105 protein-coding genes, 1 tRNA gene, 1 other RNA gene and 3 pseudogenes (1 of these 110 only partly in view) are annotated in these 112,713 nt (G+C 69.5%); 60 read left to right on the plus strand and 50 right to left on the minus strand.

Features of this window, described 5'->3' with window-relative positions; genetic code table 11:
* Nucleotides 1-569 (minus strand): KUP/HAK/KT family potassium transporter (locus ACWEO7_RS11345; RefSeq protein WP_452422883.1); only part of this gene is annotated, 569 nt, incomplete at its 3' end.
* Between the two features lie 204 nt (nt 570-773).
* Nucleotides 774-1,748, minus strand: a complete 975-nt coding sequence (locus ACWEO7_RS11350) for a GlxA family transcriptional regulator (RefSeq protein ID WP_452422750.1) — start codon at nt 1,746-1,748, stop codon at nt 774-776.
* Nucleotides 1,749-1,887: 139 nt separating this feature from the next.
* Here ACWEO7_RS11350 and ACWEO7_RS11355 point away from each other — a divergent pair, with 139 nt between their 5' ends.
* The 5 genes from ACWEO7_RS11355 (at nt 1,888) to ACWEO7_RS11375 (ending at nt 6,652) form a co-directional block, all read left to right on the plus strand.
* Entirely contained in the window at nt 1,888-2,313 is a 426-nt protein-coding gene (locus ACWEO7_RS11355) for a VOC family protein (protein WP_452422752.1), read from the plus strand.
* Nucleotides 2,314-2,423: 110 nt separating this feature from the next.
* Complete coding sequence (locus ACWEO7_RS11360) at nt 2,424-2,906, plus strand: DUF4254 domain-containing protein (RefSeq protein WP_452422753.1); 483 nt, start codon at nt 2,424-2,426, stop codon at nt 2,904-2,906.
* A 238-nt stretch (nt 2,907-3,144) separates the two neighbouring features.
* Nucleotides 3,145-3,582: an ATP-binding protein gene (locus ACWEO7_RS11365; RefSeq protein WP_452422754.1), complete on the plus strand. Its 438-nt coding sequence runs from the start codon at nt 3,145-3,147 to the stop codon at nt 3,580-3,582.
* The gene (locus tag ACWEO7_RS11370; protein WP_450015212.1) at nt 3,575-4,384 is read left to right on the plus strand and encodes an RNA polymerase sigma factor SigF; all 810 of its coding nucleotides are present in this window, start codon (nt 3,575-3,577) and stop codon (nt 4,382-4,384) included. Before ACWEO7_RS11365 ends, ACWEO7_RS11370 begins: the two co-directional genes overlap by 8 nt.
* A 180-nt stretch (nt 4,385-4,564) precedes the next feature.
* A complete protein-coding gene (locus ACWEO7_RS11375) occupies nt 4,565-6,652 on the plus strand; it encodes an MMPL family transporter (protein ID WP_452422884.1) in 2,088 nt (695 codons plus the stop codon).
* On the opposite strand, the gene ACWEO7_RS11380 is transcribed toward ACWEO7_RS11375, so the two are convergent.
* The 4 genes from ACWEO7_RS11380 to ACWEO7_RS11395 all read right to left on the minus strand — a co-directional run bounded on the left by ACWEO7_RS11380 (nt 6,613) and on the right by ACWEO7_RS11395 (nt 9,545).
* The gene (locus tag ACWEO7_RS11380) at nt 6,613-7,440 is read right to left on the minus strand and encodes a sterol desaturase family protein (RefSeq protein WP_452422756.1); all 828 of its coding nucleotides are present in this window, start codon (nt 7,438-7,440) and stop codon (nt 6,613-6,615) included. The genes ACWEO7_RS11375 and ACWEO7_RS11380 overlap by 40 nt on opposite strands.
* Nucleotides 7,441-7,444: 4 nt before the next feature.
* Nucleotides 7,445-8,158 carry a FadR/GntR family transcriptional regulator gene (locus tag ACWEO7_RS11385; RefSeq protein ID WP_452422758.1) on the minus strand — a complete coding sequence of 238 codons (714 nt, stop codon included), beginning with the start codon at nt 8,156-8,158 and terminating at the stop codon, nt 7,445-7,447.
* 205 nt (nt 8,159-8,363) lie between these two features.
* Nucleotides 8,364-8,537: a CsbD family protein gene (locus tag ACWEO7_RS11390; RefSeq protein WP_379252935.1), complete on the minus strand. Its 174-nt coding sequence runs from the start codon at nt 8,535-8,537 to the stop codon at nt 8,364-8,366.
* A 201-nt stretch (nt 8,538-8,738) separates the two neighbouring features.
* On the minus strand, nt 8,739-9,545 hold the full coding sequence (locus ACWEO7_RS11395) for a hypothetical protein (protein ID WP_452422759.1): 807 nt from the start codon (nt 9,543-9,545) through the stop codon (nt 8,739-8,741).
* A gap of 535 nt (nt 9,546-10,080) precedes the next feature.
* Here ACWEO7_RS11395 and ACWEO7_RS11400 point away from each other — a divergent pair.
* Nucleotides 10,081-10,395, plus strand: coding sequence for a putative quinol monooxygenase (locus ACWEO7_RS11400; RefSeq protein ID WP_452422761.1), 315 nt, complete (start codon nt 10,081-10,083; stop codon nt 10,393-10,395).
* 5 nt (nt 10,396-10,400) lie between these two features.
* On the opposite strand, the gene ACWEO7_RS11405 is transcribed toward ACWEO7_RS11400, so the two are convergent.
* Both ACWEO7_RS11405 and ACWEO7_RS11410 read right to left on the minus strand, forming a co-directional pair.
* Nucleotides 10,401-11,351: a hypothetical protein gene (locus tag ACWEO7_RS11405; protein WP_452422896.1), complete on the minus strand. Its 951-nt coding sequence runs from the start codon at nt 11,349-11,351 to the stop codon at nt 10,401-10,403.
* 72 nt (nt 11,352-11,423) lie between these two features.
* A pseudogene (locus tag ACWEO7_RS11410) lies at nt 11,424-11,633 on the minus strand (helix-turn-helix domain-containing protein); the annotation flags it as partial.
* Nucleotides 11,634-12,284: 651 nt separating this feature from the next.
* On the opposite strand from ACWEO7_RS11410, the gene ACWEO7_RS11415 reads away from it, so the two are divergent.
* Genes ACWEO7_RS11415 through ACWEO7_RS11425 form a run of 3 tightly spaced genes read left to right on the plus strand, consistent with a single transcriptional unit; the run spans nt 12,285 to nt 13,599 of the window.
* The gene (locus ACWEO7_RS11415; RefSeq protein ID WP_452422763.1) at nt 12,285-12,638 is read left to right on the plus strand and encodes a hypothetical protein; all 354 of its coding nucleotides are present in this window, start codon (nt 12,285-12,287) and stop codon (nt 12,636-12,638) included.
* Complete coding sequence (locus ACWEO7_RS11420; protein WP_452422764.1) at nt 12,635-13,075, plus strand: hypothetical protein; 441 nt, start codon at nt 12,635-12,637, stop codon at nt 13,073-13,075. The genes ACWEO7_RS11415 and ACWEO7_RS11420 overlap by 4 nt, the downstream gene beginning before the upstream one ends.
* A gap of 23 nt (nt 13,076-13,098) precedes the next feature.
* On the plus strand, nt 13,099-13,599 hold the full coding sequence (locus ACWEO7_RS11425) for a hypothetical protein (RefSeq protein ID WP_452422765.1): 501 nt from the start codon (nt 13,099-13,101) through the stop codon (nt 13,597-13,599).
* Nucleotides 13,600-13,627: 28 nt separating this feature from the next.
* On the opposite strand, the gene ACWEO7_RS11430 is transcribed toward ACWEO7_RS11425, so the two are convergent.
* From ACWEO7_RS11430 to ACWEO7_RS11440, 3 genes are all read right to left on the minus strand, one after another.
* Entirely contained in the window at nt 13,628-14,923 is a 1,296-nt protein-coding gene (locus ACWEO7_RS11430) for a bifunctional o-acetylhomoserine/o-acetylserine sulfhydrylase (protein WP_452422767.1), read from the minus strand.
* Between the two features lie 48 nt (nt 14,924-14,971).
* Nucleotides 14,972-15,487: an OsmC family protein gene (locus tag ACWEO7_RS11435; protein WP_452422768.1), complete on the minus strand. Its 516-nt coding sequence runs from the start codon at nt 15,485-15,487 to the stop codon at nt 14,972-14,974.
* Between the two features lie 81 nt (nt 15,488-15,568).
* Nucleotides 15,569-16,708, minus strand: coding sequence for an AI-2E family transporter (locus ACWEO7_RS11440; RefSeq protein ID WP_452422770.1), 1,140 nt, complete (start codon nt 16,706-16,708; stop codon nt 15,569-15,571).
* 147 nt (nt 16,709-16,855) lie between these two features.
* On the opposite strand from ACWEO7_RS11440, the gene ACWEO7_RS11445 reads away from it, so the two are divergent.
* On the plus strand, nt 16,856-18,316 hold the full coding sequence (locus ACWEO7_RS11445) for an SDR family oxidoreductase (RefSeq protein ID WP_452422771.1): 1,461 nt from the start codon (nt 16,856-16,858) through the stop codon (nt 18,314-18,316).
* Nucleotides 18,317-18,341: 25 nt separating this feature from the next.
* Here the strand turns inward: ACWEO7_RS11445 and ACWEO7_RS11450 are convergent, their stop codons facing one another.
* The gene (locus tag ACWEO7_RS11450; RefSeq protein WP_452422898.1) at nt 18,342-18,467 is read right to left on the minus strand and encodes a hypothetical protein; all 126 of its coding nucleotides are present in this window, start codon (nt 18,465-18,467) and stop codon (nt 18,342-18,344) included.
* 241 nt (nt 18,468-18,708) lie between these two features.
* Between ACWEO7_RS11450 and ACWEO7_RS11455 the strand changes: the two genes are divergently transcribed.
* Nucleotides 18,709-19,995, plus strand: a complete 1,287-nt coding sequence (locus tag ACWEO7_RS11455; RefSeq protein ID WP_452422773.1) for a vWA domain-containing protein — start codon at nt 18,709-18,711, stop codon at nt 19,993-19,995.
* A gap of 85 nt (nt 19,996-20,080) precedes the next feature.
* On the opposite strand, the gene ACWEO7_RS11460 is transcribed toward ACWEO7_RS11455, so the two are convergent.
* Nucleotides 20,081-20,356, minus strand: a complete 276-nt coding sequence (locus ACWEO7_RS11460) for a hypothetical protein (RefSeq protein ID WP_355072692.1) — start codon at nt 20,354-20,356, stop codon at nt 20,081-20,083.
* A gap of 316 nt (nt 20,357-20,672) precedes the next feature.
* Between ACWEO7_RS11460 and ACWEO7_RS11465 the strand changes: the two genes are divergently transcribed.
* The 4 genes from ACWEO7_RS11465 (at nt 20,673) to ACWEO7_RS11480 (ending at nt 24,727) form a co-directional block, all read left to right on the plus strand.
* On the plus strand, nt 20,673-20,966 hold the full coding sequence (locus ACWEO7_RS11465) for a hypothetical protein (protein WP_195077704.1): 294 nt from the start codon (nt 20,673-20,675) through the stop codon (nt 20,964-20,966).
* A gap of 145 nt (nt 20,967-21,111) precedes the next feature.
* Entirely contained in the window at nt 21,112-22,533 is a 1,422-nt protein-coding gene (locus ACWEO7_RS11470; protein WP_452422775.1) for a DUF1254 domain-containing protein, read from the plus strand.
* A 230-nt stretch (nt 22,534-22,763) separates the two neighbouring features.
* On the plus strand, nt 22,764-23,993 hold the full coding sequence (locus ACWEO7_RS11475; protein ID WP_452422886.1) for a cytochrome P450: 1,230 nt from the start codon (nt 22,764-22,766) through the stop codon (nt 23,991-23,993).
* Nucleotides 23,994-24,001: 8 nt separating this feature from the next.
* Nucleotides 24,002-24,727, plus strand: a complete 726-nt coding sequence (locus ACWEO7_RS11480) for a TetR/AcrR family transcriptional regulator (RefSeq protein WP_452422777.1) — start codon at nt 24,002-24,004, stop codon at nt 24,725-24,727.
* 7 nt (nt 24,728-24,734) lie between these two features.
* Here the strand turns inward: ACWEO7_RS11480 and ACWEO7_RS11485 are convergent, their stop codons facing one another.
* Entirely contained in the window at nt 24,735-26,747 is a 2,013-nt protein-coding gene (locus ACWEO7_RS11485) for a TerD family protein (RefSeq protein ID WP_452422778.1), read from the minus strand.
* An 85-nt stretch (nt 26,748-26,832) separates the two neighbouring features.
* On the opposite strand from ACWEO7_RS11485, the gene ACWEO7_RS11490 reads away from it, so the two are divergent.
* A complete protein-coding gene (locus tag ACWEO7_RS11490; RefSeq protein WP_452422779.1) occupies nt 26,833-27,330 on the plus strand; it encodes a hypothetical protein in 498 nt (165 codons plus the stop codon).
* A 14-nt stretch (nt 27,331-27,344) separates the two neighbouring features.
* On the opposite strand, the gene pabB is transcribed toward ACWEO7_RS11490, so the two are convergent.
* Nucleotides 27,345-29,564: an aminodeoxychorismate synthase component I gene (gene pabB / locus ACWEO7_RS11495; RefSeq protein ID WP_452422781.1), complete on the minus strand. Its 2,220-nt coding sequence runs from the start codon at nt 29,562-29,564 to the stop codon at nt 27,345-27,347.
* 89 nt (nt 29,565-29,653) lie between these two features.
* On the opposite strand from pabB, the gene ACWEO7_RS11500 reads away from it, so the two are divergent.
* From ACWEO7_RS11500 to ACWEO7_RS11510, 3 genes are all read left to right on the plus strand, one after another.
* Nucleotides 29,654-30,709 (plus strand): phosphotransferase family protein, encoded by a 1,056-nt coding sequence (locus ACWEO7_RS11500; RefSeq protein WP_452422782.1) that lies wholly within the window; start codon nt 29,654-29,656, stop codon nt 30,707-30,709.
* A 73-nt stretch (nt 30,710-30,782) separates the two neighbouring features.
* A complete protein-coding gene (locus tag ACWEO7_RS11505; RefSeq protein ID WP_452422784.1) occupies nt 30,783-31,313 on the plus strand; it encodes a DinB family protein in 531 nt (176 codons plus the stop codon).
* A 143-nt stretch (nt 31,314-31,456) separates the two neighbouring features.
* Nucleotides 31,457-32,587 (plus strand): NDMA-dependent alcohol dehydrogenase, encoded by a 1,131-nt coding sequence (locus ACWEO7_RS11510; RefSeq protein WP_355072708.1) that lies wholly within the window; start codon nt 31,457-31,459, stop codon nt 32,585-32,587.
* Nucleotides 32,588-32,675: 88 nt separating this feature from the next.
* Here the strand turns inward: ACWEO7_RS11510 and ACWEO7_RS11515 are convergent, their stop codons facing one another.
* On the minus strand, nt 32,676-33,869 hold the full coding sequence (locus tag ACWEO7_RS11515) for a serine hydrolase domain-containing protein (RefSeq protein ID WP_452422786.1): 1,194 nt from the start codon (nt 33,867-33,869) through the stop codon (nt 32,676-32,678).
* Between the two features lie 42 nt (nt 33,870-33,911).
* Here ACWEO7_RS11515 and ACWEO7_RS11520 point away from each other — a divergent pair, with 42 nt between their 5' ends.
* Together ACWEO7_RS11520 and ACWEO7_RS11525 are read left to right on the plus strand one after the other, a co-directional pair.
* Nucleotides 33,912-34,745, plus strand: coding sequence for a serine hydrolase domain-containing protein (locus ACWEO7_RS11520; protein ID WP_452422787.1), 834 nt, complete (start codon nt 33,912-33,914; stop codon nt 34,743-34,745).
* Between the two features lie 95 nt (nt 34,746-34,840).
* On the plus strand, nt 34,841-35,374 hold the full coding sequence (locus ACWEO7_RS11525; RefSeq protein ID WP_450015186.1) for a DUF3145 domain-containing protein: 534 nt from the start codon (nt 34,841-34,843) through the stop codon (nt 35,372-35,374).
* Nucleotides 35,375-35,400: 26 nt separating this feature from the next.
* On the opposite strand, the gene ACWEO7_RS11530 is transcribed toward ACWEO7_RS11525, so the two are convergent.
* From ACWEO7_RS11530 to ACWEO7_RS11545, 4 genes are all read right to left on the minus strand, one after another.
* The gene (locus ACWEO7_RS11530; protein ID WP_450015185.1) at nt 35,401-35,931 is read right to left on the minus strand and encodes a VOC family protein; all 531 of its coding nucleotides are present in this window, start codon (nt 35,929-35,931) and stop codon (nt 35,401-35,403) included.
* 68 nt (nt 35,932-35,999) lie between these two features.
* The gene (locus ACWEO7_RS11535; RefSeq protein ID WP_452422789.1) at nt 36,000-37,214 is read right to left on the minus strand and encodes an FAD-dependent monooxygenase; all 1,215 of its coding nucleotides are present in this window, start codon (nt 37,212-37,214) and stop codon (nt 36,000-36,002) included.
* 45 nt (nt 37,215-37,259) lie between these two features.
* Nucleotides 37,260-40,358 (minus strand): BTAD domain-containing putative transcriptional regulator, encoded by a 3,099-nt coding sequence (locus ACWEO7_RS11540; RefSeq protein WP_452422791.1) that lies wholly within the window; start codon nt 40,356-40,358, stop codon nt 37,260-37,262.
* Between the two features lie 81 nt (nt 40,359-40,439).
* Complete coding sequence (locus ACWEO7_RS11545) at nt 40,440-41,300, minus strand: methyltransferase domain-containing protein (RefSeq protein WP_452422792.1); 861 nt, start codon at nt 41,298-41,300, stop codon at nt 40,440-40,442.
* 188 nt (nt 41,301-41,488) lie between these two features.
* Here ACWEO7_RS11545 and ACWEO7_RS11550 point away from each other — a divergent pair, with 188 nt between their 5' ends.
* A complete protein-coding gene (locus tag ACWEO7_RS11550; protein WP_452422794.1) occupies nt 41,489-41,830 on the plus strand; it encodes a hypothetical protein in 342 nt (113 codons plus the stop codon).
* 12 nt (nt 41,831-41,842) lie between these two features.
* Here the strand turns inward: ACWEO7_RS11550 and ACWEO7_RS11555 are convergent, their stop codons facing one another.
* The gene (locus ACWEO7_RS11555) at nt 41,843-42,688 is read right to left on the minus strand and encodes a methyltransferase domain-containing protein (protein WP_452422796.1); all 846 of its coding nucleotides are present in this window, start codon (nt 42,686-42,688) and stop codon (nt 41,843-41,845) included.
* 327 nt (nt 42,689-43,015) lie between these two features.
* Here ACWEO7_RS11555 and ACWEO7_RS11560 point away from each other — a divergent pair, with 327 nt between their 5' ends.
* Together ACWEO7_RS11560 and ACWEO7_RS11565 are read left to right on the plus strand one after the other, a co-directional pair.
* Entirely contained in the window at nt 43,016-43,681 is a 666-nt protein-coding gene (locus ACWEO7_RS11560; RefSeq protein WP_450015180.1) for a class I SAM-dependent methyltransferase, read from the plus strand.
* Nucleotides 43,682-43,691: 10 nt separating this feature from the next.
* On the plus strand, nt 43,692-44,507 hold the full coding sequence (locus ACWEO7_RS11565; protein ID WP_452422798.1) for a class I SAM-dependent methyltransferase: 816 nt from the start codon (nt 43,692-43,694) through the stop codon (nt 44,505-44,507).
* 50 nt (nt 44,508-44,557) lie between these two features.
* Here ACWEO7_RS11565 and ACWEO7_RS11570 read toward each other — a convergent pair whose 3' ends face one another.
* Complete coding sequence (locus ACWEO7_RS11570; RefSeq protein WP_452422800.1) at nt 44,558-45,157, minus strand: TetR/AcrR family transcriptional regulator; 600 nt, start codon at nt 45,155-45,157, stop codon at nt 44,558-44,560.
* A gap of 61 nt (nt 45,158-45,218) precedes the next feature.
* Between ACWEO7_RS11570 and ACWEO7_RS11575 the strand changes: the two genes are divergently transcribed.
* Nucleotides 45,219-46,637, plus strand: a complete 1,419-nt coding sequence (locus tag ACWEO7_RS11575; RefSeq protein ID WP_452422888.1) for a flavin monoamine oxidase family protein — start codon at nt 45,219-45,221, stop codon at nt 46,635-46,637.
* Here the strand turns inward: ACWEO7_RS11575 and ACWEO7_RS11580 are convergent.
* The 4 genes from ACWEO7_RS11580 to ACWEO7_RS11595 all read right to left on the minus strand — a co-directional run bounded on the left by ACWEO7_RS11580 (nt 46,594) and on the right by ACWEO7_RS11595 (nt 48,334).
* Nucleotides 46,594-46,668, minus strand: a tRNA-Val gene (locus ACWEO7_RS11580). The genes ACWEO7_RS11575 and ACWEO7_RS11580 overlap by 44 nt on opposite strands.
* A 17-nt stretch (nt 46,669-46,685) precedes the next feature.
* On the minus strand, nt 46,686-47,150 hold the full coding sequence (locus tag ACWEO7_RS11585) for a peroxiredoxin (RefSeq protein WP_355072739.1): 465 nt from the start codon (nt 47,148-47,150) through the stop codon (nt 46,686-46,688).
* A 77-nt stretch (nt 47,151-47,227) separates the two neighbouring features.
* Nucleotides 47,228-47,650, minus strand: coding sequence for a DUF3052 domain-containing protein (locus ACWEO7_RS11590; protein WP_039796889.1), 423 nt, complete (start codon nt 47,648-47,650; stop codon nt 47,228-47,230).
* Nucleotides 47,651-47,776: 126 nt separating this feature from the next.
* Nucleotides 47,777-48,334 carry a hypothetical protein gene (locus ACWEO7_RS11595; RefSeq protein ID WP_450015176.1) on the minus strand — a complete coding sequence of 186 codons (558 nt, stop codon included), beginning with the start codon at nt 48,332-48,334 and terminating at the stop codon, nt 47,777-47,779.
* 187 nt (nt 48,335-48,521) lie between these two features.
* Between ACWEO7_RS11595 and aceE the strand changes: the two genes are divergently transcribed.
* The 8 genes from aceE (at nt 48,522) to ACWEO7_RS11635 (ending at nt 59,848) form a co-directional block, all read left to right on the plus strand.
* The gene (aceE, locus tag ACWEO7_RS11600) at nt 48,522-51,464 is read left to right on the plus strand and encodes a pyruvate dehydrogenase (acetyl-transferring), homodimeric type (RefSeq protein ID WP_452422802.1); all 2,943 of its coding nucleotides are present in this window, start codon (nt 48,522-48,524) and stop codon (nt 51,462-51,464) included.
* 11 nt (nt 51,465-51,475) lie between these two features.
* Complete coding sequence (locus tag ACWEO7_RS11605) at nt 51,476-52,810, plus strand: PucR family transcriptional regulator (protein ID WP_452422804.1); 1,335 nt, start codon at nt 51,476-51,478, stop codon at nt 52,808-52,810.
* A gap of 128 nt (nt 52,811-52,938) precedes the next feature.
* Nucleotides 52,939-53,853, plus strand: coding sequence for an ACP S-malonyltransferase (locus tag ACWEO7_RS11610; protein WP_450015173.1), 915 nt, complete (start codon nt 52,939-52,941; stop codon nt 53,851-53,853).
* Nucleotides 53,854-53,975: 122 nt separating this feature from the next.
* Nucleotides 53,976-54,278 carry a meromycolate extension acyl carrier protein AcpM gene (gene acpM, locus ACWEO7_RS11615; RefSeq protein WP_039796877.1) on the plus strand — a complete coding sequence of 101 codons (303 nt, stop codon included), beginning with the start codon at nt 53,976-53,978 and terminating at the stop codon, nt 54,276-54,278.
* 10 nt (nt 54,279-54,288) lie between these two features.
* Nucleotides 54,289-55,539, plus strand: a complete 1,251-nt coding sequence (locus ACWEO7_RS11620) for a KasA/KasB family beta-ketoacyl-ACP synthase (RefSeq protein ID WP_452422806.1) — start codon at nt 54,289-54,291, stop codon at nt 55,537-55,539.
* Between the two features lie 121 nt (nt 55,540-55,660).
* Entirely contained in the window at nt 55,661-57,094 is a 1,434-nt protein-coding gene (locus ACWEO7_RS11625; protein WP_450015171.1) for an acyl-CoA carboxylase subunit beta, read from the plus strand.
* A 181-nt stretch (nt 57,095-57,275) separates the two neighbouring features.
* Entirely contained in the window at nt 57,276-57,761 is a 486-nt protein-coding gene (locus ACWEO7_RS11630; protein ID WP_450015170.1) for a winged helix-turn-helix transcriptional regulator, read from the plus strand.
* Nucleotides 57,762-58,051: 290 nt separating this feature from the next.
* A complete protein-coding gene (locus ACWEO7_RS11635) occupies nt 58,052-59,848 on the plus strand; it encodes an Eco57I restriction-modification methylase domain-containing protein (protein WP_452422808.1) in 1,797 nt (598 codons plus the stop codon).
* 162 nt (nt 59,849-60,010) lie between these two features.
* Here the strand turns inward: ACWEO7_RS11635 and ACWEO7_RS11640 are convergent, their stop codons facing one another.
* Nucleotides 60,011-60,634 (minus strand): TetR/AcrR family transcriptional regulator, encoded by a 624-nt coding sequence (locus ACWEO7_RS11640; protein WP_355072755.1) that lies wholly within the window; start codon nt 60,632-60,634, stop codon nt 60,011-60,013.
* 223 nt (nt 60,635-60,857) lie between these two features.
* On the opposite strand from ACWEO7_RS11640, the pseudogene ACWEO7_RS11645 reads away from it, so the two are divergent.
* Both ACWEO7_RS11645 and ACWEO7_RS11650 read left to right on the plus strand, forming a co-directional pair.
* A pseudogene (locus ACWEO7_RS11645) lies at nt 60,858-61,657 on the plus strand (SDR family NAD(P)-dependent oxidoreductase).
* Between the two features lie 104 nt (nt 61,658-61,761).
* Nucleotides 61,762-62,760, plus strand: coding sequence for a GAF domain-containing protein (locus tag ACWEO7_RS11650; protein ID WP_452422810.1), 999 nt, complete (start codon nt 61,762-61,764; stop codon nt 62,758-62,760).
* A gap of 24 nt (nt 62,761-62,784) precedes the next feature.
* Here the strand turns inward: ACWEO7_RS11650 and ACWEO7_RS11655 are convergent, their stop codons facing one another.
* The 3 genes from ACWEO7_RS11655 to ACWEO7_RS11665 form a co-directional block, all read right to left on the minus strand.
* Complete coding sequence (locus ACWEO7_RS11655) at nt 62,785-62,970, minus strand: hypothetical protein (RefSeq protein WP_039803648.1); 186 nt, start codon at nt 62,968-62,970, stop codon at nt 62,785-62,787.
* A gap of 167 nt (nt 62,971-63,137) precedes the next feature.
* Complete coding sequence (locus ACWEO7_RS11660; protein ID WP_452422812.1) at nt 63,138-63,653, minus strand: gamma carbonic anhydrase family protein; 516 nt, start codon at nt 63,651-63,653, stop codon at nt 63,138-63,140.
* 52 nt (nt 63,654-63,705) lie between these two features.
* Complete coding sequence (locus ACWEO7_RS11665) at nt 63,706-64,653, minus strand: GlxA family transcriptional regulator (protein ID WP_452422814.1); 948 nt, start codon at nt 64,651-64,653, stop codon at nt 63,706-63,708.
* A gap of 71 nt (nt 64,654-64,724) precedes the next feature.
* Here ACWEO7_RS11665 and ACWEO7_RS11670 point away from each other — a divergent pair, with 71 nt between their 5' ends.
* Both ACWEO7_RS11670 and ald read left to right on the plus strand, forming a co-directional pair.
* On the plus strand, nt 64,725-65,492 hold the full coding sequence (locus ACWEO7_RS11670; RefSeq protein WP_452422816.1) for an MBL fold metallo-hydrolase: 768 nt from the start codon (nt 64,725-64,727) through the stop codon (nt 65,490-65,492).
* A 130-nt stretch (nt 65,493-65,622) separates the two neighbouring features.
* On the plus strand, nt 65,623-66,732 hold the full coding sequence (gene ald / locus ACWEO7_RS11675) for an alanine dehydrogenase (protein ID WP_452422818.1): 1,110 nt from the start codon (nt 65,623-65,625) through the stop codon (nt 66,730-66,732).
* Here ald and sigJ read toward each other — a convergent pair whose 3' ends face one another.
* A complete protein-coding gene (sigJ, locus tag ACWEO7_RS11680) occupies nt 66,733-67,683 on the minus strand; it encodes an RNA polymerase sigma factor SigJ (protein ID WP_452422819.1) in 951 nt (316 codons plus the stop codon).
* Nucleotides 67,684-67,820: 137 nt separating this feature from the next.
* Here sigJ and ACWEO7_RS11685 point away from each other — a divergent pair, with 137 nt between their 5' ends.
* Together ACWEO7_RS11685 and ACWEO7_RS11690 are read left to right on the plus strand one after the other, a co-directional pair.
* Entirely contained in the window at nt 67,821-68,738 is a 918-nt protein-coding gene (locus ACWEO7_RS11685; RefSeq protein ID WP_452422821.1) for a cobalamin biosynthesis protein, read from the plus strand.
* A 169-nt stretch (nt 68,739-68,907) separates the two neighbouring features.
* Entirely contained in the window at nt 68,908-69,306 is a 399-nt protein-coding gene (locus tag ACWEO7_RS11690) for a VOC family protein (protein WP_355072770.1), read from the plus strand.
* Nucleotides 69,307-69,358: 52 nt separating this feature from the next.
* Here ACWEO7_RS11690 and ACWEO7_RS11695 read toward each other — a convergent pair whose 3' ends face one another.
* Together ACWEO7_RS11695 and ACWEO7_RS11700 are read right to left on the minus strand one after the other, a co-directional pair.
* Nucleotides 69,359-70,261 (minus strand): SURF1 family cytochrome oxidase biogenesis protein, encoded by a 903-nt coding sequence (locus ACWEO7_RS11695; protein WP_452422823.1) that lies wholly within the window; start codon nt 70,259-70,261, stop codon nt 69,359-69,361.
* Nucleotides 70,261-70,782: a low molecular weight protein-tyrosine-phosphatase gene (locus tag ACWEO7_RS11700; protein ID WP_452422825.1), complete on the minus strand. Its 522-nt coding sequence runs from the start codon at nt 70,780-70,782 to the stop codon at nt 70,261-70,263. The genes ACWEO7_RS11695 and ACWEO7_RS11700 overlap by 1 nt, the downstream gene beginning before the upstream one ends.
* Nucleotides 70,783-70,826: 44 nt before the next feature.
* Between ACWEO7_RS11700 and cobC the strand changes: the two genes are divergently transcribed.
* The 7 genes from cobC (at nt 70,827) to ACWEO7_RS11735 (ending at nt 86,368) form a co-directional block, all read left to right on the plus strand.
* On the plus strand, nt 70,827-71,867 hold the full coding sequence (cobC, locus tag ACWEO7_RS11705) for an Rv2231c family pyridoxal phosphate-dependent protein CobC (protein WP_452422827.1): 1,041 nt from the start codon (nt 70,827-70,829) through the stop codon (nt 71,865-71,867).
* A gap of 372 nt (nt 71,868-72,239) precedes the next feature.
* Nucleotides 72,240-73,352, plus strand: a complete 1,113-nt coding sequence (locus tag ACWEO7_RS11710) for a Nif3-like dinuclear metal center hexameric protein (RefSeq protein WP_452422829.1) — start codon at nt 72,240-72,242, stop codon at nt 73,350-73,352.
* Between the two features lie 136 nt (nt 73,353-73,488).
* Nucleotides 73,489-74,133 (plus strand): hypothetical protein, encoded by a 645-nt coding sequence (locus ACWEO7_RS11715; RefSeq protein ID WP_452422831.1) that lies wholly within the window; start codon nt 73,489-73,491, stop codon nt 74,131-74,133.
* A gap of 73 nt (nt 74,134-74,206) precedes the next feature.
* Complete coding sequence (locus ACWEO7_RS11720; protein WP_452422833.1) at nt 74,207-74,944, plus strand: zinc ribbon domain-containing protein; 738 nt, start codon at nt 74,207-74,209, stop codon at nt 74,942-74,944.
* A 31-nt stretch (nt 74,945-74,975) separates the two neighbouring features.
* Nucleotides 74,976-76,169 carry a bifunctional RNase H/acid phosphatase gene (locus ACWEO7_RS11725; protein WP_450015154.1) on the plus strand — a complete coding sequence of 398 codons (1,194 nt, stop codon included), beginning with the start codon at nt 74,976-74,978 and terminating at the stop codon, nt 76,167-76,169.
* 313 nt (nt 76,170-76,482) lie between these two features.
* The gene (locus tag ACWEO7_RS11730; protein WP_452422834.1) at nt 76,483-78,954 is read left to right on the plus strand and encodes an FAD-dependent monooxygenase; all 2,472 of its coding nucleotides are present in this window, start codon (nt 76,483-76,485) and stop codon (nt 78,952-78,954) included.
* A 178-nt stretch (nt 78,955-79,132) separates the two neighbouring features.
* Nucleotides 79,133-86,368 carry an amino acid adenylation domain-containing protein gene (locus ACWEO7_RS11735; RefSeq protein ID WP_452422835.1) on the plus strand — a complete coding sequence of 2,412 codons (7,236 nt, stop codon included), beginning with the start codon at nt 79,133-79,135 and terminating at the stop codon, nt 86,366-86,368.
* Nucleotides 86,369-86,375: 7 nt separating this feature from the next.
* Here ACWEO7_RS11735 and ACWEO7_RS11740 read toward each other — a convergent pair whose 3' ends face one another.
* Entirely contained in the window at nt 86,376-87,191 is an 816-nt protein-coding gene (locus ACWEO7_RS11740; RefSeq protein WP_452422837.1) for a helix-turn-helix domain-containing protein, read from the minus strand.
* Between the two features lie 129 nt (nt 87,192-87,320).
* On the opposite strand from ACWEO7_RS11740, the gene ACWEO7_RS11745 reads away from it, so the two are divergent.
* From ACWEO7_RS11745 to ACWEO7_RS11755, 3 genes are all read left to right on the plus strand, one after another.
* The gene (locus ACWEO7_RS11745) at nt 87,321-87,743 is read left to right on the plus strand and encodes a hypothetical protein (protein WP_452422839.1); all 423 of its coding nucleotides are present in this window, start codon (nt 87,321-87,323) and stop codon (nt 87,741-87,743) included.
* Between the two features lie 169 nt (nt 87,744-87,912).
* Nucleotides 87,913-88,494 carry an N-acetyltransferase family protein gene (locus tag ACWEO7_RS11750; RefSeq protein WP_452422841.1) on the plus strand — a complete coding sequence of 194 codons (582 nt, stop codon included), beginning with the start codon at nt 87,913-87,915 and terminating at the stop codon, nt 88,492-88,494.
* Nucleotides 88,491-89,336, plus strand: a complete 846-nt coding sequence (locus tag ACWEO7_RS11755; protein WP_452422843.1) for a hypothetical protein — start codon at nt 88,491-88,493, stop codon at nt 89,334-89,336. The genes ACWEO7_RS11750 and ACWEO7_RS11755 overlap by 4 nt, the downstream gene beginning before the upstream one ends.
* Before the next feature lie 4 nt (nt 89,337-89,340).
* Here the strand turns inward: ACWEO7_RS11755 and ACWEO7_RS11760 are convergent, their stop codons facing one another.
* From ACWEO7_RS11760 to ACWEO7_RS11775, 4 genes are all read right to left on the minus strand, one after another.
* The gene (locus ACWEO7_RS11760; protein ID WP_452422844.1) at nt 89,341-89,802 is read right to left on the minus strand and encodes a GNAT family N-acetyltransferase; all 462 of its coding nucleotides are present in this window, start codon (nt 89,800-89,802) and stop codon (nt 89,341-89,343) included.
* 48 nt (nt 89,803-89,850) lie between these two features.
* Entirely contained in the window at nt 89,851-90,423 is a 573-nt protein-coding gene (locus ACWEO7_RS11765; RefSeq protein ID WP_452422846.1) for an NUDIX hydrolase, read from the minus strand.
* Between the two features lie 32 nt (nt 90,424-90,455).
* Entirely contained in the window at nt 90,456-90,743 is a 288-nt protein-coding gene (locus ACWEO7_RS11770; RefSeq protein WP_355072797.1) for a hypothetical protein, read from the minus strand.
* A gap of 93 nt (nt 90,744-90,836) precedes the next feature.
* Nucleotides 90,837-91,724 (minus strand): alpha/beta hydrolase, encoded by an 888-nt coding sequence (locus ACWEO7_RS11775; RefSeq protein ID WP_355072799.1) that lies wholly within the window; start codon nt 91,722-91,724, stop codon nt 90,837-90,839.
* A gap of 36 nt (nt 91,725-91,760) precedes the next feature.
* Here ACWEO7_RS11775 and rnpB point away from each other — a divergent pair.
* An RNA gene (rnpB, locus tag ACWEO7_RS11780) (RNase P RNA component class A) lies at nt 91,761-92,174 on the plus strand.
* A 97-nt stretch (nt 92,175-92,271) separates the two neighbouring features.
* On the opposite strand, the gene ACWEO7_RS11785 is transcribed toward rnpB, so the two are convergent.
* A complete protein-coding gene (locus ACWEO7_RS11785; RefSeq protein WP_452422848.1) occupies nt 92,272-92,640 on the minus strand; it encodes a hypothetical protein in 369 nt (122 codons plus the stop codon).
* Nucleotides 92,641-93,091: 451 nt separating this feature from the next.
* On the opposite strand from ACWEO7_RS11785, the gene ACWEO7_RS11790 reads away from it, so the two are divergent.
* Together ACWEO7_RS11790 and ACWEO7_RS11795 are read left to right on the plus strand one after the other, a co-directional pair.
* Nucleotides 93,092-93,406 carry a hypothetical protein gene (locus tag ACWEO7_RS11790; protein WP_228827325.1) on the plus strand — a complete coding sequence of 105 codons (315 nt, stop codon included), beginning with the start codon at nt 93,092-93,094 and terminating at the stop codon, nt 93,404-93,406.
* 16 nt (nt 93,407-93,422) lie between these two features.
* Nucleotides 93,423-94,874 carry an RNB domain-containing ribonuclease gene (locus ACWEO7_RS11795; protein WP_452422850.1) on the plus strand — a complete coding sequence of 484 codons (1,452 nt, stop codon included), beginning with the start codon at nt 93,423-93,425 and terminating at the stop codon, nt 94,872-94,874.
* Nucleotides 94,875-95,190: 316 nt separating this feature from the next.
* Here ACWEO7_RS11795 and ACWEO7_RS11800 read toward each other — a convergent pair whose 3' ends face one another.
* From ACWEO7_RS11800 to panB, 6 genes and pseudogenes are all read right to left on the minus strand, one after another.
* Nucleotides 95,191-96,078 (minus strand): CHAD domain-containing protein, encoded by an 888-nt coding sequence (locus ACWEO7_RS11800; RefSeq protein WP_452422890.1) that lies wholly within the window; start codon nt 96,076-96,078, stop codon nt 95,191-95,193.
* Between the two features lie 21 nt (nt 96,079-96,099).
* Nucleotides 96,100-97,047: pseudogene (pip, locus tag ACWEO7_RS11805) on the minus strand (prolyl aminopeptidase); the annotation flags it as partial.
* A 13-nt stretch (nt 97,048-97,060) separates the two neighbouring features.
* A complete protein-coding gene (locus tag ACWEO7_RS11810) occupies nt 97,061-97,510 on the minus strand; it encodes a hypothetical protein (RefSeq protein ID WP_379252997.1) in 450 nt (149 codons plus the stop codon).
* A gap of 264 nt (nt 97,511-97,774) precedes the next feature.
* The gene (locus tag ACWEO7_RS11815; RefSeq protein WP_452422852.1) at nt 97,775-98,176 is read right to left on the minus strand and encodes a PIN domain-containing protein; all 402 of its coding nucleotides are present in this window, start codon (nt 98,174-98,176) and stop codon (nt 97,775-97,777) included.
* Nucleotides 98,173-98,391, minus strand: coding sequence for a type II toxin-antitoxin system VapB family antitoxin (locus ACWEO7_RS11820; protein WP_452422854.1), 219 nt, complete (start codon nt 98,389-98,391; stop codon nt 98,173-98,175). Before ACWEO7_RS11820 ends, ACWEO7_RS11815 begins: the two co-directional genes overlap by 4 nt.
* A gap of 58 nt (nt 98,392-98,449) precedes the next feature.
* Nucleotides 98,450-99,304 (minus strand): 3-methyl-2-oxobutanoate hydroxymethyltransferase, encoded by an 855-nt coding sequence (gene panB / locus ACWEO7_RS11825; RefSeq protein ID WP_450015139.1) that lies wholly within the window; start codon nt 99,302-99,304, stop codon nt 98,450-98,452.
* A gap of 187 nt (nt 99,305-99,491) precedes the next feature.
* Here panB and ACWEO7_RS11830 point away from each other — a divergent pair, with 187 nt between their 5' ends.
* From ACWEO7_RS11830 to ACWEO7_RS11840, 3 genes are all read left to right on the plus strand, one after another.
* On the plus strand, nt 99,492-101,030 hold the full coding sequence (locus ACWEO7_RS11830; protein WP_452422892.1) for an alpha/beta hydrolase: 1,539 nt from the start codon (nt 99,492-99,494) through the stop codon (nt 101,028-101,030).
* A 162-nt stretch (nt 101,031-101,192) separates the two neighbouring features.
* Nucleotides 101,193-102,530 (plus strand): type I glutamate--ammonia ligase, encoded by a 1,338-nt coding sequence (glnA, locus tag ACWEO7_RS11835; protein ID WP_379253000.1) that lies wholly within the window; start codon nt 101,193-101,195, stop codon nt 102,528-102,530.
* A 57-nt stretch (nt 102,531-102,587) separates the two neighbouring features.
* Nucleotides 102,588-105,599 carry a bifunctional [glutamine synthetase] adenylyltransferase/[glutamine synthetase]-adenylyl-L-tyrosine phosphorylase gene (locus ACWEO7_RS11840; RefSeq protein ID WP_452422856.1) on the plus strand — a complete coding sequence of 1,004 codons (3,012 nt, stop codon included), beginning with the start codon at nt 102,588-102,590 and terminating at the stop codon, nt 105,597-105,599.
* Nucleotides 105,600-105,602: 3 nt separating this feature from the next.
* Here ACWEO7_RS11840 and ACWEO7_RS11845 read toward each other — a convergent pair whose 3' ends face one another.
* Nucleotides 105,603-105,959: a winged helix-turn-helix transcriptional regulator gene (locus ACWEO7_RS11845; protein ID WP_450015137.1), complete on the minus strand. Its 357-nt coding sequence runs from the start codon at nt 105,957-105,959 to the stop codon at nt 105,603-105,605.
* A gap of 106 nt (nt 105,960-106,065) precedes the next feature.
* Here ACWEO7_RS11845 and ACWEO7_RS11850 point away from each other — a divergent pair, with 106 nt between their 5' ends.
* Both ACWEO7_RS11850 and ACWEO7_RS11855 read left to right on the plus strand, forming a co-directional pair.
* A complete protein-coding gene (locus ACWEO7_RS11850; protein WP_452422858.1) occupies nt 106,066-106,392 on the plus strand; it encodes a hypothetical protein in 327 nt (108 codons plus the stop codon).
* A 2-nt stretch (nt 106,393-106,394) separates the two neighbouring features.
* On the plus strand, nt 106,395-107,042 hold the full coding sequence (locus ACWEO7_RS11855) for a cysteine hydrolase family protein (protein WP_452422894.1): 648 nt from the start codon (nt 106,395-106,397) through the stop codon (nt 107,040-107,042).
* Here ACWEO7_RS11855 and ACWEO7_RS11860 read toward each other — a convergent pair.
* Nucleotides 106,990-107,343 carry a hypothetical protein gene (locus ACWEO7_RS11860; RefSeq protein WP_452422859.1) on the minus strand — a complete coding sequence of 118 codons (354 nt, stop codon included), beginning with the start codon at nt 107,341-107,343 and terminating at the stop codon, nt 106,990-106,992. The two genes, ACWEO7_RS11855 and ACWEO7_RS11860, sit on opposite strands and share 53 nt — an antisense overlap.
* A gap of 228 nt (nt 107,344-107,571) precedes the next feature.
* Here ACWEO7_RS11860 and ACWEO7_RS11865 point away from each other — a divergent pair, with 228 nt between their 5' ends.
* The 3 genes from ACWEO7_RS11865 to ACWEO7_RS11875 all read left to right on the plus strand — a co-directional run bounded on the left by ACWEO7_RS11865 (nt 107,572) and on the right by ACWEO7_RS11875 (nt 111,081).
* On the plus strand, nt 107,572-108,264 hold the full coding sequence (locus tag ACWEO7_RS11865) for a class I SAM-dependent methyltransferase (protein WP_452422861.1): 693 nt from the start codon (nt 107,572-107,574) through the stop codon (nt 108,262-108,264).
* A gap of 138 nt (nt 108,265-108,402) precedes the next feature.
* Nucleotides 108,403-109,347: an endonuclease/exonuclease/phosphatase family protein gene (locus ACWEO7_RS11870; RefSeq protein ID WP_452422863.1), complete on the plus strand. Its 945-nt coding sequence runs from the start codon at nt 108,403-108,405 to the stop codon at nt 109,345-109,347.
* Between the two features lie 297 nt (nt 109,348-109,644).
* Nucleotides 109,645-111,081: a metallopeptidase gene (locus tag ACWEO7_RS11875; protein ID WP_452422865.1), complete on the plus strand. Its 1,437-nt coding sequence runs from the start codon at nt 109,645-109,647 to the stop codon at nt 111,079-111,081.
* Between the two features lie 3 nt (nt 111,082-111,084).
* Here the strand turns inward: ACWEO7_RS11875 and ACWEO7_RS11880 are convergent, their stop codons facing one another.
* The 3 genes in view from ACWEO7_RS11880 to ACWEO7_RS11890 are tightly spaced (at most 9 nt apart) and all read right to left on the minus strand, a layout consistent with a single transcriptional unit that may run on beyond the window.
* A complete protein-coding gene (locus tag ACWEO7_RS11880; protein WP_450015132.1) occupies nt 111,085-111,537 on the minus strand; it encodes a 6,7-dimethyl-8-ribityllumazine synthase in 453 nt (150 codons plus the stop codon).
* A gap of 9 nt (nt 111,538-111,546) precedes the next feature.
* Nucleotides 111,547-112,434 carry an alpha/beta hydrolase gene (locus ACWEO7_RS11885; protein WP_452422867.1) on the minus strand — a complete coding sequence of 296 codons (888 nt, stop codon included), beginning with the start codon at nt 112,432-112,434 and terminating at the stop codon, nt 111,547-111,549.
* Nucleotides 112,431-112,713 carry the end of a M20/M25/M40 family metallo-hydrolase gene (locus ACWEO7_RS11890; protein WP_452422869.1) on the minus strand. The gene runs 1,088 nt beyond the window's last position, so 283 of the gene's 1,371 nt are visible here — the last part of the coding sequence; its start codon lies beyond the right edge, outside the window; it ends in the stop codon at nt 112,431-112,433. Before ACWEO7_RS11890 ends, ACWEO7_RS11885 begins: the two co-directional genes overlap by 4 nt.

A 112,713-nucleotide genomic window follows, 5' to 3' on the forward strand; every position in this document is an offset into this window, starting at 1 on the left:
CGAAGAATCTGCGGATGATCGGCGATGCCCGCGACCCCGCACGCGCCGATGACCGCGAACCAGGCGATCATCACCGGCCCGAACACCCGGCCCACGGCCGAGGTGCCCCGGCGCTGCACCAGGAACAGCGTCACGATGATGACCGCGGTGATCGGTACGACGAAATCCGCCAGCGACGGTTGCACGACCTCGATTCCCTCGACGGCGGACAGCACGGAGATCGCCGGAGTGATCATGCTGTCGCCGAAGAACAGCGAAGCGCCGAAGATGCCCAGCGCCGCCAGTACCGCGGTCTGCCGTCGGCCGTGCTGCGAGCCCCACCGCCGCAGCTGCGTGATCAGCGCCATGATGCCGCCCTCGCCGTCGTTGTCGGCGCGCAGGGCCAGCAGGATGTAGGTGACGGTGACGATGATGGTGACCGACCAGAAGATCAGCGAGACCACGCCGTACACGTTGTCCACGCTCACCGGCACCGGATGTGGGTCCGCAGGGTTGAACACCGTCTGGATGGTGTAGATCGGACTGGTGCCGATGTCGCCGAACACCACGCCGAGTGCGGCGACCACCACGCCGAGCCGCGCGGTGTCGTGTGCGCTCGTCGCGGCGGGCGCGGGGGGTCGCTCCTCGTCGGATGTGGTCGTGTGCTGCCGATCGGTCACCGGGGGTCCTCCTCGCGCGGGCTGTCCGGCCGCCCGTGCGGACAATACCGTTCCCGGAGTTCGGCCGTCGGGCAGTAGCCGCCGCATGACATCCGGCGTCGTGCCAACCGCGGCTCAATACGACACGCGCGTCATGCGGATCTCGGAGATCGACATGCCCCGGCGGCGGCGGAACAATCCGCGCAGGGTTCCCGCGTTGAGATAACCCACCTTGGCGGCCACCGCGTCCACCGTGAGCGAAGTGGTGCGCAGCAGTTGCACGGCGCGTTCCAGGCGGATGTCGTGCACGAATTCCGTGGGGGACATGCCCAGTTCGGCGTGGGTGGCCCGCTGCAGGCTGCGTTCGGTGACGCCGATGGCGCGAGCGGCCTGGGATATCCGGAAATTCTCGCCGAGGTGCCCGCGGACCCAGCGTTCGAAGGCGGCGGTGACGGAATCGCCGCGGGCGATGATCTCGGGGACGATGAACTCGCGTTGCGGTCGTCCCGCGCCCACCGCCAGGTAGCGCATGGCGCGTTCGGCCAGCGCCGGGCTCTTGCTCGCGATCAGCGACAGCGCCAGGTCCATGTGCGAGAGCGCGGCGCCCGCGGTGGTGACGCGTCGACCGCGACACAGCGTGCGCCCCTCGTCGAGTTCCACGTGTGGGTAGCGGCGGCGGAAGCTGGGGCCGAGCCACCAGCTCGTGGTCGCGGGGGAGCCGTCCAGCACGCCCGCCTCGGCCAGGAAGAACGTTCCGGTGCAGGCGCCGGCGAGGTGGGCGCCCCGATCACGGGCCGCGACCAGCCGGTCGAGCACCGGACGGCTGGCGGGTGCGGAGACCAGATCGATCAGCGCCGCGGCCTCCAGGACGTTCACGGCGGGCACGATCATCAGATCGAACCCGTCGCCGAGCTCGTCGAGCGGGATCGTCGGCACGGTGTGGCCGTTGCCCGACCGCACCGTGGCGCCGAACGACGCGCTGTGCACCCGCCATGCCCGCGGCGGGTCGGGCAGCTCGGTGCGCACGGCGTTGGCGGTGTTGAAGGTTTCCAGTAGGGCGGCGTATCCGAAATCGGCTACGCCGTCCACCACGAAGACGACGACGTCCATGTCGGAAACGGTACCGAAGATGTCGTTTGCGACACTCGGCTCCGCCGGGATTCTGTCCTACCGTCATCGCGAGACGGCTCGCCGCCGAGCGAACCGGGGAGCCGATCGAACCCGCCGTACCTCGTTTGGGAGCGTGACCATGATCGAAACGACCGGGACGCATCACATCCGGTTGACCGTGACCGACATCGCCCGGTCGCGTGCCTTCTACCGAGATGTACTCGGTTTCCCCGTCGCCGCCGAATCGCCGGGCAGCCCCGACGATCCGGAGGTGCGCGTCGACCCGATGCGACTGTTCGGCGGGGTGGTGTTCCAGGCCAACGGCATGTTGCTCGGCCTGCGTCCGGTCGCCGATCCGGCGGACCGATTCGATTCCGAACGTGTGGGTTTGGACCATCTCAGCTTCACCGTCCCGGCGCGGGACGATCTGGTGGCCGCGGCCGCTCGCCTCGCCGATGCGGGCATCGAACACGGGGAGATCACGGAGATGGCCGATTTCGGCATCGCGATCCTGTCGTTCTCCGATCCCGACGGCATCCATCTCGAACTCACTGCGCCCCTGTGAGTTTGCGTCCGCCCGCAGCGGGCATGCCCGATCCGGAATGAACGCTGTCCTGATGAAGGCTTGGCCGACCCCCCGTACGAGCGGTGCGGTCGTGCCGGGGAGGTAGGCCGATGCTGGTCCAGCGTGCGCGACCGCGGAAGCTGTCCGAGGATTCGGCGCTGCCGAGTCCGAGCGCACTGCTGTGCGCGCTGGGCGGCCAGCACGTGCGGGGCCCGGTGAGCCGGTGGGCGCGCGAGCTGACCGAACTGCACCGGCGGCGCCGGGAGGACGCACGGGAGTCGGTCGAGACGCGGCGGCGGCGCGCCGAGTTGGTCGAACGGATCGACACCTGGGCGGCGCTGCACCTGCCGTGCGCCGACCCCGCGGTGCGGGTGCACCACGAGAGCCTGGGCGAGATGATCGACCGGATGGCCGCCGTCGCGGAAGACGCGTTCCATCTGCTGATGCACGACGATCCGGGGGGCGAGCGTATGCACGCGGCATGGACCCGGCTGGCCGAACTGGAGATCGCCTACGCCGATCTGGTGCGCGCGATCGGGGACGGCCGTCGGCGTCTTCCGTCCGGACGAACCGGCGCTTCGGGGGCCCAGTGATGTCGGGGGTGGCCTACCGGCGGTCGATCGAGTGGCCGAGTCGGTCGCATCGGACGAACGCGCTGGTCATCGGTGTCGGCAGCCATGGTGGGGAGTGCGCGCGGCCGCGTCGCGGCGCCTCGCGATCAGCCGTCCCCGGACGAAGACGCGCGCGTCGAGCCGTGGCCGATCGAGCTCACTACGGGAGAGGGCGTAGGCTTGGCGCTCCGACGGACGGCGCGACTTCTGGGAGCGGTGCATGAGCAAGGGTGAGGGGACTCCTCCCGCTACGACGCGGACCGGCACGATCAGCGTGCGGGTGCCCGCGGTGTCCGAACAGCTCGCGATGTTGCGTGCCTTGGCCGAGACCGTCGTGCTCATGGCCGATTTCGGCATCGACGAGGTGACCGACATCCGGCTGGCCCTCGACGAGGTGGCCAGCGCCCTGGTGCTGGACGCGGTGGACGGGGCGGAGCTGGAGTGCGCGTTCGGCTTCGAGGACGACGCGGTGGAGGTGCGCGTCTCCACCGTCACGGTGTCGGACGCCAGCCCGGACGAGTCCGGCTTCGGCTGGCACATCGTGGCGACGCTCACGGATTCGGTCTCGGCCACCCGAGGCACACACGACTCCGCTGCGGGCGGCTACCCGACTGTCGTCGACTTCCGTTGGGTGCGCGGCGGCTCGAATAATGAGTAGCGAGTCGAATCAGGTCGCTTCCAAGCGCAAATCGCGGGGAGACACCTACGACAATATCGAGCCGCTCTTCGCCGAACTGGCCGCGCTGGCCCCGGACGATCCACGCCGGGAAGCCGTGCGCACCGAGCTGATCGAACGTTGCCTGCCGCTGGCCGAACACATCGCCCGCAAGTTCAGCGGCCGTGGCGAGAGCTTCGAGGACCTGTTGCAGATCGCTCGGGTGGGTATGCTCGCCGCCGTCGACCGCTTCGATCCGGGGCACGGCGCGACCTTCTTGTCGTTCGCGGTGCCGACGATCATGGGTGAAGTGCGTAGGCATTTCCGCGACTACGCCTGGTCGGTGCGGGTTCCGCGGCGGCTCAAGGAGATCCAGTCCACCATCGGCCCGACGGTGGAGATCCTGTCGCAGCGGCTGGGCCGGATGCCGCGGGCGCGGGAGATCGCCGAGGAACTGGGCGCGGACCTGAACGAGGTGACCCAGGCGCTCATCGCCCGCAACGCCTACCAGACCTCCTCGATCGACGCCGCCTCGGACACCGACGACTCCGAGTCCGGCGGTCCCTCGCTGCTGGACTCGCTCGGTGCCGAAGACCCGGACTTCGGCACCGTGGAGAACTACCTGGCGGTCAAGCCGCTGCTGGCGGCGCTGCCGGAACGCGAGAAGCAGGTGCTGGTGATGCGCTTCTTCGACTCGATGTCCCAGGAGCAGATCGCCCAGCGGATCGGGTGTTCGCAGATGCAGGTCTCACGGATTCTGTCGAAGACCTTGAAATCGCTGCGCGAGCAGGCGCTGCGGGACTGACGCGCCCCGGGGGAGGCGTTCACTCGCCGGTCAGCTCGTCGTGATGCTCGCGCATCGCGTGGACGACGGCGACCAGCACGCGGTGCGCGGCGCGCAGGTCCGCGTCGGGCAGTTCTGCCATCGCGGCTCAGTTTCTGAGAGAGTTGCGGCGTGAGCGCTTGGGATCGCTATGCGTCGGTGGTGACCGCCCGGACCTCGTGGGTGCTGCTCGTGGTGCTCGCCGCGGCGTCGATCGGCCTGATCGGCGCGGTGGGCGAGAACGAGTCCGCCGGGCAGGCGCCCACCGCGCTACCGGCCTCCGCCGAATCGGCGCGAGTCGAACAGGCGCTCGAGGAGTTCCCGGACGCGGGGTCGGCCGCCGCGATCATCGTGGTCACGCGCGCCGACGACGGAGAGTTGACCGAGGACGACCGCAACGCCACCGTGGCGGCGGTGGCCCGCGCGTCGGGACGGGCACCCGGTCCGAGCGACCTGCTCTCCGCGCCGGACCGGAAAGCGGCGATCGGGCAAGTGCCCGTGGACGCCGACCTGAGCGGATTCCCGCTGACCGACCGGATCGGGGAAATCCGTGCCGTCGCGCGGGACGGCCTGCCCGACGGACTCGTCCTGCAGGTCACCGGCGGTCCGGCGTTCGGCGCCGACATCGCCGACTCGTTCTCCGGCGCCAACGTCACCCTGCTGGCGGTGACCGCGATGGTCGTCGCCGTGCTGCTGATCGCGACGTACCGCTCCCCGGTGCTGTGGCTGGTGCCGCTCGCGGTGGTCGGCGCGGCCGATCGGGTGGCCACCGGCGCCGGAACCGCGCTGGCGCGTGTGACCGCCCTGACCTTCGACGGCTCGACCTCCGGTGTCACGAGTGTGCTGGTGTTCGGTGCTGGCACCAACTACGCGCTGCTGCTGGTGTCGCGTTATCGGGACGAACTGCATCGGGAAGCCGACCACCGCACGGCATTGCGACACGCGGTGCGGCGCGCCGGGCCCGCGATCCTGGCCAGCAACGTCACGGTGGTCGCCGCCCTGCTCGTGCTGGTGCTCGCGTCCGTGCCGAGCACACGCAGTCTCGGTGTGATGGCCGCGCTGGGGTTGCTGGTCGCGGTGGCGTTCGTCCTGATCGCGTTGCCCGCCGCGCTCGCGTTGTGCGGACGCAACGTGTTCTGGCCGTTCGTGCCGGAGGCCGACGATCGCGATACGGCGAACGAGGGAGTTTGGCACGCGGTCGCCGCGTGGGTGGTGCGCAGGCCCGCGGTGGTCGCCGGAACCGCGCTCGTTGTGCTGGCCATCTGCGCGACCGGATTGCTGTCGACGCAGGTGGGCCTGTCGCAGACCGAGCAGTTCCGGGTTCGCGCGGAGTCGGTGGAGGGATTCGACGCCCTCGCTCGGCATTTCCCCTCCGGCGCTTCCGATCCCGCGATCGTCCTCGCGCGCAGCGACGCGGTGGTGGAGATCGACGCGGCGTTCCACCGCACGGAGGGCGTGGTGATGACCTGGCAGACCGGCACCTCGCCGACCGGGCTGACCCGGTGGGCCGTGGTGATCGACGCGCCGCCGTCTTCCGCACGTGCCTTCGACACGATCGAGGCGCTGCGCGCGTCGGTGGCCCAGGTGCCGGGCGCCGACGCGATCGTCGGCGGCACCGATGCCCAGGCCCTGGACGTCCAGACGGCCGCGAGCCGCGACCGCAAGCTGATCATTCCGCTGATCCTGATCGTCGTGCTGGTGGTGCTGCTTGTGCTGCTGCGCGCGGTGCCTGCCGCGCTGCTGCTCGTCGCGGTCACGGTGTTGAGCGCGCTGGCGGCGCTCGGGCTGGGCAGCTGGATGAGCGAGCACGTGTTCGGGTTCCCGGCGCTGGACATCAGCGTGCCGCTGTTCGCGTTCCTGTTCCTGGTCGCGCTCGGCGTCGACTACACGATCTTCTTGGTGACCAGGGCCCGCGAGGAGACTCCTGGGCACGGCACCACGCATGGCATGGTGCGGGCGGTGTCGGTGACCGGCGCGGTGATCACCAGTGCGGGCATCGTGCTCGCGGCGGTGTTCTGCGTGCTCGGCGTGCTCCCGCTGATCACCCTGACTCAGGTCGGCATCGTGGTGGGCCTCGGCATCCTGCTGGACACGTTCGTCGTGCGCACGGTGGTGATCCCCGCGCTGTTCAGCCTGATCGGGCCGAAGATCTGGTGGCCGAGCGAGCTGCGGCTCGTCGAGGAGGAGGGCGACGGGCGCGGCGGCGCGGATCAGTCGGCGGGCGCCCAGCCCGGGCCGCGGAACAAGTAGCCGCCGCGGGCGCGCCACGAAGGCGCGCTACGCAGGTCCCGCCAGATCGAGGCGAACTCGTGGGTGGCGACCTTCGCCGGATTGAACGTCTCGATGTTCTTGGTCAGCCCGTAGCGGACGCGTTCGTCCTCCGGCTCGAAGGTGCCGAACAGCCGATCCCAGATGATCAGGATGCCGCCGTAATTCTTGTCCAGGTAGCGATCGTTGGAGCCGTGGTGCACCCGGTGATGGGACGGGGTGTTGAACACGAATTCCACGGGACGCCACAGCGTCGCGACCCGCTCGGTGTGGATGAAGAACTGGTAGACGAGGCTGACCGACTGTTGCAGCAGGATCATCCAGGGCGGGAAACCGGCCAGCGCCAGCGGCAACCAATAGGGCAGCGAGCTGAACGGGGTCCACGGCTGGCGCAGCGCGGTGGAGAGGTTGTAGAACTCGCTGGAGTGGTGCACCACGTGGCTGGCCCAGAACACGCGCACCGTGTGGTGCGTGCGGTGATACCAGTAGTAGGCGATCTCGTCGGCGAAGAACAGCGCGACCCAGGTCAGCGGGTGGTCCGCCGGGAGATGGAACGGGGCGGCCAGGTACGCCGCGGCGTACACCGCGACGACCGCGAGTTTCCAGCCGAGGTTCACCACCACATTTCCCAGCCCCATGAGCACGCTGGTGCGCGCGTCGCGGAACTGGTAGCCGAGTTGGTCGTCGTCGGGCAGCAGGTGGAAGGAGGCCGCTTCGAGCGCCAGGCAGAGCACGAAAACCGGTATGGCGTGGGCGATCAGGTTGAACAACGGGTCAATCTTTCGGTGCTGCTTGGGCGTCCACCAGCCGGGTGAGCAGGGCGTAGGCGGTGTCGTAGGCCGCGGACGAATCGCGACGGGCAATGTGTTCCGCGAGCGCGCGATGGGCGCCGGGATCGATGTATTCCTTGTTCAGGCCCAGTTCGGCGACGATTTCCATACCGATCCCGAAATAGCCGGAGACCAGGGTGTTCAACGCCAGCCGGTAGGCGAGATTGCCGGAGCCGTCCAGGATCGCCACCCAGAACGCCAGATCGGCATCGACCACGGCGCCGAACGGCGCGGTGGCGTCCGGGTAGGCCGCGGCGGCGCGTTGCACGGTCGCCAGTTGATGGGCGTCGGCGTGCTCGGCGCACAAGCGGGCCGCGTCGGCGGCGACCGAACGCCGCATCACCGCGATGTCGTGCAGGATCCGTGTGGCCGGTACGGCCCCGGAGCGAGTGAGCGCGGTCAGAATGTCCAGGCCCGCGTGGGAGCGCCAGTCGAGAACACGGGTCTTGCCGCCCGGCGTGACGCGGACCAGCCCGCTCTGCTGTACGCGCTTGAGCGCTTCGCGCACGGCGTGGCGGTTCACCTGGAACATTTCGGCCAGCTCGCGCTCGGAGGGGAGCGACGCCTCGGGGGCGAGCCGGCCGCTCAGGATCGCGTCGATGATCTGACCGAAGACCACATCGGAGACGGCGGTGCGGGCGACCGCGGCGAATTCCATGCGCCGAGTGTGGCGCATTGCGGTTAACAGGTCAACTGGTTGGACCAGTTGCTTCGAAAGGGAGGCGGATGACCGCTCGCTGCGGCCATCCGCCTGGGCCCTACCTAGCTATGCTTTCGCAACGCCGTGCGGGGTAGTTTTCCCGCGTTCTGTCCGGCCGCGCGCCGCCCGGGACGGACTGCGTCCGGCAGCGCACAAGCGGCGGTCAGTGCCGGAAGGCGTCTTTGACCTTCTCGCCCGCGTCCTTCAGGTCGGACTTGATCTGGTCGGTGCGGCCTTCGTCGCGCTTCCCCCGGTCGCCCTTGGCCTCCCCCAGCTTTTCCTTGGCCTGACCAGCGATTTTATCGGTCTTGTTCTTCGCCTTGTCGACTGTGCTCATGTCACACCCTCCTTTTGAAGCGACCGGCCGGCCATCTTCAGCCGGTCTTCTTCGCAGTAGCCCGTAACCGGGCGGCCAAACATCGGCCATTCCTGTTAAAAGCAGAAGACCCGGCGGAAAACCGGGTCTTCGCGGAAATCGTGCGTATTCGAAATCGCCGCCGAATCCGCATACTGCGCGCGGTCTCCGGCGCGCCGGAAATTATGCGGCCGGAACCGTGGGCGGCGTCAGAAGGCCTTGCAGCACACCGACGCCCGCGCCGAGGGCCGCGCCGACGGCGATGGCGGGGGAGGCGACGAATCCATAACCGATGGCGGCGCCGAAGGCCATGACGGCCACCGTCCCGGTCGGAAACATCGGCAGGCCCGCGATGGCGCCGCAGATGGCGCCGATGACCGCTCCGATCGAGGCGACCGGCGCGGCCACCATGCTGCCCGCCGAGGCGCCGATGGCGGTGGAGCCGATCAGGTCGGCGGCGATGCGGTCGGAACGCGACGGATCGAAGCCCGCCGAATCGAGGGTCTGCGCGATGCCTGCTTCCGGGCCCGCGATCGCGTCGTTGAACATCTTGCCCTGCTCGGGAGTCATGAAATCCGGGCGGCCGATCACCACCGAACCCACGCGCAGCGTGCCGGGCGGCGCCTCGATCGGCGCGACCGCGGGAGCCGGGGCGGCGGGGTTGGGCAGGTGCAGTCGCTGCGGCTCGACCGGCGCGAGCAGGTTCGGATCCGGCATCGGCCGGTTGACGCTCAGGTCGTTGCGGCCCGCGGAAACCGGGGGTGCGGGCGGAAGAGACTCGGGGTCCGCGGGATCGGCCACCGGGATGACGCCAAGGCCGGGACCCGGGGCGAACGGGACCTGGACGGAGATCTCCGGCAGCGGGTTCGCGGTGGCGGTCGCGGCGGCACCGACCAAGGACAACGGGATGGCGCCCGCGACGACCAGAGTGGCGGCGCGGCGGAAGAACGGGTGTGCTGGAGTTTCGATTTCGGGTACTGCTATGCCCATGGACTTACCCACCTCATTCTGAAGAGGACATGTACCTACCCTTCTAGTTCGGTCCAGAAAGCCATACGGATGCGCGGCAGTTCGATTTATTTTCGATTGCGGTGAAACGCGCCGCTGCCAATCGAATCCGCGTGACCGGGTCGAATAGCCTTGTCGCCGTGGTCAACCGATCACGACTGCGCTGCTGCTAATTTCTTCAACCGAAATCAGGGAAACCACCCTCGAAACGGGGCTCTGCCCCGCTGTGCGGGTTCCGAGCCACGCCGTGGCCTGATCAAGAGCCCATCCGACCCCGTCGTGTGGGGGCGTTCGAGGTGGTCGGCGAACTGGTCAGTACGCACTCCGCGACGGCTACCTCACCTCGGAGCGGATGTAATCCCTCGCGGCCGAGTTCCGCGAAGCAGCCCAGGCATCCGACAAAGCGGTCGAAGCGCCCCGCAGTGACATCGACACGCGGGTATCGAGCACGTTGAAGCAGTCTGGCTGCTGGTCCTGGGCATGTACGGTGGCCGTGTACCAGTGCCGAGGAGGAGCTATGTTCGCGCTCGTTGTGAGGTTCGAACTTCAGGACGCCGAGAAGGCGGCCGAGTTCGACGAACTGGTCGCTGAAACCGTCCATGCCATCACCGAACTGGAACCCGGAACTTTGGTCTACGCCACTCACGCTGTTGAGAACGAACCGCTGTCACGAGTGTTCTACGAGGTGTACCGCGACCGCGACGCGTTCGATACGCACGAGCGGCAGCCGCACACGAAGCACTTCCTGGGTCAGCGTGAGAAGTACATCGCGTCGTTTCGGGTGGAATTCCTGGCCCCTGCCGATGCGAAGGGACTGCCTGCGGCAGGCTGACCGGATCACAGGCGCGCAGCGATCCCGCACCATACGGCGAAGCCGTGGACGGTGTCGACGCTGCGTGCTTCCGCACGAGCCAGCGCCCGCACTGTCTCGTGCACCATTGGATTCCAGCGAGTCTGCGCCGGGGCGATCGCTTTCGCGGTCAGTAGCGCATCCAAAGCGCGTGTGCGGTCTCCATGCAGGAGGTATGCGCGTGACAGGTCGATGTAGTGATGACCCGCGCGCTCCTTCGGTGTGCCATCCGGGATGACCAGCGACCGTGCCCGGTTGAGGGCTTCGGTGCCGTCCATGCTCTCCACGGCAAGTGCCACCGACCAGATTTCGACGTTCGTCGGTCCGAACGACAGGATGACGTCGCGATCGTCACCGAGGCGCAGCGCGGTCTCCCGGGCCTCCGCCAAGTGCTCGTTGGCAAGGTCGCGTTTGCCGGAGCGCGACGCGGCTAGCCCGGATTGCAGGTGCAGGCCGCCCCAGGCGATGAGGTCGTGGCGGTGTCCGGCGCCGAGGCGGGGTTCGATGCCGGCCCGGCAGCGCTCCAAGAATCTGAGGGCGGCGGTCCAGTCGCCGCCGGAGGTGAGAAGCGCCGCACGGTGGAATTGACCGGTGGCGATCCACAGTTCGTTACCGGACTCGGCGGCTGCCCATGCGAGCCGATCGACGGCCACGGCGGCGAGGTCGCAATACCCGAGTTTGTGGGCGAGGCTGGGCGCGGAGTAGTACAGCTCGCACAGCAGAACGAGCGCTTGATCCCGCTCCCGGCGGCTGGTGCGGTGCACCGCAGCGCGTACCTCACCGAGCAGCGGTGGCAGAGAGTGGCCGAGTTTGTGGAATGACGCGGCACGGCGATATCGGCACACCTGCTCGACGTCGGCCTTGATCTGTCCGAAAGGGCGCCCGTGAGAAACGTTGTCGTTATCCAGATCATAAGCGGCCAGCTCATTTCGCAGCACCCCGACTGCTGCGTGTACCTCGGTGTCGGGGCCAGGTGCAGGTGGATACGGCTGTCCAGTCAGGTCGGCAACACTGACCCGGAGGGCCTTGGACACGGCTCCGAGAAACGCCGGCGATGCGGGGGCCGTCCGTTGCTCGACCGCACGGACAATTCCGACGGAGAGGTTCGTTTTCTCCGCCAGTGCCTTCTGTGTCAGGCCGGCGAGCTTCCGGGCTTGGGCCACGCGTGCTGCGATTGCGGCGCGGTCATCCATTTTGCTCACCTTTCCATTCAACGACATCCGTTCGTACCGGAGTACTAAAAAGCTTGATACTTCGCGGGCTGTGTTGGGTCCAGAGTCGTAGCCAAGCCCCGGCGGTGGGTGAAGCCCTTGCCTGATCAGGGCACACCATCGGCGTCCGTGACGTCGTTGGAGGGGGTGACGAAAGCCCCTGGCGCCGGGTGCTTTCCATTCGACGAGAAGGGGATCGCTGCGGGATGGGAGAGGGTGACGAGGTCCGGCTGTCGAGGGTCGGACAGTGGGAAACCACCGATGGCACACCGTACGGGCCGTTGGCGCGGGTGCGATGCCCAGGAACCCAGCACTGCCTACAGCTAGCGCCGCTCGAGAACGGGCGGCTCGGGCAGCATGTCCGCGACATTCCCGGCCCGTGCGGGTGGGTGGGGACCGTGATCGTGGATGACCGCCACGACGTCCCCCGCGAATACTTGATCAACCTCGCTCCAGTCACCGGGATAGACCGGCGGCGGTGGCGTGGCGGGGGCCGCGATGAATAGGTCGGCACCAGTTCTCGCCGACGCCCCCACGACAATTCTGGAGACTCCTGTGGTCCGGTGCCGGTGCTACCGGAACGTGTGCGGGCTGCCCGCACGCATCGATCCGGAATTGGGCCGTATCTTCCTGCCATCGGGGAGCGTTGGTGCGATCACGGTGCCTGCGCAGCTCGGCGCGACGGTGAAGATTCGCATGGCGAAGCTCGGCGACCCTGCCGGGCCGATCATCTCCCATCCGCGTTCGAAGCGGTGGACGTTCCTGGTGCGGCCGGACATCCCGGCCGATATGCCGCTGTTCTCGGAGTTGTTCCGGCTGAACGCGACTTTCGCGCCGATCGGTGCGCAGATCGCGTTGCCGTCGCCTGCCGATGGTGTGGGCGACCGGTTCCGGGTGTGGGCGCAGGCTCCGAGCGACTCGTACCGGCCGTCGGCGCTAGCGGTACTAGGCGCTATCCGGGACTGCGTCCGGACTGCGCTATATCCGGAAACCCGGTTACGGAGGAAATCATGACCATCGTTACCGCCATCCGCGCCGCCGTGCTCACCAGTGTGCTGGTGGCCGGCACGGCCGACATCGCCAACGCCGAACCCACCCCCGCCGCGAAGGACGAGATCGTGTGCTTCCCACACGCCATCGAGCCGTGGAAGACCGACCACGGCTCGATGGCCCCGATCAACTTCGGGTTCAAAGTGCACTGCACCGGTCGACCGGAGATGCGCAGCGTCACCACCAAGCTGTGGCGTTACGATGCTGCCGACGGGAAGTGGTACAAGCACGCCGAACGGATTGACACCTCCACAACCCCCGACGTGGAAGTGCTGTATTCGGCGTCTTGTTCGTCGGCGGGAATCCTTTACGGATTCCACACGGAAGTGAAACTGACCGCGGTGCACGGGACCTGGGACGACGGCGGCGACGACAGCGCCACCACCTCCGCGATCTGCTGACTCGGCAGGGAAGGGCACAGCCGATGGACACACTGGACCATCCAGCGGTCGTCGTGGCGCTCGATGCCCTCGCGGCAGCTGACCGGGACCTTGCACCGGTCAGCGCCGTCGTGCGTGACGACTTGGTCGCTGTCGTCATCGATGGCCACCAGGGCCGCTACATCGCGTTCGTCCATCCCGACGGCGACCAGTGGACCACCAGGGGAACAGTGATCGGTGCACCGCGACCGGTCGGGCCTCGGCACGAGCACACCCCCGCCTGGGAGGCGCTGCAACGACGCGGCACCCGGTTCCGGCCCGAGACCGCCGACCCGTCTGGCTCCGGCTGGTTCGCGGTCATCGGCCGCGCCGCCCGTGACGCGGTCATCCTGTCGGTTACCTCCACGCTGGACGAGTGCGTCGTGCCGATCGGCGCGGACGGTCTCGCGTTCGCCGTCGTCCGCGCGCTCGGCAGCGAAACACCCCACGTTACCGTGACCACCCGCGACGGGCGGGTGGTCACGGCCGGGCCGCTCGCGGCCTGACCAGGAGCCACCCGCCAGCGACAACGCGTCAGGATGCCGCGTCGAATCCGGCGCGCAGGTCGGCGAGGATGTCGTCGATTCCCTCGATGCCGACCGCGAGCCGGACCAGGCCGGGGGTGACGCCCGCGGCCAGCTGCTCTTCGGGGGTCAGCTGCGAGTGGGTGGTGGAGGCCGGGTGGATCACCAGCGAGCGGACGTCGCCGATGTTGGCGACGTGGCTGTGCAGGCGCAGCGCCTCGACGAACCGCTTGCCCGCGTCGACGCCGCCCGCCAGCTCGAAGCCGATCACCGCGCCGGCGCCCTTGGGCGCGAGGGCACGGCCCCGCTCGTACCACGGCGACGACGGCAGGCCCGCGTAGGACACCGAGGTGACTTCCGAACGGGTGGTGAGGAATCCGGCCACGGCCTGCGCGTTCTGCACGTGCCGCTCGATCCGCAGGCTCAGCGTCTCCAGGCCCTGGCTGATCAGGAACGCGTTGAACGGCGAGACCGCCGAGCCGAGGTCGCGCAGCAGTTGCACGCGCGCCTTCAACGCGTAGGCGGGCGCGCCGAGTTCGGCGTACACGACACCGTGGTAGCTCGGGTCGGGTTCGGTGAAGCCGGGGAAGCGGCCGCCGGTCCAGTCGAACTTGCCGCCGTCCACGATCACGCCCGCGATGGCCGCGCCGTGTCCGCCGAGGTACTTGGTGGCCGAGTGCACGACGATGTCGGCGCCGTGGGCCAGCGGCTGGATCAGGTACGGCGTGGCGACGGTGTTGTCCACGATCAACGGCACACCGTTGTCGTGGGCGACGCCCGCGATCCCCGGGATGTCGAGGATGTGGTTCTGCGGGTTGGAGATCGTCTCGCCGTACAGCGCCTTGGTGTTCGGGCGGATGGCGGCTTTCCACTGCTCGAGGTCGTCGGGGTCGTCGACGAACGAGACCTCGATGCCGAGCTTGGGCAGCGAGTAGTGGAAGAGGTTGTAGGTGCCGCCGTAGAGCCGGGGGCTGGACACGATGTGGTCGCCCGCTCCGGCGATGTTGAGGATCGCGAAGGTCTCCGCGGCCTGCCCGGAGGCCAGCAGCAGAGCGGCCACGCCGCCTTCCAGGGCGGCGATGCGCTGCTCCACCGCGTCCTGGGTCGGGTTCATGATCCGGGTGTAGATGTTGCCGGGCTCGGCCAGGCCGAACAGCGCGGCCGCGTGCGCGGTGTCGCGGAAGGTGTAGGAGGTGGTCTGGTAGATCGGCAGGGCACGGGCGTTGGTCGTGCCGTCCGGAATCTGTCCGACGTGGATCTGCTTCGTCTCGAAGCTCCAGTTCTGGGACAGGTCGGGTTCGGTCATCGGGAAGGTCCTCCTTCTGGTGAGTGATCGAGCTGGTTGGGATGGCGGCTAATCGGTGATCAGCCTGGTGTCGACCGGAGTGCGCCCGGTCGTGAGGTCCAGTACGGGGCAGTGCGCGTCGACGGCCTGCTGGAGTTCGGCATAGCGCTGCTCGGTCTCCGGCCCGCTGAGGCGGACGGTCACCCGCACCGCCTGGAAGCCGGGGCGAACGTTTTCATCCAAGCCGAAGAACCCGCGCACGTCGAGATCGCCTTCGGCGCTCACCGCCAGTTCATCGATCGTGATGCCGAGGCGCTGGGCCCAGAACCGATAGGTCACCACCTGACAGGCGATGAGCGACGCGAGGTACACCTCGACCGGATTGGGCGCGGTGTCCGCGCCGCCGAGCGCGGGCGGTTCGTCCACGCGCACGGTGTGTCGGCCGAGGCTGATCGCGCTGCCCACCGTCCCCTCCGGAATCCCGGAGGCACGGAACACCACCAGCGCGTTCGCCGGGTCGTCGGCGACCGCCTTCGCCGTCGCGTCGGCGATGTCGTTGAGCGGGGTGCCCACATCAGTTGTCATGTCCACTGACGCTAGAAACCGCAGGCGGCGACGGCGATAGTTACATTCGGACTGAGTGCAAGGATGGTGCGCGGTGCTGCGTCAGTCCGCGGGTTCGCTCTCCGATTCCCGCGGTGGCGCGGTGGCCGCGTCGATCTGCTCGCCGAGGTAACGCAGGACCACCGCGGCGATCGCGACGACCGGCACGGCCAGGAACGCGCCGACGATCCCGTAGAGCGAGCCGCCCGCGGTGACCGCCAGCAGCACGATGACCGCGTGCAACTGCATGCTGCGGCTCTGCAACACCGGTTGCAGCACGTTGCCCTCCAGTTGCTGCACGGCCACGACGATGCCGAGCACGATCAGCGCGGTGACGAAGCCGTTGCCCACCAGCGCGACCAGCACCGCGAGGGCGCCCGCGACGAACGCGCCGACCATCGGCACGAATCCGCCGAGGAAGGTGATCACCGCGAGCACCAGCGCCAGCGGCACCCCGAGGATGACGAGACCGGCGCCGATGAGCACTGCGTCGACCAGACTGACCAGCGCCTGGGTCCGGATGAACCCGCCGAGCACGACCCAGATCCGGCGGAGCACCTCCTCCAGGTGCCTGCCGCCGCGGCTGCCCGAGACGCTGTGCAGCCAGGGCAGGAAACGCGGCCCGTCCTTGACGAAGAAGAAGCTCAGTACCAGCACGAGGAACAGGGTGATCAGCGCCGACGTCGCGGTGGTCACGCCGCTGAATACGCCGGTGGCGATCTGCGCGGAACTCGACTGCAACCGTGACACGATGGCGTCGACCGCGGAATTCAACTGCTCTTCGCGGATTCGCAACGGCGGCCCCTGCAACCAGTCGCGCACCTGGTTGACGCCCGCGCTCGCCTTGTCGGCCAGTTCCGGGACCTGGTCGACCACCGAGGGCACGATCAGCGCGATGACACCGGCCAGCACACCGAGGAAACCGAGCACCGCGAGCGAGGCCGCCGCGGCGGGCGGCAGGCCGCGGGCGGTGAGCCAGCGCACCGGCGGCCACAGCACGGTGGCGATCACGATCGCCAACGCCACCGGCAGGATCACCACCCACAGCCGGGCGACCAGAAAGCCGAGCACCCACGCGCCCGCCGCGATCGCGACGATGCACAGCGCCCACTTGGCCAGCCACAGCAGGCCCGCACCGATGACATCACCGCGATCACGCGATGCGAGTTCGTCCGGTTTGTCGCTTTTGCTGCGTTCGCTCACCGGCCCAGTCTGGCACGCGCCACGAGATCGAGCGGGACTCGTGATCCGGCGACGCGGTCGATTCCGGGTCCTGTGCGCACTGGAGTCGCTGTTTGGCCCCCGCATCCCCGGTCATCACCTGAGCAGGTCATCGGAAGGGTGGTTGCCGTGCGGTGTGTGGTGTTCGGTGCGACCGGCTACATCGGCGGACGACTGGTGCCGGAGTTGCTGCGCGCGGGTCACTCGGTTCGCGTGCTGGCACGCACACCCGGCAAGCTCGCCGAGGCGCCCTGGCGCGATCGCGTCGAGGTGGTGGCGGGCGACGTGACCTCGGCCGCCGACGTGCGCGACGCGCTGGCGGGGCAGGAGGTGCTGTACTACCTGGTCCATTCGCTGACCCGCGCCGACTTCGACACGGTGGACCGGGAGGCCGCCACGCTGGTCGCGGCCGAGGCGGCGCACGCGGGTCTGACCAGGATCGTCTACTTGGGCGGCATCGTCCCGAGCGCGCAGCGGCTGTCGCGGCACCTGGCCTCTCGCACCGAGGTCGGCGAGATCCTGCAGGCGGGCGCGGTACCCGCCCTGGTGCTGCGGGCCGCGGTGATCATCGGTTCCGGCTCGGCCAGTTTCGAAATGCTGCGCTATCTGACCGAGCGTCTGCCGCTGATGGTCACCCCGCGCTGGGTGCGCAACCGGATCCAGCCGATCGCGGTGCGTGACGTGCTGTATTACCTGACGCAGGCGGCGACGTTGCCCGAAGGCGCGGGCGGCGCGTTCGACATCGGCGGCCCGGACGTGCTGACCTACATGCAGATGATGCGCGCCTACGCCGAAGTGGCCCAGCTGCCGCGACGGCTGATCGTGCCCGTGCCGGTGCTGACGCCGTGGTTGTCGGCGCAGTGGGTGAATCTGGTGACCCCGGTGCCGCGCGCGATCGCCGTTCCGCTCATGGAGTCGCTGATCAACGACGTGGTCTGCCGCGACCACGCGATCGCGGGCCTCATCCCGGACCCACCGGACGGACCGACCGGTTACCGCAGAGCAGTGGCGTTGGCGCTGCAGAAGATTCGCGATCTGGACGTACCGACCAGGTGGTCGGACGCCCATCCGCCGGGCGCGCCGTCGGACCCGCTGCCCACCGACCCGGCGTGGTCGGGCGGGTCGCTGTACCGGGACGTGCGCGAACGCCACACCGATGCCGACCCCGCCACGCTGTGGCGGGTGATCGAGGCTATCGGGGGCGAGCACGGCTGGTATTCCTTCCCGCTGGCCTGGTCGCTGCGCGGTTGGATCGACCGGCTCGCCGGCGGCGTCGGTCTCGGCCGTGGACGCCGCGATCCACACCGGCTGCACGAAGGGGAGGCGCTGGATTGGTGGCGGGTGGAGCGGATCGAGCGACCTCGGACGCTGCGCCTGCGCGCCGAGATGCGGGTCCCGGGACGGGCGTGGCTCGAGCTCGCGGTCGAGCCGGACGGTCCGGGCGCCACCTACCGCCAGTGCGCGGTGTTCGAACCGCACGGGCTGGCCGGGCATCTGTACTGGAAATCCATCGCGCCGTTCCACGCGGTCATCTTCGGCGGGATGGCGCGCAATATCACCGGCGCCGCGGAATCTTCCCGCGCCCGGTGACGCGGTCCGTCCACCCGAGTCCCGGCTATCCGGTGGCGGGGGTCGCCACCGCCGCGGCGATCAGCGGCCACGAGTTGTGCAGGTCCTCTTGCCAGTAGCCCCAGGAGTGTGTGCCTGAGGTGCGGAAGTCGAACGTCGCGGGGATGTTCAATGCGCGCAATCGATCGCTCAGGTCGTGGGCGCACTGGTGGAAGATGCGGTGCCGGGCGCGGCGCCCGCGGCCGATCGGCCGCCGATGGCCACGCTGACCGGCATCGGTAACCGCTGACGGCGATGGCGAATTCGGCGGCGGGTGCACCGGTATCGCCGCGGCGAACACCCCGCATCCGGCCCGGGCCGGCCTTACCCTGATCCCGGTGGCGATTGCGGAGTGACGACGGCTGGGAGTCTCGATGGGCGCGGCATTGGTCAAAGGTCAGAACGGTGTGCTGGACCTGGATCACGTACTGGTGTCGGTGCGCACCGAGGCGGCGGTCGATGTGTCGGCGCTCCTGGTGACCGAAGCGGGGCGCGTGCGATCCGACGCGGATTTCGTGTTCTTCAACCAGCCCAGCGCGCCCGGTGTCTCGCTGGCGGCGGGAACGCCCGGAGTGCTGTCGGTTTCGCTGGGTGATCTGCCCGCGGACATCGCCCAGTTGCGTGCGGTGCTCACCCTCGACGATCCGGCGCAGACCTTCGGCCGGTTCGCGCCGCCGGTCGCCACGGTCGCCGACGCCGCGGGAAACGTCCTGTACGAGTACCGCATCGAAGGGTTGAGCAGCGAATCCGTGGTGATCGCGCTCGAGTTGTACCGCCGCCAGGGGGCGTGGAAGGTGCGTGCGGTCGGGCAAGGCTATGCGGGTGGGTTCGCCGCGCTGGTCACCGATCACGGGGTGAGTGTGGACGAGGAACCCGCCGGGGCGAACGTTCCTTCTCCGGATCGGGCCGTGCCGGATCTCGTCCCGGCGGCGGACGTGTTCACCGTTCCCGGCGAGGCGAAGCTGTCCTTCGAAAAGCGCGCGAAACTGGACCTGCGCAAGCGTGAGGTCGCGAAGGTCCTCATCGACAAGGACGCTTTCGGCATCCGTGCCCGCGTCGTGCTGGTCATCGACAAGACCGGCAGCATGCAACGGCAGTACCGCGATCAGGTGGTGCACCGCGTCGTGCAGCGGATGATTCCGGTGGCCACCCAGCTCGACGACGACGGCACCCTGGAGGCGTACCTGTACGCCCTCTCGTTCGCCAAGCTGCCCGACATCACCGTCGAGCACGGTGACGAGTGGGCCCGGACCTATCTGCATCTCGGCGGAACCCACGGCGACATCGATTACGACCGGCTCGGCGGCCGCAACGACGAACTACCGGTCATGCGCCACATCATCGACTCGTTGCGCCCGCGTGGCCGCCCCACGCTCGTGTTGTTCTTCACCGACGGCGGCTTCGCCAAGAAGCGCGAGATCACGGCGCTCATGCGCGAAGCCGCTCGGTTGCCTGCCTTCTGGCAGTTCGTCGGGCTCGGCCTGGCCAACTACGGTCTGCTGCGCGCTCTGGACGAATTGTCTGACCGGGCGGTCGACAACGCGGGCTTCTTCGCCCTCGACGACATCGATCAGGTCGACGACGCGCAGCTCTACGCCCGTTTGCTCGGGGAGTTCCCGGACTGGCTGCGCGCAGCGCGAAACGCGGGCATTCTGCGCTGACAGCGCAAACCTGCACTGCGCACCGCGCATCGCCCGCTTGTCATAGCGAAAAGCTATGGCGGTTCGCGATTCGGTCCGCGGGGGCTCAGCCGATGACGGCGTTCATGATGGTGCCCGCGCTGGTGGCCACCACCCCCCCGATCATGGCTCCGGCCACCATCTTCGGTGACTCGAGCCCGCCGCCGGTCCACTTCTCCCAGGCGAAGCGGCCACCGGCGTAGATGATGCCGCAGATGCCCGACAGGAGCACGAACCACGTCAGGTAGCGGACCAGTTGGAGGAACTTGTCGGAGATCGGCGGTGCCTCGGGGCTGGGATTGCCGATCTGCGCCAGGGTGTCGTAAGCGGCGGCCAGGATCATCGTCGTTCGCTCATTCTGGATTCGGGACAGGGGCAAGTGATTCGCTGAGAAGATCGTATCCGTTCGGTCGCCGCGATGCAGTCAGGTCCATGTAGCGCAGGGAAGTTCGTGTTTCTCCGGCCCGCGCCCGGGTAGCCGAACTCCTGAGCCTGCTGCCCGTTGCGCCGCTGGGCGCGAAGGTTCCGCGCAGTGCGCCCACCGCGGCGGCGTGTGGGCCCGTATCCTGGTTCGTGGCCGAATTCATCGGTGGTCGAACGGCTTTCGCAAAACAGCTGGTCGGCGGCAGGGTTGTATTCGAGCGTAGAGGGAGTAGACGGTGAGCATCATTCTGGCGTCGGTCGGCGATTCGTTCACGACGTTGGCGCAGATCGGCAATCCGACCCCGGAGGCACCGCCCCTGGCGGACAAGCTCTTACAGTTCGTCCGGTACCTGACCTGGTTCGCGCTCGCGTCGGGCATCGTCAGCATCATCTACGCGGGCGGCAGATTCGCCTGGGAGAAGTGGAGCGGCGGCGGATTGCAGTCGCCGAAGATGATCGCGGGCGCGATGATCGGCGGGGTGGTGGCCACCAGTGCGGGCACCATCATGAACACCGTCCTGGAGTTCTGAGCGCGGGCGGCGCGCGGCGTTCCTTCCCCCGTGTTCTCGCGGCGAACCTCCGCGAACGCCCTCGAACTGCGATTTCCGTCGCGGAGTGCGGTCGCGCTCCGGTGCGGGAATCGCGGTGCCGATAGGATCGGAGGCGGAGCGGATCATGGACGAGAGGACCGAAGGCAAGCTCACGATGTCGCGGCGCACGGCGCTCGGCATCGCGGTGTCGTCGGTGGCCGCGTTCGGATCGGCGGCATGCGGCGGATTCGGCCAGGATTCCGGGCCGCATCCCGTCCCGGGTGACGCCGCCACGATCGCCAAAGACGCCTACATATTCGGCTACCCTCTGGTGCTGCTGGACGTGACCCGGGTGGCTGCGGAGATGGTCACACCCATCAACCGTTTTCATCACGCCGCCTCGCTGCCCACCCCGGCGCAGCGAGACGTGGTCCGGCTCGACCGGGATACGCTGCGTTCTACCGCGTGGCTCGATGTGGCGAGCGAGCCGATGGTGCTGAGCGTCCCCGCGACGGGCGAGGGCCGGTTTTGGCTGGGCAGGGTGACGGACGCCTGGACGAACAATGTGCACAACCCCAGCAGCCGTCGGCCGGCGACCGAGTCGGCCGGGCCGCCGTATACCTATGCGGTGACCGGTCCCAGCTGGTCGGGTGCGCTGCCGAAAGGTCTCACGCCGTTGCCGATGCCGACGCCGACGGTGTGGCTGGTCATCCGGATCCAGGTCGACGGCGAGAACGATGTCCCGGCGGTGCGCGCCGCGCAAGAGGAATTGCGATTGGTGCCGTTGAGCGCCTGGACGGCGGGCGCCGAGCCGCCTGCGCCCACCGGGACCGGGGAAGCGAGCGTGCAGCCGCCACCCGAGTGGGTCGCCGGGATGGACCCGCGGGTGTTCTTCGACCGGATGTGCGCGTTGCTGTCGACCAACCCGACCGCGCCCGAGGACGCGCCCGCCATGCGGCGGTTCGAGAAGATCGGGATCCGGCCGGGTGGCACAGTCCAGGGCATCTCGGATACCGAGCTCACGGCGGCGGTGGAGACCGCACGGCAGCAGATCCCGGTGTCTCTGGGTGCGCGGACGGTCAACGAGAACGGCTGGCTGGTCGATCCCGACGTCGGCAGGTTCGGCACCAACTATCTGCTGCGCGCCGCCATCGCCCATGTGGCGCTCGGCGCCGGCCTGATGACCGAGAACGCCTACTATCCGACGCTGTTCGCGTCGACGGACGCCGGAGGTGGTACGGGCCGATTCCGGCTGCATTTCCCGCCCGGCCAGTTGCCGCCCGTGAACGAGTTCTGGTCGCTGACCGCCTATGCCGCCGACAACTACCTGGTGCCCAATCCGGCCGGCATCTACTCGGTCGGCCATCCGGATCCGGTGGCGGTCAATCCCGATGGGTCCGCCGACATCGCGTTGCAGTATGCCGACCCGAGGGCGGGCGTCGCGGCCGGGAACTGGCTGCCCATTCCCGAATCCGGACAATTCTCGCTGACCTTGCGCCTGTACGCGCCGAAGGCGGAGGCCATCCAGGGGCGCTGGCGTCCCCCGCCGCTGTCGCCGGTGCTCTGACTCGATTCGCGCGAAGTCCCGCAGCCGCTCGGGGCGATCGGAGGACAGATACCGCTGGACAGCTACTTTTCCGCAAGCAGGCGGATATGCTCCGGGAGGGTTCTGGCGCGGCGACAAAAGTAAACGGGTTTTACTAAACGGTGTTCACGAAGCCTGGTTCTGTGGTTGCATCTACCTTGACCGTGTTCGTCAGGTCTGCGCCCAGACCGCCGTAGGAGTTAGCCGTGACCGTGACCACGCCCTCGATCCCGACGGGGTTCGACTTCACCGACCCCGATCTGCTCGCCACCCGCCTGCCCATCGAGGAGTTCGCCGAACTGCGCCGCACCGCCCCGGTGTGGTGGTGCGCCCAGTCCGATCGGGCCAGCGGTTTCGACGACGGCGGCTACTGGGTCGTCTCCAAGCTCGCGCACATCAAGGAGATCTCGAAGAATCCCGAGGTGTTCTCCTCGCACGAGAACACCGCGATCATCCGGTTCAACGAGGAGACCACGCGCGAGCAGATCGACATGCTCGGCGACATGCTGCTGCTCAACCAAGACCCGCCCAAGCACACCAAGACCCGCCGCATCATCTCCAAGGGCTTCACCCCGCGGGCAGTCGAGAGCCTGCGCGCCGCGCTGACCGAACGCGCCGAGCGGATCGCGCACGAGGCCAGAAAATCCGGCAGCGGCGACTTCGTCGAACAGGTCGCGTGTGAACTGCCGTTGCAGGCCATCGCCGAGCTGATCGGCATCCCGCAGGAGGACCGCAAGAAGATCTTCGACTGGTCCAACCAGATGATCTCCTACGACGATCCCGAGTTCGAGGGCGATCACCACGCCGCCACCGCCGAGGTGATGGGCTACGCCTGGAACATGGCCGAACAGCGGCGCGCCTGCCCGGCCGGGGACATCGTCACCCAGCTGGTGAACGCCGATATCGACGGCGAGCACCTCGGCTCGGACGAGTTCGCGTTCTTCGTCATCCTGCTGTCGGTGGCGGGCAACGAGACCACGCGCAACTCGATCACCCACGGAATGAAAGCGTTCGTGGACCATCCCGAGCAGTGGGAGATCTACCGGCAGCAGCGTCCGCGCACCGCGCCCGACGAGATCGTCCGGTGGGCCACCCCGGTCACGGCATTCCAGCGCACCGCCACCCAGGACACCGTGCTCGGGGGCCAGGAGATCAAGAAGGGCCAACGGCTCGGATTGTTCTACAGCTCGGCCAATTTCGACGAGGAAGCGTTCGCGGATCCGTTCACCTTCGACGTGCTGCGCGATCCCAACCCGCACGTGGGCTTCGGCGGCACCGGCACGCACTACTGCGTCGGGGCGAACCTGGCCCGGTTGCAGATCGATCTGATGTTCAACGCCATCGCCGACGTGATGCCCAACCTGCGCCAGGTGTCCGAGCCGGTGCGGCTGCGGTCGGGCTGGCTGAACGGGATCAAGCGCTGGGACGTCGCATACGCTTGAATCGATCAGTGCAACAGTCCAGACCACGGGGCCGCGCGCCGGTGGTGACCGACACCGACATCCGGCGGGTGGCCAGCGCGCTGCTGGTCGAACGCGGGCCCGATGCGGTCACCCTGCGCGCCATCGCGCGCGAACTCGGAGTCACCGCGCCCGCGCTGTACCGGTACTACGACTCGCTGGAAGACCTGCTCGAGCGGCTGCGGCTGGACTTCTGCGCCGACCTGGCCGGGGAACTGACCGCCGAGATCGCCATGCTGCCCGACGACGGCGCCGCGCAGTTCTTCGCCATCTGCCGTGGCTTCCGGCGCTGGGCGCTGACGCACACCAGGGAGTTCACCCTGGTGTTCGCCTCGCCCGGCGCGGGCCAGGCCCGCGCGCTGCGCCGCTTCGACGAGCCCTTCGGCCGGGTTTTCCTGGCCGCGGCGGGCAGGCTGCTGGCGAACTACGACATCGTCACGCCATCGACGGACGTCATCCCGCCGGAGTTGCGTGAGGATCTGGTGCACTTCCAGACCGAACTGCTGGCGGCGCTGTCGGAGTCGGGCCAGAAGTTCCCCGCCGAGAAACTGGATCTGGGTGTGACGTACCTGATGATCCAGATCTGGGCGCGGCTCTACGGCCACGTCACGCTCGAGGTGTTCGGGAACTACCCGATACCGCTGGACAACCCGGAGATCCTGTTCGACGCGATGCTCGCCGATCTGGGCCGCACCGCGGGCCTGCTCGGCGAGTGAGCCGGATTCAGATGCGGGCGCCTTTGGCTCGGTTGCAGGCGCGGCACAGGATCTGGAGGTTGGCGGCGCTGGTCGCGCCGCCGCGGCTGAGCGGGATGATGTGGTCGAACTCCAGGTAGTGCCCGTCGCCGCATTCGACGCAGCGGCCACCGTCGCGCTGCCACACCTCCGCTTTCACCTCTTGCGGGATGCTGCGGGTGTCGCGCTGGCCTGGCGTGAGAACGAGACGTTTGGCCACGCGCAGCGCGCCTTCCAGCGCGGCCGAGACGTAATCCGGATCGTCGACGGCGAAGGTCGCGCCGCCGCGCGCGGACGTGGCCGCGAGTACCACCGTTCCCTGTTCCGTGTGCACGGAAACCACTCGTGACCACGGCATCTCGATGCCGGTGTCGGCGCCGACGAAACGCAGCTTCTTGTTGCTGCCGATCAGCCTGCCCTCGGTGAACTTCGGGCCGCGTGCGAGCTGACGTACGTGCGTCGCGGGCAGATCGAGGTGCACCGTCTCCTCTGGGTCCAGGTGCAGGCCGGGTGTGCGGACGATCGGCAGATCGCCCGTACGCAGCCGGTAGAGGGTGTGCCCGCGATGCATTCGCCTGCGCAGATCCTCGATCAGCGGTCCGCCGAGCGCGAGTTCGGTGACCGCCTGCTCGAACAACTCCAGTTCCGCGTGCCGGACTTCACCGTCGGCGAAGGCGAAGGTGACCAGCCGCTCCACGTAGCTGAGCCCCGCGTCGCGCAGGACCACGCGGCCCGCTTCGGCGTCGATGCGCTGGTAACGCAATGATGCCCACAGGTCCGCCCACTCGGGGCCGCGTGGCCCGTGGCCGGTGAGCACCCGCCACGCCCGCGTGTGCCAGTGGACGAGGTACTCCTCGATCTCCTGGGCGCATCTCTGGCACGGCGCGAACCCACCGAAGAACTTGCGGCGCAGCGCGTTTCCACAGCGTGCGCAGTGGCGGTCGCCGGGCGGGGGTCGGAGATACCGGTCCTCGGTCCATATGGTGCCGTCCCACCAGCGCATGGTCTGCGGGTGGTCCGGATCCGGGTGCCAGTCCGCGAGTTCGGGGTGCGGGGGCGGCGGAGCGGGCGGTGCGGTGTCGCGGCTGTGCCGGTGGAGGTCGACCGTGCGGTGGGTGTGTGGGTGCGGTAGGGGAGACGTATCGCCACGGTCGAGCACTTCGGTGCGTGGCCGGGCGGGGGTGTCTACGCCCGGGCGTACTTCGGTGCCTTCGAGCCGCCCGGGCGAGTCGTCGGTGCGGATGGGTTCGCGTTGGACCGGCGCGTTTTCGGCGAGGTCCGTTCCGATTTCGGCGGGAGTGTCCCCGCTTCGCGCGGAGTGGCCGGAGGGCAACGATCCGTGGGGGAAGCGTCGTGCCGAGGTCGGGTCGTGCCGAGCGGACCGTTCGGTGGCGGGTTCCGCTCCGGCCGGAGAAAGTCGTTCTTGCGCGGACGAATTCGCCGCCGGGCGTCGCACTCGGAACGGGTTGGTGGGATGCGTGGTGCGGGCGGGCGCCGAGGGATCGTTGACCTGGACGCCGAACTCGGTGACCAACCCGGCCAGTCCGCTGGACCAGCCCTGGCCGATCGCGCGGAACCGCCACTGCCCGTCGCGGCGGTAGAACTCGCCGAACATCAGCGCCGGCACCTCCTCCGCGTCGTCGATCTCGAACGTCACGACCGCCCCGTCTACCGAGTGCACGGCGACGGTGAGCCCGTGGATGTCGCCGAAGGTGCCGTCCTCCAGCGAGCCGGAGACGACGATGCGGTCGATGTCGGCTTCCGTGCGCGGCAGCGAGACGCTCAGCCGCGCGGTGCCCGGCGCGGGCTGCTGATCGAGGGTGACCGCCTGCGAAACGTGCCGTGGCGCGTTGTAGAACACCAGGTCGCGATCCGAGCGCACCGCGCCCGACGCGTCCAGCAGCAGTGCGTGCGCGTCCACCGTGTGCTCCGATCGCCATGAAACGACCACGGCTAGAAGGGATGTCGGTACCGCTGCGTTCGCGCCCTTGCTGAGTTTCATGGTGCTCGAACTATGCCATGACCCTCCGACACGCCGAACGCGCGAGGGCCGGTCCTTCGGCGGGGCGTGCGGCACAGTGTTCCCCATGACGAACCCGAAACGCCCGGGTCGTAGGCCGCCGACCCCGAAACTGCCCGGTGGGCGTGTGCCCGGCCCCGCCGACGTGCTGGCCGCCGCCCAGGCGGCGGTCGAGGCGGCGCAGACGGCCGCGGGCCAGGCGCTGGAAGCCGCTCAGCTGACCGCGACATCGGCGTTCGACACGGCGGTGCGGCTGCCGCCCGCGTCCGCTCAGCTGGCCGCGCAACTGCCCGGCCTGATCGAGAGCCTGTCGACCGCCATCGAGCGGCTCAACTCCACCATCGATCGGCTCGACCGCACGTTGGCCCTGGCCGATCCGGCCTTCGCCGCCTACGACCGCCTGCTGCCCCGGCTGGAGGCGATGATCTCGCTCGGGGAGGATGTGCTCGGGCGGTTGGCGAAGCTGCCCGGCTTCGCCTTGCTCGCCAAGCTGACCGGCTTGAGCGCGTCGGAACCGCCCGCCGAGGAGCCGCCCCGGCGAAAGTCCGGCAAGCGGCGCAAATAGTCGAGGTCGGACGCTCAGCGGTGCGCGTGGTCGGCGGCCGCGCGTAACGTGGCGGCCGCCTTGAGCAGAACCTCGTCATACTCCTCGGCGGGATCGGAGTCGAGCACGATGGCCCCGCCCGCGCCGATCCGCCAGCGCCCGCCGTAGCGGACGGCGGTGCGGATCACGATGTTCAGGTCCGCGGTGCCGCCGAGACCGAGGAAACCGATGGTGCCCGAATAGATCCCGCGCGCTTCGGTTTCCAGCGCATCGATGATCTCCATGGTGCGCAGCTTCGGCGCACCGGTCATCGAGCCCCCGGGAAAACAGGCTCGCAGGCAATCGACCACGCCGACCTCCGGCCGCAGCCTGCCACGCACCGTCGACACCAATTGGTGCACGGTCGCGTACTGCTCGGTGGCCATCAGTTTCGGGACGTACACACTGCCGATCTCGCAGACCCGGCCCAGATCGTTGCGCAGCAGATCGACGATCATGAGGTTTTCCGCCCTGGTCTTCGGGCTGTCGGCCAGCTCGCGGCGCAGGCGCTCGTCCTGCTCCGGCGTCGCGCCGCGCGGTGCGGTCCCCTTGATCGGCTTGCTCTCCACGATGCGGCGGCGGTCGACCTTGAGGAAGCGCTCCGGGGACGAGCAGGCGATGTCGAGATCGTCGAAGCGCAGGTAGGCGGCATACGGGGCGGGGTTGCACCGGCGCAGGGTGCGGTAGAAGTCGAGGCCGTCGGCCGCGGTGGCGGGGATCGTGGCGCTGTCGGTCAGATTGATCTCGTAGGACTCCCCGGCATACAGCCGCTGCCGGCAGACCGCGATGTCGGCGAGATAGCGCTCCCGGCCGCGGGTGAGCAGTGGCGCGACGGCGTCACGGTCCGGCGGCAATTCGAGTGGCGGTGGATTGGTCCAGGTCGGAAGGGTGTCGAGGGTTTCGCGGGTGTCGCGCAGCCAGTCGGCGGCGGACCGGGCGCTCTCCACGTCGTCGCTCAGCGCGAGCAGATGGGTCCGCCCGCCGACGTGGTCGACCACCACCATCCGGTCGGCGAATATCCACTGCGCGTCCGGGGTCGCCGCGCGATGCGCCGCATTGCCGCCGCAGTCGGCTTTGACCTCGTAGCCGAGATAGCCGACGTAGCCGCCGGCGAAATCGAAGGGGAGATCGGGCAGTTCGAGCCTGCGTGCGCGCAGCTCGGCGGCCAGGAACTCGAGGATGCCGCCGGGTGCGGTGCGCCGGTGCCCGTCGGACGACTCCACGGTCACCTCGCCGTCGCCCACCCGGTAGCGCAGTACCTCGGCCAGCGGACCGCTCGCGTCGCCCAGGAAGGAGAACCGGTCGGCCCCCGGTTCGACGTGCTCGCTGTCCAGCCAGAACGCGGTGGGAGAGTTGGCGTACAACTGCACGAACGCGCTCTCGGTATCGATCGGCCGTTCGAGGACGGCCCGCTGGAGCCGGAAGGTCCGCGGCACCGTGCCATCGGAACCCGTGCGCCCGGCGGGACGCTCGAGTTCGGCTGCCGCGGCGGGGAACTGCTCCGGTGCGAGCGGCATCGGAGAGGCCGCGGTGCGCGTGACGGAAAGCGGAAAGCCGGCGGCGACCGGCTCGGCGACGAACTCACCCCCTGCGTCGATCGATGGGCTCGCCGCCGGGACGGCGCGCCTGCTCCGGTGCGCCGTGGTGAGTCTCGCGAAGTTGCGCAGCAGGGCCGCGCCGAACTCACTGGCGATCGATTCCGGATGGAACTGCACGCCCCATTGCGGTCGCGTGCGGTGCCGCACACCCATCACGACGCCGTCGCCGGACAGCGCGGTGACCTCCAGATCGTCCGGCAGTGGCCGTAGCGCGCACAGCGAGTGGTAGCGCACGGCGGTGAAGCCCTGCGGAACGCCCGCGAACAGGTCCTGGCCGTCGTGCTCGATGCGATCGAGATATCCGTGCCGGGCCGCGGGCGCCTCGGCGACCACGCCGCCTGCCGCGACCACGATTCCCTGATGGCCCAGGCACACACCGAGCAGCGGCAGGTCGCTTTCGCGAATCACCGCCGTGGAGATCCCTACATCGCGGGCCACGTCCGGTCGCCCCGGCCCGGGCGAGACGACGACGTTGTCGTAGCGTCCCAGATCGAGTTCGGCGACCGTGCGCGCCTCGTCGTTGCGCACGACTGTCGGCTCGACGCCGTTCACCTCGCTGATCAGCTGGTACAGGTTGTAGGTGAACGAGTCGTAGTTGTCGATCAACAGCGTGCGCATGGTGCTCGAAACCCTACGCCGCGCCGGTGGGAGTCAACTGTTGTCATCTGCCTTCAGTTCGGGTCGGCAGGTGGTGCACAATGTGGGGCATGTCTGTTGCGCAACCGGTCGATGTGGATCCCGCGGTCGTCGACTTCGCCGTCGTCGGAAAGTGGATGGATGAGCAGGGTCTGTCCGGGGGTGAGTTCGAGGACGTGACCGCGCTGGGCGGCGGAACACAGAACATCATGCTCCGCTTCACCCGCGGCGGCCGGACCTACGTGCTGCGTCGCGGCCCGAAACATCTGCGCCCGAAGAGCAACGACGTGATCCGGCGTGAGGCCAGGCTGCTCGGCGCGCTCGGCGGCACCGAGGTCCGCGCGCCCAGGGTGATCGCGGCCTGCGCCGACGAGTCGGTGCTCGGCGCGGTCTTCTACCTGATGGAGCCGATCCGCGGTTTCAACCCGCAGAACGAACTGCCCGAACTGCATGCGGGCGATCCGGAGATCCGCAGGCGGATGGGCCTGTCCGCGGTCGAGGCCATCGCGCGCCTCGGCGCGTTGGACTACCAGGCGCTCGGCTTGTCCGACTACGGCAAGCCGGAGGGTTTCCTGGAACGTCAGGTGCCGCGCTGGCTGGGTGAGCTCGAGTCCTATTCGGTCAACGAGGGCTACCCCGGCCCGGAGATCCCCGGTGTGGCGGCGGTGGGCGAGTGGCTCGATCGCAATCGCCCCGCCCAGTGGACCCCTGGCATCCTGCACGGCGACTGCCATCTGGCGAACATGATGTTCTCCTTCGACGGCCCGCAGGTCGCGGCGATGGTCGACTGGGAGATGTCCACCATCGGCGACCCGCTGCTGGACCTCGGCTGGCAGATCGCCACCCGCCCGGAGCCGGGCACCACGGGAGCGGCGCTGGTGGGCAAGCTCGGCGCGGTCGGCGGGCTGCCGACGGCCGAGGAGATGATCGCGCACTACGGGCGGTTCTCCGACCGCGACCTGAGCGCCATGTCCTGGTACACCGTGCTGGCCTGCTTCAAACTCGGCATCGTCCTGGAGGGCACGCATGCCCGCGCGTTCGCCGGTAAGGCCCCCAAGCAGGTCGGCGACTTCCTGCACGCGATCACGCTGGAACTCTTCGAGCGGGCGCACCGGCTGATGGAGTGAACTGTCGGGATGTGCTCGATAGTTGACCGGATATCGGTGGAAGGCGCGATCCGGCCGCGCCTAGGTTGAGCGCATGCCGATCGTTCCCGATGTCAAGGACTGGACCTGGGTGCTCGAGCGCCCTTGTTCGCAATGCGGTTTCGACGCCGTCGCGACCAGCTACGAAGCCGTATCGACGCTGACCAGGGACACCGCGGTCCGCTTCGCCGCGGTGCTCGACCGTCCCGGCGTCCGCCTGCGGCCGGACGAATCGACCTGGTCCGCCCTGGAATACGGCGCACATGTGCGTGACGTCTGCCGTCTGTTCGACACTCGCCTCGGCCTGATGCTGGCCGGGGACCCCGAGGGCGAGCCGCCGCGCTTCCCGAACTGGGACCAGGACGCGACCGCGGTGGCCGATCGCTACAACGAGCAGGACCCGGCTCGGGTGGCCGCGGAGCTGGCCGAGGCCGCCGAACGGGTGGCGCGCTCCTTCGCATCGGTGCCGACCGAGCGCCGTGGTCTGCGCGGTGTGCGCGGCGACGGGGCGGAGTTCACGGTGGAGTCGTTCGCGCGGTACTTCGTGCACGATCTGGTGCACCACGTGCACGACGTCCAGGGCTGACGCGTCGCAGAACTGTAACGCGTTCGGCTATTGGGTCACGCTGTACCGACGATTTTTTCGAGCGGTACTAGAACGCGTTACATTTTTCTCGTACTGTGGGTGCAGTCACATATAAGCACGTGCATGCGAGAGGGTCGACAGGAATGAAGACGAAGGGCGCGATCCTGTGGGGGATCGACCAGCCGTGGTCGGTGGAGGAGATCGAGGTCGGTGACCCGGTCGCCGGCGAGGTGCAGATCCGGATGGAAACCGCGGGCATGTGCCACTCCGACCACCACATCGTGACCGGCGCGACCCCGATGCCGTCCTTCCCCGTCATGGGCGGGCACGAGGGCGCGGGCGTGATCACCAAGCTCGGCCCGAACTGCCCGGCCGATCTGCAGGTCGGCGACCACGTGATCCTGTCGTTCATCCCCGCCTGCGGCCGCTGTCCGGCTTGCGTGGCAGGACACATGGCGCTGTGCGACCTGGGCGCGGGTCTGCTGCTGGGGCAGGCGATCAGCGACGGCACCTACCGCATCCAGGCTCGCGGCGAGAACGTCATCCCGATGTGCCTGCTGGGCACCTTCGCGCCGTACATGACGGTGCACCACACCTCCGTGGTGAAGATCGATCCGAGCATCCCGTTCGAGGTGGCCTGCTTGGTCGGTTGCGGCGTCCCCACCGGTTTCGGCTCGTCCACTCACGTCGCCCAGGTCGCTCCGGGCGAGACCGTGGTGATCGCCGGCATCGGCGGCGTCGGCATGAGCGCCTTGCAGGGCGCGGTGCTGTCGGGCGCGTCGAAGGTGGTGGCGATCGACCCGAATCCGTGGAAGCGCGAGCAGGCGCAGAAGTTCGGCGCCACGCACACCTACGAGAGCATGGCCGCCGCGATCATGCCGCTGTTGGAGGCCACCGAGGGCCGGATGGCCGAGAAGGTCATCCTGACCATGGGCGAGATGCACGGCGAGTACATCGAAGAGGGCCTGATCCTCACCTCGAAGGCGGGCACCCTGGTGGTCACCTCGATGGGCCGGATGGACGAGAGCGACGTCAAGCTGAACAGCTTCCTGCTGTCGATGCTGCAGAAGACGGTGAAGGGCTGCATCTTCGGCGGCGGCAACGCCCGCCAGGACGCGCCGCGCCTGCTGTCGCTGTACAAGTCCGGCCAGCTCAACCTGGACGACATGGTCACCCGCAGCTACTCCCTGGAGGAGATCAACCAGGGCTACCAGGACATGCTGGACGGCAAGAACATCCGCGGGATCATCAAGTACACCGAAGCCGACTGGTAGAGCGCCGTGCCGCGGCTCGGCGAGCGCGGTGGCGATCCGTGCGATCAGCTCGTACGGCACCGCTTCGCCGAGCCGGCGATCGAGGCGCTCAGATCCGGCAGCGCAGCAGAGCTTCGCGCAGGTTGCGGCTGCGGACGTCGTCGAGGACGGCCAGACCCAGCCGGTTCATCGTGTACCCGAAACCGAGGCCCGTTGCGGGATCGGCGAATCCGAACGAGCCGCCCAGCCCCGTGGTGCCGTAGGCGCGTTTGTCGGAGCCGAAGCGGAAAGTACCGCGCGACTTGCGGAAGCCCAGGTGATAGCGGCTCTTGGTGTGCAGCACCAGATCCTCGGCGGGGACGTCGTCGGCGGTCTCGGCAGCGGCGAGCCGGTCCAGCACGGCGTCGTCGATCGGCAACGCGCCGGTGCGAGCGGCGGCCGCGCCGTAGACCTTCGCCAGCGCGCGTGCGTTGCCCACTCCGTTGGATCCCGGCAGTTCCACTTCGAGGAACTCGCGCCGGGTCGCCCGCGCGGGCGCTCCGCAGCGCGGATTGGTCAGCGCCGCGTAGGCCAGGCCGCGTTTGGCATAGATCTCCGCGCCGATGCGCAGCGGAAGATCGCGTTCGTAGCGCAACACGTCCAGCCCCTGGGTGGCCGACATCGTGGCGATGCGGTCCATGCTCTGCTCGGCGGGCAGGCCGATGAAGAAATCGACGCCGAGCGGTGCGGCGATGTCCTCGGCGAAGATTCGCCCGAGCGTGCGACGGCGCGGGTCCACCCGGCGCAACAGCTCGCCCTGGTACAGGCCGAGGGTGATGGCGTGATAGCCGTGCCTGGTGCCGGGCCGCCAAGCCGGTTTCTGTGCCGCCAGAACGGTCGCGAGCCCGTCCAGGTCGGCGATCTGAGGCAGTCGCACGACCTCGCTCAAGCCGGACAACCCCGCCTGGTGGTCGATCAGCTGACGCACGGTGACCGCGTCCTTGCCGTGGGCGGCGAACTCCGGCCAGTACTTCGCCACCGGCTGCTCGTAGTCGAGCAGGCCCCCCGCCGCAGCGGCGGCGACGGTGAACGCCGCCATGCCCTTGGTCGAGGAGAACACCGGCACGATCGTGTCCCGCTCCCACGGCAGCGTGCGCCTGCGATCGCGGTACCCGGCCCAAAGGTCCACCATGGGGCGCTCACCCGCGTAGACCGCGACGGCGGCGCCGATTTCGCCGTGACGCTCGAAATTGCGGCGGAAGGCGTCGGCGACCGGTCCGAAACCGGGGGCGACGTCGCCGTGAACAGTGGGCGTTTCACTCATGGTGAATCGATGGTAGCTACGCGGTTCTCGTAGGCTCGCAGGGTGCGTTCACTCGAGCAGATCCGGGAATGGCCGGTCCGCCACGCGGCGGCCGCGGTGGTCACCGCCGACGGCGGTGCCGCGAGCGAAGGCGACGTGCGGCGGGTGTTCCCGCTCGCGTCGGTGACCAAGCCCTTGGTGGCGTACGCGGTGCTGGTCGCGGTGGAGGAGGGCGCGGTCGAACTCGACCAGCCCGCGGGCCCGCCCGGCGCCACGGTGCGTCATCTGCTGGCGCACACGTCCGGCCTCGCGTTCGACACCACCGACGTCCAAGCCGCGCCGGGGACCCGGCGAATCTACTCCAGCGCGGGTTTCGAGGTGCTCGCCGAATTCGTCGCCGCCCAGACCGGGATCGCGTTCGACGAGTACCTGCGCGACGCCGTGTTCGAGCCGCTGGGCATGACCGCTTCGGTGCTCGCCGGTCCGGCCGGGCACGCGGCGCGGTCCACCGCGGCGGATCTGGCCCGCTTCGCTGCCGAATTGCTGGACCCTCAGCTGATCTCGGCGCAGACACACGCCGAGGCCACCTCGGTCCAGTTCCCCGGCATGAACGGCGTCCTGCCCGGCTACGGTTCGCAGCGCCCCAACGACTGGGGATTGGGCTTCGAGATCCGGAACGGCAAGACTCCGCACTGGACCGGTGGCACGAATTCGCCACAAACCTATGGACATTTCGGCCAATCCGGGACATTTTTATGGGTTGACCCGAGAACGGGGTTGGCGTGTCTCGCCTTGAGCGACGAGAATTTCGGCGACTGGGCGCGCGCGGCCTGGCCACCGCTGAGCGATGCCGTCATCGCGGAGGTGACCGCCACGCGCAACACGGTCACGAAGTAACACGTGTAACTTCGGGCACTCCAGTACACTCAGGCAACGCCAGTTCGACGAATCGTTGGGGAAGACGTTCCTCGTCGAAGCTGGAGGTGTTGGTGGTGCGCGCATCGAGTCAGTTCGCGGACGCGACGGCGGGTGTGGTCTACATCCACTCGTCGCCTGCCGCGCTGTGCCCGCATGTCGAGTGGGCGCTCACCTCGGCCCTCGGCGCCCCCGCGAAACTGCGCTGGACCGCCCAACCGGCCGACGGCCAACTGCGCGCCACCAGTGAGTGGATCGGCCCCGTCGGCACGGCGTCGAAGATCGCCCAATCGTTGCGCTCCTGGCCCGTTCTGCGCTTCGAGGTGACCGAGGACCCCAGCGACGGCGTGGACGGCGAGCGCTACAGCTTCGTTCCCGGCCTGGGCCTGTGGCACGGCTCGACGAGCGCCAACGGCGACGTCATGCTCGGCGAGATGCGCCTGCGCGCCATGCTCCAGGCCACCCGGGAACTCGGCAAGTACTCCGCCTACGACCTGGCCGGCGAAATCGACCGCGCCCTCGGCACCGCGTGGGACGAGGACCTCGAAATCTACCGCTACGGAACGGAATCCGGTGCGGAGGTCACCTGGCTGCGCCGGGACGTCGGGTGAGGACTCCAGCTGTCGCCACCGCCGTGTCATTCGCGGGAAGCACCCTCGCCGTGTGACCACGGATTCCGGTAGCCGTCCGGAATCATGCTGTCGAAGAGAGCGCGCGCGTCCGCGGGCAGCCGCAGCAATTCGACGTACGAGCCGAGTGGTCCCCCGGCGAGGTAGACGAACTCCATGCCGATCTCCGCGACAGCGCAGCGCTGGACGATCTCGGCTCCGCCTGCCAGCGCCTCCGCCAGTGCGGCATCGAAATCGTCCGGCACCCAGGCGATATGGTGCAGGCCGGGACCGGACCGCTCGAGCGCTTCGGTGTACAGGTTCGCCCCGGAGACCGGTGCGATCAATTCCAATTGCTGCCCGCCCGCGTAGCCGAGCGAGCTGTCGATCGTGTAGTCGGCCGGCGCACCGCGATAGCTGCACGAGTCCGGGCCGAAACGCATGCGGGGCATGCGGACCCATTTGTCGACTCCGTAGCGTTCGGTGAATTCTCGTTCCGCCGCCTCGATGTCGTGGACAACCCACGCCAACTGGAAGATCGGTCCGGATGCGATGCTCATTCTGGTGCTCCTCAGGTGCTTCAGGGATGGGGTGTTTTCGCCGGGACGGCGCGAGGTGACGGTGCGGTTCAGTAGTCGGCGAGGTGGATGGCGTTGGCCGCGCGCTCGAGCGGCTTGATGATCGGGCGCAGCGCCAGGCCCTTCCACGGCATGTGCCGCAGCATGCGCAGCATGGTGGTCTGGGTCCGGATCGCGCGCTGGTCGGACGCCACCATCTGAGTGGCGTTGTTCCAGCCGAGCGTCAGGTTCCGGGTGACATAGTCCTGCATGGCGCGCTGGTAGCGATCGAAGGCGGCGTTGTGGTCGCCTGCGGCCGCTTTCAGCTCGCCAGCGAGGACATACGCGCCGACCAGTGCCATGCTCGTGCCCTGCCCGGACAGCGGCGACGGGCAGTAGGCGGCATCACCGACGAGTGCGACGCGGCCCACCGACCACTGGTCGAGATGGATCTGGCTGACCGAGTCGAAATAGAAGTCAGGGGATTCGGGCATGGCGCGTACCAGATTCGGTGTCTCCCAGCCCGCATCGGCGAAGGCGTCGGCCACCAGCTGCTGCTGCGCGGCGCGGTCGCGCCGGTCCGGCAGTTGTTCCGGGGCCTGGAAGATGAATTGAGCCTTGGCCGTGGAGCGGCGGGTGCTGTACACCTGCACCACTCGCCCCGGAGTCGGATGGACCAGTTCCCAATGGTCGAGATCCAAGTGGTTCGGCACCGAGATCACGCAGGCCGCCATGCCGGTGTGCCGGGCGAATCGCTCCTCTGGCCCGAACGTGAGGCGGCGCACCGTCGAATGTATGCCGTCGGCGCCGATCACCAGGTCGAAGACTCGCGGCTCTGCGTTGCGGAAGCGCACGGTCACGCCGTCGGGCTGCTGGGCCAGCCCCGTGATCGAGTCGCCGAACAGGTACTCGACCCGGCCCTTGGTGGCGTCGAACAGGATGTGCGCGAGATCGCCGCGCAACACCTCGTCGTCGCCGGGCGACCGCAGTCCGATCAGCTCGGGACCCAGGGTGGCCAGCGCCTTACCCGAGCCGTCGACCCACGCGCCGCCACGCATCGCGGTAGAGGCCGCGCGGATTTCCGGCATCAGCCCCATCCGCTCGATGACCTCCATCGCCACGCCTCGAATGTCGACCTTGTAGCCGCCCTCCCGCAGGGTGGGCGCCTGTTCGACGACGGTGACGGTGAACCCGTGGCGGGTCAGCCAGTAGGCCAGTGCCGGACCGGCGACGCTCGCGCCGGAGATGAGAACGGTTTTGTTGGTGAACTGTCGCGTTGTTGTCATGGGAACAGCGTGGGCCGCGGCGCTCACCACGCACTCACCATCGGCTCACCGCCCCGCACCGAGCAGGGCCGCCACCTCCTCGATCGAGCGCCCGACGCCGCGGTCAAAGACGGCGCGGAACTCGTGTTCGCCGAGTTCGGCACGGCACCGCGCGGCGGTCTCGGCCGCCTCACCGTCACCCGCGGCGGGCATCCCGCGCAGCGAATCGGCAGCGCCGAGCAGCAGCGCGGCCCGCGCCGGATCGCCGATCACCGCGGCGGCCTCCGCCAGACCGGCCACCGCGGCCGCGGCCACCGACCGGGATCGGTCACGGGCCAGTTCGAAGGCCTCGCGGTGCGCCGCCTGCCCGGCTTCGATGTCGGCTTCGGCTAGCGAGACCCAGCCCAGTCCGATGAGGCTGCGCGCCCGAGCCTCCGCCATGCCGAATGAACCGTTGTCGGGCAGGGCGACGGCCGTGCCGTAGTACTCCCTGGCGCCGATGAGGTCGCCCGCCGCCCGGCGCAGGTCGCCGAGCCCGCGTATCGCGTTGGCGTACATGTCCGTCGCGCCCGCCGCCCGGGCCGATTCGGCGGCACGCTCGTAGGCGGCGCGGGCTTCGTCCGCGTCGTGACAAGCGTCCCGGCGTGCGAGGAGGTCGCCACGCCGGTTGAGCAGGTCGGCGGCCTCGTCACCCGCGCCCAACTCGGTTTGCAGGGCAACGGCCTCGTCGATCAGGTCCAGCGCGACCGCCCGCTCACCCCGCCAGTCGGCGACGGCGGCGAGTTTGTCCAGGGTGGTGGCGATCGCCCAGCGGTCACGGGTGGCGCGGAAACCATCGAGGGCACAGTGGAATTCGGGTTCGGCGGCCACCGGATCACCGGACATGCGCAGGCGAAGTCCCGCGCCCAGCCGCAGGAACGCCTGCGACCACGGGTCGGCGCCGAAGAGCAGGCGCTGCCGCTGCGGCGGCAGGTCGAGCAACCCGCCGACGGTCGCCAGCAGGAACACCAGATGCGGGCGCTGAAGGGGTTTTCCGACCCTGGACAACTCCGTCACCGCGCGGGTGACCGCGACCGGCAGTCCGTTTCCCGCTCGCGCGGCGATCGCCGCGCACAGGCCGTATTCCTCGACGTCGCCCGCCGGATCGAGTGCGGGCAGCAGCTTGCCCGCGAGCTCGACGGTGCCGCCCGGATGACCGCGCAGCCACCAGCACCACGCGTGCGCGGCGATGAGCCGTTGTGCCAATGGCGGATCGGCGGCCACCGCCCAGCGCAGCGCCACCTGCACGTTGTCGTGTTCGGCGCTCAGTCGTGCCAGCCAGTCCAGCTGGTCCGGGCCGCGCAGTCGCGGATCGGCCCGCTCGGCCAGGGCGGTGAAGAATTCCGCGTGGGCACGCTGCATCCGCTCACGCTCGCCGGAGTCGGTCGAACGTGCCAGACCGTAGGCTCGGATGGTCTCCAGCATCCGGTAGCGGCCGCCGTGCACCTCCACCAGCGATTTGTCGGCCAGGCCGTCGAGCAGTTCGTCGGCATCGTCGAGTTCGCAGACCGAAGCGGCGGTCGCGGCCGTCGCTCCGCCCGCGAAGACCGCGAAGCGCCGCGCCATGAGGCGCTCGGCCGGTTCCAGCAGATCCCAGCTCCATTCGACCACCGCCTGCAAGGTCTGATGTCGGGGCTCCGCGGTCCGGTCTCCTCGTGACAGCAGCCGGAACCGGTCGGAAAGGCGTCCGTCGATGTCGTCCACTTCGAGGTTGCGCAGGCGGGCGGCGGCGAGTTCCAAAGCCAATGGCAAGCCGTCCAATCGCGCGCAGATGCGCCGCACGGCCGCGATCGTGCCCGCGTCGACGGTGAATCCGGGCCGCGCCGCGGCCGCGCGGTCGGCGAACAGGCGGACCGCCGCGCAGCCGAGCTGCTCGGACAGCGGCGCTTCGGCCGCCGCGACCGGCAGTTGCCCGATCGACAGGACGGTCTCGCCGGTGATGCGCAGGGCTTCCCTGCTGGTCGCCAGCACTCGAAGGCCCTGGCATTCGCGCAACAACCGGTGGACGAGCTGCGCGGCGTCGAGCACCAGATGCTCACAGTTGTCGAGTATGATCAGCAGAGACCGGCCTGCGAGCATCGCGTGCAGCCGGTTTTCCGCGTCTTCGTGCTCACCGGCGGTCGCGCGGCCGCCGAGCGTCGCCGCGATCTCCTCCGCCATCTGCGCGCCGTCCACCAACGGCGACAGATCCACGAAACAGACCTCGCCCTGAGCCCGGGAGCCTGCCTCCAACGCCAGCCGGGTCTTGCCGGTGCCCCCCGGACCGGTCAATGTGACCAGGCGGGCCCGCGCCAGCAGCAACGCGATCCGCGCCAACTCGTCGTCGCGGCCGACGAAACTGGTGAGCTGGGCCGGTAGGCGGCGCAACGAGGCCGCGGCGACGGTGTCCCCGCGCAGGATCGCGAGGTGGGCCCGGGTCAGCTCGGCCGAAGGATCCGCCCCCAGCTCATCGGCGAGCAGTCGACGGCCCTGCTCGAACAACTCCAGCGCCTCCGCTTGCCGGTCGGTCCCGGACAACCCGCGCATCAGCAGCGCTCGAGCCCGCTCCCGCAGCGGATGTGCGGCGACGAGTTCGGTCAGCATCGAGACCACCGCTCGATGGTCGCGCAGCGCCAGACCGGCCTCCGCCCGATCCTCCCGCGCCGCCAGCCACGCTTCGGTGAGGCGGGTCACCGCCGTCGCGGCGAACGGCGCGTCGCGGACGTCGGCCAGCGCCGCACCCCGCCACAGTCCGGCGGCTTCGTCCAGCAGCGCGGCCGCGGAAGCGGGATCCCCATCGCGCAACGCGATCCGGCCCTTCTCGGCGAGCCGATCGAACCGGTGCGCGTCCACCGTGCCCGGGTCGACCGCGAGCCGGTAGCCCGCGGTCGAGGACTCCACCAGTTCGTCGGCGCCCGCCGATCGCAGCGCCCGCCGCAGCCGCGACACCTGGGACTGCAGCGCGTGCCCGGCGTCACCCGGCGGATCCTCCCCGTAGAGATCGTCGATCAACCGCTCGCGGGAGACGACCCGCCCGGCCTCCGAGGCCAACACCGCCAGCAGCGCCCGCACCTGCGGCCCACCCACCGCGACCGGACCCCCATCGGGCTGTCGCACCTCCACCGGACCCAGGATCCCGAACCGCACGATCGCCAGTATGGCCCGGGGACCGACGGTCTGCCGCTTCGACGGCTTCTCAGCACCGGCCTGCCGGCGGAGCCGGGTCGTTCACTTCGCTCGGTGGCCGAGCACAGCGAACATGGTGACCGACAGGTGGTAGTCGCCCCGGGCGATTCCGGCCTCCATGGCGACAGCCAGGTCGGTGCGTTCCTGCTCGGTGATCGCGCCTGCGGCGCGGGCGCGTTCGGTCATCTGGGCGAAGAGCGGGCGGATGGTTTCCGGGTCCCAGATCACCGCCTGCGATCCCACGTCGTCGATCGCGAATCCGGCCGCGGTGAGCAGGCCGCGGAGGCTCCTGCCCGACTTCGGGTTCGGGGTGGTCGTGAGCATCGACTCGCGCAGACGGGCGATCACATCGTCGTCGCCGGGATGGGCGATGGCGGTGTGCCAGTCGCTGTCGATGAGTAGCACGCGACCGCCCGGCCGCAGGACCCGCGCGATTTCGGCGGTGGCGGCGGCCGGGTCGTCGAGATGCTGGTAGACGCGCTCGCAACGCACCGCGTCGAACGAAGCATCCGGGAAAGGCAGGTGGTAGGCAGTGCCTTCGACGAATCGCGCTGGTACACCTGCGGCCTCGGCTCGCGCGTCGGCGACAGCGAGCATCGCGGGATTCGGATCGACGCCGACCGCCTCGCCGTCCGGCCCGACCCGCCGGGCGAACTCGAGCACCTCGGACCCTGTCCCCGCGCCGATGTCGAGTGCCCGCTCACCTGATGCGACCGCCAATACGTCATGTCCCCATTGCCGCATCCGGCGGATACCCGGCAGCGCCGCCTGCAGATCCAGGATGCCTACCAACAGGGCCATCGCATCGTCGGCGGCGTCATGGGACGGTGCGGAGCGATCGGCGGGGATAGCGCTCATGTGGAACGACGGTGCGGGACCGGGCGTCGCGTGTTCGGTCGTCATGCCCCGACAGTAGCGGCCGCATCCCGCCTGCGGTCGCGCCTTGAACTCACCGCAGCGCCCATCAGAAGGCGCTCACGTTTTCACTCGATTCCCTGTGTATGCGACTTGATCACTCCCGCGCAGACGTATCCGCGTGGGTGCCGATGGCCGTCGCTACTTCCCATGGACCACCCGTTTCGGAGGTTGCCGTGACCGGGTGGTATCTGCCGGCGGTCGCTGTCGGTGCGGTTGTGCTCGCCGCGTCGATCGGCGTCGCGTTATGGCTTCGGCCTGTTCGGCTGCCGGAGGGGCGCAGCGTAGAAGAGATCACCCGACGGGTGCAGCGGGAGCGGACCGACATGGACGCGACTCTTTGGCCGATGGGTTTTCCGCATGACGCGCCCGATCACGCGCTGGGTGTGGAGGAGGCGCAGATGACCATGCTGCGGCACCGTGCTTGCCGCGTGGGTGAATGTCCGCGTAAGACGGCGGCGTGGCGGGTGCTGGTGGAGGCCGGTCGCATCCGGCCGGATGCGGGGCGGCAGAGGTGAGGGCCGGGCGGTTCACTTCGCTCGGTGGCCGAGCACGGCGAACATGGTGACCGAAAGGTGGTAGTCGCCCCTGGCGACGCCCGCCTCCATGGCGGCGAGCAGGTCGCGGCCCTCCTGCTCGGAGATCGCTCCTATCTGGCTCGCTGACGCGATCATCTGCATGTACAGCGGGAGGGCGGTGTCCGGATTCCAGATCACCGCCTCCGAGCCCATGTCGTCGATGGTGAAACCACCAGCGGTGAGCAGGCCGCGCAGGCGGCGGCCCGACGCGGGGTTGGGGGTGGTCGCGAGCATCGCCTTGGACAGGCGGGCGAGCACATCGGGGTCGCCGGGATGCGCGATCACGGTGTGCCAGTCGGTGTCGATGAGCAGCACACGGCCGCCCGGTCGCAGGACGCGGGCGACCTCGCCGGTGGCGGCCGCCGGTTCGTCCAGATGCTGGTAGACCCGCTCGCAACGCACCGCGTCGAAGTAACCGTCCGGAAACGGCAGGTGGTACGCGGTGCCTTCGACGAAGCGGGCACGGGAGTCGGCGGTCTCGGCGCGCCCACGGGCGATGGCGAGCATCGCGGGATTCGGGTCGACTCCCACCGCGTCGCCGTCGGGGCCGACCCGGTCGGACAGCTCGATCACCTCGGTGCCGGTACCGGCCCCTATGTCCAGTACCCGCTCGCCCGATTGCGCGGCCAAGGCCTCGTGCCCCCACGCGCGCATGCGCCGGATACCCGGCAGCGCGGCTTGCAGGTCGAGCATGCCGACCAGCGCGGCCATGGGGTCGTCGTCGGTGGTGCTGTGGGAAGCGTTCGGAATCGCGTTCACGTGGAACGACGGGATAGGCGGCGAGGAATCGCTCGACATGGTCCGACACTAACCCTGCGCCGCCGTCGACGGCAGTGCGGTCGACCCGTCGCATGCGGTGTCCACGTCGCCTTTTTCGGAACAGGAGTTCATCCCTGGGAGGGACGGTCCGGTTGCGCTGGTAAGTGATCCGGCCTGCACGCCGCGTGGGGCGGGACTGCTGTAGCGTTCCGGTCTTCGTCCGTCGCCTCGCCGACCTGGCTCTTGGCTGATCACCGGTGGTCGCGGACCTCCCCGGGCGCGGTTCGACGATCGGCTCGGTGTGGATCCTCCGGAGTTCACCGTGGGACATTGGCGATGCTGCCCGCCCGGCGTACCGTCTAGTTTGTGAGCAGTGGCGCCGTGTCGGGGGCAGCGGTGAAGGGCTCGGATCCGTGGGCCCGGGCTTTCGCTGCGCTGTACGACCCTCTGTTGTGGATGGGCGAGAGGGCGGGTATGGGCGCTCGCCGACGAGATCTGCTCAGCCGTGCGAGGGGGCGAACCGTCGAGCTGGGCAGCGGTACCGGTCTCAACATGGGGTACTACCCTGACGACCTCGAAGAACTGATCTTGACCGAACCGGAAGCCGCGATGCGGACGCGGTTGGCGCGCAAGCTGCGGCGCAGTGGACGCCGGGCACGTGTGCTCGACGCATCGGCGGAACAACTGCCGTTCGAGGACGAAACCGTGGATACGGTCGTCTCAACGCTCGTGCTGTGTACGGTCGACGACCCCGAACCGGTGTTGCGCGAGATCGAGCGTGTGTTGCGCCCTGGCGGCCAGCTGCTGTTCATCGAGCATGTGCGTTCGGAGTCGCCGCGACTCGCCCAGTGGCAAGACCGCCTCGCCGCCCCATGGCGCCGCTTCGCGGAGGGTTGCCACTGCAACCGTGCCACCCTCGAACTCATTCGGGGATCCGGGCTGAAGCTCGAAGACGTACAGGAAGCGTCGTGGCGGGGGGAGCCCCCGATTATTCGACCCCTGATCCTGGGTGCGGCCACCAAGAACACCTAGGGAGCGTCCGATGACCGAGTCCGGCTCCGCGGATCTCAAGCAGCGGCATCGCGCGATGTGGGCACTGGGCGACTATCCGTCCGTCGCCACCGAGGTCATCCCGGGACTGGGCAGGCGTCTGGTCGAGGCCTGCCGTATCAGCGCTGGTCAGCACGTGTTGGACATCGCGGCCGGGTCCGGCAACGCCGCGATCCCGGCGGCCGAGACCGGTGCGGAAGTCGTGGCGAGCGACCTCACGCCGGAGCTGTTCGAGGCGGGTCGGCGTCTCGCCGCGGAAAGGGGTGTCGAGCTGCGGTGGCAGCAAGCCGATGCCGAGGCATTGCCCTACGCGGATGCCGACTTCGATACCGTGATCTCCTGCGTCGGCGTCATGTTCGCACCGTTCCACCGAGCGGCCGCGGACGAAATGCTGCGTGTGACCAAGCCGGGCGGCACGATCGGGCTGATCAACTGGACGCCCACCGGATTCATCGGGCAGATGTTCGCCACGATGAAACCGTTCGCTCCGCCACCCCCGCCCGGCGCCCAGCCGCCCCCGCTGTGGGGCGACGAGACGCACGTGCGGTCGCTGTTGGGCGATCGCGTCACCGATCTGGAGTTGCGGCGCGAAAACGCGGTCATCGACCGCTTCGCCGACGGCGCCGAGTTCCGCGACTTCTTCAAGTCCTATTACGGCCCGGCGGTCGCGGTGTACAAGGCCATCGCCGCCGAGCCCGACCGCGTCGCACAGTTGGACCGGGACCTCGCGGAATTAGCTGCCCGACATGACCTGGGCAACGGGCGCATGGAGTGGGAGTACCTCCTGGTCACCGCGCGCCGCTCCTGAGCGAGAACCGGGCGTTCGTGCCACATCGCTCCCCCTCCCCGGCGGGTTCGTCAGGAGGTCGCGCCGATCGCCAACCCCGCGAGGAGATCGTGCACAAGGCTTGCCGCCTGCTCGTGAGCGCGTTGCCGATCATCGGTCTCGGCGATGGTCAGCGACAGTTCGGTCAGGGCCCCATAGAAGGCACTTGCCAGTAGTGCGGCGGGGTAGGGACGGATGAGCGCGGCACCGAGCAGATTTTGCACCGCCTCGACGACCAGGCCGCCGAGATGGCGTTGGTCGAGTTCACGCCAGCGCTGCCAGCCGAGGCCGATCGGTCCCTGGAGGAGCACGGTGTGCCGGTAGTCGGGTTCGGCGCAGACGTCGAGGAACTCCCGCACACCGCGGTCGACCCGGTCGAACGGGTCCGAGGCCGAGTCGATCGCGGTGCGGATGCGTTGCGCCGCCCGGGTCTCCAGATCGTCGACGATCGCCTCGAACAGCCCCTTCTTGCCGTCGAAGTGGTGATACAGCGCGCCGCGGGTGAGGCCGGTGGCGCGAACCAGCTCTTCCGCCGACAGATCCGCGTACTCGCGTTCGGCGAACAGCCGCCCCGCGGTCTCCAGCAGCGCCTGTCGGGTGTTCTCCGCGTACTTCTCGCGAAACGACTCCATGCGGTATGGATATCACATACAGTATGTATGTCAGATACATACTGTACGAGAGCGGGTCGTGATGGGCGAATCAGTGGACGTCGTCGTTGTCGGAGCCGGGATAGCGGGTCTGGTAGCCGCCCGCGACCTGGCGCGAAGTGGTGCGGAGGTGCTCGTGCTGGAGGCGCGCGACCGGGTCGGCGGGCGGCTGCTGAACGGTGAACTGCCCGGTGGTGCGCCCATCGAGGTGGGTGGTCAATGGGTGGGGCCCGGCCAGCAGCACGTGCTCGCGCTGATCGATGAACTCGGCCTGAAGACCTTCCCCACGTACACCGCGGGCCGTCATATCGCCGAACTCGGCGCGGCCCGGTCGGAGTACACCGGGCGAATCCCCAAGCTGAACCCGCTGGCACTGGCCGATGTAGCGCAGATCCAGTGGAGGCTCGACCGGGTGGCGCGCCGGGTCGCGGCGTCGGAGCCGTGGCTCGCCGACCGGGCTGGGGTGCTGGACGCGCAAACCTTCGCCACCTGGCTGCGGCGGACCGCCCACACCTCCGCGGGTCGGTCGTTCTTGCAGCTGATCACCGAGGCGGTGTTCTCCGCGGAGCCGGAGGATATGTCGGCACTGTGGGCCGCCTACTACGTCGGCGCCGCCGGTGGGCTGGACGCGTTGATCAATACCGCGGGCGGTGCGCAGCAGGACCGCGTTGTCGGCGGTTCGCAGACCATCGCGTTGGCGCTGGCCGAGGAACTCGGTGACCGTGTCGTCCTGGGAACCGTGGTGACCGATGTCGAGTGGGATGTCTCGGGTGTCCGGGTCGTCGCGGGCAGCACGACCGTTCGCGCTCGTCGAGCCGTGATCGCGGTTCCGCCGCCACTGGCGGCGCGCATCCGCTTCACCCCCGGCCTGCCCGGCGATCGTGACCAACTCGTCCAGCGCATGCCGATGGGCCGGGTCATCAAAGTCAATGTCGCCTACGACGAGCCTTTCTGGCGCGAAGCGGGTCTGAGCGGCCAAGCCAACAGTGACCATCGGCCCCTGGGCACCGTCTTCGACAACACCCCGCTCGACGGTTCACCCGGCGTGCTCGTCGGCTTCCTCGAAGGACGGCACGCCGACAGAGGCGCGCGCCTCGACCTCACCGATCGTCGTGCACAGGTGATCGACGATCTCGCAGGTTACTTCGGGCCGCGGGCCCGCAACCCCATCGCCTACCTCGAACGCGATTGGGCCGAAGAGGAATTCAGCCGCGGCTGCTACGGCGCGTTCACCACGCCCGGCACCCTGACCCGCTTCGGTCCGGCCCTGCGCACACCCATCGGCCCGCTGCACTGGGCAGGCACCGAAACCGCTACCCGATGGGCCGGCTACATGGACGGAGCCGCCGAATCCGGCCACCGCGCCGCCCGCGAAATCGCTCCCGCGCTCGTCCGCAGCGGTTGGACCACGACTGCTGTGGTGGGCGCAGAGGGGATCGAACCCCCGACCGCTGGTGTGTAAAACCAGAGCTCTACCGCTGAGCTATACGCCCGTGCCGTTACCGGCGGCTTATGAATCTAGCGCGGCGAGCGCTTTCTCCCAAGCCGCCTGGTCACGGGGTTCTCCGGGGCCGTTCATCTCGGCGAAGCGGATGTAGCCCTCGCGGTCGACGACGAAGGTGCCTCGGTTCGGGTAGCCCGATTTCTCGTTGAAGACGCCGTAGGCCTGGGCCACCGCGCCGTGCGGCCAGAAGTCCGACAGCAGGGGGAAGATGTAGCCCTGCTCGGCGGCCCAGATCTTGTGCGTGGGCGGCGGGCCGACCGAGATCGCGAGGATCTCCGCGTTGTCGTTCTGGAACTTGGGCAGCTCGTCGCGCACCTTGCACAGCTCACCCTGGCAGATGCCGGTGAAGGCGAGCGGGTAGAACACGATCAGGACGTTCTTCTTGCCCCGGTAAGCCGACAGGGTGACTTCCTGGTTGTTCTGGTCCTTCAGCGTGAAATCCGGCGCGACAGTGCCAACCTCTAGCGGCATAGCGAATCCTCCATCGTGTCGGGTCTCCACCGGGTGGGCGTGCAACACCACCCTGGTGGAAACCATAGCGCGGTGGCTCAACGCTGCTTCGAGGGCGCCTTGGGCTGCACGAGTCTGCTTCCGGTCCACGAGCCGAGGCTGATCGCCGAGGTCTGGGTCAGACCTGCGGTGGGTGCGGATTCAGCGATTTCACTCGGCTCGACATGGCCGGGTTGTCCAGTCTTGGGGGTAAGTACCCAGACGAAACCGTCGTCGGCGAGAGGGGCGATGGCGTCCATCAGGGCGTCGACCAGATCGCCGTCCCCATCGCGCCACCACAGCAGCACGACATCGATCACCTCGTCGGAGTCCTCGTCGACGAGTTCACCGCCGATCGCGTCCTCGACATCGGCCCTCAGGTCGTCGTCGACGTCCTCGTCCCAACCCAATTCCTGGACAACCAAGCCGTGTGAAATGCCAAGCTTCTGAGCGTAGTTCTGCGCGTCCGCCGCGGCGACCACGGTGGTGTCCTCCTCAACTCCCGACAGTAGGTAGTTGCAAGCGAACATGGTTATGGGCTTCAGCGCAAGCCGATCCGGCGAAATAGCTACCGAATGTCGTGTTGCGATGGTGTGTCAAGGGCTTTCTCAGCGCTTCGGACACGAGTCGCGGACGGCGTTGCGCGCGTCGTTGACGCGCTTGCTGGCGTCGTTGAGCGCCGCGACCGGGGCGGTGTAGGTCATCTTGCGCGTCTCGGCGGCCAGCGCGCGGGCGGCGTTCACGTATTCGGTGAACAGCGGCACCAGGTCCGTGGGTAGCGCCTCCTTGGCGGAGTTCACGCCGCTTTCCACCTTGTTCGCGGCGTCCTCGAGGGTCTGTGCCGCCGAGTCGCGCTTGGCGACGTAGTCCGGTGCGTTCGCATCGTGCGCGTCGACGAAATCGTTGTATTTGCTGACGCCTGCTCCGGTGATGGTGGGGAACTGGCCGCAGTTGTCGGAAATGGCCTTGGCCTGGGCCGCGGCGCGCCTGGATGAGGTCGCCGCCGCCGACGAGGACGCTGCCTCGGTCTTGTATGCCGCCAAATCGCTCGCGTTCGGACCCGCCACGCCTTCCACCCGGTTGGCGCACCCCGCGACGACCAATCCGACGGCGACCGCGCCGGTGGCGCACACCATTCCGAACCCGCGTGGGTTCAGCAGCTTCATCGTCCTCCCGCTCCTCAGGGCTGCCACGCTCGACATGCTCACCTTGCCTGTCGAACGGTACTGGATTTCCGGCTGACATGATGATTTGGGACGCGTCATCGGCAAGGATGGATGGTGCGCCCGAACCTTTCGTGAACGGGGGGTCCGCCAACCAGCGAACCCGCCCGGGGATACCGACGCCATCAGCATGTCCACCCCTGTACGAGGAGCAGATTTGACCGACCTGATCCACTCTTCCGCACCGGCGAAATCCGCTGGTACCAGCTCCGCTCCCGCGCCCGCCGCGAGCCGCGATCCGAACGGGTCGCACGCGCCGCAGCCGGCCGGACGGGTGCGGGTGATCCGCGAAGGGGTGGCGTCCTACCTACCGGACATCGACCCGGAGGAAACCAGCGAATGGCTTGAGTCGTTCGATGAGATGCTCGACCGGGAAGGCCCCGGCCGTGCGCGTTACCTCATGCTCCGTCTGTTGGAGCGGGCCGGTGAACGTCGGGTCGCCATCCCGTCCTTGACCTCCACCGACTACGTCAACACCATTCCCACCGAGAACGAGCCGTGGTTCCCCGGCGACGAGGAGGTGGAGCGCCGCTTCCGTGCCTGGATCCGCTGGAACGCCGCGATCATGGTGCATCGCGCCCAGCGCCCCGGCATCGGCGTCGGCGGCCACATCTCGACCTACGCGTCCTCGGCGGCGCTCTACGAGGTCGGCTTCAACCACTTCTTCCGCGGCAAGGACCATCCGGGCGGCGGCGACTCGATCTTCATCCAGGGCCACGCCTCGCCGGGCATCTACGCCCGCGCGTTCCTGGAGGGCAGGCTGTCGACCGATCAGCTCGACGGGTTCCGTCAGGAGTACAGCAACGGTGGCCCCGGCCACGGGCTGCCGTCCTACCCGCACCCCCGCCTGCTGAACAACTTCTGGGAGTTCCCCACGGTGTCCATGGGCCTGGGCCCGATGAACGCCATCTACCAGGCGCGCTTCAATCACTACCTGCACGATCGCGGTATCAAGGACACCTCCGACCAGCACGTGTGGGCGTTCCTCGGCGACGGCGAGATGGACGAGCCGGAGTCGCGCGGTCTCGCGCACGTCGCTGCCATGGAGGGTCTGGACAACCTGACCTTCGTCGTCAACTGCAACCTGCAGCGCCTGGACGGCCCGGTGCGCGGCAACGGCAAGATCATCCAAGAGCTGGAGTCGTTCTTCCGCGGCGCGGGCTGGAACGTCATCAAGGTGATCTGGGGCCGGGAGTGGGACGCGCTGCTCGGCGCCGACCGCGACGGTGCGCTGGTGAACCTGATGAACAGCACCCCCGACGGTGACTACCAGACCTACAAGGCCAACGACGGCGCGTACGTCCGCGACCACTTCTTCGGGCGTGACCCGCGCACCAAGGCGCTGGTGCAGGACTTGTCCGACCAGGAGATCTGGAACCTCAAGCGCGGCGGCCACGACTACCGCAAGGTGTACGCCGCCTACGCGGCGGCGATGGCGCACAAGGGCCAGCCGACGGTGATCCTGGCCAAGACCATCAAGGGCTACACCCTCGGCAAGCACTTCGAGGGCCGCAACGCCACGCACCAGATGAAGAAGCTGACCTTGCAGGATCTCAAGGACTTCCGCGACCTGCAGCGGATCCCGATCAGCGACGCCGAGCTGGAGAAGGATCCCTACCTGCCGCCGTACTACCACCCCGGTATGGAGGCCCGCGAGGTCCAGTACATGCTCGACCGGCGCAAGGCGCTCGGCGGGTTCCTGCCCGAGCGGCGCGCCGCGGCCAAGCCGCTGAAGCTGCCCGGCGACGAGGCCTACCGCTCGGTCCGCAAGGGTTCGGGCAAGCAGAACGTCGCCACCACGATGGCCTTGGTGCGGCTGATGAAGGAGCTGCTGCGGGACAAGGAGATCGGCAAGCGGATCGTCCCGATCATCCCCGACGAGGCCCGCACCTTCGGTATGGACTCGTGGTTCCCTTCGTTGAAGATCTACAACCGCAATGGGCAGTTGTACACATCCGTCGACGCGGAATTGATGCTTGCCTACAAAGAGAGCGCCGTCGGGCAGATTCTGCACGAGGGCATCAACGAGGCGGGGTCGACGGCGTCGTTCACTGCGGCGGGCACCTCGTACGCCACGCACGGCGAGCCCATGATCCCGCTGTACATCTTCTACTCGATGTTCGGCTTCCAGCGCACCGGCGACGGACTGTGGGCGGCCGCCGACCAGCTCGCCCGCGGGTTCGTGCTCGGCGCGACCGCCGGACGCACCACGCTGACCGGTGAGGGCCTCCAGCACAACGACGGGCACTCGCTGCTGCTGGCCTCGACCAACCCGGCCGTGGTGACCTACGACCCGGCGTTCGCGTTCGAGATCGCCCACATCGTGCGCGACGGCCTGCGCCGCATGTACGGCGGCGGCACCCCGCCGCAGGGCAACGCGCCGCTGCCCGGCACCCATCCGCACGGCGGCCCCACCGAGTTCGGCGGTGAGGACGTCTTCTACTACATCACCCTCTACAACGAGCCGTACCCGCAGCCGGCCGAGCCGGAGGACCTCGACGTCGCGGGGCTGCTCAAGGGCATCTACTTGTACAAGCGCGGGGGTGAGGGCGCGGTGCGCGCCCAGATCCTGGTCTCCGGCGTCACCGTGCCGGACGGCCTGCGCGCGCAGGCGCTGCTCGCGCAGGAGTGGGGCGTGCAGGCGGACGTGTGGTCGGTGCCCTCGTGGGGCGAACTCCGCAAGGAGGCGCTGGACAAGGAGATCGCCGCGCTGCGCGACCCGGGCGCCGAGCCCGGGGTTCCGTACGTCACCGAGGCGCTGTCGCGGGTCGACGGCCCGTACGTGGCCGCGACCGACTGGATGCGCGCGGTGCCCGACCAGGTCCGCAAGTGGGTGCCCGGCGACTTCACCACGCTCGGCACGGACGGTTTCGGCTTCTCCGACACCCGCCCGGCCGCGCGGCGGGTGTTCAACGTCGACGCGCAGTCCATCGTGGTCGCCGCGCTGGCCGGTCTCGGCCGCACCGGCAAGATCGACCCGGCGAAGGCCGCGGAGGCGGCGGCGAAATACGGCATCGCCGACGTGGACGCCGCGCCGAAGGCGGCGGTGAGTTCGGACGAAGACCTCGCATAGCGGAATATTGGATGGTGGACCGTAAACCGCCGCGGCCGCGACGGATCTCCGAGGGCTCTTCCGAGCACGAGGTGTATCTGCCGACGGGCGCGCTCTCCCCGAACCGGCAGACCCGCGACCCCCTTCCGGACACGCTGCTCAAACGCGTGAAGCAGTTCTCCGGCCGCCTCTCCACCGAGGCGGTGGGGTCGATGCAGGATCGGTTGCCGTTCTTCGCCGATCTGGACGCCGCGCAGCGGGCGGGCGTGCAGATGCTGGTGCAGACCGCGGTGGTGAACTTCCTGGAGTGGCTGCAGGACCCGGACAGCGACATCCGGTTCAGCCTGGATGCCTTCCAGGTGATCCCGCAGGATCTCGCGCGGCGGTTGACGCTGCGCCAGACCGTGGACATGGTGCGCGTCGCCATGGAGTTCTTCGAGCAGTGGCTGCCCGCGCTCGCGCGCAACGACCGGCAGCTGGTGGCGCTGACCGAGGCGGTGCTGCGTTACGGGCGTGAGCTCGGCTTCGCCGCCGCCTCGGTGTACGCCAGCGCCGCCGAGTCGCGCGGTGCGTGGGACACCCGGTTGGAGGCGCTCGTCGTCGATGCCGTGGTGCGCGGCGACACCGGCCCGGACATGCTCTCCCGGGCCGCGACGCTGAACTGGGACGCCACCGCACCGGCGACGGTGCTGGTGGGCACGCCGCCCGGGGAGCAGGGTGTCTCATCGGTGGGGTCGGTGCATTCCATCGCGGCGCGGCACGGGCGGGCCGCGCTCGCGGTGGTGCAGGGCACCAGGCTGGTGATGGTGGTCTCCGGGCATCTGGGGGAGACCGCTCAGATCTCACCGTTCCTGGCCGACCTGCTCGCGGAGGTGTTCTCCGATGGTCCGGTGGTGATCGGTCCGACCACCCGCACGCTGGGCGCGGCCCACGCCAGCGCGGTGGAAGCGCTGGCCGGGATGGAGGCCGTGGTGGGCTGGCGGGGGGCGCCGCGACCGGTGCACGCGGCGGAATTGCTGCCGGAACGCGCTTTGTTGGGTGATCGAGCTGCGATCGACGCGCTGAACGAGTACCTTGTCCTACCGTTGGCTGCGGCGGGGTCGTCGCTGGCGGACACTCTCGATGCCTATCTGGATTGCGGTGGAGCGGTCGAGACGTGTGCGCGTCAGCTGTACGTCCATCCAAATACGGTTCGGTATCGCCTCAAGCGAATCGCCGAGATCACCGGCCGGGATCCGATGAACCCGCGGGACGCGTACGTCCTCCGGATCGCCGCAACAGTGGGTCGTTTGACACGAACCCGTAACGAATCGTCAACTCCTGTCCCAGAAGTCACTTCGATCGCGTTGGGTCCCGAGGGCTTGTAACGCATCGGCGGAATCGGTCGATTCGGACAGCCCACGTGGTCTTTTGTGGAACTCCCACAAAACCGCCTCCGAAGCTTCATCCGCGTCGACATCTCGTGCGGCCCGCCTCACAGTGTTTTCTTAGAGACGTGATCGCGTTGTTCGCCCCTGGACAGGGCTCTCAGACACCCGGCATGCTCGCGCCTTGGCTCGACCTTCCCGGCGCGAACGAGCGCCTCACGCTGTGGTCCAAGGCTTCCGGCCTGGACCTGGTCCGTCTCGGCACCACCGCGACGGCCGAGGAGATCACCGACACCGCCGTTACCCAGCCGTTGGTGGTCGCCGCCGCGCTACTCGCGTTCGCGGAGATCTCCCAGGACGAGCTTCCCGCCGCTACCATCGTCGCCGGGCATTCGGTCGGTGAACTCGCCGCCGCCGCGGTCGCCGGAGTCATCTCCGCCGACGACGCGGTCCGGTTGGCCGCGATCCGCGGAGCGGAGATGGCCAAGGCGTGCGCACTGGAACCGACCGGCATGTCCGCGGTGCTCGGCGGCGACGAGGCCGCCGTGCTCGAACGGCTCACCGAACTCGACCTCGTCCCGGCCAACCGCAACGCGGTGGGCCAGATCGTGGCCGCGGGTCGGTTGGACGCTCTCGCCGAGCTCGCCGCGAACCCTCCGGAGAAGGCCAGGGTTCGGGCGCTGCCCGTCGCGGGCGCGTTCCACACGGCGTTCATGGCGCCCGCGCAGGATGCTGTGACCGACGCCATAACGAAGATCACGCCGAACGAGCCGACCAGAACCTTGCTCTCGAACTTCGACGGCAAGCCGGTCGCGTCCGGACAGGACGCGATCGAGAAGCTCGCCGCGCAGGTCACCCGGCCCGTTCGCTGGGATCTGTGCACCGAGACCGTCCGGCAGGCCGCCGTTTCGGCGGTGGCGGAACTGCCGCCGGCGGGCACCCTCGTCGGCATTGCCAAGAGGGAGCTGAAGGGCACGCCCACGCTGGCCCTGAAGACCCCGCAAGACCTCCCCGCGTTGGCTGAGCTGACCGTGTCCGGCTAGCTTTCCTCCGCGACCATGCATCACATGATGCGAGGTCGTGATCGAGAGGCGGTAACTATTACCGCGCTCGATCCGAAAAAAACCAGTAGAGCCCTACAAAGTATCAAGAAGGGAGCCACGACGTGGCCGCTCTGACCCAGGAACAAATCGTCGAGGAACTCGGCAAGATCATCGAAGAGGTGACCGGCATCGAGCCCTCCGAAGTGACGATCGAGAAGTCCTTCGTCGATGACCTGGACATCGACTCGCTGTCCATGGTCGAGATCGCGGTTCAGACCGAGGACAAGTACGGCGTGAAGATCCCCGACGAGGATCTGGCCAGCCTGAAGACCGTTGGCGACGCCGTCAACTACATCCAGAAGCTCGAGGCCGAGAACGCTGAGGCGGCGGCCGAGCTCAAGGCCAAGTTCGACAACGCCGAGTAGGGCCGAAACTGTGACCACTCCTTCCACCTTGAACGGGAACTTCCCCAACGTCGTCGTAACCAGCCTTGCGGCGACCACGTCGATCGCGGGTGACGTCGATGCGACGTGGAAGGGACTCCTCAACGGCGAGAGCGGCATCGACGTTCTCGAGGATTCCTTCGTCGAGGAATACGACCTTCCGGTCCGCATCGGCGGTCACCTGAAGGTCCGGCCGGATACCCTGCTTTCCCGGGTCGAATGTCGGCGCATGGCCTACGTCGAGCAGCTCGCGACCGTGCTCGGTCGCGAGGTCTGGCGGAACGCGGGCAGCCCGGAAGTCGACCCGGAGCGGTTGGGTGTGGCCATCGGCACCGGATTGGGAGGCGGCGACGCCCTCATCGATTCCGTGGACAAGCTGAAGAACGGCGGCTATCGCAAGATCTCGCCGTTGGCTGTGCAGATGGTCATGCCGAACGGCCCCTCGGCCGTTGTCGGCCTCGAATTGAAGGCCAGGGCAGGAGTGGTCACTCCGGTCTCGGCGTGCTCGTCCGGCTCCGAGGCCATCGCCAACGCCTGGCGGATGATCGTCATGGGTGACGCGGACATGGTCGTCACCGGTGGCGTCGAGGGCTTCATCGACGCGGTGCCCATCGCGGCGTTCACCATGATGCGCGCCATGAGCACCCGCAACGAGGACCCGAAGGGCGCCTCGCGTCCCTTCGACAAGGATCGCGACGGCTTCGTCTTCGGCGAGGCGGGCGCGCTGATGGTCATCGAGACCGAGGAGCACGCGAAGGCTCGGGGCGCGACCATCCACGCCCGCCTGCTCGGCGCGGGCATCACCTCCGACGGCTTCCACCTCGTCGCCCCCGACCCGACGGGTGACGGCGCCGCGCGGGCGATGACCAGGGCGATGCAGTCCGCTGGTCTGACCAAGAAGGACATCACGCACATCAACGCGCACGCGACCGCGACGCCGATCGGTGACACCGCCGAGGCGAACGCGATCAACAAGGCCGTGGGCAGCCACGCCTCGGTGTACGCGCCCAAGTCGGCACTCGGCCACTCGATCGGCGCCGTCGGCGCCCTGGAGTCCGTGCTGACCGTGCTCTCCATCCGCGACGGCATCGTTCCGCCGACGCTGAACCTGGAGAACCAGGACCCGGAGATCGACCTCGACGTGGTGAAGGGCGAAGCCCGCCGCCAGGAGATCGAGTACGCGATCAACAATTCCTTCGGATTCGGTGGGCACAACGTGGCGCTCGCCTTCGGTCGGGCATAGCCGCGCGATCGACTGCACAACGATTCCGGCGGGGCCGGCCATCTGACGTGGTCGGCCCCGCCGCGTTTCGCCATACGCAGCCGCGGCAGCGGCGCACTTATCGAGGTCAGGAGACAACGCGATGACAATCATCGCTCCCGCGTTGCATCAGGAGACGACGACCGACCCGCGCGATCCGCTCGGCCGGCTCCAGCGTTTCTTCGATCCCGGCACCATTCTTCCGCTACACCCGCGTGACAAGTCCGGCGTGCTCGCCGCCATCGGCGAGGTGGACGGCGTCCGCACCGTGGCCTACTGCTCCGACGCCACCGTCATGGGTGGTGCGATGGGCGTGGAGGGCTGCAAGCACATCGTCGACGCCATCGACACCGCCATCGACTCCGGTGTCCCCGTGGTCGGCCTGTGGCACTCCGGCGGCGCACGCCTGGCCGAGGGCGTCGAGGCGCTGCACGCGGTCGGTCAGGTCTTCGAGGCCATGGTCCGCGCGTCCGGCCTGGTCCCGCAGATCTCCGTGGTGCTCGGCTTCGCGGCCGGTGGCGCCGCCTACGGCCCGGCGCTGACCGACATCGTGATCATGGCTCCGGAAGGCCGCGTCTTCGTGACCGGCCCGGACGTGGTGCGCAGCGTGACCGGCGAGCAGGTCGACATGGCCACCCTCGGCGGGCCGGAGACGCACGGTAAGAAGTCCGGCGTCACCCACATCGTGGCCGCCGACGAGTCAGACGCGCTGCACCGCGCTCGCCGCTTGGTGTCGATGTTCGCCGAGCAGGGCGAGTTCGACTTGGTCGCGGCCGAGCACGGCGACGTCGACCTGAAGGCGATGCTGCCGGAGTCGGCCAAGCGCGCCTACGACGTGAAGCCGATCATCAACGAGCTGCTCGACAACGTCGACGGCGAGTCGTCGTTCGAGGAATTGCAGGGCGGGTACGCCCGCAGCATCGTCACCGGTCTGGGCCGTCTCGGTGGGCGCACCGTCGGTGTGCTGGCGAACAACCCGATCCGTCTCGGCGGCTGCCTGAACTCCGAGAGCGCGGAGAAAGCGGCGCGTTTCGTGCGGCTGTGCGACGCGTTCGGCATTCCGCTGATCGTGGTCACCGACGTGCCGGGTTACCTGCCCGGCGTCGGCCAGGAGTGGGAAGGCGTGGTGCGGCGCGGCGCGAAGCTGCTGCACGCGTTCGCCGAGGCGCGCGTTCCGCGGGTCACGCTGGTGACTCGGAAGATCTACGGTGGCGCCTACATCGCGATGAACGCCCGCTCGCTCGGCGCGACGGCGGTCTACGCGTGGCCGGGCTCGGAGGTGGCCGTCATGGGCGCCAAGGCCGCGGTCGGCATCCTGCACAAGAAGGCCCTCGCGGCCGCGCCGGAGGAGGAGCGCGAGGCGCTGCACGAGCGGCTCACCGCCGAACACGAGCGCATCGCGGGCGGTGTGGAGCGCGCTATCGCCATCGGTGTCGTCGACCAGGTCATCGACCCGGCGAAGACCCGCAGCATTATCGCGGCGGCGCTCGCCGCGGCCCCGGCCCGCGCCAGCCACCACAAGAACATTCCGCTCTGATCTACGCACCGAAGCGGGCTCCGGTATTCCCGGGGCCCGCTTCGCGTTTTCCGGACTTCGCACCGACCGGCTCGTGGGGCGCTGTGGACTCGGTGGTTTGGTGTGTCGCACGCAGTTGGAGGGGGTGAGGTCGTGAAGTCTCACGGGGTGGGAGCGGCTCGGTGGTCGGTAGCATCGGGAGGTGCGCTACGAAGAACTGGCCGACGTGCCGTGCTCGATCACGCGCCCGCTCGTGATCTTCGGTGATCGCTGGACGCTGCTGATCCTCAAGTCCTGCTTCTCCGGGATCCGGCGGTTCAACGCCTTCCAGAGCGCACTGGGCATTTCGCGCAGCAGGTTGCAGGATCGGCTGGACCGGCTGATCGAGCACGGCATCCTCGTCAAGCAGAAGGCCGCCGTGGGCGCGCACGAGGAGTACCGCCTCACTGCCAAGGGGCACGACATCTACCCGATTCTGCTGGCCATCCGTGATTGGGGCGATGCCTATATGGCGCCGCAAGGGCCTCCGGTGCGTTACGCCCATCACGAGTGCGCGGGCGAGGCCCATGTCCGGCTCGAATGCGATTCGTGCGGAGCCGAACTCACCGCGCGCGATGTCACCCCGAAGCCGGGACCGGGCTTGCTGGGCGTCACCGGCGCCGAGGCGACCGCGGGTAGCGCGCGCTGACGCCCTCGGGTATCAGTTCCTTCCGGAAACGATCCGTTCCGGCGCCCTCCGTCACCACGACCTGCCATGGCTGGGTGTTGCGGTCAGCGTTGTGAAGTCGTCGGTCGTCACGGGCATTCCCCCGCCTCCTTGGCAGTCTTATTTCGAGACCGAACGCTAGCATCGAACGCTCCGGCGCGAAAGCCGGGCGCCACGCCGTCGCCGGGCGAGTCGGCCGCGACGCGCGCGGGGTGCAAAAGTGTTGCCCGCGTTGCGGCAACGGGCGCGGTCGCGCCAGGCAGAATCCCGATATGGCGTCCGAAGCTCCCGCCGCGCGCGACCGCAAACGGCACGGCAGGCATTACACGCCGCCCGTGCTGGCGCGGTTCCTGGCGCAACGGCTGCTGCGCCATGCCGAGCCCTCGGACGCGGGCGTCCTGCGTGTGCTCGATCCGGCCTGTGGCGACGGCGAATTGCTGTTCGCCGTGCACGAGGAGGTCGCGGCCCGGTTTCCCGGTGTCCGTCTGGTGTTGACCGGTTACGACCTGGACGCCCGCGCGCTCGCGGTCGCCCGTGAGCGCGCCCGCTCGGCGGGGATCGACGCGCACTGGCACAAGGCGGACTTCCTCGCGGTCGAGGCGCGGCTCGCGGACGGCTCGTTCGACGCGGTGATCACCAACCCGCCGTATGTGCGCACCCAGCAGTTGGGTGGATCGACCGCGCAGTTGCTGAGCAAGCGGTTCGGTCTGCGCGGGCGGATCGACCTGACCCATCCGTTCGTGGCGACGCTGCCCCGGCTGCTGGCCGCGGGTGGTGTGCTCGGCCTCTTGTGCGCCAACCGATTCCTGACCACCAAGGCCGGCGCGAACATCCGGCGGCTGTTGCTGACCGATCTGGCTCCAGTCGAGCTGTACGACCTGGGGGACACCAAACTGTTCACCGCCGCCGTGCTGCCCGCGATCACCATCGCGCGCCGCGCGAACCACGGCGACGGTTGCCGCTACGTCTCCGCCTACGAGGCCATCGGCGAAACACCAGGTGCGAAGACGCTGTTCGAGGCGCTGCTCGACCCGGGCGGCTCGATCGTCGAGTACAACGGCCGGACCTTCGCCGTCGAGGTCGGCGCGTTGGCAACGGGGTGCGGGCCGCCCGGAGCCGGTCGGGGTGGCGATGAGAGTTCGACCCGTGACGCCGCGCCGGAGGTCACGGCGGAACGAAAGACTCTCCGAGGTGCGGCGCGGGAGCCGGAGGCCGCGTGGCGGATGTCGCACGACGCGATCGATTCCTGGCTGGCGCGGATAGCGGCGGCGACCTGGCGCAGTTTCGGTGAGGTCGCGCGCATCAGGGTCGGCATCAAGACGACCGCCGACCATGTGTTCATCTCCGACCGCTGGGCACAGGCCGACCTGTGTCCCGAGCCCGAACTGTTGCTGGAGCTGATCACCCATCACGATCTGGCGCCGTGGCGGGCCACACGCGCACGCGACGTTCGCGTGCTGTATCCCTACGACCTGGCCTGTGCCCGCCGCACGCCGATCGATCTCGGCGAATACCCTGCGGCCGCCGCGTATCTACGGTCGCATCGTCGCACACTGGCCGGGCGACGTTATGTCGTCGAGAGCGGCCGTGCCTGGTACGAGATCTGGGTGCCGCAGCGCCCGCACCTGTGGCGGCAGCCGAAGCTGGTATTCCCGGACATCAGCGACCGTCCGCGTTTCGCGCTGGACAGCTCGGGCGCGGTGGTCAACGGCGACTGCTACTGGATCTCGCTGCCCGATCTGGCGGCCGCGCCCACGGAGGCGACGCGCTTGGCATACCTGCTGATGGGGGTGGCCAATTCGGCGCTCGGATTGCGGTTCTACGACGTGGTCTGCGGCAATCGGTTGTACTCGGGCAGGCGGCGGTGGATCACCCAATATGTGTCACGGCTGCCGGTGCCCGATCCGGCGGCGGCCCGGTCGGCGGGAGTTATCGATCTGGTGCGCGAGTTCGTGGAGGGCCGGGCGCCTGATGCGGCGGCGCGGGCCGAGCTGGACGAGCGAGTGGCCGCCGCGTTCGGCGTCGGATTACGCGTACCTCCGCCTTCGCTGCGGGCAGCCGCGGGCTGAAGAGGGACCGCGTCCGACAGCGCCCATCAGGCGTACCTCCGCCTTCGCTGCGGGCAGGCGCGGGCTGAAGACGGACTGCGTCCGGCAGCGCCCATTAGGCGTACCTCCGCCTTCGCTGCGGCCATGCGCGGGCTGAAGACGGACTGCGTCCGACAGCGCCCATTAGGCGCTGACCCGGACGCCGACCATCGGCAGCAGCGTGCGGCGGGCGAACTCGCGCGCCGCGTTCTGATCGCTGACCGGGATCAGGCCGTCGGGAGTGAGGGCGAGCGACAGCGCCAGCCGGGCCATGATCTCGGCGACCAGATCGGCGTCGAAGTCGTGCGTGCCACCGGCATTCCGTAGCTCGCGCAGCTTCTCGGCCAGGTAGTCGCGGCCGACGGCGAGGATCGGCCCCGCCTCGGTGGTCAGCCGGGGCAGGATCAGGTCCGGCTCGGTGCGCAGCAGTCGGCGCAGCAGTTCGTTGCCCGCGATGGCGCTGATGAACGCGACGAAGATCTCGACGAGCTGATCGTCGTTGCCCGAGACGGTGCGCACCTGCTTCTCGATCGCGGCGACGAAGCGCTGTGCCTCCCGGACGCTGACCGCCTCGACGAGGTCGTTCTTGGATTCGTAGCGCCGGTACAGCGTGGCCGGGCTGATTCCGGCGCGGCGGGCGATCTCGCCCATGCTGGTCCGCTTGATACCGAAGTCCAGGAATGCCGAGAGTGCGCTTTCCAGGAGCTTTTCGCCGTCGGCGACCGGCTTCTCGAGGATGCGCTGCAACATGGGCGAGAGGGTTGGCATCGGATCTCCAGTAGGTTCGGCGCGGTCGCCGGGCCGTGGCCGGTGGGCGCGGCGTCGCGACGGGTGCGGACGGGAATGTCCATTATTTCATTGGGTGGACGCCGCGTGACCCGGCATTGCCCGAGGAGCGGCCGGATGGGAGTGGGCCGCGCGTCCAGATTCGGCTCACCAGCCTGTGGTCGTGTCCGGCCGCGACTCCGGCCGGTCCGGAAGGGGTTGGGCCATGGGGTATTTCGCGAATCGTGTGGTGGCGGTCACCGGCGCGGGTTCGGGCATCGGCCGGGCATTGGCGGGCGCGGGGGCATCGCCGGCGCTGTCGGAGAAGTCGGCGGATGCCGTGGCCGAGACGGGGTGTTGTGCGCGGCCGTGGGCCGGGAGCCGTCGGTGAGCACGGTGGACGTCACCGATCGGGCGGCGGTGTTCGCGTACGCGGAGCGGACCGTCGCGCGGTTCGGACGGGTCGAAGCGCTGTTCAACAACGCGGGCATCCTGCACGTCGGCGGCGTGCTGGAGTCGCCCTTCAGCGACTTCGAACAGGTGATGGCCGTCGACTTCTGGGGTGTGGTCAACGGGACCAAGGCGTTCCTGCCCCATCTGCTGGCCGCCGATCGCGCGCATGTCGTCAATATGTCCTCGGCCTTCGGGCTGGTGGCCGTCGCGCGGCACGCGCCGTACAACGCGGCGAAGTTCGCCGTACGCGGTTTCACCGACTCGCTGCGCCAGGACATGCGTGCGGCGGGCGGCTCGGTGCGGGTCACCGGGGTTTATCCCGGCGGCGTGCTCACCGGGATCGCCCGGTCGGCGAGCGTCGCGCCGGGCGTCGACGCGGAAGCGGTGGTGCGCCGATTCGAGGAACATGTGGCGCGGACCAGCCCGGCAGCCGCTGCGCGGACCATTCTGCGCGGCGCTGCGCGCGGCGAGGCGAAAGTCCTGGTCGGAATCGATGCCATCGCTGTGGACCTGGTCACACGAATGGCGGGGTCGTACCACGAGAAGGTGCTGGACATGGTATTCCGGTCCTGACCGCACGCGGGACGCGCGGTCAGGGACGGGGAGGGCGAAATGAGAACCAGCCGAGCATATTACGAGTTACGGTGGACCGCCGATGCTGGCGTGCGGGGGCGCGTATGGTGACGAAATGGCTGCTGCTGGAGTGCTTTTCGGGTCAGCCGGGGCGAGTGATCGCCGTGGGGTCCGCGCCGAAGGCGTTCGTACCGCTGAGCAACATCGTGCGTAATCCGCTGGCGCGGGCCGACGCGGAGTCGGCGCTGCGGCGGGCGTGCGCCACCGGTGTGCCGGTCGCGTGCGTCTCCGGCGACGGGCGGCGCACGGTGCGGGCCGAGCCGCTGCTCATCGTGCCGGGGCGGGCGCATGCCGTACGACTGTGGGTGGGCCCGCGGCAAGAGCCGGTCGCGGCGGCCGACCCGATGGGGGCGTGGTACTTCGATCTCACGACCAACCGCTCGGTGCGCAGTATCGACCTGCTGGACCTGTACGGCGTCGCGCCGGAGAACCGGTCCGCCGAGCTGGCCATCGCGGGCGCGTTCACCCGGTTGGTCGCCAACCGCGACGAGAGCGAGGCGCTGGCCAAGATCGTCAACTCGGCGCCGGGCACCGAGCATCAGGCGGTCTGGACCATCCGGCGCGACGACGACGCCTTGCGCGCCGGGCATTTCGCCTGCCGGATCGTCGCCGAGCCGGACGACGCGGGCGAGCCTCATGTGCTGCTGCGCGGGGTGACCCAGGACATCGGCGCGGCCACCGCCGTCTCCGCCGCTCCACCGCCGACGATCCTGGAGTACGCGGTGCTGGAGGCCGCCACCGAACCCGGCGAGTACCGCGCGATCGTCGATCTGCGCTCGTTGCGGCTGATCCGGTGGATCGGCCCGCCCATGCCGGACGTCGCCTGGGCGGATCTCCCGGGGCAACCGAGGCCGCAGATTCATCCGGATGATCTGGCGACCGCGCGAACCATGTCGCGAGATCTGGCGCGGCATCGCACCGAGGGGACGGTGCGCCTGCGCCGGGTCGACGGCGGCTGGCAAACGGTACGAATTCGGGCCGCGTTGATGGCGCTGGATCAGCACACCACGGCCGGACTCGCCACGCTCACCGCGGCATCGTGATCCGCGGTGAGCGTGGCGTCGAAGTCATTGGCGCGGCAGATCCAGCTCGGCCATTTCCTTCTCGATCGCGTTCGCGGCGAAATCCACACCGCGAGAACGTAATTCATGAACCCGGCGCTGGAGTGCCTCGACTCCCCCCGGTTGGGCCGCGATGTCGGCGACGCTGATCCGGCCCTTGGGCCCGTGCACACCCGACTGCACGTACGACACCGTGATACCTCCTGCCTGCACGCTCGCCCACCCATCGACCCGGGTGGGTTCACCACTGCGCTACAAGTCGCACGACAACCGTGTCGACAGGAGAGCCCGGGTCGCCGGGCACGCTGGCTGAATGCTATCAGCGATCTCTCATGGACACTTGATCAGTGTGTCCTGTTTCACACCTCATTCGCCGTGCGATGTTGGGCTGTATTTGCTAGGTAGACAGTCGCATTCAGGCGAATGCGATCTTGCTCCTCGGCGCCGAGTTCCCGGCGCACCTTGCCGGGCACGCCCGCCACGAGCGAACCGGGCGGAATCCGCGCGCCCTCCGGGATCAGCGCGTTGGCCGCGATCAGGCTGCCCGGTCCGACCACCGCGCCGTTGAGGATGGTGGCGCCCATGCCGACGAGCACGTCGTCGCCGATCGTGCACCCGTGCAGGATCGCGTTGTGCCCTACCGAGACCCCCGTGCCGACGGTCAGCGGGAAGCCCGGGTCGGCGTGCAGCACGCTGCCGTCCTGGATATTGCTGCGCGCGCCGACCTCGATGGTCTCCAGGTCGCCGCGCAGCACCGCGCTGTACCAGACGCTGACCTCGGCGCCGAGCCGTACACGGCCGATCACGGTGGCGTTGGGCGCGATCCACGCGCTCTCTTCGATCTCCGGCGCATGCTCGCCCAGCTGAATCCGCATGGCCACGAACTTAGCGGGCCCGGCTCTGCGGGCCACCCACGGCCCGTCCGGGTCAGTTCTGCCCTTGGAAGCTGGTGCGATGGGCGGCGGGACTGGTGCCGAGGATGCGGTGGAAGTGGTGGCGCAGGCTCACCGCCGTCCCGAATCCGGTGTCGACCGCGATGCGTTCCACGGTGTCGGTGGTGGATTCGAGCAGTAGCCGCGCGCGATCGGTGCGCTGGAGCAGCAGCCACTGCTGGGGGCTGGTGCCGGTGCGGTCGCGAAAGCGGCGGGTGAAGGTGCGCCGCGACATGAGCGCGACGCGGGCCCAGCCGTCCAGGTCGACCGGGTCGCCGAGATGGGTGCGCGCCCAGACCATGGCGCGCTCGATCGGATCGTCGTCGGCGGCGTCGGGCACCGCGACGGGGATGTACTGCGCCTGGGAGCCGCTGCGATGCGGGGCGGTGACCAGCGACCTGGCCAGTTCGGTGGCGGCTTTGCTGCCGAGATCACCGCGGACCAGATGCAGGCAGCAGTCCAGCGCCGCGGCCACCCCGGCGGAGGTCACGACGTCGCCCAGATCCGACCACAGCGTGTCGGCGCGGACCCGGACCGCGGGGAACGCGCGGGCGAGCTCGGCGGCGGAGGCCCAATGCGTGGTGATCTCGCGGCCGTCGGCCAGTCCGCTGGCGGCCACCGCCCAGGAACCCAGGCACAGCCCGACGATCCTTGCGCCGTCGGCGTGCGCGGTGCGCAGGGCATCGCGCACGCCGGCGGACAGCGGTGCGCCGAGTCGCCAGCTCGGGATCACGACGGTGCCGGCCCGCGTCAGCGTCTCGAGTCCGTGCTGGACGTGGATATCGAATCCGGCAGGCGTGCGGACTGTTCCGGGCCGCTCGGCGCACACGTCCACCTGATACGGCGCGGGCCCTTCGACGCCGACCCGGCCGAAAACGAGGCTGGGCACCGACAGATGGAAGGGGCTGACTCCGTCGAACGCCAGGACGGCTACCGTACGCATGGCCCGATCTTAACGGTAAGCGGCTCACGGGCCACTGTCTTGTGGCGGGTGGGCGGGACAAGATCAACGGCATGAGCGAGACGATCGAACGCACCGGCCTGGAACTCCTGCACATCGGCGGTCCCACGGTGCGGTTCCGCTACGCGGGCCGCACCTGGCTGACCGACCCCACCTTCGACGAGCCGGGGGATTACCCGGGACCCATCACATTGCACAAACTCCTCGGGCCCGCCGTGTCGCTGGCGGAAGTCGGTCCCGTGGACGTCGTATTGCTCTCGCACGACGAACACGCCGACAACCTCGACGACTCCGGCCGGAAGTTGCTGACCACGGTGCCGACCGTGCTGTCCACGCCCGGTGCGGCGACCCGGATCGAAGGAGTGCGCGGGCTGGCGAACTGGGAGACGGTGACGGTGCACGGCGTGCAGGTGACCGGCGTGCCCGCCCTGCACGGTCCCGAAGGTTGCGAGCCGTTCAGCGGCGTCGTCACCGGGTTCGTGCTGCGCGCCGAAGGCGAACCGACGGTGTACGTCTCGGGTGACAACGCCTCCGTCGAGCTGGTACGGCAGATCGTCGAACGGATCGGCCGCATCGACATCGCCGTGCTCAACGTGGGCGCCGCGAACGTCGGCCGTTTCGGCGACACCGACGTCACCCTGAACGCGCGCACCGCGCTGGAGGCGGCCGAAGCGCTCGGTGACGCGGTGATCGTGCCCGTCCACGCCGAAGGCTGGGCGCACTTCAGCGAGACGCTCGACTACCTGGGCCATGTCTTCCGTTACGGCGGCCGCACCGAGCAGTTGCGGATACCGCCGCTGGGACGTACCACCACCGTATGAGACGGGTCGTCCGAACTCAGCTGGGCAACGTGCCGAGAAACTCACCCGGCGCGCGCGGCTCGGGTGGTCGCCGTGCGCGTTCGGCGCGTCGGTCGTGGCGTCGGCCCCGCGCCGGGGCCACGATGGCGGTATGAGGATCGGAGTTCCACAGGAGGTCAAGGATCAAGAGTTCCGGGTAGCCCTGACTCCGGCGGGCGCCGGGGAACTGACCGGGCACGGACACGACGTGCTGGTGCAGGTGGGCGCGGGCGTCGGATCGGGATTTCCCGACGCCGACTACGCCGCGGTGGGGGCCCGCCTGGTCCCCGACGCCGACCAGGTGTGGCGGGAAGCGGATCTGGTGTTGAAGGTGAAGGAGCCGATCGCGCAGGAGTATCCGCGGATGCGCCGTGGGCAGGTGTTGTTCACCTTCCTGCACTTGGCGGCGTCGCGCGAATGCACCGACGCCGTGTTGCGCTCGGGCATCACCGCCATCGCCTACGAGATGGTGCGCGCCGCCGACGGGTCGCTGCCCCTGCTGGCTCCGATGAGCGAGATCGCGGGCAAACTCGGCGCCCAGGTCGGCGCGTATCACCTGATGGCGCCGCTCGGAGGCGCCGGACTGCTGCCCGGCGGCGTCCCCGGCGTGCGCCCGGCGGAAGTGGTCGTGCTCGGCGGCGGCGTCGCGGGGTCGAACGCGGCCGCGGTCGCCGTCGGCATGGGAGCGCGCGTCAGCGTGCTGGACACCAACCTGCATCGGCTGCGCGAACTCGACGCTCGCTTCGACGGGCGGATCGCCACCGTCGCGTCGAACGCCACGGAGGTCAGGCGCGCGGTGTTGTCGGCGGATCTGGTGATCGGCGCGGTGCTGGTGCCCGGTGCGCGTGCGCCGGAGCTGGTCTCCGATGAGCTCGTCGGCGGTATGCGCCCCGGCGCGGTGCTGGTGGACATCTCCATCGACCAGGGCGGCTGCTTCGCCTCGGCCCACCCGACGACGCACGCGAATCCGACCTTCCGGGTGGCGGATTCGCTGTTCTACTGCGTCGCCAACATGCCGGGCGCGGTGCCGCACACCTCGACCATCGCGCTCACCAACGCGACCCTGCCCTACGTGCGGGCGATCGCCGAACTCGGCTGGCAGGAGGCATGCGCCCGGCACCCCGATCTCGCGCACGGGCTCACCGCGGACGCCGGGCGGCTGCTGTCGGCCGAAGTCGCAGCCGCGCACGGGTACTCGCGGCCGCTCGGCGTCGCGGGCTGACTACTCCCGCTCGGTGCGGCTTCCGCCCAGGTGCCAGTCGGGCTCACCGGTGGTGGGCAGGTCGCGCAACTTGTCGGGGTTGCGGACCACGTCGATCGCGACGATGCGGCCGTCGTCGACGGTGAAGGAGAAGACGCCCGTGTGGGTGCCGTCGAAGACCACCAGTCCGGGCTGGCCGTTGACCAGCACCGCACGGCCCCAGCCGCCCGCCACTTGGTACCAGCCGAGCAGCAACTTGGCCACGAGCTCGGCGCCGTGCACGGGCTGCCGGATAGCGGGCACCTTGCCGCCGCCGTCGGCGGTCAGGCTGACGTTCGTGTCCAGGACGCCGAGCAGGGCGCCGAGGTCGCCGGAACGCCACGCCAGCGCGAAGGCCGACACCACCTTCTTCTGCTCGTCGGGGGAGGCGGGAAAGCGCGGGGTGCCCTGCTCGACGTGTTTGCGTGCGCGGGAAGCCAGCTGGCGGACGGCGGCCGGGGTGCGGCCGACCACTTCGGCGACTTCGGGGCCGCTCATGCCGAAGACGTCCTGGAGTACGAACGCGGTGCGCTCGGCGGGCGACAGCGACTCGAGCACGACCAGCAGCGCGGTGGTGACCCGCTCGTCCTGGGTGATCCGGTCGGCGGGGTCGTCCCAGCTGGTCACCTCCGGCTCCGGCAGCCATTCGCCCACGTACTGTTCGCGGCGCACGCGGGCCGAGCCGAGGTGGTCGAGAGCGAGCCTGCCGGTGACGGTGGACAGCCAGGCCCGCAAGTTGTCGATCTCTCCGGCGGTGCCCGTCTCGTACTGGCGCTGCAACCGCAACCAGGCCTCCTGCACGACGTCGTCGGCGTCACTGAGACTGCCCAGTGTGCTGTAGGCGAGCCTGCGCAGATACGGGCGGTGCTCCTCGAACCGCCGAGCCAGCTCGGCCTGGTCGAGGTGCTCGGGGGAAGGCTGTTCGGAAGTCACGTCTGTTCGCCGTTCGTCGTTCGGGCCCCGCCGGGGCGAGTCTATGGATGCGTCACCAGGTCGACGACGCAGGGGCGCGGAGTGTGACACGGCCGGGTCGTGCGGGACGGTCGCCGCCCGCCCGATAGTGTCGCCGAGTGCAGAAGGGGACCGCCACCGCGCTCGGGTTGCTGCTCGGATTCGCGCTCGATCGAGCGTTCGGTGATCCGCGGCGGTGGCACCCGGTGGCCGGATTCGGTTCGGCGGTGGCGGCTTTGGAGTCGGTGACCTATGCCGACCGGCGCGCCGCGGGGCTGGTGCACGAGGCGCTGGCCGTCGGTGCCGTGGTCGGACTCGGCGTGGCCGTGCGCCGCGGCGGCGTGGTCGCGACCGCCGCCGCGACCTGGACCGTGCTGGGGGGCCGGAGTCTGGCCCGAACCGGTCGCCGGATGGCCGATCGCCTGGCGGGGGGCGATCTCGACGGCGCCCGCGCGCTGCTGCCCTCGCTGTGCGGCCGCGACCCGCAGGCGCTCGACGCGGACGGTCTCGCCCGCGCGGCCTTGGAGTCCATCGCCGAGAACACCTCCGACGCGGCCGTCGCCCCGGTGGTGTGGGGAGCGGTGGCCGGCGTTCCGGGTTTGCTCGGATATCGCGCGGTCAACACGCTGGACGCGATGATCGGCTACCGCAACGAGCGCTACCGGCAATTCGGCTGGGCCGCCGCGCGCGTCGACGACGTGGCCAACCTGATCCCGGCGCGCGTCACCGGTTTGCTCACCGCGGTGCTCGCACCCTCGATCGGCGGAAGGCCCGCTGCCGCCCTGGCCGTGTGGCGCCGGGACGCCGCCGGGCATCCCAGCCCCAACGCGGGCGTGGTCGAAGCGTCGATGGCCGGGGCGCTCGGCGTCCGGTTGGGTGGCCGCACCGAGTACCCGCACGGTGTGGAGATGCGCCCGGTCCTCGGTGACGGCCCAGCTCCGACCGTGCACGACTTGCGCCGCGCCGTACGCCTTTCCGAGGCCGTGCAACTCACCGCCACCCTGATCGCCGCCGCCGTCGCCGTGACGAGGCGCTGAGTGGTCCGCTGACCCGCGCCGCCGCGGCGGGCGGCCAGCGCACCGGCGGCCATAGCCGCTCGCGATCGCCCGGTGGTGGCGGTCACCTGCCGCACCGTGCGCACCGATCGGCGGGCGACGGTGCCGCCGACTGCCCGCACCCGCGTTCCGGCTCGGATAGGGTCGGCGGGTGCGAATCGGGCTCATGACCATCGTGGTGGCGGAGTACGACGCCGCGATCGACTTCTTCGTCGACTCGTTGGGATTCGAACTGATCGAGGACTCAGCGGCTCGCACGAATGACGGCCGCCCGAAACGGTGGGTGGTCGTGCGGCCACCCGGCGCCGAAACCGGCATATTGCTGGCCCGCGCCGACGGTGCGCGGCAAGCCGCGGTGATCGGACAGCAGGTCGCGGGCCGCGTCGGGTTCTTCTTGCAGGTCGAGGACTTTCGGTCGGCGTACGACCGAATGGTCTCGCGCGGTGTCGAGTTCGTCGGCGCGCCACGGAGCGAGCCATACGGGCAGGTGGCGGTCTTCCTGGACATCGCTGGGAACCGGTGGGATCTGCTCGGCCCGGCTCAGCCGTAGTGCGAATCGTCCGGTGTCGCGTCGAGCAGGTCCGGCCGCGACCATGCCGGGATCAACCGCGGCCGCGGCCGTAGCGGTCGGCGAGGCGCGCTTCCGTGGTCGGTACGGCGGGCACGCTGGGAGCCGCCGACGGAGCCTGCTCGGACCCGGCCGGTTCGGTGCCTGACGTGGCCTCGGGCGATTCTGCGGCGGAGCTCTTTTCTTTCCTTCGTTCCCGGATCTCGGCGTAAATGAAATAGCCGAGGCCGAGGGGGGCCATGATGCCGAAGGCCAGCCATTGCAGGCCATAGGACAAATAGGGGCCCGCATCGAGCTGGGGGAGCGGCGTCGGAGTGAACGCGCCCGGTTGGTTTTCACTCAGTTGCAGGTAGCCGCCGCGCTCTCCGCCGGTCGGCACGGCGGTCAGGGACTGTTGCAGGACCGCCGTCTCCTGGGCGGTGTCGATGGAGTACACCTGGCGATAGCCGTCCTGGACGCTCGGGTCCTTGCCGGGCGTGACCCCTTCGGACATCCGGACCCTGGCCTCGATGCGCTGCGGCCCCGCGGGGGGCTCGGGGATCTGCGGCGGCCGCGTGCCGTCGACCGCCGCCACCAGCCCGCGGTCGACGAGCAGTACGCGCCCGTCGTCCAACCGGAACGTCGTGAGCACCGCGTAACCCGGAGCGCCGTCGAGATGGCGCAGCCGCACCAGCGCCGTCGAGTCCGGCACATAACTGCCGGAGGCGGTGACACGCCGCCACTCGGTGTGCTCGCTCCCCGCACCGGAGAGCACGGTGGCGACGTCGACGGGCTCGGCCTTCACCGAGTCGGCGATCAACTGGTTGCGGTGCGAGGTGGCGGTGTTCTTGCCGAGTTGCCACGGCGCGAGCACGGTGAAGCACAGGTAGGCGAATGCGGCGACCAGCACCGCCAGGATCAGCCAGCTGGGGCGAAGCAGGAAGGTCAGTCTGCGCATCAGGATCGCTCGTCGGAGACGAGGCGCGGGTCGGGCGGTTCGGCGGCGGCCAGTTCGGCGCGCACCCAGTCGAGCAGGCCGGGGACGGCGGCCTCGATCTGGGTGCGCACGAGTTCGAAGTCCGCCGCGTCGCCGTAGTAGGGATCGGCCACGTCCTGACCGTCGGCGTCCGGGTCGAAGGCGCGCAGCAACCGCAGCCGCTCGGCCGGGATGCCCAGGCGGGCGAGGTCGCGCTGGTGCGAGCTGTCCAGCGCGATCACCAGGTCCGCGTCACTGTGCTCGGCGCCGAACGCCGCGGCGACGTGACCGGTCGGGTACCCGTATTTGCGCAGGGTCGCGCTGGTGCGCGGGTCGGCGTCGTCGCCCACGTGCCACGAACCGGTGCCCGCGCTGCTCACCCGCACCCGATTGGCCAGGCCGGCCCGGTACAGGTGCGAGGCGAAGATCTTTTCCGCCATCGGAGAGCGGCAGATGTTGCCGGTACAGACGAACGAGACGTGCAGCTGGCCCACGCCTGCCATTCTGGCCGGTCCCGCCCCGGCGCCGCCACGTAGGGTGTGGTCTCGTGGCCGAGGACACCGTCGATCGAGCGAAACTGCGCCACCACGGCGACGTGGACGCACGTCCGGGCATGCTCGATTTCGCGGTGAACGTGCAGGGAGCCGCACCGCCGGAATGGCTGCGGCGGCGATTGGCCGCGCGCCTGTCCGATCTGGGGCGTTATCCGAGCGCCGAGGACGCCGAAGCCGCCCGCCGCGCGATCGGGGCCCGGCACGGCCGCGATCCCGGGGAGGTGCTGCTGCTGGCCGGCGCGGCGGAAGGCTTCGCCGTGCTGCCCCGCCTCGCGCCGCGGTCGGCCGCGGTGTTGCATCCGTCGTTCACCGAGCCCGAACTCGCGCTCCGGGAAGCGGGCGTTCCCGTCACCAGGGTGATTCTGGAACCGCCCTACCGGCTCGATTCCGCCGTGGTGCCCGCCGGAGCCGATCTGGTGGTGCTCGGGAACCCCACCAACCCGACCTCGGTACTGCACCCGGCCGCCGCAATCCGCGCCCTGCGCAGGCCCGGGCGCGTCATCGTGGTCGACGAGGCCTTCGCCGACGCGGTGGCCGGTGAGCCGGAATCCCTCGCCGCCGACCCCGCGCCCGACCTGCTCGTCCTGCGCAGCCTCACCAAGACGTGGGCGCTGGCGGGGCTGCGCTGCGGTTATTTCCTCGGCGCGCCCGAGGTGCTGGCGCGCCTCGGCCACGGGCGACCGCACTGGCCGCTGGGCACCCTGCAACTGGAGGCGATCACCGCGACCGCGAGCCCGGCCGCCGTGGCCGAGTCGCAGCGCCGCGCCGAAACGCTCGCCGTGCACCGTGCCGCGATGATCGAGCGCCTGAGCGGCCTCGGCGTGGCGGTCCACACTCCGGCGGAAGGCCCGTTCCTGCTGCTGCGCGTGACGGACGGTGAATTGCTGCGCAAACACCTGGCCGCGGAGGGGATCGCGGTCCGGCGCGCGGACACCTTCCCAGGCCTGGGCCCGGAACACCTGCGCGTCGCGGTCCGCGGCCCCGCGGAGGTCGATCGGCTGGTCGCGGCGATCCGATCGGCGGATGTCCGGTGAGCACGAGGCTGCGGCCGTGCCGCGCCGATCATCGATCCGATCCCACGCGCAGGCGCACTGGCCGGACGGAGAATTCGCGTGTCGGACGTCTCGCGGCCGGTGGCCGATCTCCACGACTCGGCGACGACCCGCTGTCGAGTCGGCCGGAATTCCGCCGCATGGTGGTCGCCGCACCGGGCATCCGGGCGAACAAAAGTCCGGCCCCGCTCACCACGACGGACGCGGTGTCCGTGGCGCTGGACTGTGCCCTTCGTACCGTCCGACCACGCGAATCACCTGCACGAGGCGGGCGAGCGCACGCAGCCACGCAGGCACGTCCGGCGGTGAATCCACTGCCGCACAGTGCGGAACCGAAGCGAAGGAAGGTGGACGATGACCACGCTCGCGGATCTCATCGGGGCGCTCGACGCGGCCTACCCGCCCGCGCTGGCCGAGCCGTGGGACTCGGTCGGCCTGGTCTGCGGTGACCCGGCCGAGGAGCTGACCCGGGTGCTGTTCGCGGTGGACGCGACCGCCGCGGTCGTCGACGAGGCGATCGACTGGCGTGCGCAGGCGCTGGTGGTGCACCACCCGTTGCTGCTGCGCGGCGTCGACACCGTCGCGGCGAGCACGCCGAAAGGCGCGCTGCTGCACCGACTGATCCGTTCGGGCTGCGCGCTGTTCACCGCGCACACGAACGCCGACTCCGCCGATCCCGGCGTCTCCGACGCGCTCGCCGCGGCCATCGGCCTGACCGTGACCGGCCCGCTGGACTCCAAACCCGAAGCGGCCGTGGACAACTGGGTGATCCAGGTGCCGCGCACGCACACCGACGCGGTGCTCGCCGCGCTCTTCGCCGCCGGCGCGGGCGCGAGCGGGCACTGTTGCGATCGTGCGGTGCGTGTGCCCGCGACCGGCCAGTTCCGTCCCGAAGCCGCGGAACAAGGCTCCCTGACCGAACTCCAGTACGTCGAGGAGGAGCGGATCGAGGTGGCCGCCCCGCCCGCCGCGCGCTCGGCCGTGCTCGCCGCGCTGCGGGCCGCGCATCCCGGTGACGACCCGGTGTATCACATCGGCGAACGCGCCCAGCTGCCGTCGTCGCTCGGCATCGGCCGGATCGGCACCCTGCCGCAACCGGAATCTTTGCGCGACTTCACCGATCGCGTGGCCCGCGCCCTCCCGCCCACCGCGTGGGGCGTACGCGCCGCGGGCGACCCGGATCGCACCGTCTACACGGTCGCGGTGTGTGGCGGCGCGGGTGACTCCTATCTGAACAGGGCCGGCGGGCTGGGTGTCGATGTGTATCTCACCTCCGACCTGCGCCACCACCCGGTCGACGAGCACCTGCGCAAAGGCGGGCCCGCCTTGGTGGACGCCGCGCACTGGGCGACCGAATTCCCGTGGTGCGCGCAGGCGGAAGGGATCGTGCGAACCGCCCTGCCCGGCCTGGAGACCAGGGTGTCCACGCTGCGCACCGACCCGTGGACGATGCGCGCGCCCGGCTGAGCGTCGCACGTCCGCGTCCGAACCCGTTGTCTCGGCGACGAACTGGCAACGGCGTGTCGGGGCGTGTCCGTGCCGGGCCGGGAAAGGTTGGGCGGTTCGGGTGAATCGAGTAGTTCGCGCGGGGTACAACTACCGCATGAACTTCCCGGTTGATTTCGGGCTCGTGCAGATCGGGCTGATCCTGCTGCTGGTCGTCGGTGTAGCGCTGATCGTCTCCGGTCTGATCGCGGCGCGCCGGGTGGGCATGCGGCCGCTGCTCGCGCGGGGGACGGGCGGGCTCGCGCTGCTGCTGGTCGCCGCGGTGCTGCTGTGGATCGCGACGCTGCTGCAGACGTATCTGGGATTGACCGGCGAGATCAAGGCGGCGCACGTGGTGGCCAAGCCGGTGGCGGGGCAGGAACACCTGCTGGATGTCGACCTCACCCTGTACGGCGACGACGACCACCCCGAACAGCGGCTCACCCACCGGGTCGAAGGCGACATGTGGGTACTGCAAGCGGGCCTCGTCGAGTTGGAGCCGTGGGTGAACGCTCTGGGCTTTCACTCCGGCTACCGGATCAGCCGCCTGTACGGTCAGCGTCTGGACGGCGTCGCGACCAAACAGAACCAGATCTTTCTCAACGACGGCGACCGCGACTTCTTCGCCGACATGCGTGCCGGCCGCTGGTGGACCCAGCCGTTCGTGCGCTCCGCCTACGGCAACGCGGTGATCGCGGTGCCCGGCGAATACGACGTCTACATCTCCCGCGACGCCATCAAAACTCGCACGGTCGGCGGCTGACGCCGGTCCGCCGATCCGGCGGGGTACGGTTGAACACCAGTCCCGTCCCACCCCGTCCAGGAGTTTGTCCGCGTTGAATGTCGAACCCCCGATCCAGGCCGAGCTGCTGCGGCTCGCCGCCGTCGACGCCGAGCTGACCCGGATCGCGCACCGCCGCACCGTGCTGCCCGAGCAGCAGGAGGTGGCGCGGCTGGAGGCCGAGCGCAACGCGCACTCCGACGCCGCGGTGGCCGTGGAGATCGTGCTGGACGATCTCGACCGCGACATCCGCAAGCTGGAGGGCGAGGTCGAGGCGGTGCGCAAGCGCGAGGAGCGTGACAAGAGTCTGCTCACCGCGGGAACCGTGAACGCCAAACAGCTTTCGGAGATCCAGCATGAGCTGGGGAGTCTGGAGCGCCGCCGCTCCGTGCTGGAGGACGAGCTGCTCGAGGTGATGGAGCGGCGCGAGGCCTCGGCCGCCGATCACGAGCACGCGGGCGCGCGGTTGAGCAAGACCGACGAGGAACTCGCCGATGCCAGGCGACAGCGGGACGAGGCGCTCGCGGATCTGGACGTGGCGCAGACGCGCTGCGAGACCGATCGCGCCGGTGTGGTGGCGAAGCTGCCCGGCGAACTGCTGGCGATCTACGACCGTCAGCAGGAGCAGCACGGCGTCGGCGCGGCCCTGTTGCAGGCGCGCCGTTGCGGCGCGTGCCGCATCGAACTCGATCGCGGCGAGATCGCCCGTATCGCCAAGACCGCTCCCGACGTGGTCGTGCGCTGCCCGGAGTGCGGCGCCATCCTGGTCCGGACCAGGGAATCGGGGCTGTGAGTTCGCCGCGACCGGTTGCCGGGGAGATGCGATGAGCTTCCCCGAGGTGATCGTCGAGGCCGACGGCGGCTCGCGGGGCAATCCCGGTCCGGCCGGGTACGGCGCGGTGGTCTACGACGCCGATCACGTCCGGGTGCTCGCCGAGCGTAGGGAGTTCCTCGGCATCGCCACCAACAACGTCGCCGAATATCGCGGGCTGATCGCCGGGTTGGCGGCGGCCGCGGAGCTGGGCGCCGAATCGGTCGTGGTGCGGATGGATTCCAAGCTGGTCGTCGAGCAGATGTCCGGTCGCTGGAAGATCAAGCACGCGGCCCTGATCCCGCTCGCCGACCAGGCCCGCAGGATCGCGGCCGGGTTCGCCCGGGTGAGTTACTGCTGGATCCCGCGCGCGCAGAACTCGCATGCCGACCGGCTCGCGAACGAGGCTATGGACGCCGGAGCCGACGTGGACGAGGGCCGTGCCCCGGCCGCAGGCACCCGGTCGGTGGAGGCCGCCGATCCGGCTCTCGCGCACACCGAGCGCGATCTGCCGAGCTGGATCGACGAAGCCAAGGAAGCGAACGCCGAGCAGTCGAAGCCCGCGCAGCACGGTCCCGGCTGGACCCGTGCCACCGGTAGGCCCACGCGTTTGCTGCTGCTTCGCCACGGCCAAACCGAGTTGTCGGTGCAACGCCGCTATTCCGGTCGCGGCAATCCGCCGCTCACCCCGCTGGGCCGCGAGCAGGCCGCGCGCGCCGCGAAGATGCTGGCCGCCAAAGGCGGCATCGCCGCGGTGGTCAGCTCTCCGCTCGGCCGGGCCAGGGAGACCGCCGAGGCGGCCGCCGCCGCGCTCGGGGTCCCGGTCGAGATCCACGAGGGGTTGATCGAGACCGACTTCGGCGCGTGGGAGGGGTTGACCTTCGCGGAGGCCGCGCAACGCGATCCGGATCTGCACGCCCGCTGGATCGGTGATCCCACCGTCGCCGCGCCCGGTGGGGAGAACTTCGAGGAGGTCCGCGCGCGGGTGGACGCGGCTCTGCGCGACCTGCTCGAGCGGTATCCCGGCGCCAATGTGGTCGTGGTCAGTCATGTGACCCCGATCAAGACGCTGCTGCGGCTGGCCCTCGATGCCGGCCCGTCGCTGCTGTATCGCTTGCATCTGGATCTGGCGTCGCTGTCGATAGCCGAGTTCTATCTCGACGGCGGGTCTTCGGTGCGTCTGGTGAACGATACGTCCTACCTCTGAAGCCGACGACAAGCCCGATTCGAGGGCGAACGCGGTGCGTGGAGGGCGAATTATGCCTCATTGCAACACATTTCCGTTTCACAATCGCGCGATGCGGTGAATCTCACTTCAACTCGGCCTTGCGCGCCGAGTAGCGGTAGGCTTCCGGACGGTCAGGCACAGGCGTCCTAGCTGCCTGCCTGGTCGGGGTCGACGCAGTGACCTCGGTCAGTGCTGCTCAGCGGGACGGTTTCGCGCGGGCAGAGTGGCCCGCGGGCCGCGTCGCGGCGGGAACACCTGTGCCGTCGAGTGGTTCGATGAGAGTGCAGGTTCGATGAGCAGTCCGATCAAGGTTGTCGTTCTCGGGGCAGGGATCGGAGGACTCACCACCGCGGCCGCCCTGCGGCATGCGGGATTCGGCGTCGAACTATACGAAGCGGCCCCGGAACTGCGGGCCGAGGGCTTCGGACTTTCCGTGCAGGCCAACGGAATCAACGCACTGCGCACGTTGGGTCTCGGCATCGACGAGCAGCTGCTCGAACGCGGCGGCCGGGTCGAGACCTTCCGTTTCTGCAACCCCGACGGCAGCCCGATCCGGGTGCTCCCGGTGCATCGGCTCGACGCCCAGCTCGGCGCACCCGCCGTGGCGCTGCACCGCACCGACCTGCACGACGTGCTGCTGAACGCGATCGGCGACACGCCGACTTTCGTCGGCGCGCAGGCCACCTGCTTCGTCGACGACGGCCAGCACGTGCGCGTCGAGTTCGCCGACGGCCGGGTCGCCGAGGGTGATCTGCTCGTGGGCGCCGACGGTATCCACTCGGTGGTGCGCGCCCAGTTGCACGGTCGCGCCGAGCCGCGGCCCGGCGATTTCGTCTGCTGGCTGGCCTGCATCCCGTTCGAGCACCCCAATGTCGCGCGCGGGTTGTCGGCGCACTTCTGGGGCACCGGAATGCGTTTCGGCATCCACGACATCGGTCACGGCCGGGTGTACTGGTGGGGTACCAAGACGCTGCCCGCCGACGAGGCCGCCAACTGGCAGGGCGGCAAGGAAGACCTACTGCGCTTGTACGCCGACTGGGCGCCGGAGGTGCGCGCCTGCATCGAGCAGACCGACGAAGCGGCGATCCTGGCCGTGCCCGCGCAGGACCGCCCGCCGCTGGCGCAGTGGGGCCGCGGCCGGGTGACGCTGCTCGGCGACGCGGCGCACCCGATGCTGCCCAGTCTCGGCCAGGGCGCCAACGCCGCGATCGAGGACGCGGTGGTGCTGGCCACTGTGCTGCGCAACTCCCTGGATCCGGTCGCGGGCCTGCGTCGTTACGAGAAGTTGCGCGCCGACCGCACCGCCATGTTCGTGAACGGATCGGCTTCGCTGGCGAAGATCGAGCAGACCACCGACCCGCGCCTGGTGCGGGTGCGCGACACCTACTTCCGCCACGCGCCCACCGAATTCTTCCTGCGTGAACTCGGCAAACCGATGTCGTTCCCGGCGCCGGACGGGCCGACGGCGCGGCTGCCGCGTCCGCTCTCGCCGGTCGAGCGCTGGCACTGGATCGCCGATCAGCTGGCACCGCTGCACATCCTGTCGCGGGTGCGAATTCGTGGCCACGTCGAAGCCGACCGGATTCGCGCCGGCTTGGACGAAGTGCAGCGCCGACATCCGCTCTTGCGGGTCGCCGTCGCCGCCGAACCGGACGGCACCGCACCGCGTTTCGTGCCGGTGCAAGCGCCGATCCCGCTGCGCGTGATCGAATCCGAGGACAGCACGAACTGGCTGACCGAGGCCGACGAGGTGGAGCTGCGCGAGCCCTTCGACTGGCGTACCGGCCCGCTGGCCAGGGCGGTGCTGATCAAGGAGACCGACGGCACCAACGAGCTGATCGTCACGCTGCACTACGCCATCGCCGACGGCGAGAGCGCGTTGTCGGTGGCCAAGCAGGTGCTCCAAGTGGCCGCGGGAGAAGGCGGCGATTTCGCGCCCGCGCCGGTCCGGCCTGGACCGGAGGAGCTGTTCCCGCCGCGCTTCCAGGGGGCGGGCGGTGCGTTGCGCACCGCGGGATCGTTTCTGCGGGACCAGAAGTCGCAGCTGCGCAAGCCGCGCAGGCTGGAGCCGACCAGGCTCGCCCCGCCCGCACAGCGGCGCAGCCGGGTGGTACACCGCAGCCTCGACGGCGACCGGTTGGAGGCGCTCACCGCGGGCTGCGCCCGCCACGGCGTCGGCCTGCAGGCCGCCCTCTCCGCCGCGCTGCTGATCGCGGCGGCCAGGGAGGCGGGCACCGACAAGGCCGCCTGGTACACCGTCGGCAGCTCGGTCAACTTCCGTGACCATCTCGACGGCGCCGCGGGCGACACCGAGGTCGGCACCTATCAGGGCATGATCGCCACCCCGGCGAAGTACGCGCCGTGGGCTTCGCTGTGGGAGATCGCCGACGAGATCGAGCGCGAGTACGGTGCGCGGATGGACCGGCGCGATCACTTGTCCGCGTTGAACCTGCTGAAGGTGGCCGCGCCGAAGTCGGTGGCCGCCAGCGCGTCCACGGTGAAACTCATGGACACTCGCGGCCCGGGACATCTCTGTATGACCTACCTGGGCGACTACCCCTTCCCGGACAAGATCGGCTCCTGGCAGCTGGAGGGCGCGCAGTTCGTCTCCGGCATGTCCGTCAGCGGCTTCATCATGGCCACCGCCAACGCGACGCACAACGAGCTGTCCCTCAACATCGGCTACGTCGAGCCCGCGGTATCACGTGACCGCGCCGATCGTCTGGCCGACGAAAGCGTGCGCGCGCTGCTGTCAGCTTGCTGACCGGCCCGCATACACCGCGATAACAGCAGCAGAGTCGCGGCATCGGCAGTGCCGATGCCGTGATTCGCGATATCGATAACTGGATAAGTGTGGTAGCAGCTTTGCGTGTCAGCGATCAGGGTGGGCTCGAGTAGATCCGCGCACGGCCGGTGCCGCGACTGTCGCGATAGGAGTGACTGTGACATTCGAACCGAGTGCTACTTCCGAGAGACCCCCCGAAGCCTGGCCGGTCAGCGCGTACCAACGCGATGTGTTGTCGGTCGCCTACCGGTATGCCCCGGCGCCGGTCACCCGAAACGCCTACTGCGCGTTCATGGACGCACCGTTCGACATGGACCGGTTGCGGGCGGTGGTGCGCAGGGCGCTGCTCGCCGACGAGGCGCTGCGCCTGCGGTTCGAGTTCTCCGAAGGCCGCTTCTGGCAGTGGGTCTCCGACGAGCTACCCGAGGTCGAGCTGGTCGATCTCAGTTGGGCGTCGGACCCGGCCGCGGCGCGCCGCGACTGGGTGAACCGGGCCAATGTGACGCCGTCCCCGCCCCGGCAGCCGTTCCGGATCGCCGCGCTGGTCGACGGGCCCGACCACTTCCATCTCTACGTGGCGATGCACCACGCGATGATCGACGGCTGGGGCGTGAACGCGCTCTGGAGCGCCCTGGTCGACAACTACAGCCGCACCGACCTCTCGCTCGAGCAGCTCGCCGAGCCTGAGCCGTTCACCGAGCAGACCGACCGCGGCGCGGCGACCTATCGCGAGATCGCCGCCGAGCACGAGGAGTATCTGTCCTCCCCGCAGTGGGCGGCGGACCGCGACGCGCTGGTGCGTCGCTTCGAGGGAGTGGTGCCCGCGCTGTTCTCCGGACGTGCGAGCACCCCCAACGTCGACAGGGGGCGGCGGCGCGTGGTGGTGGAACCCGCGTTTCTCGACCGCATTCGCGCCACCGGCTTCTCCGTCTTCGCGTTCACCGTTTCGGCGCTGGCCGCCTACCTGACCACCATTCACCGCTCCGAAGAGGTGGTGATCGGCGTCCCGATGCTCAACCGGCACAGCGCGGAGACCTTCCGCACTGCCGGGCACCGGACGAATGTGGTACCCCTGCGCATCCGGGTCGACCCCGCCGAGCCGCTGTCGGCGGTCGCCTCGGAAGTGGCCGCGCAGATCCGGGAACTCAAGCGCTACGAGCGTTTTCCCTACGGTGACCTGGCACGTGCCCTCAGCAGCGACCCGACGGCGCCGCCGCTGTTCGACGTGGCGTACTCCTACATCAAGATGCCGCCGTCGGATCACCTCGACAAAATTCTCGGCACCCTCGACATCGTCAACCCGGGCACGGTGCTCGAGGCGCTGAACATTCTCGGCGTCGAGCACGCGCGCGACGGCTCGCTGAACCTCCAGCTCTACTACGACAAGGACGTCTTCGACGACAACTTCCCGTTCGAATCGGTCGTGCGCGGCGTCGGCGCGCTGCTGGTGGCAGCGCTGGACCGCCCCGGGGTGCCGATCTCGGCGTTGCCGCTGATGCCGAGGCGGGAACAGGCGGCCATCGCCGCGTTCGAATCCGGTCCGCGCGAGGAATTCCCGTACACGACGATCGATCGGCTGGTCGCCGACGTGGCCGCACGGCATCCGGACCGGATCGCGATCGAACCGGTCGCCGGGTCCGGGGAGCAGCCGCTGCGCTACGCCGAATTGTCCGCGCTCGCGGACGGTTTCGCCGCCAGGCTGCACGCACTGGGCGCGACCGGCAACGAATGTGTCCCGGTGGTACTGCCCCGCTCGACGGAGATGCTCGTCGCGATCTTCGGTGCGCTGCGGGCCGGTTGCGCCTATGTGCCGCTCGACCCCGACTTCCCGGCCGCTCGAATCGAGACCGTGCTCGCCGACTGCGAGGCACGATTCGTCGTGGCGGGGCCGGAGCATCGAGCGGTTTTCGACAGGCTGGGCGTCACGAGGATCACGGTGGCCGACACCGTCCCGGCGCGCGGTATCGAAAATGTCTCGCACCCAGCGGATCTCAGCTACCTCATCTACACCTCCGGTTCCACGGGCGTGCCCAAGGGCGTGATGATCGAGCACCGGTCGGTGGTGAACCGCCTGACCTGGATGCAGCGACGCTATCCCCTACACGATTCGGACGTGATCCTGCAAAAGACGCCGGTGACCTTCGACGTCTCGGTGTGGGAGCTGTTCTGGTGGGCGATCACCGGCGCCAAAGTGGCGCTGCTGGAACCTGGCGGCGAGCGCGATCCGCGCCGCATCGCCGACGCGATCGCCGTACACGGCGTGACGGTGCTGCACTTCGTGCCCTCCATGCTGGCCGCGTTCGTCGACGAACTCACGGCCGACCCCGCTACGGTCGCCCGGATCGGCAGCGTGCGACGGGTCTTCTGCAGCGGCGAGGCGCTACCCCCGGCGCTCGTGCGCCGGTTCCACGCGGTCTTCGCCGCGGCCGGGGCGTCGGCGCCGCAGCTGGTGAATCTTTATGGACCGACCGAGGCCACCGTCGACGTCTCCTATTTCGACTGCCCCGCCGACGATCCGCTCGACGTGGTGCCGATCGGCCGCCCTATCGACAACATCGACTTGCTCGTGCTCGATCACATCGGCCGCCGGGTGCCGGTCGGCGTGCCGGGGGAGCTGAACATCGCGGGGGTGGGCGTGGCCCGCGGCTATCGCGGCAGGCCCGAGCTGACCGCGGCGGCGTTCGTCGACGATCGCGCGGTGCCGGGGCGCCGCCGGTACCGCACCGGTGACCTGGCGCGCTGGCTGCCGGACGGCAATCTCGAATACCTGGGTCGCTTCGACGATCAGGTGAAGATCCGCGGCAACCGGATCACCCTCGGCGAGGTGCAGAACGCGATGCTCGGCTGCGCCGGGGTGCGTGCGGCGGCCGTGGTGGACGAGGTCTCGGAAGCGCACGGCGTGCAACTGGTCGGCTATTTCGTCGGCGCCGACGTCTCCGGTGAGGAGATCGCCGCGCAGCTGGCGGCCCGGCTGCCCCGCTACATGGTGCCGTCGCGACTGATCCGGGTGGACCGGATTCCACTGACTCGCAACGGGAAACTGGACCGGCGCGCCCTGGCCGAGCAGCTCGTCCTCGGCCACGGCGGCGAGCCGGTCGCGGGCGCGGAGCCGCGCACCGATGTCGAGACCAGGCTCGCGCAGGTCTGGCGTACCGTGCTGGGCGTCGAGTCGGTCGGCGTACACGACAACTTCTTCACCCACGGCGGCGACTCCATCCTCGCGCTGGCCGTGCGCACCGCAGCCGAACGCGCCGGGCTGTACTTCGACGTGGACGCCTTCTACCAGGCGCCCACCATCGCCGAGCTGGCCCGCGTCGTGCGCGACGACCGCCACGGCGAGCGTGGCCGCGTCGCCGCGCCCCTGGAGACGGTGCCGCTGATCGACCGCGCCGCATTGCACCAGGCCGAGGACGCGTTCCCGGCAACGGCCCTGCAACTGGGCATGCTGTATCACAGCATCGAGCGCGCCGACTCGGTCACCTACAAGGACGTGTTCCGCTATCGGCTCGAAGTGCCCTGGGACGCTTCGCAATTCAGGGATGCCGTGGACCGGCTGGTGCGGCGTCAACCCGCGCTGCGCTCGTCGTTCGAGCTGAGCAGGTATTCGGTTCCGTTGCAGATCGTGCATGTCGCGCCGCCCTACGAACTGGAGATCATCGATCTCGGCGAGATGGACGAGGCGGACGGCGAGGATCTGATCGAGATCTATCTCCAGGAGCGGGCCCACGCCCAGTACGACATCTCACGCGCTCCGCTGTTCGCGATCCGGGTGTTCGTCCGTCCCGGCTCGCAGAAGCCGGTCGGCACGGTGGACCTGGTGCTGAGCTTCCACCACGCCATCCTGGACGGCTGGAGTGTCGCCACGTCGGTGCTGGAACTGCTGCTGGACTACCTCCACCACATCGGCATGACTCGCAACCGGGTCGAGGCCACCCCGCATCCGGCCACCGTGCTCGCCGAGTACGCGCGGGCCGAGCAGAGCGCCGCGCGCGACAGCGCGGCCCGCGCGTACTGGCTGACCGCCCTGGAAGGCGCCGAACCCACCGCGCTCACCGCGCTGGGGGTGCACCAGCCGGTGGTGGCGGGCGTGCCGCAAGCGCGGGCGCTGGTGCCGCGCAGGCTGGCCGAACGGGTCTCCGCGTTCGCCACGCGCCACCAGGTGCCGGAGAAGTCGGTGTATCTGGCCGCGCACTGCCTGGCGTTGCGGGCGCTCACCGGCCGCACGGACGTCACCACCGGCGTGGTCAGCCACGGTCGCCCGGACCGGGCCGGCGCCGAACGAGTGGCGGGCCTGTTCCTCAACACGCTGCCGATCCGGTTGGACGGCACCGCGACCACATGGCGCACGGCGGTAGAGCAGATCGCGCGACGCGAACGCGAGGCCTATCCGTTCCGCCGCTACCCGCTGCGGTCGATCCTCGCCGACGGCGGGCCGGTCTTCGAGACGGCGTTCAACTTCGTCAACTACCACGTCTTCCAGCCCATGCTCGTGCTGGACGGCGTGCGCCTGCTCGATTTCGACGCCCGCGAGGAGACCAACTTCCAACTGCTGGTCACCGCGGCCACCGACCCGCGCGACGGCCGGATGTGGTTGCGGGTGGACGGCGACCACACGCTGACCGCCGAGCAGTGCGAGACCGTGGCGCTCACCCAGTTGCGCATGCTGGCCGGAATCGTCGCCGACCCGGACGCGGCGATCGACCGTGGCGTCGGCCCCGCGACCGCCCGCGACGTGGGCACGCTGGTGGCCGAGGCGGCCGCGCTCGACCCCACCCGCATCGCCTTGGCCGGTGACGAGGAGTCGGTCACCTACGACGAGCTGATCGAGCGCTCCGACCGGCTGGCCCGGCGCCTGGTCGGGCTCGGGGTGGCGCCGGGCGACCGGGTCGGCATCCTGATGGGGCGCCGCCCGCAACTGGTGCTGCTCGTGCTCGCGCTGACCAGGATCGGGGCCGCGTGTGTTCCGCTGGATGTCAGCTACCCGCGAGCCAGGCTCAATCTGATGATCGACCGAGCCCGCCCGCATCGGGTGATCGCCGACGCCGCCTATCGCGACATCGTCGACGACGCCGCCTTGGTGCTGGACACCGCCGCGCTCTTCGACGACTCCGCGCCCGACGCGGAAGTGGCGCTGCCCGACCACGTCTCGCCCGACGCGGTGGCCTACGTGCTGTTCACCTCCGGGTCGACCGGTGAGCCCAAGGGTGTCGCCATGCCGCATCGCGGCCTGACCTCCCTGGTGGACTGGCAGAATCGCGCGGCCACCGGCACCGGCCTGCTGAGCACACTGCAGTTGGCGCCGTTGAGTTTCGACGTCTCGTTCCAGGAGATCTTCACCACCCTCGCGGCCGGGTCCACCCTGCGGGTGAGTTCGGCGGATCTGCGATCGAACGTCGAGCAACTGCTGACCACGGTGGTGGAAGAGGGCATCGAACGGCTCTTCCTGCCGTACGTGGCCTTGCAGGCGTTCGCCGAGGCGGCCGTGGCGCACCGGATGTTCCCGACCGAACTGAAGGTGCTGATCTCCTCCGGCGAGCAGCTGCGCATCACCGACGAGATCCGCGCCCTGTGCAAGGTGGTTCCCGGCCTGGTGCTGGAGAACCAGTACGGTCCCACCGAGTCCCACGTCGCGACCAAGTTCACGCTCACGGGTCCGGCCGACGAGTTCCCCGCGCTGCCGCCCATCGGGCGCGCCGTCGACGGCGACACCGTCGAACTACTCGACAGCGCCCTGCGGCCGGTGCCGGACGGCGTGATCGGCGAGATCTATCTCGGCGGCCGCAGCATCGCTCGCGGCTACGAGGGCAGGCCCGCGCTCACCGCGCAGCGGTTCGTCGCCACGCACGCGGGCGGAATCCGCTACCGCACCGGTGATCTCGGCGTCCGGCTGTTCTCCGGCGACATCGTCTGCCTGGGACGCAGCGACAGCCAGGTGAAGATCCGCGGGTTCCGGGTGGAGCCGGCCGAAGTCGAGCTGTGCATCCTGAGCTTGGTCGAGAAGTTCCCCGGCATCACCGAGGCCGCCGTGGTGGCGCGCGGTTTCGGCGGCATCGACGGCTCGCTGATCGCGTTCCTGGTCGGCGCGCCCGAGCGGACCGACCTCGCCGCGTTGCGGCACGACCTGCGCTCGATGCTGCCCGCGCACATGGTGCCGTCGCGGTTCGCCTGGCTCGATGAGCTGCCCCGCACGCCCAGCGGCAAGCGCGACGACGCGACGCTGCGCGCCTACGGCGAGGACGCCACGGAAACCGTGTCGGCACGGCGGGAGCCCGCCGACGAGTACGAGCGGTCGGCGGTCGAACTGCTCGCCGAGTACGCGGGACTGCGTGCCATCGGTGTGGACGACGACTTCTTCGCGGCGGGCGGCACCTCGATCGGGGCGATGCGCGTGGTGATGGCGCTGTCGCGCCGGTGGGGCGTCGAGGTGCCGCTGGACGCGTTCATCGGCGCGCCCACCGCCGCCGGGATCGCCACCCTGGTGCGGTCGGGTGCCGTGCAACGCACATTCGACCCGCTGGTGCCGATCAGCGTCGGCGGCAGCAAGCCACCGCTGTTCCTGGTGCACCCGATCGGCGGAAACGTGCTGTGCTACCTGGCCCTCGCGCGCTATCTGGATCCGGATCGACCGATCTACGGGTTGCAGGCGGCAGGCGCGGATTCCGGCAGCGCCCCGGAGAAGACCATTCCCGCCATGACGGAGTCGTACCTGCAGGCGGTGCGGCGGGTGCATCCGAAGGGGCCGTATCACTTGGCGGGTTGGTCGTTCGGCGGCTACGTCGCCTTGGAGATGGCCCGCCAGCTGCCCGAGCACGAGGTCTCCAGTGTGACGCTGCTCGACACCATGGCGCTGCGCGCTCGCACTCGGACCCCGATTCCGGAGGAGAAGCTCATTCGGTGGTTCTTCCTCGAGCTGCTGTGGTACGCGCGGGGAAGCCGCTCCGCCCTGGTCGATTTCGAGCCCGGCGTGCACAATTCCGAGGATCTGTTCGCGGCGATGCTGGCGGAGTCGGTGCGGTCGGGCATCCTGCCCGCCGACAGTTCGCCGCAGGCGATCCGGCGGCTCTACGAGGTGTTCTTCGCCAACTACTCGGCCATGCTGGACTACAAGCTCGAGCCGTACCAGCGCGACATCACGCTGCTGCGCGCCACCGAGGGCCTGCCGCCGGGCGTCGACCTGGCGCACAAGACCGTCGGCAGCATGTTCGACAGCGCCGACAACGGCTGGAAGCAGTACGCGGCGCGCCGGTTCACGGTGATCGACGTGCCGGGCGATCACCTGAACATGATGACCGAGCCGAACATCGGCGAGCTGGGGCTGCGGTTGGACGAGGTGCTGTCGGCCGCCGATCCCGACCTCGACCGCGAGTGGGACGAGTCCATGCTGGACGCCTGAGGTCCGCTCACGACTTCGCCGCGGCCGCCGCCCCGCGCAGCGCGGCCGCGGTGAAGTCGTCCAGGGGGTAGAACAATTCGATGGCCAGCTCCGACAGCGTCACGTCGGCCGGAGCGCCGAAGGTCGCCATCGTGCTGAACATCGACAGTTCGCCCGCCGGGGTGCTGATCCGGATCGGCACCTCGAACGGGCTGGACGGTATGCCGGTCTGCGCCTCCGCGTCCGTCCCCGGCGGATCGGGGTAGCCGGAGACCTCGTCGTAGAGTGCGGTCAGTTCCGCGTCACCGCTCGCGCTGACCTGCCTGGCCAGCCGCTCCAGGAACAGCTCGCGCACCTGGGCCCGGTTGGCCAACCGGGCCGAGAGCCCGTCCGGGTGCAGCACCAGCCGGTAGACGTTGGGCCGGGGCGCGCGGACGTGCTCGGGGACGCCGTCCATCAGCACGCTCATCGCCGCGTTGCCCACCACCACGTTCCACAGCCGATCGATGACCACCGCCGGATACGGTTCGTGGGCGGTCAGCATGGTGTCCAGCGCGGAACGGACCGACGCGAGATGGGCGTCGTCGAGGCTGCTCTCCCGGTAGGCGGGCGCGAAACCGGCCGCGACGAGCAGGGTGTTGCGTTCGCGCAGCGGCACCTCCAGCGTGTCGCACAGCCGCAGCACCATCGCCCGGCTCGGCGCGGCTCGGCCGGTCTCCACGTAGGACAGGTGCCGCGCCGAGGTGTCCGCGGCCAGCGCCAGGTCGAGCTGGCTCAGCCTGCGCCGTTGCCGCCATTCCCGCAGCAGGATGCCCGCTCTCGATTGTGTCCGCACCGAAGTCACCCGGTCAGCTAAGCATCCCGCCGCACAGTGCGGCCATGACCTCGGAGGTTATTGAGACGCCCACCTCCGGGCAGCAGGGTTGGTGCCGGGAGCCGACCGGCCCCGCCGGACCCACCACGGGAGTACGACATGAGACCCACCACCCTGGCCCGCCGCGACGACGGCGCCGCGTTCCTGTGCTCCGCATTGCGCGTGGACGGCTGGAGCACCGGGATCTTCGGCGGGGTGCTGCTCGCCGGAGCCGGACTGCTGCGCGACCCGCTGGGGGTGCCGACGGGCTGGAGCCTCGCGTTCGGCGCCGTCATGCTCGGCGGTGCGCTCGCGTTGCTGTCGATCGCCCGGCGCCCGGCGGTCGCCGCGCGCTACGCGGGTGCGGTGGTCACGCTCAACGCGCTCTCCGCGGCGGGGATGATCGGGCTGGCCGGTTCGGGATTCTTCGCGTTGACCGGGCTGGGTATCGCATTCCTGCTCGCCGGCGCGGCGGCGGTGGCGACCTTCGCCGGACTGGAGTTCGCCGGGCTGCGCAGGCTCGGTGAGCGCCGTGCCCGCTGACGACCCTTCCCGCCGCGCCGACGAAGCGACCCCGCAGGGCTGCTCCGGACGCCCTTGCCGGTTCCAGGTTACGAGGACCAGGTTCCCGTCGCCGATGTCGCGCTGACAGCGTCTCGCCGTGGCCGAAATCCGTTGTGCACGAGATCGTCGACCGGGTAGAGACATGCGGATGGACATCTCGATACCCGGGATCAGATCGCTCGCGCCCGACGACTGGGCGGTGTTCCGGCGCGTCCGGCTCGCGGCGCTGACCGACGCGCCGCAGTTCTTCGGTACCACCCTGGCCGAGGCGCGGGCCCGCACCGAAAGCGACTGGCGGCGCGCCCTGTCGGACCGGGCGCAGTTCGTGGCGGAGTCGGCCGGGACCGAAGTGGGCACCGTCGCGGGCATGCTCGACCCGGAACGGGGTGGCGTGCATCTGATCTCGATGTGGGTGGCGCCGCGGGCACGGGGGACCGGCGTGTCCGACCGGCTGGTCGGCGCGGTGCTCGACTGGGCGGTCGCGGGCGGACACGACGTCGTCCGTTTGGAGTTCGCCGAGCACAATGCCTTCGCGGAGCGGCTGTATCTGCGCAACGGCTTCGTGCGGACCGGGGTGAGCGGGCCCATGGCCCCTGGCGACCCGCGACGGGAATTCGAGATGGCGTGGCGGCTGTCTCGTTTGTCCGCCCCGTCGCAGGGTATCCGGGCCGCGACGGCATCCGAGACGCCCGTCCCGCACCGCGACGCCGAGCACAGGAGACAGCCATGAACAAGCGCAAGCCCACCGACAAGGGACCCGACGACGTGCAGGACACCGCCGACATCTCCGGTGACCGGTCGGCCGGAAGCGGGCAACCGGCCGAGGGTGCGGCGCACGGGGGCCGGGAGCCGGGCGCTACTCGGCGCGCGGCGGGCACGCCCGGCGACTCCAACGGAGGCGGCGCGGGAGCACCGGACACGCGGAGTGCGGCGCAGGTCTCGGAAGACGCGTCCGTGCAGGCGGGCGGCGCCGCCGACGCGGCGACGGTGACCTCGGGGAAGGTTCCGACCGGCACGGCCCCGCAGGCGGGCAGCACGCCTGAATCGGGGGAGTCGCTGTCTTCGGGGGAGATTCCGACCGGCACGGCCCCGCAGGCCACGCCTGATTCGGGGGAGTCCGTGAGTACCGGCGCGGCCCCGCAGGCGGACAACGCGCCCGGTGCGGCGGAGACGGTGTCTTCGGCGGAGATCGCGACCGGTGCGGCCCCGCAGACCGGCGGTACCGCCGATGCGGCGGCGACGTCTTCAGCGGCGGCTGCGCAGGCGGGTAGCGCTCCTGGTGCGGCGGAAAAGGCGGAACCGGAGCCGGAATCCACCGGGAGGCACGCGGCCGGAGCGGGGAATCGGGAGCAAAAGCCGGTCGAGGAGTCGGTTCGACGCGCAGCCGAGCGCGCCGAACAAGTCCAGGCGGACGCCGCCACCGCCGCCGAACGTGGCGCGGCGGGAATTCCCGGCCCGGTGGCGCACCCGGGCCGCACCCTGTTGGAGACACTCCGCGACAAGCCCGTCCTCGCCGCGATTCCCGCCTCGGTCCTGGCTTTCATTTTCTGGCGCGCGTTCCGCCGAGGCTGAGTTCTTACACGCGCCGCCGGTAGAACTGCCGAGATCCGCCTTCCGGCCCGGGATCCGCGTCCTCCGCGGGATGGAAGCCCAGGTTCTCGTAGAACGCGCGCGCACCACTGGCGACCGCGCCGGGATGGTCGGGCCCGAAGGTGACCACTTCGAGCGTGCCGGGAGTCGGCACGTAACGGCGGATCGCGTCCGTGGTCAGCGCCCGGCCGATCCCGTGCCCGCGTGCCTGTTCCGCGACGACCAGCCAGTGCACCCGGTAGGTCGGCGGGTTCGAGCCGAACAGGATGCCGCCGAGCACCTCCGCCCCCGCGGACCGGGCGACGAGCGCCGTACCGCGCCGCACGTGCCGCAGCACCGTGGCGCGAAACCCGGCATCGTCGGCGGACGCGCCGAACCAGTGCTCGACCTGTCCCGCCAGTTCGAGAAAACCGGCGAGGTCGTCCTCTCGCGCAAGCCTGACAATCATCCGCGCCATCGTGACACCATCGGCCGCCCCCGTCGACTCGAAGGGACCTCAGTCGGCGGCGGATCGCAGAGCGATGTCGAGCTTGGTGCGGAAACGTCCGAAGTGGGGGTCGGTGTCGTGGCGGGCGAATCCGTCCAGCTCCCACCATCGTTCACCGTCGAACTCGCGCGGATCCAGGGCATGGCCGTCGGCGCGGTCACCGCGGATGACATACCAGAGGCTGACGTCCTCGTGACCGGAGTCCGAACCGACCGTGGTGGTGACGGTGAGGAACAGCGGGTCGGGCCCGATGACGTCGAAGAGGGCCTCGACGCCGATCTCCTCGGCCGCTTCACGCCGCGCGGTATCGAGCGGATGCTCGCCCGGATCGACGTGCCCTCCGGTCGGCAACCACAACCCGGCGAGGCGATGCTTGCCCAGCAGCACCGCTCGTGCCGCCGGATCGACCAGCACGACATAGCAGACCAGGTGTCGCGGCGGGGTCGCCGGTCTGGCCCGCCGGAAGATGTCGTCGGTCGACGCGAGCCAGGCCAGCGTCGTGTCGATGTGCTGTCGCTCGAGCTCGTCGAGGGGCGCGATCCGACGCACGATCTCGGCGACCGCGGTGGTGGAGGGCTGCACGGGACGGACTGTAGCGCCGGGCACCGACAGGTTCAGCCGTCCAGCACAACCGGTTTCAGCCGGGCCGTGTACGCCGCGGCGCGGTCGAGCGCGTCGGCGGCCGCCGCGAGTTCGATCAGCGCTTCTTCGAAGACTTCGCGTGCCCCGGCGACGCAGTAGCCGGGGGTGGTGAGCGCGCCGATCCCGTCGGTGTCGATCAGCAGCCCGGAATCCGGCAACGCGCCGTAGTCGTCGGCCAGCGCCGCGAGGTCGCGCCGCAACTCGCGTACCCGGTGCAGCAATCGGCCGCGCCGTTGTTCCAGGATCAAGGGATCGATCATCGGTGCCTCGTTTCGATCGACGCGTGCTCTTTCGCAATCTACCGAGCGCGGCACCGATGTGCGGCCCGGCCGCCGGGCCGGGCCGCGAACGCCCTATGGCCGCAGCACCGACACCAAAAATTCGGTTTGGTCGTACACGGTCTTCTCGAAGACCTCGTCGAAATAGATGTCGAAATGTTTGGCGGGATAACGCTTCACCACCGCGTGCTTGGTGCGTTCGGCGGCGCGCAGCGCCGATTTCACCGGCGCGACGGAATCGTCATCGCACAGCGCGTACAGCACCGGCATCTTCAGGGCCTTCGCGCGCCGCGCGGGTGCGTCGAAGAGTGCCGAGAACGCTACCCGCGCGGCCACTTTCGGCTCGTAGGTCTCGCTCTCGTCGGTCAGCCTGCGGAAGCCGTCCGGTACGTCGGGCGCGCTCATCAGTGCCGCGGCGCCGCGGCGTCCGGCCAGCCGAATGCCGACCGGCTTGCGCCGGAGCGTTCCGAGCAGCAGGTCGGTGGCCGCGATGGTGGTGACCTTGACCAGGCTGATCGGTCCCTTGGCCAACGCCGAGGACAGGCCGCTGGTGAACGGCACCTGCGCGACCACGGCCGCGATATAGGCATCGTCCGGTGCGACCGAAAGCACGTGGCCGCCGCCGAAGGACGTGCCCCACAACGCGATACGGGTCGCGTCGATGCCGCGCAGCGTGCGCGCGAACGCGATGGCGGCATGCCAGTCCGCGCGCTGGCGCGCGATGTTCAGCAACTGGCGCGGCGTGCCCTGACTGGCGCCGAAATGCCGATAGTCGAATACCAGGACCGCCATTCCCGCGGCGGCGAAACGCCGCGCGTACCGATCCAGTCCCATTTCCCGATTGGCCCCCAGGCCGTGTCCCATCACCACGAGCGGGCGGGGTTTGGGTGCGCCGTCCGGGCGATATAGCCACGCCGCGCACTGTTCGCTTCCGGATGGGAAGCCGACCTCGACACGTTCCATGGCCGTCAACCGTACCCAGTATCCTGTACTGGCGGACGAGTTGGTCGGGCGGCCGCGGCGCTGGGAACGGGCACGGCTGTGCCGCCGCCCGGCGCCGAGGAAAGTCCGGACTCCACAGAGCAGGGCGGTTGTTAACGGCAACCCGGGGTGACCCGCGGGAAAGTGCCACAGAAAAAAGACCGCCCACGGCCTAGCGGTCGTGCGGTGAGGGTGAAACGGTGCGGTAAGAGCGCACCAGCGCCCCGGGTGACCGGGGCGGCTCGGTAAACCCCGCCCGGAGCAAGGTCGAAGGCCGCACCGGTTACGGTGCGGCTGCGCAGGCGCTCGAGGGCTGCTCGCCCGAGCCTGCGGGTGGACCGCTCGAGGTACCCGGCAACGGAGTGCCCAGATGGATGGCCGCCTCCCGGCTCAGGCCGGGGACAGGATCCGGCTTACAGACCAACTCGTCCGCCCGCCGGCGCGTGCTCCGCACTCCGGCTCGACTCCGCGCGAGGTCGCGTTCCGCGAACTCGGCGGGTGTGCGAAGCACGCCGGGATTGCGCGGGGGTCAGCACATGAGTTTGGCCATTTGGTAGATCGCCTTGGCTTCCTCGGCGCTGGGCTGGGTGGCGCCGCCCGCGCGCTTGGTGATGTTCTTGACGACGTCGTCTTCGGATTTGCCCGCTTTGATGTCCCCGCAGGTTTCGGTCAGGATGCTCGCGATCTTCGCGTCGTCCCTGCCCTCGGCCAGCTTGGGGAACGCGCCGCGGAAGCTGACGAGGAACGCCCCCGCCTTCACGCTGTCGACCTGGGCGGCGGCCTGTGCCGTGGTGGTGGCGGAGGAGGTGGCATTGCTGGTCTTGTCGTCCCCGCACCCGGTGAGGAGCAGGGCGAAGAGGGTGGCGCTGGCCGCGATGGCGGCGGTAGTTCTTGTCACGGAGCGGCATGCTAGCCGCCTATAACCACCGCCGCCTCCCGTCGGGTTAACGGGAGGCGACGAGCAGTGGGAAAAAGAATCGGGCGGTCAGATCGGGTTGATCACGAAAACCTGCGCCCAGTACGCGGCCTGCTCCGGGCCCAGCAGCGGCAAGAGGTAGTCGAACAAAATCGATGACATAGGTGCGGAGCTCCCAAATTGTCGACGTGCGGAACATTTCAAACGTGCGGGCGAACCCACGCCCGTCACGGCGGGCCACGTTAGCAGCGCCGCCCGGGTCGTGTCGCGGGGCGAGAATTTCCGCTGTCCGATTCGTGCGGAACTGGCCCTGATCGTGATCGACGTCATAAAGTAGTCGCCGTTGGTAAGGGCCGGTGCGGGGCAGCACCGGGCCATTCATACTTCGATCGCGGGAAAGCAGGTCTCAACACATATGCGAGTAGTTCGCTCCATGGTCGCCGGCGCATTGGTCGCAGGCGCCGCTTCGGTTTTCGCGGTGCTGGGTGCGGGGTCGGCCGGCGCGGTCGCGGTCACCCCGCTGCCGGGCGGGGTTCAGGTCGACCTGAGTCCCGCCGACACGGTATGGGTGCACCAGAATCATGTCGGTCTGGCTATCGCCGGGTTGCCGCATCCGTCCGCCGCCTCCTTCGGCGAGGCGCTGGACGCGGCGGCTCAGGTGTCGTCCTCGGTGCCGAACGGCCGGGTCACGTTCACCGTCTACGGGCCGTTCGACCAGTTGAACGGCTCCATGCTGGCGCTGCAGTAGGACCCGGCGCCCCAGCGTGGAACTCCACCAGCGGATCGTGTCGGCGCCGGTCGATTTCGGCGCCATCCGGTCCGAGTTCGGCCTGGCCTCGGCGTACCCTGCCGAGGCCAGTGCCGAGGCCCGCGACGCGGTCGACGCGTTCGCGGGTAACCGGGTCGATCGCACGGACATCCCGTTCGTGACGATCGACCCACCCGGGGCCATGGATCTGGACCAGGCCCTGCATATCGAACGCGGCCCCGGCGGCTTCCTCGTGCATTACGCCATCGCCGACGTGGGCGCCGTGATCTTCCCCGACGGCGCGCTCGCCAAAGAGTCCGGCGCCAGGGGCCAGACCTTCTATCTTCCCGACGGCACCGTGCCGCTGCACCCACCCGCGTTGTCGGAAGGGTCCGCCAGCCTGCTTCCGGACCGGACGCGCCCGGCCGCGCTGTGGACGATCGAACTCGATGAACAGGCCGAACCGGTGCGGTACTCGGTTGTCCGCGCCCTGGTGCGCTCCCGTGCCCGGCTCGACTACTCCCGCGTGCAGGCCGACGCGGAGTCGGGTCGGCTGCATCCCTCGATCGCGGCCCTGCCGGAATTCGGCACGCGGCGCATCGAGGCCGGGCTGGCGCGCGGCGCGATCGGGCTGCGGTTGCCCGCGCAAAGCGTGGTCCAGGACGAGCACGCCGACGGGCACTGGCGACTGGTGGTGGAACCGCGCACCGCCGCCGACGACTGGAACGAGCAGGTCTCGCTGCTGACCGGCATGTGCGCGGCGCGGATCATGCTGGACGGGCACGAGCCCGCGCTGGACCGGGTCGCGCTGCTGCGCACCATGCCGCCACCGTCGGAATCCGCGATCGAGTCGATGCGCCGGACCGCACAGGCGCTCGGCGTGGCCTGGCCCGACGGCGAAGCTGTCGGCCGGATGCTGGCCCGGCTGGACACCGGCACTCCCGCGGCACTGGTCCTGATGTCCGAGGCGACGAGCTTGCTGCGCGGCGCCTCCTACACCGTCGTCGACGGCGCGGCAGGAGCGCCGCACGCGCCGGAGGCGTTGCGGCACAGCGCGATCGGCGCGCCGTACGCGCACGTCACCGCTCCGCTCCGGCGGTTGTCGGACCGGTTCGCGACCGAGATCTGCTTGGCCCGGTGCGCGGGGGCCGAGGTGCCGCGCTGGGTGAGGGAGGGGCTGGTGAGCGCCGCCGAGACCATGCGGCGCAGCGACAGCGTCGCGGGCAAGATCGAACGCGCCTGCATCGACCTGACCGAATCGACCCTGCTCGCGCAACGTACCGGCGCGACGTTCGACGCCGTCGTGGTGCGCGAGGCCAACGGCAACCGGCCCGCCGTGGTCTTCGTCGCCGACCCGCCGGTGCTGGGCCCGTGTGAGGGGAGACCGCCGGAAGGCGAGACCGTCCGGGTGCGGCTGCTGTCGGCCGACCCGAGGGAGCGGAAGGTGTCCTTCACCTACCCTGCGTGAACGGCAGCGGCGGACGCGCCACACACGACCTCGTCTCGCGAGCGTGCCGATGAGCAGAGGTCTGCACTGCGGCCGACCGGGGTTGCGGCCGTGTCGTGGACTGTGGGCCAGCGAGTTGGGTTGATCGACCGCGGGCGGGTGGCCGCGTCGCCGACCGCGGACGAGAGGCGGCCCGAGTTGCCGACTCCGGACGCGCGGCCGCGTCGTATGCCGGCCGCGGACGACCGCTACCGGTCACGGCACCGCCCGCGGCGCTGCTGGTCGGCGAACGCGGTGATCGGCTCGTCTCCGACCGGATCCGCGCCGGGACGCCGGATCACCCCGTGATGACGGCCGCTCCGAACAGCGCCGCGGCGGTGGCCGGATAGCGGCTCAGTTCACGGCCCGCCGCGGCGTCCTCCGTGGCCGCGAGGGCCTCGTACAGGCCGGCGTGTTCGCCCGCCGCCGCGGCCTCGGCCGCCCGGTGCAGGATCGCGTCGTGCGACTCCACCGCGTCCCGATGGTCGCCGAGCACGGTTTGCAGCTTCTTCGCCCGGACGCCGCGCTCGGCGGCGTCGTCGCCGAGGACCTGCTGCGCCGCCTCGCACGAATACCGCAGCCGCTTGGCGCTCTTGCGGATGTCGTGCAGCAGTTCCACCCGTTCGAGCGGATCGACGGTGGGCTCGGCGCGGATCAGGGATTCCACCCGGTCGAGGTCGCGCCGCAGCACCTCCCGGAAGACGTCCGGCGCCGCCGCATCGGCGCGTGAGTGGCGCAGCGGCGGGTCGGTGCGCCATCGGGACAGCTCGTCGCGCAGCTCGCGGTAGCGGGCGCCGTCCAACGCGGTCAGCACCTCGTCGTGCGCCGCGCGATAGCGCTCCCGCTCGGCGTCGACCAGCCGCGCGGTGACCGCGTCGAGCTCCGCCGGGTCGGCTCGCTCGGCATGATCGGCCAGCAGCGTGGCGAACCGATCGGCGCGCACCTCCGCGTCCCGCGCTTCACCGAGCAGCCCGGCCAGCCACTTGAGTTCCGCGCCCATCGCCGCGGCGGGTTTCTTGGCGAGCAGTTTGCCGTAGGACCGCAACACGCTGCGCAGCCTGCGGGTGGCCACCCGCATCTGATGGACCGAGTCCTCCGCGTCCGCGCGGACCTCGGGTTCGGCGGCCGCGAGCCGGTCGATGTCCTCGCGCAACGCGTCCACCAGAGCGGACCCCGCCGTGCTCACCGTGCTGGTCCGCGCTTTCGCGAATCGGTCGGTGGCCTCGACCAGGTGATGTGTGATGCCGGGCTCGTTCGCCGCGTGCCCCGCGTCGTCGACGATGTGCAGGACCGACCCGGGCCAGGCTCGGTGCAACTCCCACGCGCTGACCGCAGGGCAGACGATGTCGTGGCGGCCCTGCACGAGCACGGCCGGGATGTGCGCGATGGCGTCGATGTCACGCAGCAGCTGGCCCTCTTCGAGGAACCCGCCGTGCCGGAAGTAGTGATTCTCGATCCTGGCGAACGCCAGCGCGAATCGCGGCTCGGACGTCTCGGCCACCCGATCCGGATGCGGCAGTAGCGAACTCGTCGCGCCCTCCCAGCTGGACCAGGCGATCGCGGCCTTGCGGGCGAGGTCTTCGTCGGCCGAGTGCAGCAGGCGGTGATAGACCTCGACCAGGTCCTGATCGCGTTCGTCCTCGGGCACCGGCGCGAGGAACTTCTCCCACTCGTCCGGATAGACGTAGCCCGCCGCGCCGTTGTAGTACCAGTCGATTTCCTTGCGGCGCAACAGGAAGATGCCGCGCAACACCAGTTCGGTCACCCGGTCGGGGTGTCGCTGCGCGTAGGCCAGCGCGAGCGTGGAGCCCCAGGAGCCGCCGAACACCTGCCAGCGATCGATGCCGAGATGTTCGCGCAGCGCCTCGATGTCGGAGATCAGGTGGCCGGTGGTGTTGTGTTCCAGACTCGCGCCGTCGGCCAGGTGCGGGGTGGAGCGGCCGCAACCACGCTGGTCGAACAGGACGATCCGGTAGGCGGCCGGATCGAAGAAGCGCCGATGGAACGGCGCGGTGCCGCCGCCGGGCCCACCGTGCAGGAAGACGACCGGCTTACCGGCCGGATCGCCGCTGACTTCCCAGTAGACCGACTGGCCGTCGCCGACCGCGAGCATGCCGGAGTCATGCGGCTCGATCTCGGGATAGAGGGTGCGCATCCGGCCGCCCGGCTCAGAACGCCAGGCCCGAGGCCAGATCCGGGATGCCCAGCGCCTCCACGGCCTGCTGACGGACATCCGGGCAGCTCTTGACGGTGGCGCGGTCGACGATCGGCTTGTCGGCCAGTACCGCGCCGTTGATGCCGCCGTTGCGCAGCGCCCACTCGTGCACCAGGGCGTTCAGCCCGATTTTGCCCAGCGTCCCGCCCTGGATCCGCCAATTGGACAGCTCCGGCCGGATCATGTCGCACAGCTGGATCGCGGCCGCGTCGGAGATCTCCGGGCTCGTCGGCGTGACGCGGCCGGAGGTCGTGCCGGGAGCGGCGGTGGCCGACACCGTGGTGGAACTCGAGCTGCCGGTGGGCGCCGGGCCCGAGTCGCTGCCGCAAGCGGTCAGCGCGGCGGCGGTGAGAGCGCCCGCCACCAGCAGGGTGCTGCGTGAAATCCAACGGCTGTACGGCATGGGTACCTCTGGTCGTGTCGGTATTGTCGGCATCGAGTCTGCCATTGATTCCGCCGACCGGCCCGAACCGGCCGTTTTCGGTGGGAAGAGTTCAGCCGAAGTGCGCGCGCAGCTCGTCGAGCAGGTTTCGGTGTTCATGCGACGCCCGAGCCGCTCGATGGACGGGGAATCACTGTCCGGAGGTAGGGCGTCGGCCGGGCTCGGTTCGCCACCGAGGCAGGGGGATTCGAGTGGCGTCGCTCTACCCGCCGCAGCTCCCGGGTTCTATCGGTCGACGCGAATCAACGGAAGTTCCGGTCGTACCTTCGCGATCGAGTCGAAGTCCGCGTCCGCGTGAATGAGCGTCAGGCGGTGCTCGAGCGCGGTGAGCGCGATGACGATGTCCATCGGCGACGGCCCGCGATGATGGCCGACGCGGACCAGATCACGCTGCACCGCCAACACGCGGCGCCAGGGATCGTCGAGCGCGGGGTACCAGCCGAACGTGCGTCCGAGAACAGCGAAAAACGGTTCGAAGTCCGTGCCCGATCGAACGGAAACCATGAGCTCGGCTTCGACCGGCGGACAGATCGCGACGAGTCCTTGCGCCACTCGGCGGGGCCATGGATCGTCGACCTGGCCGCGGAGCAGCCGCCACACGGCCGAGGTATCGGCGAGGTAGGTCACCGCTGGGAATGCTCCTCGCCCGCCAGCACGTCGAAGTCCAGAATGTCCTCGGCATTGGCCTGCAGCCAGGCCAAACTGCGGGCGCGATCGTCCGCGGTCAGGCCCGCCGCGATGGCCAAAGCCCGATTGATCGTGTCACGCTTGGTGCGTGTGCCCAGCTGCTGCTGAGCGAGTGCCAGTGCGCCGTCGTCGAGATCGACTATGGTCCGCGTCACGCTCCGCACCTCCCTTGATATACGGATATACGTCAGTATATCAAGGGAGGTGGCGACGTCAGAAGCTGTGCTCCGCCGCGGGGAAGGTGCCCCGGCGCACTTCGTCGGCGTAGGCAGCGGCGGCGGTGCGCAATTCGTCGCCGACGTTGCCGAAGCGCTTGACGAACTTCGCGGTCTTGCCGCTGGTGTAGCCGGCCATGTCCTGCCAGACCAGCACCTGCGCGTCGGTGTCGGCGCCCGCGCCGATGCCGACGGTCGGAATGGTCAGCTTGCGGGTGACCTGCCCCGCCAGTTCGGCCGGGACCATCTCCATCACCACGGAGAACGCGCCCGCTTCCTGGACCGCGATGGCGTCGGCGATCAGTTGCTCGGCGCCGTCGCCGCGGCCCTGCACGCGGAATCCGCCGAGGGTGTTCACGCTCTGCGGGGTGAAGCCGATGTGCGCCATGACCGGGATGCCCGCCGCGGTGATCAGCGCGATCTGCTCGGCGACCCGCTCGCCGCCCTCCAGCTTCACGGCGTGCGCCCCGCCCTCCTTCATGAACCGGGTCGCCGTCGCCAGCGCCTGCTGCGGGGAGGACTCGTAGGTGCCGAACGGCAGGTCGGCCACCACCAGCGCGTGCGGCGCGCCGCGCACCACCCCGCGCACCAGCGGGATGAGCTCGTCGACGGTGATCGGCACGGTGGTGTCGTAGCCGTACACCACGTTGGCCGCGGAATCGCCGACCAGCAGCACGGGAATGCCCGCTTCTTCGAACAGCCGCGCCGAGGAATAGTCGTAGGCGGTCAGCATCGCCCAGCGTTCACCGTCGGCTTTCATCTGCTGCAGGTGGTGCACCCGGGTCTTGCGCATCTTCTTGGGCTCGGCGGGCGCCGCACCGTAGGCAGGGGTTTCCGAGTCGGATACGGACATCATCGTCCCTTTCGTCTGTGTCGCCTCGGGGCCCGTCCGGGTCCCCGGGAGTGTCTGACGATTTCAGTGTGCCACCCGCCACCGAGGCGGATTAAGGCCGATGACCGGTGCGATTGGTCACAGCGCCGCACGGGTTTGCCCGGGGCTGCCGCCGCGTTCGCCCGATGGCAGTATCGACAGCATGTCGATGGTGCGGAATGGGCGCGGTGCACTCCCGGTGGCGGTGCTGGCGTCGCTGGCTGTGCTGGTTGCGGGGTGCGCCGTCACCCGCACCGAAACGGGGCAGTCGGCACCCACACCGCCCACCGGGCTGGAGAAGTTCTACGGTCAGGCGGTGCAGTGGCGCGACTGCGCCGGATTCGGCGGGCCGGACGACCGGCTGCCGCCGAGCACCGAGTGCGCCCGGATCACCGTGCCGGTGGACTACGCGGCGCCCGACGGACCGACCGCCCAGATCGCGATCTCCCGGACGCGTGCGACCGGGCGGCGGGTCGGTTCGCTGGTGATGAATCCGGGCGGGCCGGGAGAGTCCGGTCTCGGCCTGTCGTCGCTCGGCAACAAGACGGAATTGGCCGAGCGCTTCGACCGGATCGGCTTCGACCCGCGCGGCGTCGGTTCTTCCACCCCCTCGATCGTCTGCCAGACACCCCAGGAGCAGGACTCCGAGCGCGCCGAGCCGGAGGATGACTACACCCCGGCGGGCATCGCCGACGCCGAGGCCGACAACCGCCGGTACGCGGGCCGCTGCGCCGATCGGACCGGGAAGGAGTTCCTCGCCCACGTCGGCACCCGCGAGGTCGTGCAGGACCTCGACATCATGCGCGCCGCGCTCGGCGACGCGAAGCTGACCTACGTCGGCTACTCCTACGGCACCAAGATCGGTTCGGCGTACGCGGAGCGGTTCCCCGACCACGTGCGCGCCATGGTGCTGGACGGCGCCATCGACTCCTCGCAGGATCCGGTGCAGGAGTCGCTGCGCCAGGCGGCGGGCTTCCAGAAGGTGTTCGACGCCTACGCCGCCGACTGCGCGCGGCAGCCCGACTGCCCGCTGGGCGCCGACCCGGCGCAGGCGGTGCCGCGGTTCCGCGCGTTGGTGAACCCGCTGTGGGACAAGCCCGCGCCGACCACCGATCCACGGGGTCTGACCTACGGCGACGCGCTCACCGGCGTGCGCCAGGCGCTCTACACCGACGAATTGTGGAAGGTGCTCACGCTCGGGCTGTCCGAGCTGCGCGACGGGCGCGGCGATACGCTGCTGGCCCTGGCCGACCTGTACGACGGCCGTCGCGACGACGGCACTTACGCCAACACCAGCGACGCGTTCAACGCGATCCGCTGCGTGGACGATCCGCGCATCACCGATCGCGGGGTGGCCGGACGCCAGGACGCGGAATACCGGAAAGCGGCCCCGTTCCTGGACGACGGGCGCGGCACCGGCGCGGCGCCGCTGGAGCTGTGCACCGCCTGGCCGGTGCCGAACACGAGTGAACCGCATCGCATCTCGGTGACCGGTCTGCCGAAGACGGTGGTGGTGTCGACCACCGAGGACCCGGCGACGCCGTACCAGGCCGGAGTCGACCTGGCCGACCAGTTGGGCGCCGCACTGATCACCTATCAGGGCAACCGGCATACGGTGGCGCTGGCGGGCGGCGTCCCCTGCGTCGACGACGCGGTGATCGCCTATCTGGTCGACCTGACCGAGCCCGCCGCCGGCCTCACCTGCTGAGCCGGGCGCGCGGTTGCTGATCGGTCACGCGATGCTGCCCGGTCCGGAAGAATCTCACAAACCGGACGATCCGACTGTGCGGAGTCTTCCAAAAAATCCAGGTCAGCAATCTTAAGCGTGTATGTAACACAGATTTAACGCCGGATGCTTACGCTCGCGGACATGGATCGCCAGAAGGAATTCGTGCTGCGGACGCTCGAAGAGCGGGACATCCGCTTCGTACGTCTCTGGTTCACCGACGTCTTGGGTTACCTGAAGTCCGTCGCGATCGCGCCCGCCGAACTGGAGGGCGCGTTCGAAGAAGGTATCGGTTTCGACGGCTCGGCCATCGAGGGCTTCGCCCGTGTCTCGGAGGCCGACATGGTCGCCCGGCCGGATCCGTCGACCTTCCAGGTGCTGCCGTGGGCCACGAGCAAGGGCCATCAGCACTCCGCGCGCATGTTCTGCGATATCACCATGCCGGACGGCTCGCCGTCCTGGGCCGACCCGCGCCACGTGCTGCGCCGCCAGCTGAACAAGGCGGGCGACGTCGGATTCAGCTGCTACGTGCACCCCGAGATCGAGTTCTTCCTGCTGGAGAACGGCACGCGTGACGGCGTCCCGGTCCCCGCCGACACCGGCGGCTTCTTCGACCAGGCCGTGCACGATTCGGCGCCGAACTTCCGCCGCCACGCCATCGACGCGCTGGAGTCCATGGGCATCTCCGTGGAGTTCAGCCACCACGAGGGCGCTCCGGGCCAGCAGGAGATCGACCTGCGCTACGCCGACGCGCTGTCCATGGCCGACAACGTGATGACCTTCCGCTACCTGATCAAGGAAGTGGCCATCGACGAGGGCGTGCGCGCGACCTTCATGCCCAAGCCGTTCGCCCAGTACCCGGGCTCGGCGATGCACACGCACATGAGCCTGTTCGAGGGCGAGACCAACGCCTTCCACGACCCCGACGACCCGATCAACCTGTCGGAGACGGCGCGCGCGTTCATCGCGGGCATCCTCGAGCACGCCCCGGAGATCAGCGCGGTCACCAACCAGTGGGTCAACTCCTACAAGCGCCTCATCCACGGCGGCGAGGCGCCGACGGCGGCCTCGTGGGGCCGGTCCAACCGCTCCGCGCTGGTCCGTGTGCCGATGTACACGCCGAACAAGGCCTCCTCGCGGCGCGTCGAGATCCGCAGCCCCGATTCCGCGTGCAACCCATACCTTGCCTTCGCCGTGCTGCTCGCGGCTGGTCTGCGTGGCATCGAGAAGGGCTACACGCTGCCGCCGGAGGCCGAGGACGACGTGTGGTCGCTGACCGTCGCCGAGCGGCGCGCGATGGGCTTCCGCGAGCTGCCCGGCACGCTGGACGAGGCGCTGCAGGCGATGGAGCGCTCCGAGCTGGTCGCCGAGACCCTGGGCGAGCACGTGTTCGACTTCTTCCTGCGCAACAAGCGCCGGGAGTGGGCGGACTACCGCAGCCAGGTCACGCCGTTCGAGCTCAAGGAATACCTGGGGTTGTAATCCGAGCGATGCCCGGGGGCGGCGTGCCCCCGATCGCGGCCGGGTAATTTGAGAGCCATGGTCCGGCCCCCCTCTGCGCGCTCCGCTGTCCCCGGTGTCGGTCGGCTCGGATTGCTCGAGCCATCCGCCGCCGCGTCGCTGCGCGAATTGGGCTGGGACAACGTCGAGAGCATCCCCGTGCTGTGGTCGCTGTCCCGCGCGCCGGACGCCGACCTCGCGTTGAGCACGCTCATGCGACTGCGCGAGAGCATCGGGGACGGTTGGCACGCGATCGATTCGGCGATCCGTACGGATACGTCGCTGCGGGGCAGGCTGTTCGCGCTGCTCGGCTCCTCCAGCGCATTCGGCGATCACCTCGTCGCGGCGCCGGAGTCGTGGGAAGGCTTGCGCCGCAAGGAGTTACCTGGACGCGACGAGCTGATCGCCGATCTGCTCGCTGTGGTCGACGCGGCACCGGAGGAAGGGCCGAACGCGACCCCGATGCTGTTTCGCGCCGCGATCTCGGGGCCCGAAGTGGCGGCGTCGCTGCGCAAGCGGTACCGCGATCACTTGATGCTGCTGGCCGCGCTGGATCTGGCGGCCACGGTGGAGAACGAGCCGGTGCTGCCCTACCAGGTGGTCGGCAGGCAGCTCACCGACCTGGCCGACGCCGCCCTGACCGCGGCGCTGGCGGTGGCGGTGGCGCGGGTCTGCAAGGACGAGCCGGTGCCGGTGCGGCTGGGCGTGATCGCGATGGGCAAGTGCGGCGCGCGCGAATTGAACTATGTCAGCGACGTCGACGTGGTGTTCGTGGCCGAGCCCGCCGACGCCACCGCCACGCGGCTGGCCGCGGAGATGATGAGCGTGGCGAGCCAGGCGTTCTTCGAGGTCGACGCGGCGCTGCGACCGGAGGGCAAGGCCGGTGCGCTGGTGCGCACGCTGGATTCGCACATCGCCTACTACAAGCGCTGGGCACGCACCTGGGAGTTCCAGGCGCTGTTGAAGAATCGTCCGGCGACCGGTGACCTCGCGCTCGGCGAGCAGTATCGAGCCGCGCTCATGCCGATGGTGTGGTCGGCGTCGGAGCGTCCCGATTTCGTCGCCGACGTGCAGGCGATGCGCCGCCGCGTGGAGGATCTGGTGCCCGCCGATCTGCGCGAACGCGAACTCAAGTTGGGGCGCGGCAGTCTCAGGGACGTCGAATTCGCCGTGCAACTCCTGCAATTGGTGCACGGGCGGGTGGACGAGACGCTGCACGTGCAGGGCACCGTCGAGGCGTTGACCGCGCTGGCCGCGGGCGGCTACGTCGGTCGCGACGACGCGGCCAATCTCACGGCGTCCTACGAGTTCCTGCGGTTGCTGGAACACCGGCTCCAGCTACAGCGGTTGCGTCGCACGCATACCCTGCCCGCCGACGACGACGAGGAGGGCATGCGCTGGCTGGCCCGCGCGGCGCACATCCGGCCCGACGGCAGGCAGGACGCGGTGGGTGTGCTGGGCAGCGAGATCCGCCGGAACGCGGTGCGCGTGCGGCGCTTGCACGCCAAACTCTTCTACCGGCCGCTGCTGGATTCGGTGGTGCGGCTGGAACCCGACGCGCTGCGCCTGAGCCCCGAAGCCGCCATCCGGCAGCTGGCCGCTCTCGGCTACGCGGCGCCGGAACACGCCCTCGGCCACCTGAAGGCCCTCACCGGCGGCGTGTCCCGCAAAGGGCGCATCCAAGCCCTGCTGCTGCCGACGCTGCTCGAATGGCTCGGGGAGACACCGAATCCCGACGCGGGCCTGCTGGCCTATCGCCGCGTGTCCGAGGGGCTCGCCGACCAGATCTGGTTCCTGCGCGAACTGCGCGACGAGGGGGCGATCGCCCAGCGGCTGATGATCGTGCTCGGCTCCTCGGAGTACCTGCCCGATCTGCTGATCAACGCGCCGGAGACGATCCGGATGTACGCCGACGGTCCGAGCGGCCCGCTGCTGCTCGGCCCGCAGCCCGACGAGGTGGCCCGCGGCATCCTCACCGCCGCCGCGCGCTACGAGGACCCGAAACGCGCCGTGGCCGCGGCCCGTTCGCTGCGCAGGCACGAACTCGCGCGGGTGGCGTCGGCCGATCTGCTGGGCATGCTCGAAGTGCCGCAGGTGTGCCGGGCGTTGTCGTCGGTGTGGGTGGCGGTGCTCGAGGCGTCGTTGCGTGCGGTGATCCGCGCGAGCGAAGCGGAGCGGGGTGCGCCCGCGCCCGCCGACATCGCGGTGATCGGCATGGGCCGACTCGGTGGCATGGAGCTCGGCTACGGCTCGGACGCGGACGTGCTGTTCGTCTGCGACCCGCGGCCGGGTGAGGACGAAACCAAGGCGGTGAAGTGGGCGATCGGGGTGGCCGACCGGGTGCAGCAGCTGCTCGGCGCGCCGAGCACCGACCCGCCGCTGCACGTGGACGCCGGGCTGCGTCCGGAGGGGCGCAGCGGCGCGCTGGTGCGCACGCTGGCCGCCTACGCCGCGTACTACCAGCATTGGGCGCAACCTTGGGAGGTGCAGGCGTTGCTGCGCGCGCACCAAGTGGCTGGTGACCAGGAACTCGGGGTGCGTTTCCTGCACGTCATCGACAAGGTGCGGTACCCGGAGGGCGGTGTGTCCGCCGAGGCGGTGCGCGAGATCCGGCGGATCAAGGCCAGAGTGGACGCCGAGCGGCTGCCCCGCGGCGCCGATCCGGCCACGCACACGAAGCTGGGGCGCGGGGGCCTGGCCGACATCGAGTGGACGGTTCAGCTGGTGCAGCTGCGGCACGCCCACGAGGTGCCCGGCTTGCACAACACCTCCACACTCGAGGCACTGGACGTGATCGAGCGGACCGAACTGCTGGACGCGCAGGACGTGGCGCTGCTGCGCGACGCGTGGCTGACCGCCACCAACGCCCGCAACGCCTTGGTCCTGGTGCGCGGCAAGCCGAGCGATCAGCTACCGGGTCCGGGGCGGCTGCTTTCCGCCGTCGCCCGCGTCGCGGGGTGGCCCAACGACGACGGCAGCGAATTCCTCGACCACTACATGCGCGTCACCCGGCGCGCCAAAGCGGTCGTCGAACGAGTCTTCGGCGCGTGAGGCCTAGTCCGCCCGCGGCCGGGCTCGAGGACCGACGGTGAGACCCGCGCGGGCCGCGCGCTGTTCGCCCCAGTCGTAGAGCGCGGTGAGGACCGGGACGAGTGTGCGGCCCTCGTCGGTGAGGGTGTATTCGACCTGCGGAGGCACCGTGTCGAAGGTGGTGCGCCGGACCAAGCCGTCGGACTCCAGTTCGCGCAACTGCTGGACCAGCATCTTCTCGCTGGTGGTCGGCATCCGCCTGCGCAACTCGCCGTAGCGGTGCACGCCCTCCTTCAAGTGGGCCAGGATCACCGGCTTCCACTTGCCGCCGATCAGGTCGACGGTCACCTCCACGGCGCAGTTGTAGCGCTTGTCGGGCACCTGTCCTCCGGGTACTCACTGAAAAGTGCGTTCTTGTAACACTGTAATCATCGCGATTCCATGGATGCCGTTCGTATCGACCACCGCAGACATGGAGCGAAATATCGTGAAGGTCATCGTTTTCGACCGCTTCAAGCCAGGCGTCACCCTGGAGACGATCAACCCGTACCTGCCCGAGGAGGTCGCCAACGTGTGGCGGCTGTGGAAGGCGGGCATCGTCCGGGAGAACTACGCCCGCGCCGACGAGCCCGGCGTCGTGATCGTGTTCGAGGTCGACAGCGTCGAGGAGGCGCGGAAGTACGTCGCGGACTTCCCGCTCACCAAGGCCGGATACCTGGAATGGACGTTCGTCCCGGTGCAGGCGCCCTTGCCGCTGGAGGCGCTGATGGACCCGACCGTGGACGTCGCCGAGCCCTACGACCGGACCGCGTGAGCATGCGCCACGCCTTCGGCCTGAGCATCCCGCAGACCGTGCCGGATGCCTGCGATCCCGCGCGGATGGCGTTGCTCATCTACGACATGCAGGTCGGCATCGTGCGGCAGATTCCCGGCGGCGAGGAGATCGTGCGCGCGTGCGTGCGGCTGCGCGACGCCGCCCGGGCGGGGGGTTTCCGGGTGTTCTATACCCGGCACATGTCCCTGCCGGTGGCGGCGTCGGGCGTCGCCCAGTTGCGCACCGCGATGTCCTGGCAGCGGGTGGACGACCCGGGGGACGTGCGTTCGAGCTTCCCGCAGGGTTCGCCGCAATTCCACTTGGTGCCCGAGTTGACGCCGGGTCCGGACGAGGTGGTGTTCGACAAGATCACCATGTCGGCGTTCGCGGCCACTCCGCTGGACTTCGCGCTGCGCGACTGCGGCATCGACACCTACGCCGTGGCGGGCATCGCCATGGAGGTGGGCATCGAGCCGACGGTTCGGCACAGCCTTGACCTGGGTTATCTGCCGATCATCGTCACCGACGCGTGCGGTGCGGGTCATCCGGCGGCGGCCGAAAGATCGCGTGCCACTCTCGAATTCACCGGCGGATCGCTCACCACGGACACCGCCGCGCTGACCGAGGCCATGCGTCGGCACGCCCACTGACGCGGCGGTCCGCGCCCTGCGGTGGAGTCTTGGCGGCACCGGTCAACGTCTGGAAGCGATCGACGAACCGGCGCAAGGCGAGCCGGTCTTCGTCGCCGAGCCCGTTCGTGGTCGTGATGGTGACCTCGGTGCCGGAGCGGATTCGCAGGACATCCCAGGCCACCGGCAGGACGGGCGCGTGCACACTGCGCCCGTTGCTGCTGACCGTGATGGACGAACGGTACGAGCCCGGAATGAATGCCAGGTCTTCGGCGATCTCGGCCGTGAGCGGTCCCTGTGCGCGAAATTGCTCGACGTACATTCTTCCCCCTCGGCACGTCGCCATCAGTTTTCGGCCAAGGGTAGACCGGCGGACCTCGTCATGGACGACGATCCGCCGCCCTGCCCACGGTCCGGTCTCGATCAGTGGCGTGTCGAGCGGTGCGGGAGATCTCGCCCTGCCGCGGTGTCATCGCGCCCGTCGAGCGGATCGAGCGCGTCGTGTGCGAGGGTCCCCGACATCGGGCAGGTGCACTGATATTCGTTTGCTATGACGACGCCAGATGAGTTCGATTTCGATGTCACCTATCGGGGCACCGGCGGCCCGTTCGGGCCGGGTGTCAAACCGCCGTGGAGTATCGGCGAACCCCAACCCGAGCTCGCCGCCCTGATCGAGCAGGGCAAGTTCCACGGCGACGTGCTCGACGTCGGCTGCGGGGAGGCGGCGATCTCGCTGTACCTGGCCGAGCGGGGTTACCAGATCGTGGGATTGGATCTGTCGCCGACCGCGGTCGAGTTGGCGCGGGCCGAGGCGGCCCGGCGCGGCTTGACGAACGCTTCGTTCGAGGTCGCCGACATCACTTCTTTCACCGGCTACGACGGCCGCTTCGGCACCATCGTCGACAGCACGCTGTTCCATTCGATCCCGGTCGAGTCGCGGGATGGTTACCAGCAGGCGATCGTCCGCGCTGCCGCGCCGGGCGCGTCGTACTTCGCGCTCGTGTTCGACCGCGCGGGCCTGCCCGAAGTGCCCCAGCCGGGGCCATCGCCGGTCACCGCCGACGAGCTTCGGGAGGTGGTGTCGAAGTATTGGACGATCGATGAGATCAGGCCGGCGCGAATTCACGCCAACTTGCCCGCGGAGTTGCCCGAGGGCGCGCCTGTCCGGTTCGAAGGGATACGCGACGAGCCCGGCGGCCGCAAGTCGGTTCCGGCCTGGCTACTGTCGGCCCACCTGGGCTGATTCTCCGACAGCGAAGTCGCGAGGTGCGTCGCCCGGGCGAGGGACATCGCCAGGCATCGAAGTGGCCGGGTTTCCTATGTGCTGGTCTCGAGCTGCACCGGATCAAAAGCTTCACCGGCATTGCCTAGGCTCGACCGCATGCGTAGATGGATGGACCGGGCATTGCTCGGTGCGGGGTGGTGCGCAGTAGCCGCAGGCGCCATCGGGATAGCGTTGCACTTCGGGGCGTGGCAGCGGCGAGTGCTGGTGTTGCTCGCGTCGGGAGCGTCGTACTTCATGGTCGGCGCGATCGTCGGCCTGGTGCTCTTGCTGATCGCGCGCGGGTGGCGCAGTGCCGCTGTCGCCGGGGTGCTGGCCGCGGCGACGCTGTGGACGCTGGTGCCCGCGTTCGTGCCGCAGGGCCGGGCAGCCAACGGTCCGAAGCTGACCGTCATGCAGTCGAATCTGCTGTTCGGCGGCGCCGACCCGGCCGCCGTGGTGCGCGCGGTGCGCGACGACCGGGTCGACGTGCTGACCGTGGACGAACTGACCGACGCCGCGCTGGAGCGGTTGGCGGGCGCGGGCCTGCTCGGTGAACTGCCTTACCACTACACCGAGCCCACCCGCGACGGCGGTGGCGGCACCGGCATCTACAGCCGATATCCGCTGCGGGACACCAAGAAATACGACGGATACATCCTCAACAACATCTCCGCGACGATGGATCACCCCGAACGGGGACCGATCACCGTCTTCGCGTTCCATCCGGTCCCGCCGCCGTTCGATTTTCCCGCGTGGCAGACGGAGATGCGCAAGACCAGGGAAATCCTCGAGGCGCAACGGGGCCCGGCGATCGTGGGCGCGGATTTCAACGCGACCCGTGACCACACCGCCTTCCGCGACCTGCTGCGCGGAAGCTTCGCCTCGGCGGCCGACCAGGCGGGCGCCGGCCTGCTGCCGACCTTCCCCGCCGACCGCGCGTGGGGACCGGTGATCGGCATCGACCACATCCTGCTCGCCGACGCCACCGCCGAAGAGGTGCGCACCCTCTCGGTCCCCGGCTCCGACCATCGAGCGCTGCTCTCCCACATCCACCTTCAGTGACCCCACACCGTCATGCGCCCACGGACCACGCGGGACGGCCGCCACATCGAACTTCGCCGCGAGCAGGTCGCGATGCACCCCCGCCGACTTCTGGTGATCCTCGATTGTCGCGCTGAGGCCGCTCCCATCATCGACCGCGCCGAATTCCCTGCTGTGCGCATGACCGGGCGTGAAAGTGCTGTGCGCCTTGCGGTTCCGGAGACGTTCGTGGCGCTGTGATGCGCGCAGCGCGCTCGCGGCGATTACGATGTGAGCGCTCGGCGAGCCCGAGACGCGGTACTCGGGGAGGCGAGTTCGATGAGGAAGTACAGGCGATTCGGTGTGGCCGTGCTCGCGGTGGTGGCGCTGGTGTCGGCCGGATGCGCGCAGGGCGCGAACGACCATGCCGCACGGCAGGTCTCGCCGCCCGCCGACACCTGGGAACTGGCCGGGTCGATGACGGCATCGGGCCCGAACGGCCCCCGCAAGGGTGTGCCGGACGCGCCGCTCACGGCGGAGAACGGCGACGGCGGCGCCATCGACAAGCTCGCCCTCAATACCATCGCCGACGTGCAGGACTTCTGGACCAAGGAGTACCCCGCGCACTTCCCCGGCACGTTGAAGCCGGTGACCAGGTTCATCTCCTGGGACGCCAAGGCGCCCAGAACGCAGTCGGTCAAGTTCTGCAAGTCCGACACCTACCAGGTGGTGAACGCGGCCTACTGCGGCGGTGACCACACCATCGGCTGGGACCGGGGTGTCCTGCTGCCGAAACTGGTGCAGAAGTACGGCGAGATGGCGGTGGTGATGGTGCTCGCTCATGAGTACGGGCACGCCATCCAAGGGCAGGCCAGACTCGCGGGCCTGCTGACCCCGCCGCTCGTGCAGGAACAGCAGGCGGACTGCCTCGGCGGTGTCTTCCTGCGCCATGTGGCCGAGGGGAATTCGGCGCACTTCACGCTCAACACCACCGACGGCCTCAACGCCGTGCTCGGCGCCACGGTGGCGGTGCGCGACCGGGACCCGAACGATCCGGACAACGTCCACGGCTCGGCCTTCGAGCGGGTGACGGCGGTGCAGATCGGTTACACCGACGGCGCCGACGGGTGTAAGAAGATCACCAGGAAGGAGATCGCCCAGCGCCGCGGCAATCTCCCCACCACCTTCGAGCCCGGTGAGGAGCAGGCGCAACTTCCGGTGGACGCCGCCGCGCTGACCAGCCTGAGCCAGGCGCTGACCAAGATCTTCCCGGTGACGCGGACGCCACAGTTCGACTACTCCGGGGTCGGCCGCGGTTGCTCGGACGGCACCGTCAGCCGGCCGGTGTCGTACTGCCCGAGCGCGAACCGGATCGGCACGGACGTGCCCGCCTTGGCCCGCCGCGGCGGAACGATGACCGACGGCGACCCGCTGTCGGCGGTCGTGGACGGCGACTACAACGCGTTCGTCGTCTTCGTCTCGCGCTATGTGCTCGCGGTGCAACAGGATCGCAAGCTCTCGCTGACCGGCGCGGAGACGGCGGGCCTGCGCACCGCATGCCTCAGCGGCGTGGTGACCACCAAGTTGAGCGAGCCGGGCAGCGACCCGCACCTGTCCGCGGGCGATCTGGACGAAGCGGTCTCCGGCCTGCTCGCCGACGGCGCGGCGGCCGCCGACGTGAACGGAAAGGTAGTGCCGAGCGGCTACCAGCGGCTCGAAGCGTTCCGCACCGGCGTCCTGGACGGTGAGAGCGCGTGCCTGGCCAAGTTCCGGTAGTCGTTACACCGGCAGCGATCGCAGGGAGCTGAGCGTGCTCGCCAGCGCGCGGGCCGCCTCGGCGCCCTTGGTGACGAAATGCTCGGTGAAGTACGTGACGTGCTCGCTGTGCTCGTGGAAGTGGTGCGGGGTGAGCACGACCGAGAACACCGGCACGTCCGTGTCCAGCTGGACCCGCATCAGCCCGTCGATCACCGCCGAGGCCACGAAATCGTGCCGGTAGATGCCGCCGTCCACCACCAGCGCGGAGGCGACGATCGCGGCGTACCGGCCGGAATGCGCCAGGCGCTTGGCGTGCAGCGGGATCTCGAAGGCACCCGGCACCTCGTAGACATCGATGCCGGCGGGATCGAAACCGAGGTCGGTGTATTCGGTGCGGAAGCCCTCGTACGCCTTACCGACGATCGAGCTGTGCCAGCTGGCACGGATGAACGCGATGGATCCGGTAGTACTCATGGCGAGATTCTACTTTCCGGTAAGGTGCGCTTCCAGCCAGCCGACGACGTCGTCGAGCACCTTCTGCTGCTCGGGCTCGTTGAACACCTCGTGGTAGAGGCCCTCGTAGCGGATCACCGTGAGGTCCTCCGACCCGGCGCCCCGCTCGATGAGATCGGAGCTGGACGGCGCGGCGATCGCGTCGGCGGTGCCGTGCAGCACCAGCAGCGGCACGGTGACCTTCGCCAACCGCTGCTTGACCGTATTCGTCGCGCTCAGCATCTCGGCGCCGGTGCGTGCGGGCAGCATGCCGCGATAGACCAGCGGATCATTGTCGTAGGCCGTGACAACCGCCGGGTCCCGGCTGATCTGCGACGAATCCAGTTTCAGCACACCCAGATTCGGGGTGAACCTGCTCAACACCGGTGCGAGCACGCGCTGCACCGGATTGCCCACCGGGATGTCCAGCGGCGGGGCGGACAACACGATGCCCGCCACGTCGATCGGCTCGCGGGTGGCCAGATACAGGGTGATCAGGCTGCCCATCGAGTGCGCGACCAGGAAGCGCGGCACGCCGGGCTGCTCTCGGGTCGCGATGTCCAGCATGGCGGCGACGTTGTCCGCGGCGCCCGCCATGGAGCCGATGTTGGCCTTGCTGCCGGCGGATTTCCCGTGCCCGATGTGATCGAGCGCGTAGACCGCGAAACCGGCGGCGACCAGACGCTGTCCCACATGGGCATAGCGGCCGGAATGCTCGGCCACGCCGTGCACCAGGACGATCACGCCCCGCGCCGCGCCCTCCGGCAGCCACGCCCGCCAGGCGACTCCGCTGCCGGCACCGTCGAACTCGCCGGACTCGGTGCGAATCGCGGACGGCTCGGTTGGCGCGGTGTCGCCCGCCGTCGGCTCGGTCGTCATCCCTGCGCTCCTGACGTCGATGGCGCGCCGACCGTCGCGAAATGCTCGATCAGCCGCCGGTTGAACTCGATGAGTCGAGCGTAGTTGACTCGCGAGATGCGCTCGTCGGTTCCGTGGATCGAGGCCAGGTCGCGCTCGTCCAGCACGATCGGGGCGAAATTGCACCGGGTGCCCGCCAGATCGTCGTAGTGCCTGGAGTCGGTGGCGCCGGGCACGATGCCGGTGGTCACCGCGATGCCGGGGACGACGGCGCGGGCGAGATCGGCGATCAGATCGAAT

This window comes from Nocardia sp. NPDC004260 (assembly GCF_053603155.1).

Excerpts from the sequence above, each read along its gene's own strand:
- ACWEO7_RS11350 (WP_452422750.1), bottom strand. The coding sequence starts at position 1,748 with ATGGACGTCGTCGTCTTCGTGGTGGACGGCGTAGCCGATTTCGGATAC.
- ACWEO7_RS11355 (WP_452422752.1), top strand. The coding sequence starts at position 1,888 with ATGATCGAAACGACCGGGACGCATCACATCCGGTTGACCGTGACCGAC.
- ACWEO7_RS11360 (WP_452422753.1), top strand. The coding sequence starts at position 2,424 with ATGCTGGTCCAGCGTGCGCGACCGCGGAAGCTGTCCGAGGATTCGGCG.
- ACWEO7_RS11365 (WP_452422754.1), top strand. The coding sequence starts at position 3,145 with ATGAGCAAGGGTGAGGGGACTCCTCCCGCTACGACGCGGACCGGCACG.
- ACWEO7_RS11370 (WP_450015212.1), top strand. The coding sequence starts at position 3,575 with ATGAGTAGCGAGTCGAATCAGGTCGCTTCCAAGCGCAAATCGCGGGGA.
- ACWEO7_RS11385 (WP_452422758.1), bottom strand. The coding sequence starts at position 8,158 with ATGGAATTCGCCGCGGTCGCCCGCACCGCCGTCTCCGATGTGGTCTTC.
- ACWEO7_RS11390 (WP_379252935.1), bottom strand. The coding sequence starts at position 8,537 with ATGAGCACAGTCGACAAGGCGAAGAACAAGACCGATAAAATCGCTGGT.
- ACWEO7_RS11395 (WP_452422759.1), bottom strand. The coding sequence starts at position 9,545 with ATGGGCATAGCAGTACCCGAAATCGAAACTCCAGCACACCCGTTCTTC.
- ACWEO7_RS11400 (WP_452422761.1), top strand. The coding sequence starts at position 10,081 with ATGTTCGCGCTCGTTGTGAGGTTCGAACTTCAGGACGCCGAGAAGGCG.
- ACWEO7_RS11420 (WP_452422764.1), top strand. The coding sequence starts at position 12,635 with ATGACCATCGTTACCGCCATCCGCGCCGCCGTGCTCACCAGTGTGCTG.
- ACWEO7_RS11425 (WP_452422765.1), top strand. The coding sequence starts at position 13,099 with ATGGACACACTGGACCATCCAGCGGTCGTCGTGGCGCTCGATGCCCTC.
- ACWEO7_RS11430 (WP_452422767.1), bottom strand. The coding sequence starts at position 14,923 with ATGACCGAACCCGACCTGTCCCAGAACTGGAGCTTCGAGACGAAGCAG.
- ACWEO7_RS11435 (WP_452422768.1), bottom strand. The coding sequence starts at position 15,487 with ATGACAACTGATGTGGGCACCCCGCTCAACGACATCGCCGACGCGACG.
- ACWEO7_RS11455 (WP_452422773.1), top strand. The coding sequence starts at position 18,709 with ATGGGCGCGGCATTGGTCAAAGGTCAGAACGGTGTGCTGGACCTGGAT.
- ACWEO7_RS11460 (WP_355072692.1), bottom strand. The coding sequence starts at position 20,356 with ATGATCCTGGCCGCCGCTTACGACACCCTGGCGCAGATCGGCAATCCC.
- ACWEO7_RS11470 (WP_452422775.1), top strand. The coding sequence starts at position 21,112 with ATGGACGAGAGGACCGAAGGCAAGCTCACGATGTCGCGGCGCACGGCG.
- ACWEO7_RS11485 (WP_452422778.1), bottom strand. The coding sequence starts at position 26,747 with ATGAAACTCAGCAAGGGCGCGAACGCAGCGGTACCGACATCCCTTCTA.
- ACWEO7_RS11490 (WP_452422779.1), top strand. The coding sequence starts at position 26,833 with ATGACGAACCCGAAACGCCCGGGTCGTAGGCCGCCGACCCCGAAACTG.
- pabB (WP_452422781.1), bottom strand. The coding sequence starts at position 29,564 with ATGCGCACGCTGTTGATCGACAACTACGACTCGTTCACCTACAACCTG.
- ACWEO7_RS11500 (WP_452422782.1), top strand. The coding sequence starts at position 29,654 with ATGTCTGTTGCGCAACCGGTCGATGTGGATCCCGCGGTCGTCGACTTC.
- ACWEO7_RS11505 (WP_452422784.1), top strand. The coding sequence starts at position 30,783 with ATGCCGATCGTTCCCGATGTCAAGGACTGGACCTGGGTGCTCGAGCGC.
- ACWEO7_RS11510 (WP_355072708.1), top strand. The coding sequence starts at position 31,457 with ATGAAGACGAAGGGCGCGATCCTGTGGGGGATCGACCAGCCGTGGTCG.
- ACWEO7_RS11515 (WP_452422786.1), bottom strand. The coding sequence starts at position 33,869 with ATGAGTGAAACGCCCACTGTTCACGGCGACGTCGCCCCCGGTTTCGGA.
- ACWEO7_RS11530 (WP_450015185.1), bottom strand. The coding sequence starts at position 35,931 with ATGAGCATCGCATCCGGACCGATCTTCCAGTTGGCGTGGGTTGTCCAC.
- ACWEO7_RS11535 (WP_452422789.1), bottom strand. The coding sequence starts at position 37,214 with ATGACAACAACGCGACAGTTCACCAACAAAACCGTTCTCATCTCCGGC.
- ACWEO7_RS11545 (WP_452422792.1), bottom strand. The coding sequence starts at position 41,300 with ATGACGACCGAACACGCGACGCCCGGTCCCGCACCGTCGTTCCACATG.
- ACWEO7_RS11555 (WP_452422796.1), bottom strand. The coding sequence starts at position 42,688 with ATGTCGAGCGATTCCTCGCCGCCTATCCCGTCGTTCCACGTGAACGCG.
- ACWEO7_RS11565 (WP_452422798.1), top strand. The coding sequence starts at position 43,692 with ATGACCGAGTCCGGCTCCGCGGATCTCAAGCAGCGGCATCGCGCGATG.
- ACWEO7_RS11570 (WP_452422800.1), bottom strand. The coding sequence starts at position 45,157 with ATGGAGTCGTTTCGCGAGAAGTACGCGGAGAACACCCGACAGGCGCTG.
- ACWEO7_RS11575 (WP_452422888.1), top strand. The coding sequence starts at position 45,219 with ATGGGCGAATCAGTGGACGTCGTCGTTGTCGGAGCCGGGATAGCGGGT.
- ACWEO7_RS11585 (WP_355072739.1), bottom strand. The coding sequence starts at position 47,150 with ATGCCGCTAGAGGTTGGCACTGTCGCGCCGGATTTCACGCTGAAGGAC.
- ACWEO7_RS11595 (WP_450015176.1), bottom strand. The coding sequence starts at position 48,334 with ATGAAGCTGCTGAACCCACGCGGGTTCGGAATGGTGTGCGCCACCGGC.
- aceE (WP_452422802.1), top strand. The coding sequence starts at position 48,522 with ATGTCCACCCCTGTACGAGGAGCAGATTTGACCGACCTGATCCACTCT.
- ACWEO7_RS11605 (WP_452422804.1), top strand. The coding sequence starts at position 51,476 with ATGGTGGACCGTAAACCGCCGCGGCCGCGACGGATCTCCGAGGGCTCT.
- ACWEO7_RS11625 (WP_450015171.1), top strand. The coding sequence starts at position 55,661 with ATGACAATCATCGCTCCCGCGTTGCATCAGGAGACGACGACCGACCCG.
- ACWEO7_RS11635 (WP_452422808.1), top strand. The coding sequence starts at position 58,052 with ATGGCGTCCGAAGCTCCCGCCGCGCGCGACCGCAAACGGCACGGCAGG.
- ACWEO7_RS11640 (WP_355072755.1), bottom strand. The coding sequence starts at position 60,634 with ATGCCAACCCTCTCGCCCATGTTGCAGCGCATCCTCGAGAAGCCGGTC.
- ACWEO7_RS11650 (WP_452422810.1), top strand. The coding sequence starts at position 61,762 with ATGGTGACGAAATGGCTGCTGCTGGAGTGCTTTTCGGGTCAGCCGGGG.
- ACWEO7_RS11660 (WP_452422812.1), bottom strand. The coding sequence starts at position 63,653 with ATGCGGATTCAGCTGGGCGAGCATGCGCCGGAGATCGAAGAGAGCGCG.
- ACWEO7_RS11665 (WP_452422814.1), bottom strand. The coding sequence starts at position 64,653 with ATGCGTACGGTAGCCGTCCTGGCGTTCGACGGAGTCAGCCCCTTCCAT.
- ACWEO7_RS11670 (WP_452422816.1), top strand. The coding sequence starts at position 64,725 with ATGAGCGAGACGATCGAACGCACCGGCCTGGAACTCCTGCACATCGGC.
- ald (WP_452422818.1), top strand. The coding sequence starts at position 65,623 with ATGAGGATCGGAGTTCCACAGGAGGTCAAGGATCAAGAGTTCCGGGTA.
- ACWEO7_RS11695 (WP_452422823.1), bottom strand. The coding sequence starts at position 70,261 with ATGCGCAGACTGACCTTCCTGCTTCGCCCCAGCTGGCTGATCCTGGCG.
- ACWEO7_RS11700 (WP_452422825.1), bottom strand. The coding sequence starts at position 70,782 with ATGGCAGGCGTGGGCCAGCTGCACGTCTCGTTCGTCTGTACCGGCAAC.
- ACWEO7_RS11710 (WP_452422829.1), top strand. The coding sequence starts at position 72,240 with ATGACCACGCTCGCGGATCTCATCGGGGCGCTCGACGCGGCCTACCCG.
- ACWEO7_RS11715 (WP_452422831.1), top strand. The coding sequence starts at position 73,489 with ATGAACTTCCCGGTTGATTTCGGGCTCGTGCAGATCGGGCTGATCCTG.
- ACWEO7_RS11725 (WP_450015154.1), top strand. The coding sequence starts at position 74,976 with ATGAGCTTCCCCGAGGTGATCGTCGAGGCCGACGGCGGCTCGCGGGGC.
- ACWEO7_RS11730 (WP_452422834.1), top strand. The coding sequence starts at position 76,483 with ATGAGCAGTCCGATCAAGGTTGTCGTTCTCGGGGCAGGGATCGGAGGA.
- ACWEO7_RS11745 (WP_452422839.1), top strand. The coding sequence starts at position 87,321 with ATGAGACCCACCACCCTGGCCCGCCGCGACGACGGCGCCGCGTTCCTG.
- ACWEO7_RS11750 (WP_452422841.1), top strand. The coding sequence starts at position 87,913 with ATGGACATCTCGATACCCGGGATCAGATCGCTCGCGCCCGACGACTGG.
- ACWEO7_RS11755 (WP_452422843.1), top strand. The coding sequence starts at position 88,491 with ATGAACAAGCGCAAGCCCACCGACAAGGGACCCGACGACGTGCAGGAC.
- ACWEO7_RS11760 (WP_452422844.1), bottom strand. The coding sequence starts at position 89,802 with ATGATTGTCAGGCTTGCGCGAGAGGACGACCTCGCCGGTTTTCTCGAA.
- ACWEO7_RS11770 (WP_355072797.1), bottom strand. The coding sequence starts at position 90,743 with ATGATCGATCCCTTGATCCTGGAACAACGGCGCGGCCGATTGCTGCAC.
- ACWEO7_RS11775 (WP_355072799.1), bottom strand. The coding sequence starts at position 91,724 with ATGGAACGTGTCGAGGTCGGCTTCCCATCCGGAAGCGAACAGTGCGCG.
- ACWEO7_RS11790 (WP_228827325.1), top strand. The coding sequence starts at position 93,092 with ATGGTCGCCGGCGCATTGGTCGCAGGCGCCGCTTCGGTTTTCGCGGTG.
- ACWEO7_RS11810 (WP_379252997.1), bottom strand. The coding sequence starts at position 97,510 with ATGCCGTACAGCCGTTGGATTTCACGCAGCACCCTGCTGGTGGCGGGC.
- panB (WP_450015139.1), bottom strand. The coding sequence starts at position 99,304 with ATGTCCGTATCCGACTCGGAAACCCCTGCCTACGGTGCGGCGCCCGCC.
- ACWEO7_RS11830 (WP_452422892.1), top strand. The coding sequence starts at position 99,492 with ATGGTGCGGAATGGGCGCGGTGCACTCCCGGTGGCGGTGCTGGCGTCG.
- glnA (WP_379253000.1), top strand. The coding sequence starts at position 101,193 with ATGGATCGCCAGAAGGAATTCGTGCTGCGGACGCTCGAAGAGCGGGAC.
- ACWEO7_RS11840 (WP_452422856.1), top strand. The coding sequence starts at position 102,588 with ATGGTCCGGCCCCCCTCTGCGCGCTCCGCTGTCCCCGGTGTCGGTCGG.
- ACWEO7_RS11855 (WP_452422894.1), top strand. The coding sequence starts at position 106,395 with ATGCGCCACGCCTTCGGCCTGAGCATCCCGCAGACCGTGCCGGATGCC.
- ACWEO7_RS11860 (WP_452422859.1), bottom strand. The coding sequence starts at position 107,343 with ATGTACGTCGAGCAATTTCGCGCACAGGGACCGCTCACGGCCGAGATC.
- ACWEO7_RS11865 (WP_452422861.1), top strand. The coding sequence starts at position 107,572 with ATGACGACGCCAGATGAGTTCGATTTCGATGTCACCTATCGGGGCACC.
- ACWEO7_RS11870 (WP_452422863.1), top strand. The coding sequence starts at position 108,403 with ATGCGTAGATGGATGGACCGGGCATTGCTCGGTGCGGGGTGGTGCGCA.
- ACWEO7_RS11875 (WP_452422865.1), top strand. The coding sequence starts at position 109,645 with ATGAGGAAGTACAGGCGATTCGGTGTGGCCGTGCTCGCGGTGGTGGCG.
- ACWEO7_RS11880 (WP_450015132.1), bottom strand. The coding sequence starts at position 111,537 with ATGAGTACTACCGGATCCATCGCGTTCATCCGTGCCAGCTGGCACAGC.
- ACWEO7_RS11885 (WP_452422867.1), bottom strand. The coding sequence starts at position 112,434 with ATGACGACCGAGCCGACGGCGGGCGACACCGCGCCAACCGAGCCGTCC.